General features: G+C 71.9%; 70 protein-coding genes and 1 riboswitch (1 of these 71 running past the window's edge). Of the genes, 43 read left to right on the top strand and 27 right to left on the bottom strand.

Translation table 11 applies throughout. The features are described 5' to 3' along the window. The first annotated feature begins 293 nt into the window (after positions 1-293). The 3 genes from PJ985_RS20065 (at position 294) to PJ985_RS20055 (ending at position 3,158) form a co-directional block, all read left to right on the top strand. A complete protein-coding gene (locus PJ985_RS20065) occupies positions 294-1,466 on the top strand; it encodes an MFS transporter (RefSeq protein WP_271685247.1) in 1,173 nt (390 codons plus the stop codon). A gap of 368 nt (positions 1,467-1,834) precedes the next feature. Beyond that, complete coding sequence (locus tag PJ985_RS20060) at positions 1,835-2,077, top strand: hypothetical protein (RefSeq protein WP_271685246.1); 243 nt, start codon at positions 1,835-1,837, stop codon at positions 2,075-2,077. A gap of 109 nt (positions 2,078-2,186) precedes the next feature. Then, positions 2,187-3,158: an SDR family oxidoreductase gene (locus tag PJ985_RS20055; protein ID WP_271685245.1), complete on the top strand. Its 972-nt coding sequence runs from the start codon at positions 2,187-2,189 to the stop codon at positions 3,156-3,158. Positions 3,159-3,297: 139 nt separating this feature from the next. On the opposite strand, the gene PJ985_RS20050 is transcribed toward PJ985_RS20055, so the two are convergent. After that, positions 3,298-5,907 (bottom strand): glycoside hydrolase family 9 protein, encoded by a 2,610-nt coding sequence (locus PJ985_RS20050; RefSeq protein ID WP_271685257.1) that lies wholly within the window; start codon positions 5,905-5,907, stop codon positions 3,298-3,300. A 310-nt stretch (positions 5,908-6,217) separates the two neighbouring features. On the opposite strand from PJ985_RS20050, the gene PJ985_RS20045 reads away from it, so the two are divergent. Then, entirely contained in the window at positions 6,218-7,144 is a 927-nt protein-coding gene (locus PJ985_RS20045) for a Rieske 2Fe-2S domain-containing protein (protein ID WP_271685244.1), read from the top strand. Positions 7,145-7,214: 70 nt separating this feature from the next. Here PJ985_RS20045 and PJ985_RS20040 read toward each other — a convergent pair whose 3' ends face one another. Continuing rightward, a complete protein-coding gene (locus PJ985_RS20040) occupies positions 7,215-8,285 on the bottom strand; it encodes an ATP-dependent DNA ligase (protein ID WP_271685243.1) in 1,071 nt (356 codons plus the stop codon). A gap of 78 nt (positions 8,286-8,363) precedes the next feature. On the opposite strand from PJ985_RS20040, the gene ligD reads away from it, so the two are divergent. After that, the gene (gene ligD, locus PJ985_RS20035) at positions 8,364-9,368 is read left to right on the top strand and encodes a non-homologous end-joining DNA ligase (protein ID WP_271685242.1); all 1,005 of its coding nucleotides are present in this window, start codon (positions 8,364-8,366) and stop codon (positions 9,366-9,368) included. A gap of 64 nt (positions 9,369-9,432) precedes the next feature. After that, on the top strand, positions 9,433-9,711 hold the full coding sequence (locus PJ985_RS20030; protein ID WP_271685241.1) for an acylphosphatase: 279 nt from the start codon (positions 9,433-9,435) through the stop codon (positions 9,709-9,711). Between the two features lie 45 nt (positions 9,712-9,756). On the opposite strand, the gene PJ985_RS20025 is transcribed toward PJ985_RS20030, so the two are convergent. Together PJ985_RS20025 and PJ985_RS20020 are read right to left on the bottom strand one after the other, a co-directional pair. Beyond that, a complete protein-coding gene (locus PJ985_RS20025) occupies positions 9,757-10,863 on the bottom strand; it encodes an NAD(P)-binding domain-containing protein (RefSeq protein WP_271685240.1) in 1,107 nt (368 codons plus the stop codon). Between the two features lie 67 nt (positions 10,864-10,930). Then, complete coding sequence (locus tag PJ985_RS20020; RefSeq protein ID WP_271685239.1) at positions 10,931-12,499, bottom strand: SDR family oxidoreductase; 1,569 nt, start codon at positions 12,497-12,499, stop codon at positions 10,931-10,933. 262 nt (positions 12,500-12,761) lie between these two features. On the opposite strand from PJ985_RS20020, the gene PJ985_RS20015 reads away from it, so the two are divergent. Beyond that, positions 12,762-13,616, top strand: coding sequence for a 3-hydroxyacyl-CoA dehydrogenase family protein (locus PJ985_RS20015; protein WP_271685238.1), 855 nt, complete (start codon positions 12,762-12,764; stop codon positions 13,614-13,616). Positions 13,617-13,629: 13 nt separating this feature from the next. Here PJ985_RS20015 and PJ985_RS20010 read toward each other — a convergent pair whose 3' ends face one another. Further along, positions 13,630-15,030, bottom strand: a complete 1,401-nt coding sequence (locus PJ985_RS20010; RefSeq protein ID WP_271685237.1) for a GntP family permease — start codon at positions 15,028-15,030, stop codon at positions 13,630-13,632. 151 nt (positions 15,031-15,181) lie between these two features. Here PJ985_RS20010 and PJ985_RS20005 point away from each other — a divergent pair, with 151 nt between their 5' ends. The 8 genes from PJ985_RS20005 (at position 15,182) to gdhA (ending at position 27,114) form a co-directional block, all read left to right on the top strand. Further along, positions 15,182-15,844 carry a cyclase family protein gene (locus tag PJ985_RS20005; RefSeq protein WP_271685236.1) on the top strand — a complete coding sequence of 221 codons (663 nt, stop codon included), beginning with the start codon at positions 15,182-15,184 and terminating at the stop codon, positions 15,842-15,844. Continuing rightward, on the top strand, positions 15,841-16,797 hold the full coding sequence (locus PJ985_RS20000) for a TIGR03885 family FMN-dependent LLM class oxidoreductase (protein WP_271685235.1): 957 nt from the start codon (positions 15,841-15,843) through the stop codon (positions 16,795-16,797). Before PJ985_RS20005 ends, PJ985_RS20000 begins: the two co-directional genes overlap by 4 nt. Beyond that, positions 16,794-18,641 carry a glycoside hydrolase family 15 protein gene (locus tag PJ985_RS19995; RefSeq protein ID WP_271685234.1) on the top strand — a complete coding sequence of 616 codons (1,848 nt, stop codon included), beginning with the start codon at positions 16,794-16,796 and terminating at the stop codon, positions 18,639-18,641. Before PJ985_RS20000 ends, PJ985_RS19995 begins: the two co-directional genes overlap by 4 nt. Before the next feature lie 169 nt (positions 18,642-18,810). Further along, on the top strand, positions 18,811-22,509 hold the full coding sequence (locus tag PJ985_RS19990) for a nitrate reductase subunit alpha (protein WP_271685233.1): 3,699 nt from the start codon (positions 18,811-18,813) through the stop codon (positions 22,507-22,509). Beyond that, positions 22,509-24,071: a nitrate reductase subunit beta gene (gene narH, locus PJ985_RS19985; protein WP_271685232.1), complete on the top strand. Its 1,563-nt coding sequence runs from the start codon at positions 22,509-22,511 to the stop codon at positions 24,069-24,071. Before PJ985_RS19990 ends, narH begins: the two co-directional genes overlap by 1 nt. Next, complete coding sequence (gene narJ, locus PJ985_RS19980) at positions 24,068-24,877, top strand: nitrate reductase molybdenum cofactor assembly chaperone (protein WP_271685231.1); 810 nt, start codon at positions 24,068-24,070, stop codon at positions 24,875-24,877. Before narH ends, narJ begins: the two co-directional genes overlap by 4 nt. Next, the gene (narI, locus tag PJ985_RS19975) at positions 24,874-25,635 is read left to right on the top strand and encodes a respiratory nitrate reductase subunit gamma (protein ID WP_271685230.1); all 762 of its coding nucleotides are present in this window, start codon (positions 24,874-24,876) and stop codon (positions 25,633-25,635) included. The genes narJ and narI overlap by 4 nt, the downstream gene beginning before the upstream one ends. Positions 25,636-25,767: 132 nt before the next feature. Then, positions 25,768-27,114 (top strand): NADP-specific glutamate dehydrogenase, encoded by a 1,347-nt coding sequence (gdhA, locus tag PJ985_RS19970; protein WP_271685229.1) that lies wholly within the window; start codon positions 25,768-25,770, stop codon positions 27,112-27,114. Positions 27,115-27,200: 86 nt separating this feature from the next. Here the strand turns inward: gdhA and PJ985_RS19965 are convergent, their stop codons facing one another. Further along, a complete protein-coding gene (locus PJ985_RS19965) occupies positions 27,201-28,073 on the bottom strand; it encodes a LacI family DNA-binding transcriptional regulator (protein ID WP_271685228.1) in 873 nt (290 codons plus the stop codon). Then, positions 28,074-30,551 (bottom strand): glycoside hydrolase family 2 protein, encoded by a 2,478-nt coding sequence (locus PJ985_RS19960; RefSeq protein ID WP_271685227.1) that lies wholly within the window; start codon positions 30,549-30,551, stop codon positions 28,074-28,076. 152 nt (positions 30,552-30,703) lie between these two features. Here PJ985_RS19960 and PJ985_RS19955 point away from each other — a divergent pair, with 152 nt between their 5' ends. Further along, complete coding sequence (locus PJ985_RS19955; protein WP_271685226.1) at positions 30,704-32,920, top strand: alpha-galactosidase; 2,217 nt, start codon at positions 30,704-30,706, stop codon at positions 32,918-32,920. Positions 32,921-33,013: 93 nt separating this feature from the next. On the opposite strand, the gene PJ985_RS19950 is transcribed toward PJ985_RS19955, so the two are convergent. From PJ985_RS19950 to rsgA, 8 genes are all read right to left on the bottom strand, one after another. Then, a complete protein-coding gene (locus PJ985_RS19950) occupies positions 33,014-34,483 on the bottom strand; it encodes an aldehyde dehydrogenase family protein (protein ID WP_271685225.1) in 1,470 nt (489 codons plus the stop codon). Positions 34,484-34,800: 317 nt separating this feature from the next. Then, positions 34,801-36,930 carry a glycoside hydrolase family 36 protein gene (locus PJ985_RS19945; RefSeq protein WP_271685224.1) on the bottom strand — a complete coding sequence of 710 codons (2,130 nt, stop codon included), beginning with the start codon at positions 36,928-36,930 and terminating at the stop codon, positions 34,801-34,803. Between the two features lie 55 nt (positions 36,931-36,985). Continuing rightward, positions 36,986-37,990 (bottom strand): ABC transporter ATP-binding protein, encoded by a 1,005-nt coding sequence (locus tag PJ985_RS19940; RefSeq protein WP_271685223.1) that lies wholly within the window; start codon positions 37,988-37,990, stop codon positions 36,986-36,988. After that, positions 37,987-39,939, bottom strand: a complete 1,953-nt coding sequence (locus PJ985_RS19935; RefSeq protein ID WP_271685222.1) for a dipeptide/oligopeptide/nickel ABC transporter permease/ATP-binding protein — start codon at positions 39,937-39,939, stop codon at positions 37,987-37,989. Before PJ985_RS19935 ends, PJ985_RS19940 begins: the two co-directional genes overlap by 4 nt. Before the next feature lie 18 nt (positions 39,940-39,957). Further along, the gene (locus PJ985_RS19930; protein ID WP_271685221.1) at positions 39,958-40,947 is read right to left on the bottom strand and encodes an ABC transporter permease; all 990 of its coding nucleotides are present in this window, start codon (positions 40,945-40,947) and stop codon (positions 39,958-39,960) included. A gap of 57 nt (positions 40,948-41,004) precedes the next feature. Beyond that, positions 41,005-42,708 carry an ABC transporter substrate-binding protein gene (locus PJ985_RS19925; RefSeq protein WP_271685220.1) on the bottom strand — a complete coding sequence of 568 codons (1,704 nt, stop codon included), beginning with the start codon at positions 42,706-42,708 and terminating at the stop codon, positions 41,005-41,007. 408 nt (positions 42,709-43,116) lie between these two features. Then, positions 43,117-43,932, bottom strand: a complete 816-nt coding sequence (locus PJ985_RS19920) for an SAM-dependent methyltransferase (RefSeq protein WP_333909878.1) — start codon at positions 43,930-43,932, stop codon at positions 43,117-43,119. After that, positions 43,929-44,906, bottom strand: a complete 978-nt coding sequence (gene rsgA / locus PJ985_RS19915; protein ID WP_271685256.1) for a ribosome small subunit-dependent GTPase A — start codon at positions 44,904-44,906, stop codon at positions 43,929-43,931. Before rsgA ends, PJ985_RS19920 begins: the two co-directional genes overlap by 4 nt. 732 nt (positions 44,907-45,638) lie before the next feature. Here rsgA and PJ985_RS19910 point away from each other — a divergent pair. The 4 genes from PJ985_RS19910 (at position 45,639) to PJ985_RS19895 (ending at position 49,994) form a co-directional block, all read left to right on the top strand. Beyond that, positions 45,639-45,764, top strand: coding sequence for a hypothetical protein (locus tag PJ985_RS19910; RefSeq protein WP_271685219.1), 126 nt, complete (start codon positions 45,639-45,641; stop codon positions 45,762-45,764). A gap of 179 nt (positions 45,765-45,943) precedes the next feature. Further along, positions 45,944-47,221 (top strand): ROK family transcriptional regulator, encoded by a 1,278-nt coding sequence (locus PJ985_RS19905; protein WP_271685218.1) that lies wholly within the window; start codon positions 45,944-45,946, stop codon positions 47,219-47,221. A 150-nt stretch (positions 47,222-47,371) separates the two neighbouring features. After that, positions 47,372-49,066 carry a serine/threonine-protein kinase gene (locus PJ985_RS19900; RefSeq protein WP_271685217.1) on the top strand — a complete coding sequence of 565 codons (1,695 nt, stop codon included), beginning with the start codon at positions 47,372-47,374 and terminating at the stop codon, positions 49,064-49,066. Between the two features lie 67 nt (positions 49,067-49,133). Further along, complete coding sequence (locus PJ985_RS19895) at positions 49,134-49,994, top strand: hypothetical protein (RefSeq protein ID WP_271685216.1); 861 nt, start codon at positions 49,134-49,136, stop codon at positions 49,992-49,994. Here the strand turns inward: PJ985_RS19895 and PJ985_RS19890 are convergent. Then, positions 49,979-51,154 (bottom strand): 8-amino-7-oxononanoate synthase, encoded by a 1,176-nt coding sequence (locus PJ985_RS19890; RefSeq protein WP_271685215.1) that lies wholly within the window; start codon positions 51,152-51,154, stop codon positions 49,979-49,981. The two genes, PJ985_RS19895 and PJ985_RS19890, sit on opposite strands and share 16 nt — an antisense overlap. A gap of 256 nt (positions 51,155-51,410) precedes the next feature. Between PJ985_RS19890 and bioB the strand changes: the two genes are divergently transcribed. The 7 genes from bioB (at position 51,411) to PJ985_RS19855 (ending at position 62,544) form a co-directional block, all read left to right on the top strand. After that, positions 51,411-52,475, top strand: coding sequence for a biotin synthase BioB (gene bioB / locus PJ985_RS19885; protein WP_271685214.1), 1,065 nt, complete (start codon positions 51,411-51,413; stop codon positions 52,473-52,475). Positions 52,476-52,733: 258 nt separating this feature from the next. Then, entirely contained in the window at positions 52,734-53,546 is an 813-nt protein-coding gene (locus PJ985_RS19880; RefSeq protein WP_271685213.1) for a PRC and DUF2382 domain-containing protein, read from the top strand. 185 nt (positions 53,547-53,731) lie between these two features. Continuing rightward, positions 53,732-54,751 carry a LacI family DNA-binding transcriptional regulator gene (locus PJ985_RS19875; protein ID WP_271685212.1) on the top strand — a complete coding sequence of 340 codons (1,020 nt, stop codon included), beginning with the start codon at positions 53,732-53,734 and terminating at the stop codon, positions 54,749-54,751. 175 nt (positions 54,752-54,926) lie between these two features. After that, positions 54,927-57,227 (top strand): alpha-xylosidase, encoded by a 2,301-nt coding sequence (gene yicI, locus PJ985_RS19870; protein ID WP_271685211.1) that lies wholly within the window; start codon positions 54,927-54,929, stop codon positions 57,225-57,227. A 419-nt stretch (positions 57,228-57,646) separates the two neighbouring features. Beyond that, entirely contained in the window at positions 57,647-60,484 is a 2,838-nt protein-coding gene (locus PJ985_RS19865; RefSeq protein WP_271685210.1) for a glycosyl hydrolase, read from the top strand. 228 nt (positions 60,485-60,712) lie between these two features. After that, entirely contained in the window at positions 60,713-61,903 is a 1,191-nt protein-coding gene (locus PJ985_RS19860) for a hypothetical protein (RefSeq protein ID WP_271685209.1), read from the top strand. Further along, complete coding sequence (locus tag PJ985_RS19855; protein ID WP_271685208.1) at positions 61,900-62,544, top strand: hypothetical protein; 645 nt, start codon at positions 61,900-61,902, stop codon at positions 62,542-62,544. Before PJ985_RS19860 ends, PJ985_RS19855 begins: the two co-directional genes overlap by 4 nt. 98 nt (positions 62,545-62,642) lie before the next feature. On the opposite strand, the gene PJ985_RS19850 is transcribed toward PJ985_RS19855, so the two are convergent. Further along, a complete protein-coding gene (locus PJ985_RS19850; protein ID WP_271685207.1) occupies positions 62,643-65,042 on the bottom strand; it encodes a tetratricopeptide repeat protein in 2,400 nt (799 codons plus the stop codon). A gap of 223 nt (positions 65,043-65,265) precedes the next feature. On the opposite strand from PJ985_RS19850, the gene PJ985_RS19845 reads away from it, so the two are divergent. Beyond that, complete coding sequence (locus PJ985_RS19845) at positions 65,266-68,418, top strand: AfsR/SARP family transcriptional regulator (protein WP_271685206.1); 3,153 nt, start codon at positions 65,266-65,268, stop codon at positions 68,416-68,418. A 444-nt stretch (positions 68,419-68,862) separates the two neighbouring features. On the opposite strand, the gene PJ985_RS19840 is transcribed toward PJ985_RS19845, so the two are convergent. After that, positions 68,863-69,765: a DMT family transporter gene (locus PJ985_RS19840; protein ID WP_271685205.1), complete on the bottom strand. Its 903-nt coding sequence runs from the start codon at positions 69,763-69,765 to the stop codon at positions 68,863-68,865. Between PJ985_RS19840 and PJ985_RS19835 the strand changes: the two genes are divergently transcribed. From PJ985_RS19835 to PJ985_RS19825, 3 genes are all read left to right on the top strand, one after another. Then, the gene (locus PJ985_RS19835) at positions 69,764-71,227 is read left to right on the top strand and encodes an aminotransferase-like domain-containing protein (protein WP_271685204.1); all 1,464 of its coding nucleotides are present in this window, start codon (positions 69,764-69,766) and stop codon (positions 71,225-71,227) included. The two genes, PJ985_RS19840 and PJ985_RS19835, sit on opposite strands and share 2 nt — an antisense overlap. A 65-nt stretch (positions 71,228-71,292) precedes the next feature. Next, positions 71,293-71,468, top strand: a riboswitch (cobalamin riboswitch). A 44-nt stretch (positions 71,469-71,512) separates the two neighbouring features. Then, positions 71,513-71,899: a (2Fe-2S) ferredoxin domain-containing protein gene (locus tag PJ985_RS19830; protein ID WP_271685203.1), complete on the top strand. Its 387-nt coding sequence runs from the start codon at positions 71,513-71,515 to the stop codon at positions 71,897-71,899. A gap of 350 nt (positions 71,900-72,249) precedes the next feature. Then, positions 72,250-72,888: an endonuclease gene (locus PJ985_RS19825; protein WP_271685202.1), complete on the top strand. Its 639-nt coding sequence runs from the start codon at positions 72,250-72,252 to the stop codon at positions 72,886-72,888. Positions 72,889-72,931: 43 nt separating this feature from the next. Here PJ985_RS19825 and PJ985_RS19820 read toward each other — a convergent pair whose 3' ends face one another. The 5 genes from PJ985_RS19820 to PJ985_RS19800 form a co-directional block, all read right to left on the bottom strand. Beyond that, complete coding sequence (locus tag PJ985_RS19820; protein WP_271685201.1) at positions 72,932-73,801, bottom strand: amidohydrolase family protein; 870 nt, start codon at positions 73,799-73,801, stop codon at positions 72,932-72,934. After that, positions 73,798-74,796, bottom strand: a complete 999-nt coding sequence (locus PJ985_RS19815; RefSeq protein WP_271685255.1) for an aldo/keto reductase — start codon at positions 74,794-74,796, stop codon at positions 73,798-73,800. Before PJ985_RS19815 ends, PJ985_RS19820 begins: the two co-directional genes overlap by 4 nt. A 47-nt stretch (positions 74,797-74,843) precedes the next feature. Beyond that, positions 74,844-75,611, bottom strand: a complete 768-nt coding sequence (locus PJ985_RS19810; protein WP_271685200.1) for an SDR family NAD(P)-dependent oxidoreductase — start codon at positions 75,609-75,611, stop codon at positions 74,844-74,846. Further along, on the bottom strand, positions 75,604-76,986 hold the full coding sequence (locus tag PJ985_RS19805; RefSeq protein ID WP_271685199.1) for an enolase C-terminal domain-like protein: 1,383 nt from the start codon (positions 76,984-76,986) through the stop codon (positions 75,604-75,606). Before PJ985_RS19805 ends, PJ985_RS19810 begins: the two co-directional genes overlap by 8 nt. A gap of 255 nt (positions 76,987-77,241) precedes the next feature. Further along, a complete protein-coding gene (locus tag PJ985_RS19800; RefSeq protein WP_271685198.1) occupies positions 77,242-77,973 on the bottom strand; it encodes a FadR/GntR family transcriptional regulator in 732 nt (243 codons plus the stop codon). Positions 77,974-78,134: 161 nt separating this feature from the next. Here PJ985_RS19800 and PJ985_RS19795 point away from each other — a divergent pair, with 161 nt between their 5' ends. From PJ985_RS19795 to PJ985_RS19765, 7 genes are all read left to right on the top strand, one after another. Then, on the top strand, positions 78,135-79,331 hold the full coding sequence (locus tag PJ985_RS19795; RefSeq protein ID WP_271685197.1) for an acyl-CoA dehydrogenase family protein: 1,197 nt from the start codon (positions 78,135-78,137) through the stop codon (positions 79,329-79,331). Continuing rightward, positions 79,328-80,452, top strand: coding sequence for an acyl-CoA dehydrogenase family protein (locus tag PJ985_RS19790; protein WP_271685196.1), 1,125 nt, complete (start codon positions 79,328-79,330; stop codon positions 80,450-80,452). The genes PJ985_RS19795 and PJ985_RS19790 overlap by 4 nt, the downstream gene beginning before the upstream one ends. 66 nt (positions 80,453-80,518) lie before the next feature. Further along, a complete protein-coding gene (locus PJ985_RS19785) occupies positions 80,519-81,037 on the top strand; it encodes a gluconokinase (protein WP_271685195.1) in 519 nt (172 codons plus the stop codon). Positions 81,038-81,279: 242 nt separating this feature from the next. Then, complete coding sequence (locus PJ985_RS19780; protein ID WP_271685194.1) at positions 81,280-82,488, top strand: D-arabinono-1,4-lactone oxidase; 1,209 nt, start codon at positions 81,280-81,282, stop codon at positions 82,486-82,488. Continuing rightward, positions 82,485-82,871, top strand: a complete 387-nt coding sequence (locus tag PJ985_RS19775) for a sensory rhodopsin transducer (protein WP_271685193.1) — start codon at positions 82,485-82,487, stop codon at positions 82,869-82,871. The genes PJ985_RS19780 and PJ985_RS19775 overlap by 4 nt, the downstream gene beginning before the upstream one ends. Then, positions 82,871-83,971: an FUSC family protein gene (locus PJ985_RS19770; RefSeq protein WP_271685192.1), complete on the top strand. Its 1,101-nt coding sequence runs from the start codon at positions 82,871-82,873 to the stop codon at positions 83,969-83,971. Before PJ985_RS19775 ends, PJ985_RS19770 begins: the two co-directional genes overlap by 1 nt. Positions 83,972-84,088: 117 nt before the next feature. Further along, positions 84,089-84,508 carry a carboxymuconolactone decarboxylase family protein gene (locus PJ985_RS19765; protein ID WP_271685191.1) on the top strand — a complete coding sequence of 140 codons (420 nt, stop codon included), beginning with the start codon at positions 84,089-84,091 and terminating at the stop codon, positions 84,506-84,508. A 55-nt stretch (positions 84,509-84,563) separates the two neighbouring features. Here the strand turns inward: PJ985_RS19765 and PJ985_RS19760 are convergent, their stop codons facing one another. Beyond that, complete coding sequence (locus PJ985_RS19760; RefSeq protein WP_271685190.1) at positions 84,564-85,757, bottom strand: RtcB family protein; 1,194 nt, start codon at positions 85,755-85,757, stop codon at positions 84,564-84,566. A gap of 310 nt (positions 85,758-86,067) precedes the next feature. Between PJ985_RS19760 and PJ985_RS19755 the strand changes: the two genes are divergently transcribed. The 3 genes from PJ985_RS19755 (at position 86,068) to PJ985_RS19745 (ending at position 90,460) form a co-directional block, all read left to right on the top strand. Continuing rightward, positions 86,068-87,282: a peptidoglycan DD-metalloendopeptidase family protein gene (locus PJ985_RS19755; protein ID WP_271685189.1), complete on the top strand. Its 1,215-nt coding sequence runs from the start codon at positions 86,068-86,070 to the stop codon at positions 87,280-87,282. Between the two features lie 212 nt (positions 87,283-87,494). Beyond that, the gene (locus PJ985_RS19750; RefSeq protein ID WP_271685188.1) at positions 87,495-88,307 is read left to right on the top strand and encodes an SAM-dependent methyltransferase; all 813 of its coding nucleotides are present in this window, start codon (positions 87,495-87,497) and stop codon (positions 88,305-88,307) included. Further along, positions 88,304-90,460: a putative bifunctional diguanylate cyclase/phosphodiesterase gene (locus PJ985_RS19745; protein ID WP_271685187.1), complete on the top strand. Its 2,157-nt coding sequence runs from the start codon at positions 88,304-88,306 to the stop codon at positions 90,458-90,460. The genes PJ985_RS19750 and PJ985_RS19745 overlap by 4 nt, the downstream gene beginning before the upstream one ends. A gap of 54 nt (positions 90,461-90,514) precedes the next feature. Here PJ985_RS19745 and PJ985_RS19740 read toward each other — a convergent pair whose 3' ends face one another. Further along, positions 90,515-91,723, bottom strand: coding sequence for an anhydro-N-acetylmuramic acid kinase (locus PJ985_RS19740; RefSeq protein WP_271685186.1), 1,209 nt, complete (start codon positions 91,721-91,723; stop codon positions 90,515-90,517). 177 nt (positions 91,724-91,900) lie between these two features. On the opposite strand from PJ985_RS19740, the gene metG reads away from it, so the two are divergent. Both metG and PJ985_RS19730 read left to right on the top strand, forming a co-directional pair. Further along, positions 91,901-93,622, top strand: coding sequence for a methionine--tRNA ligase (gene metG, locus PJ985_RS19735; RefSeq protein WP_271685185.1), 1,722 nt, complete (start codon positions 91,901-91,903; stop codon positions 93,620-93,622). Positions 93,623-93,972: 350 nt separating this feature from the next. Beyond that, entirely contained in the window at positions 93,973-94,773 is an 801-nt protein-coding gene (locus tag PJ985_RS19730) for a tyrosine-protein phosphatase (protein WP_271685184.1), read from the top strand. A 42-nt stretch (positions 94,774-94,815) separates the two neighbouring features. Here PJ985_RS19730 and PJ985_RS19725 read toward each other — a convergent pair whose 3' ends face one another. Both PJ985_RS19725 and hpnE read right to left on the bottom strand, forming a co-directional pair. Beyond that, positions 94,816-95,874, bottom strand: a complete 1,059-nt coding sequence (locus tag PJ985_RS19725; protein ID WP_271685183.1) for a polyprenyl synthetase family protein — start codon at positions 95,872-95,874, stop codon at positions 94,816-94,818. Between the two features lie 40 nt (positions 95,875-95,914). Next, a protein-coding gene (gene hpnE / locus PJ985_RS19720; RefSeq protein WP_443033535.1) for a hydroxysqualene dehydroxylase HpnE crosses the window boundary here: on the bottom strand, positions 95,915-96,174 show its 3' portion. The gene runs 1,126 nt beyond the window's last position; the window shows 260 of its 1,386 coding nt (coding positions 1,127-1,386); the start codon falls outside the window, past its right edge; its stop codon occupies positions 95,915-95,917.

The following is a 96,174-nucleotide window of genomic DNA, read 5'->3' as shown; positions in this document are numbered from 1 at the left end:
GCTGCGAAGAGATCATGCGCGCCGTCTGCGCCGACTTCAGGCGTGAACACCCGGGGTTCCGCGCTAGATCACACTGAACCACCGCCCCTGTCCGGCCACCGGAACGCCGGGCAGGGGGTCCGGGTGACCGGGCACACTGGCACACGGCAGCCGCGTCACTTCGGGAGGCACCCCTGAGCAAGCCCGCGCCCACCGGTCCCGCGGGAAAGAGCGCTGCGGACGCCGCCGCCCGGCCGTCGTCCACCCGGTTCCACGGGTGGCGCATCGTCGCGCTGAGCGCCGTGGTGATGGCGATGACCGCTCCCGGACAGACGCACGGGATTTCGGTCATCATCGACCCGCTGATGGCGGACCTGGAGATCAGCCGCACTCAGATCTCCACCGCGTATCTCATCGGGACCCTGGTCGGCGCCTGTGCGATGCCCATGGTGGGCAGGGCCATCGACACCTACGGACCGCGGCTGGTGATGGCCGCGGTCGGGGCGGTGTTCGGCGGCGTGCTGCTCGCCCTGACCACGGTCAGCGGCATCGTGGGCCTGACCGTGGGCTTCGTCGGCATCCGGATGGCCGGTCAGGGGGCACTGTCGCTCGTCGCCACCACCACCGTCGCCTACTGGTTCGAACGGCGGCGCGGTTTCGCCCTCGGCATCGTCGGAGCGGTGGGCACTGCCGGTATCTCGCTCACGCCCGTGCTGTTCGAACGGCTGGTCTCCGCCACCGGCTGGCGCGAAGCCTGGGCGATCCAGGGCCTGGCAGTGTGGGCCATCGTGCTGCCCATCGCCCTCTGGGGCATCCGCAACCGTCCCGCCGACGTCGGCCAGCACATCGACGGAACGCCTCCACGGGACCCGGCCACGGCAACGGACGCCCTGACCGGATGGACGCTGCGCGCGGCTCTGCGGACAGGCATGTTCTGGGTCATCGTCACCTGCATGGCGACCGGCAGCATGCTCGGCACCGGCCTCTCCTTCCACCAGATCGACCTGCTGGGCGAGCGCGGGCTGAGCGCCACCGAGGCCGCAGCGAACTTCCTCCCCCAGACCGCGGCCGTACTGGTCATCACCCTGGGCGCCGGTGCTCTGCTGGACCGGCTCTCCCCCAAGGTGGTGCTCTGCGGCGCCATGCTCACCCTGGCTGCCGGTGTGCTCGCCGCGATGTACGTGACGCCCGGCTGGAGCGCCCTGGCCTACGGGCTCATCCTCGGTTCGTCCGGCGGAATGATGCGTGCCGTTGAATCCGCCGCCGTGCCCCGCTACTTCGGCACCGCCCATCTGGGGGCGATCCGCGGCTGCGCCCACACCGCGGTCATCGGGGCCAGCGCCCTGGGACCGCTCGCGGTCTCCGTCGGCTACGACCTCAGCGGCGGCTACACCACCGCCCTGCCCTTCTTCGCCGCGCTGCCCCTGCTGGTGGCGGTGGCAGCACTCCTCGTCCGTGCACCGCGCCCGGCCGCGCCGGAGATCTGACTGCCCCGCCGTTCAGCAGACGTCCGGCACGCAGAGCCTGCCGCTCGACAGCCCTGCCCTCGTCAGCCCCTCGAACAGCACGAGCCGGGTCAACTCTGAGCGAACGACAGGCGGCACCGTGGGTGAGTCACGACGGCCACCCTCATGCCTCGCCGGCGTACCCGGGAGAGCGAGGTACTCCTCGTGCCGCCCGGGATCACGATGGGGGCGGTCAACGCAGTCCGGGCCCAACGAGAGGTATCCCCGGGCGGGCACCCGGGACTGCGCCGTACGGGTGGAAAACCTTCCGATGTCCGGAAATCAGGCTTTGTTGCGCGCTGTCGGGGGACTCCGAACGTTCGACCGACTTCTCCCCCCTGAGGAGCAACATGATCATCAAAAAGATGCACGAGGCCGGCGTTCGCAGCGACCACGCCTACAACGCGGCCTTCGTCTCGATCGGCCTGTCCTTCACTTCCTGGATGCTGTCCCTCAAGACGGAGAAGGCCGGGCTGGACCGGGCTGACCGATGGGGCATCTTCGTGGGCGAGTGGGCCCCCACGTTCTTCGGCCTCGGCCTGGCCCTCGCCCACTACGAGCAGAAGGAGAGCTCGATGTTCAGCCGCAGCTGAGGCCGGCCGGTCACTCCGCGTCCCGGCGCCGGCCGGAAGCCGGGACGCGGAGCTCCGGGCGAAGGCATGTTCCGGCCTCCAGCGTGCTGAAGGAGCGAGGAGAGCATCCATGCGGGTCAGAGGAAGCGTGATCGTGATCACCGGGGCATCGAGCGGAATCGGCCGGGCGGCCGCCCTGTCCTTCGCCCGTGCCGGTGCCGTGGTGGTGCTCGTCGCGCGCCGGGCGGAGGCTCTGGAGACCGTAGCCGAGGAGTGCCGGGAGAAGCATGGCGCGGAAGCACTGCCCGTGGCACTGGACGTCACCGACGCGGCCGCGGTGGACGGGCTGGCCCAGCGGGTGGTGGACCGCTTCGGACGTATCGACGGCTGGGTCAACAACGCGAGTGTCAGCGCCTTCGGCGCGTTCCAGGACATCCCGCTGGAGGACATGCGGCGGGTGCTGGACATCAACGTGATGGGGTATGTGCACGGGTGCCGCTCCGCCCTGGAAGTCATGCGCGAGCAGCGGCACGGGGTGCTGGTGAACGTCGCCTCCGTGGTCGGTGTCATCCCGCAGCCGTACGCCGTCCCCTACACCATGAGCAAGTTCGCCGTGCGCGCACTGAGTCTGGCGCTGCGGCAGGAAGTGCGGCTGGAGAAGATGTCCGGCGTCAAGGTGTGCGCCGTGCTGCCGTCGGGCATCGACACCCCGCTGTTCGGCCAGGCCGCGAACTATTCGGGCCGGAAGGTCCGGGCGATGCCGCCGGTGTACGCGCCGGAGCGGGTGGCGCGGACGATCGTGGACCTGATGCGGGTACCGCGCAGGGAAGTGGTGGTCGGTACGGCGGGCCGCGCTCTGGCCCTGCAGTACAAGTTCGCCCCCCGGCTGACCGAACGGGCGCTCGCCGTCCAGGTGAACCGTGCTCACCTGTCGCGGAAGTGGACGGCTCCGCGCGCGGCGGGGAATCTGCACTCCCCCGCCGCCGGACCGGGAACGGTGCACGGGGGTTTTCACGGGCGGCGCAGAACGGTGGTGCGCAGACTGGCCACCGTCGGCATGCTGCTCGCCCTCGTGCGGCTGCGGCGCCGGCACACCTCCTGACAGTGGCACTCCGGCCGGCGGTGTCCACTACGGTCCGCTGCCCGCGCCGCCGGGTGCCCGGAACAGGCGAACGGCCGGGGCGTCGTCCGGTGAGGGACGAGGCCCCGGCCGCCGGTGGGGGCGGGGAGTGGTCAGCGGATCACTCTGCCCGACAGGTCGCCGAGTTCAGAGAGAAGGCGGCCGGGTCCGCCACCGTTCCGGTGGAGGTCCCGTTGAACCCGAAGCTCACCGTGCCGCCGGGCGGCAGCGTGGAGTTCCAGCTCACGGGCCCGGCGACGACGTCGCGCCCGTTCTGCCGGACCTCCGCGCTCCACGCGTGGGTGACGCGCTGGTCATCGGCGAACGACCAGGTCAGCTCCCACGGGCTGAGTTCCTGGGTGCCCGTGTTGGTGACCGACACATGTGCGGTGAAGCCACCGGACCAGCGGTCCGTGGCGTAGGTGACCTGGCAAGCCGAGGCCCCGTCACCGTTGTCGCCGCCATCGCCGTTGTCGCCGCCGTCCTCCGAGTCGAGGTCGTCGAGATAGGAGGCAACCCAGGACAGCGGGGCGTTCCAGTTGATGGTGATCTCGTTGGTGGCCCAGGACTCGATGTGGTCGACGTAGCACATCGCCGGGGCGCAGCCCTGCAGCCGCTCCTGTGCGACGGGGTCCTGAATGCTGCTGTTCGGACCGCCGGCCACCGATCCGGGTGCCGGGTTGGGGAGGCTGGGGTCGAGCTGGTTCGCCCAGTGCCGGTGGTGCTGGTTCTTGGCGTACCGCTCGCCGTACCCGGTGATGTACGACAGGTTCAGCGGGTTGCGGCCCAGCAGGTAGTCCATGCCGCGCAGCACCGAGTCGCGGTAGGTCACGTCACCGGTGAGGTCGTGCGCCGTGGCCATGACCACCATGTTGTTGAGGACCTGGCTGTTGGAGCCCCAGACGTAGCTGCCGTCGGACGGGGCGTACGGCACGCCGTACGCCGCGGCCACGGAATCGGCGGCGTAGCCGTCGGCGGCCTCGGTGACCATGGCCCGGACGCCGGCGAGCTGCCCCTCGGTCAGGTCGTTGGGCACGGTGGCCAGGCTGAGTGCGCCCAGGCCGGCGGTGTCCGCCCAGGACATGCCGCCGCGGGGGAAGACGGCGTCGGTGTCGCCGTGCAGCGGGGAGTCGAGAACGGCCTGCCGGAAGGTGTTCTCACCGGTGGTGATGAACAGCTCGGCGGCGGCCCAGTAGAACTCGTCGGTGACGTTCCGGTCGCTGTACGCGCCACCGCCCTGTCCGTCGTTCGGGTCGGCGTAGCGGGCCGGGTTGGCCTGCGCCGCTGCCCAGGAGGTGCGGGCCGTCTCCAGGCACTGGGCGGCGAAGTCCGCGTCGTAGGGCTCGAACAGCCGGGCGCACTGCGCGGAGCTCGCGGCCAGGTTGAGCGTGGCGGCGGTGGAGGGCGGGCGCAGCTCACGCGGCTGCGGGTCACGGTGCGGGAGCAGCGGCAGCCCGGTCCAGGCGCGGTCGTGCATCTTGTGATGCGCCATGCCCGCGAGCGGCTCGCCCTCGGGAACCTGCATGCGCATCATGAAGTCCATCTGCCAGCGTGCCTCGTCGAGGATGTCCGGCACTCCGTTGCCGCCCTCGGGCACCCGGAGCTTCCCGTCACCCAGCGCCTCGCCGCCGGTGCCCTCGGTGGTGAGGGTCCGCTCATAGGTCGCCATCACCTGGGCGACGGAAATGCCGCCGTTGACGACGTACTTACCGTGGTCCCCGGCGTCGTACCAGCCTCCGGAGACGTCCAGGCTGTAGTCGCACACCCCCGGCGCACAGGGGACCTCGTAGTCACCCTGGTTGGGTGCCACCCCGACGTGACCGGCCGGGCGGGCGTACTCCTCGCCGACCAGGTCCGCCTCGATCTCGATGCCGCTGCGGTTGTGGTAGAAGTACGCGAGCGCGTCGGTGCGCAGGGTGGAGTACAGACCCTCGCCGATGGCGAAGGGCACGCTGGTCTCCCCCTCCACGGTGACGGTGAAGCCTTCACCCGGTTCGGTCATGCCACTGAAGTCGAAGGTGTGGACGTTCTCCCGGGAGGTCGGGTCCTCACCCACCGGGACGGTGTTGCCGCTCGCCCGCTCGGTGCCGTCGGCATCCCGCAGGCTCCAGGCCAGCGGCGCGACGGAGTCGGTGACCACGGTGCCGGTCTTCGGCCCGTCGGACAGGTAGCCGACCTGGTTCACCCGTACCGGCGAGCCGGTGTCGGGCTCATAGGTGGGCGGCTCTGCGCCGCCGCGCAGGGAGACGTCCTGCAGGCAGAAGGTGTAGGCCTCGGCGCCGCCGCCGATCTGGAACGCGAGCTGGGCGGCATCGTTGTCCGCCGCCGCGGTGAAGACGTGGGTGTGGGTCTCCGCGGTGTCACCGACCAGGTCCGCGGCCGCCAGATCGGTGGTCCAGGGTTCCTCCGCGAGCTGCACGTTGGTACGGGAGATGATCGGCAGCGTGGAGCTCGCGGTGTAGGTGAGGGTGTAGCTCTCCCCTGCGACGAGCGCCAGGTCGTCCTGGCCGACGATGGCGTCCCAGGGGTCGGCCGTGTCGTCCGGCACCTCCACGCAGAGCCGGCCGTCCTCGACGGTGCCGGGGGCGTTCTCGGTCCACCACCAGCCGGTGGTGCCGTCGGAGAAGTCACCGTTCACGATCTGCTCGGGCGCTTCGTCCTGCTCGGCGCCGATCGCCGGTACGGCGAGCACACCGCCGAGCACACCGGCGAGGGCGGCGGCACCCAGCATCAATGGTCTGCCACGGCGCGTGCGGTCCTGGGCGCGAGGCTCTGTGGGGGGTTGACGGGTCACGGCTCGGGTCCTTCCCTACGACGGATGGACAGGGCAGGGCAAGGCCGGCACTGCGGCCCCACCCACCCTTGGGAGCGCTCCCATGCATCCCACTGCATCGTGAGGGGTCGCGCACGCCCCGTCAAGACGTCGTCCCGTGGAAGTAGTTGTTCCGGGTAACTGCGGGCTGAGTTACGCCGTTCGGCCCGCTGCCTCGTTTACCGGACGGGCAGCAGGGGCACCGGGTTTTATGGTCACTACCCGGAACATGAACGGCACCCTCGCCCCTGCTCTGCGCAGCGCGTCCTCCGCCCTGCGCCGCGTCCTGCCCGACCCGGAGCGCCCGGGGCGGGTGATGGCCGCGGTCGGGTGGCTGGAGTCGACCCGGCTGCTGGACCCGGCGACCGCTGTCGCGGGTCGAGCCGTACGGGCGCTGCCGCTGGGCGGCGCCCGGGACGTCCTGCACGGCAGGTGGCTCGGCCACGCCGTGCACCCGATGATGGTCCAGGTGCCGATCGGTGCCTGGATGTCCGCCGCGGTGCTCGACCTGATGCCCGGGCAGCGCCGGGCCGCCGGCATCCTCGTGGGTACGGGACTGGCCAGTGCGGGCCCGGCCGCTCTGGCGGGCTGGGTCGACTGGGCGGAGCTGCACCCGGACCAGCAGCGGGTGGGCCTGGTGCACGCGGTGAGCAACCAGGTGGGTGTCCTCCTCTACGCCGGGTCGTTCCTCGCCCGGCTGCGCGGACGGCACGCCCGGGGGCGCGCACTGTCCTTCGCGGGCCTGACCGCGGTGAGCGTGGGAGGCGTCCTGGGGGGCCATCTCTCCTTCCGCCAGGCCGCGGCCGTCAACCACGCCGACGATGTCGCGCATGTGGTGAAACCGGGCTGGCACTGGATCGGCGGCACGGAGACGTTCCCGGTGGGGCACCCGGTGCGCTGCACCGTCGGCGAAGTCCCGATCGTCGTCGTCCGGGAGGCGGACGGCACCCTGCACGCGCTGGCCGACCGGTGCAGCCACCAGGACGGGCCCCTCTCGCAGGGCGAGATCACCGACGGATGCATCGAGTGCCCGTGGCACGGAAGCGTCTTCCGGCTTTCGGACGGCTGGAACGTCCGCGGCCCGGCCACTGCTCCGCAGCCGGTGTTCGAGACCCGTACAGTCGACGGGCAGGTGGAGGCCCGCTACCGCGGGTGACCGGCCGCACACTGCCGCCGGTGGGATGCGCGCCGCAGCCCGCCGGAATGCCGCGGGAGGGCTCCGGGACTCAGCCGGACCCCTCCCGCAGCATCCGGGTGACGTCGAAGGTGACCGGCTGCTCCAGCTGGGCGTAGCCGCATTCCGAAGGCTGCCGGTCGGGCCGCCACCGGCGGAACTGCGTGGTGTGCCGGAAGCGGTCGCCCTGCATGTGGTCGTACGCCACCTCGCACACCAGCTCCGGCCGCAGCGGCACCCAGGCCGGGTCCTTCTTCCCGCCCCACCGGCTGGGACCGCCGGGCATCCGGCTCTGCGCGTGCGCCTCCTCCCGCACCCAGTCGGCCCAGGGGTGCCCCTGATAGGTGTCCATGAAGTAGGGCTCCAGCTCTGCCATCAGCTGTTTCCGGCGGGCCATCGGGAACGAGGCACAGACCCCCACGTGCTGCAGCCGGCCGGCCTCGTCGTGGAGCCCCAGCAGCAGCGACCCGACGACCGGGCCGCTCTTGTGCAGCCGCATCCCCGCCACGACGCAGTCGGCCGTGCGTTCGTGCCGGATCTTCACCATCAGGCGCTCGTCCGGCCGGTAGGGCTTATCGGGCCGTTTCGCCATCACCCCGTCCAGACCCGCACCCTCGAACTCCCGGAACCACCGCCGGGCCAGGTCGAGGTCCCCGGTGGCGGGGGCGGTGAACACCGGATCGCGAGCTTCCCGGAGCGCCTCGGTGAGGAGCGCCCGGCGGTCCCGCGTCGGCGCCTCCATCAGCGACGCGTCGTCCAGCGCCAGCAGGTCGAAGGCGACGAAACTCGCGGGGGTGCGTTCCGCCAGCATCCGCACGCGGGAGTCGGCGGGATGGATGCGCTCGAGGAGCACCTCGAAGTCGAGCCTGCCCTCGCGGGCCACCACGATCTCACCGTCCACCACGCACCGCGGGGGCAGCTCGGCACGCAGCGCGGTGACCAGTTCCGGAAAGTAACGGTTGAGCGGCTTGCAGGAGCGGCTTCCGATCTCCACTTCGTCACCGTCCCGGAAGACCAGGGCCCGGAAACCGTCCCACTTGGCCTCGTAGATCATGCCGGGCGGGATCTTCGATGCCGCCCGGGCGAGCATCGGCTTCACAGGAGGCATCACCGGGAGGTCCATGCTCTGGATTGTGGGGCGCTCCGCGCGCGCTCGCCTGTCGACAGGCGAGCGCGCGCGGAGCGGCCTAGCGTGGCGGGTATGGCAGAGACGCTGGAGATCGACGTCGGCGGGCGGACCGTGCGGCTGTCCCATCCGGACAAGGTCTACTTCCCCGAGCGGGGCTTCACCAAGCTGGACGTGACGCGGTACTACCTGGCCGTGGGGGACGGCATCCTGCGCGCGCTGCGGGACCGGCCGACGACCCTGGAGCGCTACCCCGACGGAGTGACCGGCAGCTCGTTCTTCCAGAAGCGGGCGCCGAAGAACCTGCCCGGATGGATCCCCACCGCGCGCATCGCGTTCCCCAGCGGCCGCTCGGCGGACGAAATCTGCCCCACGGAGACAGCGGCGGTGCTGTGGGCGGCGAACCTGGGCTGTCTGACCTTCCACCCCTGGCCGGTGCGCAGAGCGGACACCGAGCGCCCGGACGAGCTGCGCATCGACCTGGATCCGCAGCCGGGAACCGACTACGGGGATGTGGTGCGGGCGGCCGGCGAGCTGCGGGCGCTGCTGGCGGAGCTGGGGCTGAGCGGGTGGCCGAAGACCTCGGGGGGCCGCGGGGTGCACGTCCTGGTACCGCTGGTCCCGGAGCGGACGTTCACCGAGGTGCGGCGGGCGGCGATCGCCCTCGGCAGGGAACTGGAACGACGGGCGCCGGAGCGCATCACCACCGCGTGGTGGAAGGAGGAACGCGGCGCGAAGATCTTCGTGGACTACAACCAGACGGCCCGCGACCGGACCGTGGCAAGCGCGTACTCCGTACGCCCGCACCCCCGGGCGCAGGTCTCCGCGCCGCTGCGCTGGGAGGAGCTCGACGACGCCCGTCCGGAGGACTTCGACCTGGCGAGCATGCCGGTGCGCTACGCCGACCTCGGTGACGTGCACTCCGGTCTGGAGGAGCACGCCTTCCGGCTGGACGACGTGCTGGAACTGGCCGAACGGGACCAGCGGGACCGCGGTCTGGGCGATCTCCCCTACCCACCGGATCATCCGAAGATGGCGGGTGAACCGAAGCGGGTGCAGCCGAGCAGGGCGAAACACTGACGGCCGTGGCACGTCGCCGGCGGAGCAGTGGGGCCGGGTACGCGGGACAGGAGGAGGTGCGGACGTGCGGACACGCAGGCGGGTGGAGGTGGAAGGGCGGGTGCAGGGGGTGTTCTTCCGGGACGCCTGCCGGACCACCGCCGAGGCGCGTGGCGTCGCCGGCTGGGTGCGGAACCTGCCGGACGGCCGAGTGGAAGCCGTTTTCGAGGGCACCGCCGAGCAGGTCGGGGACCTGGTCGGGTGGGCCCGGGCCGGCCCGCCCGCTGCCGAGGTCAGTGCGGTGACGGTGCACGAGGAGGAGCCGGAGGGACTGGCCCGCTTCGAGGTGCGCGGAACACCCTGACCGTTGCGCGCAGCCGGTGGCCCGGGCTGCGCCTGCCGCCCTCCGTCAGACCGACTGCGGCACAGCCCGGGAGGCTTCGGCTTCCGGGCGCCCGCCGCCGTCCCCGGCGAGCAGGGCATCGATGTCGCGGACCGCCGCCCGGCCCGCCCGGTTGGCGCCCACCGTGCTGGCCGAAGGGCCGTAGCCCACCAGGTGAATCCGCGGGTCACGGACGGTCCTGGTGCCGTCCAGCCGGATCCCGCCGCCCGGTTCCCGCAGCCGCAGCGGGGCCAGGTGGCCGAGGACTGCCCGGAAACCGGTGGCCCACAGGAGCGTGTCCGCCTCGATCCTGCGGCCGTCACGCCACTCCACGCCCCCGGGGGTGATCCGGTGGAACATCGGCAGGCGGTCCAGGACGCCGCTCTCCCTGGCCTGCCGCATCTCCTCGTTCATCGGCAGCCCGGTCGCGGACACCACGCTCTGCGGCGGCAGTCCGTCCCGGACGCGCTCCTCGACCAGGGCGACGGCGGCCCGCCCCTGCTCCTCGCCGAAGTCGTCCTCCCGGAAGACCGGGGGCCGCCGGGTCACCCAGGTGGTGCCTGCCGCGGTTCCGGCGATCTCCAGGAGGTGCTGGACGGCCGAGGTGCCACCACCGACGACGATCACCCGCCGGCCGGCGAACGGCTCGGGGCCGGGATAGCGCACCGTGTGCAGTTGCCGGCCGCGAAAGCTCTCCCGGCCCGGGACGCGGGGCTGGAAGGGACGCTCCCAGGTACCGGTCGCGTTGATCAGTGCCTCGGTCGTCCACGGCCCCCTGGAGGTCTCCACCAGCAGCCGGCCGCCCCGGGTACCGGACACGGAGGTGACGTCCACCGGCCGGATTACGGGCAGCCCGAAGGTCTCCTCGTAATCCGCGAAATAGTCGCTGATGATCTCCGAGGACGGACGGCCGGGATCGGCTCCGGTCAGCTCCCGGCCGGGCAGGGCGTGCATGCCGTGCACCTTGCCGTAGGTGAGGGTGGGCCAGCGGAACTGCCATGCCCCGCCCGGGCCCGGCGCATGGTCAAGCACCACGAAGTCCCGGCCCGGCACGTACCCCCGGCGCAGCAGATGGAAGGCGCTCGACAGTCCCGCCTGCCCGGCGCCGACGACAACGACGCGTACCTGTTTCATACCATTTTCAACCAACGAGAGGCCCCGCAGCTTCCCGTCACCCGACCGGGCCCCGGCTCGCGCCGGCTCAGCGGTGGGTGCGGGCGGCCGCCCGCCGCCGGGACCACCCGGCGGGCCGGCCGGATTCCGCGCGCCGGGCGAGGTTGCGGGCCATACCGCCGAAGACCAGCGCGTGGAAGGGCGACACCCCCCACCAGTAGAGCTGGCCGAGCAGCCCTCTCGGGTGGAAGAGCGCCCGTTGCCGGTAGCGCACTCCGTTGGCGGGTCCGCGCTCCACCGACAGCTCGAACCAGGCCGCTCCCGGCAGCCGCATCTCGGCCCGCAACCGGAGGAGGCGGCCGGGCTCGATCTCCTCGACCCGCCAGAAGTCCAGGGAGTCGCCCACCCGCAGGTGCGCGGCGTCGCGGCGTCCCCGGCGCAGTCCCACTCCGCCGAAGAGCCGGTCCAGCGTTCCGCGGACCGACCAGGCCAGCGGGAAGGAGTACCAGCCGTTCTCCCCGCCGATCGACTCGATGACCCGCCACAGCTCCTCGGCGGAGGCGTGCACCGTGCGCTCCCGTACATCGGTGCACAGGCTGCCGCCCGCCCAGTCGGGATCCGTGGGCAGTGTGTCACTCGGCGCGCCGGGGAACGCCGCCGAGGACCAGCGGGTGGCCACTTCCGCCTCCCTGACCCGTTTCAGGGCGAGCCGCAGCGCTTCCTCGAAGCCCATGGGGCCGTCCGGCGGATCGGGGATCCAGCGGGTGATGTCGTGCTCGGTGCACACCACCTCGTGGCGCAGCGAGACCGCCAGCGGGCGGGCCAGAGCGCCCGGCACCGGTGTGATCGCACCGATCCACAGCCCGGACAGCCTCGGTGAGAGGACCGGCACGGGGAGGATGATCCGCCGGGGCAGTCCGGCAACCGCCGCATAGCGCTGCATCATCTCGTGGTAGGTGAGGATGTCGGGGCCGCCGATGTCGAAACTCCGGCTCACCTCGGCGGGCAGCTGGGCACAGCCGACCAGGTAGCGCAGGACGTCGCGGACCGCGATGGGCTGGATCCGGCTCCTCACCCAGCTCGGGGTGACCATCACGGGCAGACGTTCGGTGAGGTAGCGGAGAATTTCGAAGGAGGCGGACCCCGAACCGATGATCACCGCTGCCCGCAGCACTGCGGTCGGCACCCCGCTTTCCAGCAGGATGCGGCCCACTTCGGCGCGGGAGCGCAGATGCGGGGAGAGGGTGCTCTCCGGCACTCCGGCGGGGGTGAGTCCGCCCAGGTAGATCACCCGGTGGACCCCGGCGGCCCGGGCCTGCTCACCGAAGATGCGGGCCGCCCGCCGGTCGGTCTCCTCGAAGTCCGGCCCGGTGCCCAGCGCGTGCACCAGGTAGTAGGCGATGTCGACGCCGTCCATCGCGGCCCGTACCGACTCCGCGTCCGTGACATCCCCCGCCGCGATCTCCACCTGGGAGGCCCACGGGTGGTCGCGCAGCTTGGCGGGCGTGCGGGCCAGGCAGCGGACAGGATGGCCGGCGTCCAGCAGCTGGGGCACGAGCCGGCCCCCGATGTAGCCGGTCGCACCGGTGACCAGGCAGCGCGGGGGCCGGCCGGCGTCCGGGGCCCGCTCCCCGGGCGGGCGGGGTGCCGTGCTCACCGGACGGTCTCCCCGGTGAGCCCCGCTCCGAGCGGTCCGGCTCCGCGTGACACGGCGGCTCCGCACCCGGCCGTGGCGGTTGCGACCGCGCGCAGCAGTCCGATGCTCATGGGCCACCTCCGGTCGCCGGGTCCGTCTTCCAGCCTACGGTCCCCGCCCGGATCCGGCCGGACGGCAGACGGCCGGACCACAGGCGTCCGCTGCCTACCGATCATTCGGTCCGGGATAGGGTGAGCGGCATTCCGAGCGGGAGGAGTCACGCATGTCCGAGTCGCCACACACGGTGGGCGTGATCGGCGGGGGCCGGATGGGAGCCGGCATCGCCCAGTCGTTCGCCACCGCGGGCTCCACCGTCGTGGTGGTGGAGAACGACCGCGCGGCTGCCGCCGCGGCGCTGGCGCGGGTCGCCGCCGGGCTGGAGCGGGCCGCCGAGCGGGGCAAGCTGCCCAAGCCGGCCGAGCAGGTTCTGGACCGGGTCAGCATGGTGACGGCCGTTCAATCTCTGCCCGCCGACACCGAACTGGTGGTCGAGGCCGTTCCGGAGACTCCGGGACTGAAGGCCCGGCTGCTGACGGCGGCGGAGCGGGTGGTGAACGAACGGACCGTCCTCGCCACCAACACCAGCTCCCTCTCCGTCACCGAACTGAGCGCGGCGCTGAACCGTCCGGGGCGGTTCCTCGGCATGCACTTCTTCAACCCGGTACCGGCGTCCGCGCTGGTCGAGATCGTGGTCGCCCCGGACACCGAGGAGCGGACCGTCTCCGCGGCCCTGTCCTGGTGCCGGGCGCTGGGGAAACAGGAGGTCGTCGTCCGGGACTCGCCGGGCTTCGCCAGCAGCCGGCTCGGGGTCGCGCTCGGCCTGGAGGCGATCCGGATGGTGGAGGAGAGCGTCGCGGAAGCGGAGGCGATCGACCGGGCCATGACACTCGGCTACCGCCACCCGGTGGGGCCGCTGCGGCTGACGGACCTGGTCGGGCTCGACGTCCGGCTGGCCATCGCCGAGCATCTGCACGCCACGCTCGGCGAGCGGTTCGCACCTCCGCGGCTGCTGCGCGAGAAGGTCGCCCGCGGGGAGCTCGGGCGGAAGACCGGCCAGGGCTTCTACACCTGGCCCTGACCACGGGTCGCGCTCACAGGAAGAGACTGAGCAGGAAGACGGTGAGGAAGGCCGCCACCCCCATGAGCGTCTGCATCACCGTCCAGGTCTGCAGGGTCTGCTTCTCGGTCAACCCCAGGAAGCGGTTGACCAGCCAGAACCCGGAGTCGTTGACGTGGGAGAGCACGGTGGCTCCGGCCCCGATGGCCACGACGAGGGCGCCCAGCATCGGGGCCGAGAAGTCTCCGGCCTCGACGGTCTGCGCGACGACGGCGGCGGCCGTCACGGTGGCGACGGTGCCCGAACCGAGGCAGATCCGCAGCAGCGCCGCGGCGACAAAGGCGAGCAGGATGACCGGGAGAGCGGTGCCGGCGAGCACGTCCTCCAGCGCCTCGCCGACTCCGCTCTCCTCCAGCACCTCGCCGAAGACGCCGCCGGCTCCGGTGACCAGCAGGATGAGCCCCACCGGCTCCAGCGCCTTGGAGGCCACCGACTGCAACTCCTGGCGTCCGAGACCGTGGCGGGTGCCCAGCACGTAGAAGGCGATGAGCACCGCGATGATCAGTGCCACGATCGGGTCACCCACCAGTTCGAGGATCCGGGTGGGCAGGGCGTCCTCGGGGAAGACGGTGTCGGCCAGGGTGTTGCCGAGGATGAGCAGCAGAGGGACCGCGAGAATGCTGAGCACCAGCCCGAAACCGGGCTCGGTGTCCCGCCCGCCGGGCTGCTGCTCCCCCTCCTCGCCACCGGCCGTCCCGGCCCCGCCGCCCGCCCCTTCGGAGGCGGCCTCCTCCTCCATCCCCGCAGGGACTCCCACATCGATCCGGTTGCCGATGAACCGCCCGTACAGAACACCGCCGAGGATGACGGCCGGGACCGACCCGGCGAACCCGAACAGGATGACCCAGCCGAGGTCGGCCCCCAGGATGCCGGCCGCCGCGACCGGCCCGGGAGTCGGCGGAATGAGACTGTGACCGGCGCTGAGGCCGGCCAGCAGCGGGAGCGCGATAACGAGCAGTGAGGTGCGCAGGCGCCGGGCCAGTGTGTACACCAGGGAGATCAGCAGCACCAGAGCGACATCGAAGAACACCGGGATCGCGACGATGAGGCCGGTGGCACCCAGCGACCAGGGCACCCGTTTCTCACCGAAGGCATCGACCAGGGTGGTGGCGATCCGTTCGGCGGCGCCGGTCACCCGGAGTACCTGGCCGAACATGGCACCCAGGCCCACGATGACGGCAACGGTACCCAGGACCCCGCCCATGCCGTCCTCGACCGTGCCCGCCACGTCCTCCATCGGGATGCCGAGCACGAGGGCGGCGAGGACGCTGGTGAGCAGCAGGGCGACGAAGGCGTGGAGCTTGAGGCCCATGATGAGCAGAAGCAGCAGGGCGATGGCTCCCGCCACCACGATGAGCATGGCCGCGGTGGTCACAGTGGCCCCTCCTGTGGGGTGACGACGGCGGGTTCACTCGTCCGGAAGAGGCCGGACCGCGCCCTGCGTACCCCGACGGACGAGCGATATGTCCCGGCAGTGCCTGTCCGCGGGCAGGTTTGACACCGGAGGGCCGGGAGAACCGGGAGGCATGACTTCTCCGGCGGGGGCCGCTGCGCCCTGGACAGATATCAGCGTGCCGGTCGACGACGGGCTCACGGTGTTCCCGGGCACGCCCGGCTTCCGGCGGGAGCGCGTGTCCGACGTGTCCCAGGGGGATGACGCCACCCTCAGCGCCCTGCACCTGTCGACCCACACCGGAACCCATGTCGACGCCCCCGCCCACTTCTTGGCGGACGGCGACGGCGTCGACAGCATGGACCTGAACCGGCTGACCGGCCCCGCCAAGGTGCTGGACATCCCCGGCGTCCGACGGGTGGGAGCCGCCCAACTCGGGCGGTTCACCCTGGTGGCGGGCGACCGGGTACTGCTGCGGACGGACAACTCCGCGCACGACTGGTACCGGCGGGAGTTCGACCCCGGCTACGCCCATCTCACCGCCGACGGTGCCCGTCATCTGGCCGCGCTCGGGGTCGCGGCGGTCGGCATCGACTACCTCTCCATCGGCGGCGAGGGCATCGACAACCCCGAGACCCACCGCACCCTGCTGAGCGCGGGCATCGCCGTACTCGAAGGGCTGGACCTCTCCCGGACACCCGGCGGAGCCTACGAACTGTGCTGTCTGCCGCTGCGCATCACCGGCGGCGACGGTGCGCCCGCCAGAGCCCTGCTGCGACAAGGAGCATCGCGATGACGGAGTACGGATTCCACGCCTCCCACGAACAGTTCACACCCCGGGCGCTGCTGGACGCGCTGCGTGCGGCGGAGGCCGCGGGCTTCACCTCCGGTATGTGCTCGGACCATTTCGCGCCGTGGAGCAGCCGTCAGGGGCAGTCCGGCCACGCCTGGTCGTGGCTGGGCTCAGCCCTGGAGGCCACCGCACTGCCGATGGGTGTGGTCACCGCTCCGGGCCAGCGGTACCACCCGGCCGTACTGGCGCAGGCGGCGGCGACGCTGACGCAGATGTACCCCGGCCGGCTGTGGCTGGCGCTGGGCAGCGGGCAGGCGCTCAACGAGCAGATCACCGGCGACCGGTGGCCGTCCAAGGAGGACCGGATGCGCCGGCTGGTGGAGTGCGTGGACATCATGCGCGCCCTCTTCGCCGGGGAGACGGTGAGCCACGACGGGCTGGTGCGGGTCGAGCAAGCCCGGCTGTGGACCCGCCCCGAGCAGCCGCCGGCGCTGCTCACCGCCGCCGTGACGCCCGCGACGGCGGCCCGGCACGCGGACTGGGCGGACGGCCTGATCACCGTCAACCAGCCCGGGGACGCCCATCAGGACACCCTGGCCGCCTACCGGGACGCGGGAGGGCGCGGCCCGGCGGTGCTTCAGGCGCACCTGTCCTGGGACCGGAGCCGGGACGCCGCGCTGAAGGCGGCGCACGACCAGTGGCGGGAGACGGTGCTGGGCAGTGATGTCGGGTGGGAGATCGCCCAGCCGGTGCACTTCGAACAAGCCGCACGTTTCCTCACCCCGGGGGATGTGGAGCCGTACGTCCATGTGTCGGACGATCTGTCCGAGCACGCCGACTGGATCGTGCGGGCCGGGGAGGGCTTCGACCGGGTGATGCTCCATCAGGTCGCCGCCGATCAGGTGGCGTTCGTCGAAACGTTCGGCGAGCACGTGCTGCCGAAGGTGGGCTCGTGAGCGCCGGGCCCGGCGGCTACCCGCCGATCAGTGCGTACGCGTTCCTCTCCGACTGCCACACCGCGGCCCTCATCGGGCCGGACGGCACTGCCGAGTGGATGTGCGTGCCGCGCTTCGACGGGCCCGGCCTGTTCACCCGGATACTCGACCGTTCGACCGGCGGCTGGGAACTGACGGTGGACGGGGCGGACCCTCCCGAACGCCGATACGTCGGCGACAGCCTGGTGCTGGAGAGCCGCTGGCAGGCCCCGCACGGCACACTCGTCGGTCACGACTTCCTGGCCGTCAAACCGGCCGCGGCGGCCGGAGACCGGGGCATCGTGTCCGAAGGCATGCTGGTGCGGCTGGTGCGCTGCGAGTCCGGGCGGGCCACGGTCCGCTTCCGCACCGACGCCCGGCCGGACTACGGCCGCGGCGAGGTCCACTGGACCGACGCCGGGGAGGCGCTGGTCTCCGGGGACGGCGCCCTGTGGCTCGCCGGCGAGCCGGCCCCGGTGGTCGCCGAGGACGGCACCGCCGGCTCGGTGGTGGAGCTCGCCGCCGGGGATGCCGCGGTGCTCGCCCTGGGCTACCGCGGGGGGCCCAGCCGCCGGATGGACCGGGCGACCGCTGAGCGGCTGCTGAGCGAGGCGACGGATGCCTGGCAGGCCTGGTCGGACCGGGCCGACTACCACGGGGTGGCCGAGAAGCAGGTCCGGCAGAGCGCCGTCGTGCTGCGCGGGCTGCTGCTCGACGAAACCGGCGGTCTGCTGGCCGCGCCCACCACCTCGCTGCCCGAGTGGATCGGCGGCCGGCGCAACTGGGACTACCGCTACGTCTGGCACCGTGACGCGGCGCTGGTCGTCCTGGTCCTGCTGCGCCTCGGCCACGCCCAAGAAGCCGGCCGCTACCTGCACTTCCTCCTGGCGAACTGCGCGCTCGGAGAGGACAAGCTGAAGCCGATGCTGACGCTGGACGGCGGCACCGCCGTCGAGGAGGAGTCCCTGCACCACCTGGACGGGTACGCGGGGTCCCGGCCGGTGCGGATCGGCAACGAGGCGTTCGAGCAGCACCAGTTGGACGCCTACGGCCACGTGCTTGACGCCGCCTACGTCTACCAGGAGGTGACGGGCGACCTCACTCCCGGGGAGATCAGCGAGCTGCGCCGGATGGTGGACGTGCTCGCCGGCCGCTGGCGCGAACCCGACCACGGGGTGTGGGAGGTCCGGTCCGACGAGCGTCACTGGACGTACTCCAAGCTGTACGCCTGGGCCTGCCTGGACCGCGGCATCATGCTGGCGGAGCTGTGCGAGGACGCGGACGCGCCGGTGGAGCGGTGGCGGACGGAACGGGACGCGGTCCGCGAGGAGATCCTGGAACGCGGCTACGACGAGGAGATCGGCTCCTTCGTGCAGTCCTACGGTGCCCGCAACGTCGACGCCTCCACCCTGCACCTGCCGCTGCTGGGGCTGCTGAAAGGCGACGACCCCCGGGTGGTGTCGACCCTCGAGCGGATCGAGGAGGAGCTCGGTGAAGGCGGCTTCCTGATCCACCGGTACGACCCCGAGGTCACCGATGACGGGATCGGCGAACCCGAGGGCGCTTTCCTGATGTGCTCCTTCGACATGGTGTCGGCTCTGGTCCTGGCGGGCCGTTCGGAGGAGGCGCAGGAGCGCTTCGACAAGCTCTGCGCACACACCGGGCCGCTGGGGCTGCTGTCGGAGGAGATGACCGCCGACGGGACGTTCCTGGGCAACTTCCCCCAGGCGTTCACTCACCTGGCGCTGATCGAGGCCGCCATGAACCTCGACCAGGCCGGCCGCAGCGACGCCCTGCACGACTGGGCGGACCGCCAGCGGCGGTGAACCCGGTGCCCTCCCACCGGAAGCGGCGGAGGGCACCTGACGGCGGGGCGCGGGACCACTCGGCGGCGGGTAGGGGCCTTACGGGACACGTCTTCCCTGGCCCGGGAGGCCCTGGACAGGGCCGTTCGGCCCCCCTGCCCGGCGGAGCTGTGCCCCTAGCGTTCCGATCATGGCGAAAGACAGAAGCGCAGGTCCGGCGGGTACCGGCGAGCGCGGCGGTGACTGGCCGCTGGCCGCGCGCCGGCTGCTGACCCGCAATGAGGTGTCGGCGGACGGCCGCGCGGTGCACTCCCAGGGCGACCAGGAATGGGAGAGTTTCTACCGGGGGCAATGGGCGCACGACAAGGTGGTGCGCTCGACGCACGGCGTCAACTGCACAGGGTCCTGCTCGTGGATGGTGTACGTCAAGGAAGGAATCATCACCTGGGAGCACCAGGCCACCGACTACCCCTCGATCGGCACCGACTGCCCCGAGTACGAGCCGCGGGGGTGCCCGCGGGGCGCCTCCTTCTCCTGGTACACGTACTCACCGAGCCGGGTGCGCTATCCCTACGTCCGCGGCAAGCTGCTGAAGCTTTTCCGGGAGGCCCGCAAGCGGCTGGGCGACCCGGTGGCGGCCTGGGCGGAGATCACCACCGACCCGGCCAAGGCCCGCGCCTACAAAGCGGCCCGCGGCAAGGGCGGCTTCGTGCGTGCCGACTGGGACGAGGTCAGCGAGCTGATCGCCGCGGCGCACGTGCACACGGTCAAGGAGTTCGGGCCGGACCGGGTGGCGGGCTTCTCCCCCATCCCCGCCATGTCGATGGCCTCCTTCGCCGGTGGTGCCCGCTTCATGTCGCTGATCGGCGGGACGCTGCTGTCCTTCTACGACTGGTACGCCGACCTGCCCATCGCGTCCCCGCAGAGCTTCGGTGACCAGACCGATGTGCCGGAGTCCGCCGACTGGTGGAACGCCGGCTATCTGATGATGTGGGGCTCCAACATCCCGGTCACCCGCACCCCGGACGCCCACTTCCTCACCGAGGTGCGTTACAACGGCACGAAGGTCGTCGCGGTCAGCCCCGACTACGCCGACAACGTCAAGCACGCCGACGAGTGGCTGGCCCCGCACCCGGGAACCGACGGGGCGCTGGCGATGGCGATGGGCCATGTGATCCTGCGCGAGTTCCTGGTCGACCGGCAGGTGCCCTACTTCCAGGAGTACCTGCGCACCTACACGGACTCCCCGTTCCTCATCACCCTGCGGGAGCACGGTGAGCATCTCACTCCCGACCGTTTCCTGACCGCGGCCGACCTCGGCGACGACAGCGAGCACGCGCAGTTCAAGACCGTCCTGCTGGACGCGGTGACCGGGGAGACCGTGGTGCCCAACGGCTCGCTCGGCTACCGCTGGGGCGAGGAGGGCAAGGGCCGGTGGAACCTGGAGCTGGGTGACACGGTGCCGGAGCTGACGCTGCTGGACCGGGCCGAGGAGCAGGTCACGGTGGCGCTCCCCCGGTTCGACACCGGGGAGACCGAGGGCGGCTCCGTCATGTACCGCGGGGTCCCGGTCCGCAGGATCGGCGGCCGGCTCGTCACCACCGTGTTCGACCTGATGCTGGCCCAGTACGGGGTCGAGCGTGACGACCTGCCCGGCAGCTGGCCCAGCTCCTACGACGACGCCTCCGAGCCGTACACCCCCGCCTGGCAGGAGACCATCACCTCGGTACCCGCCGAGCAGGCCGCCCGCATCGGCCGCGAGTTCGCCCGCAACGCCGAGCGCACCCAGGGCCGGTCGATGATCGTGATGGGCGCCGGCACCAACCACTGGTTCCACTCGGACACCATCTACCGGGCCTTCCTCGCACTGACCACGATGACGGGCTGCCAGGGCGTCAACGGCGGGGGCTGGGCCCACTACGTCGGCCAGGAGAAGATCCGGCCGATCACCGGGCTGCAGCACCTCGCGTTCGCCTTCGACTGGCAACGGCCCACCCGGCACATGGCGGGCACCTCCTACTGGTACCTCGCCAGTGACCAGTGGCGGTACGAGCCCTTCGGACCCTCCGAGCTGGCCTCGCCGCTGGGCGAGGGCCGCTTCACCGGCAAGTCCACGGCGGACTGCCTGGCGAAGGCCGTGCGGATGGGCTGGACCCCGGGCCACCCCGGCTTCAACCGGAACCCGCTGGACATCGCCGACGAGGCTGCCGCCGCGGGCCGGACGGTGGCCGACCACGTGGTCGACGAGCTGAAGTCGGGGAAGCTGCGGTTCGCCGTGGAGGACCCGGACGACCCGGCCAACTTCCCCCGGGTGCTCACCGTCTGGCGGGCCAACCTGCTCGGCTCCTCCAGCAAGGGCAACGAGTACTTCCTCAAGCACCTGCTCGGTACCGACGCCTCGGTGCGCAACGCCGAGACACCGCCGGAAGGGCGGCCCGAGGAGGTGGTGTGGCGGGACGAGGCGCCCGAGGGCAAACTCGACCTGCTGGTGGCCATGGACTTCCGCATGACGTCCACCGGCCTGTTCGCCGACGTCGTCCTGCCTGCCGCCACCTGGTACGAGAAGGACGACCTGTCCAGCACGGACATGCATCCCTTCGTGCACGCCTTCACCCCTGCCATCCCGCCGCCCTGGCAGACCCGCACCGACTACGACGCGTTCCTCACCCTCGCCGACCGGTTCAGCGAACTGGCCGAGGAACACCTGGGCACCCGTACCGACGTCCTGGCCGTGCCGCTCCTGCACGACACCCCCGACGAGCTGGCGCAGCCCGGCGGAGTCGTCCTGGACTGGAAGGCCGGCGAATGCGAGCCGGTGCCCGGAAAGACCATGCCGAAGCTCATCACCATCGAGCGGGACTACGGTGCGGTGGCGCAGAAGATGCGGGCCGTCGGCCCGCTGCTGGACTCCCTGGGCACCACCACCAAGGGGGTGACCGTCCGCCCGGACCAGGAGATCGAGGAGCTGAAACGCCGCAACGGCCGGGTACGGGGCGGAATCGCCGACGGCCGGCCCTCGCTGGCCCGCGCGGAGGACATGTGCGAGGCCATCCTCGCCCTGTCCGGCACCACCAACGGCCGGCTGGCCACCGCGGGGTTCCGGGCGCTGGAGGAGCGCACCGGCACCGAGCTGGCGGACCTGGCCCTGGAGCGGGAGGCCGAGCGGATCACCTTCGCCGACACGCGCACCCAGCCCCGCGCCGTGATGACGTCCTACGAGTGGTCCGGCAGCGAGACCGGCGGCCGCCGCTACTCCCCCTTCGTCATCAACGTGGAGCACTTCAAGCCCTGGCACACGCTCACCGGCCGGCAGCACTTCTTCGTGGACCACGACTGGCTGGCAGAGCTCGGTGAGCAGCTGCCGGTGTTCCGGCCGCCGCTCAACTCCCCCCGGCACCACGGCGACGAGCGACTGGGTGAGGACGGCCGGGCGGAGGTGACGGTCCGCTACCTCACCCCGCACTCCAAGTGGTCGATCCACTCCGCCTACCAGGACAACGCCTACATGCTGGCGCTCTCCCGCGGCGGTCCGGTGGTGTGGATGAGCACCGCCGACGCCGACCGGATCGGCGTGCGCGACAACGAATGGATCGAGGCATACAACCGCAATGGTGTGATCGTCGCCCGCGCGGTGGTCACCCACCGGATGCCCGAGGGCACCGTGTACATGTACCACGCCAAGGACCGCACGGTGAACGTGCCGAAGGCCGAGGTCAGCGGCAAGCGCGGGGGCATCCACAACTCGCTCACCCAGCTGCTCCTCAAGCCCTCCCACCTGGTCGGCGGCTACGCCCAGTTCACCTACGCATTCAACTACTACGGACCGACCGGCAACCAACGGGACGAGATCACCGTGATCCGGCGCCGCTCGCAGGAGGTCGACTACTGATGCGCGTGATGGCTCAGATCGCCATGGTGATGAATCTCGACAAGTGCATCGGGTGCCACACCTGCTCGGTCACCTGCAAACAGACCTGGACCAACCGGCCCGGAGTGGAGTACGCCTGGTTCAACAACGTCGAGACCAAGCCCGGCGTGGGCTACCCGCGCCGGTACGAGGACCAGGACAGCTGGAAGGGCGGCTGGCAGCTGGACCGGCGCGGCCGGCTGGTGCTGCGCTCCGGCGGCCGGGTGAAGCGGCTGCTGTCGCTGTTCTCCAGCCCGGACCAGCCCTCGCTCGACGACTACTACGAACCGGTGACCTTCGACTACGACAACCTGCTGAGCGCACCGGCGCAGGAGCACACCCCGGTGGCGCGTCCCCGGTCCGTGCTCACCGGCCGGCCGACGGAGATCACCTGGGGGGCCAACTGGGAGGACGGGCTGGGCGGTGCCCCGGAGAACGCCGGGGGCGACCCGAACCTGCGGGGCGAGCTTGCGGAGAAGGTCCGCTTCTCCTTCGAGCAGACCTTTCTGTTCCACCTGCCCCGGCTGTGCGAGCACTGCATCAACCCGGCCTGCGTCTCGGCCTGCCCCTCCGGGGCGATGTACAAGCGGGAGGAGGACGGCATCGTCCTAGTCGACCAGGACCGCTGCCGCGGCTGGCGGATGTGCGTCACCGCCTGCCCGTACAAGAAGGTGTACATCAACCACGCCACCGGCAAGGCCGAGAAGTGCACGTTCTGCTTCCCGCGGATCGAGGCCGGTGAGCCGACCGTGTGCGCCGAGACCTGTGTCGGCCGGCTGCGGTACATCGGCCTGGTGCTCTACGACGCCGACCAGGTCGGCAAGGCCGCCTCAGTGCCCGACCCGCAGGACCTGCTCCAGGCGCAGCGGGACCTGCTGCTGGACCCGGACGACCCCGAGGTGGCCGCTGCCGCCCGGGCGTCCGGGATCCCGGAGGACTGGCTGGACGCCGCCCGGCGCTCGCCCGTGCGGGCCCTGATATCGCGGTTCCAGGTGGCGCTGCCGCTGCACCCGGAGTACCGCACCATGCCGATGGTCTGGTACGTACCGCCGCTGTCCCCGGTCCTCGACGCGGTCGGGGAGGCGGGCGGCAACGCCGACGACCCCGACCACGTGTTCGCCGCGGTCACCCGGCTGCGGATTCCGCTGGAGTACCTGGCCAACCTGTTCAGCGCCGGGGACACCGGAGTGGTGGCCGGCGTCCTGATGAAGCTCACCGCGCTCCGCAGCCACATGCGGGAACGCATCCTGGGCGAGGAGGGGAAGCCCGAGGCGCTGGAGGCCGTCGGCCTCACCCCCCGGGACGCCGAGGACCTGCACCGGCTGCTGGCCGTCGCCAAGTACGAGGACCGCTACGTCGTCCCCACCGCGCACCGGGAGGACGCCGCGGCACTGAGCGCCCTGGAGAGCCGCTGCCCGGTGGAGGACGCCGACGACGGGACCACCGCCAAGGCCGGCAAGGGGCGGGTCATGCTCGGCCTGCCCACGCTGCGCCGCAAGGCCGCCGCCCCGCGTCCCGACGGACTGACCGGAGAACCCGCATGAGCGGCCTGCGCGCCCGTATCCGCCCCGCCGCCCGGCGGGCGGACCGGCTCACCCCCGAGGAGACGGAGCAACGTGCGCTGCTGCTTCGGCTGATCTCGCTGTTCCTGCAGTACCCGGACCGGGAGCTGGCGGACTCCCGGCAGGCGCTGGGCAGCACGGTGTCGGGGCTGCCGCCGTCCCCGGCCGCCTCCGGGCTGGCCGCCTTCACCGAGTGGTTCTGCCCCGCCGCTCCCGAGGAGCTGGAGCGGCACTACGTGGAGGTCTTCGACCTGCGGCGGCGCAGCAGCCTCTACCTCACCTACTACCTGCACGGGGACACCCGGCGGCGCGGCATGGCCCTGCTGACGCTGGCCCAGCGGTACCGCGCGACCGGCTGGACCGCGGCCGACGGCGAGCTGCCGGACCATCTGCCGCTGGTGCTGGAGTACGCGGCACTCGCCGGACCGGGAGCGGGCGAAATGCCGCTCCGCCAGCACCGGCGCGGCCTGGAGCTGATCCGGCACGCGCTGGACGAGGGCGGGTCCCCGTACCGGCATGTGGCCGCCGCCCTGCTCGCGCTGCTCCCGCCGGCGAGCGCCGCCGACCTGGCGGCGGTGGCGGAGCTGGCCGCGGCCGGCCCGCCGACCGAGGAGGTCGGCCTGGATCCGTACGCCGGGCAGGTCTTCTCCCCGCCCGGGGCCTTCACTCCCCCGGCAGCGGCCCCGCTCGGCACCGGATCTCCCGGAGCGGTTCCGTCCCCGCCGCGTCCGGCGTCGGCCCCACTGCCCCTGCCCGCCCTCCCCTCCCGTCCGGAGCCGTCCCGATGAGCACCGCACTCCCTGTCTCCGCCACCGCCCTGGGCGCCGTCGGCGCGACCGACCTGTTCCTGTGGGTCGCCTTCCCGTATCTGGCTCTCGCGGTGTTCGTGGTGGGTCATGTCTGGCGCTACCGGAAGGACCAGTTCGGCTGGACCACCCGCACCAGCCAGCTGCTGGAGCACCGCTGGCTCCGCTGGGGCAGCCCGCTGTTCCACCTCGGCACCTTCGCCGTCATCGCCGGTCATGTCGTCGGTCTGGCGATCCCCGCCTCCTGGACCGAGGCGGTGGGGATCTCCGAGGGCGCCTACCACTGGATGGCGGTGGGGCTGGGCACCGTCGCCGGGACCGCGATGGTGATCGGGCTGGGCATGCTGTGCGCCCGGCGACTGCTCTCCCGCCGGATCCGGACCACCACCGACCGGTCCGACAAGCTGCTCTTCCCGCTGCTGTCGGCCACCGTGCTCCTGGGCATCGCGGCGACCGTCGTGCACAATTTCGCCGGCGGGGGCTACGACTACCGGTCCACCGTCTCGGTGTGGTTCCGCGGCCTGTTCGGGCTGCAGCCCCAGCCGGAGGCGATGATCGGGGTGCCGCTGCTCTTCCAGCTGCACGCGCTCACGGCCTTCGCCCTCTTCGCGGCCTGGCCCTTCACTCGGCTGGTGCACGTCTGGAGCGCGCCGGTCGGCTACCTGGTGCGGCCGTACATCGTCTACCGGCGGCGGGGACCGGACCGGGCGGCGCCGCCCCGGGACCGTTCCGTACGCTGACCCGGCCCCGGGCGGTGATGCCCGCCCGGGGCCCGCCCCTCAGGGCTGTCCTGCGGGTTCTCCCCGCAGGCTGCGGCGTCCGGTGGACGGCTCCGGGCGGGACCGACAGGGCAGGCCCTAGAATCGAGAACCATGGACCGGAACCGGATGATCGAACCGCTGTACTCGGATGTTCTGCGACGGAACCCGGGTGAGAAGGAGTTCCACCAAGCGGTGCGGGAGGTTCTGGAGTCGCTGGCTCCGGTTCTGGAGAGGCACCCCGAGTACGCGGAGGCTTCCATCGTGGAGCGGCTCTGCGAGCCCGAGCGACAGCTCGTCTTCCGCGTTCCGTGGGCCGACGACGCGGGCCGGATACATGTCAACCGCGGGTTCCGGGTGGAGTTCAACAGCGCCCTCGGGCCGTACAAGGGCGGGCTGCGCTTCCACCCGTCGGTCAATCTCGGCATCGTGAAGTTCCTCGGCTTCGAGCAGACCCTGAAGAACGCGCTGACGGGCAAGCCGATCGGTGGCGGCAAGGGCGGCAGCGACTTCGACCCCAAGGGCCGCTCCGACGCGGAGGTCATGCGCTTCTGCCAGTCGTTCATGACGGAGCTCTACCGCCACCTGGGCGAGTACACCGACATTCCGGCGGGCGACATCGGAGTGGGGGTCCGGGAGATCGGCTACCTCTTCGGGCAGTACCGCCGCATCACCAACCGCTACGAGTCGGGCGTCCTGACCGGCAAGGGGGTGGGCTGGGGCGGGGCACAGGCCCGCTCGGAGGCCACCGGCTACGGGCTGGTGGTCTTCACGGCCGAGATGCTCCGGGCCCGCGGGGAGGACCTCGCGGGCAAGCGCGTCACCGTTTCCGGGTCCGGCAACGTGGCGCTGCACGCCATCGAGAAGGCCCACCAGCTCGGTGCCTCGGTGATCGCCTGCTCGGACTCCACGGGCTACGTTCTCGACGAGAAGGGCGTGGACCTCGAGCTGCTCAAGGAGATCAAGCTGGAGCAGCGGGGACGGGTGGCGGACTACGCGGAGCAGCGCGGCGGGGCTGCCCGGTTCGTGCCCGGCTCCTCGATCTGGGAGGTCTCCTGCCAGGTGGCGCTGCCCTGCGCCACGCAGAACGAGCTGGCAGCGGACGACGCCGTCTCCCTGGTCCGCGGCGGAGTGCAGGTCATCGCCGAGGGGGCGAACATGCCGACCACTCCGGACGCCCTGCGGGTGCTGCGGGAGGCCGGCGTGCTCTTCGGGCCGGGGAAGGCCGCCAACGCGGGCGGAGTGGCGACCAGCGCGCTGGAGATGCAGCAGAACGCCTCCCGTGACTCCTGGACCTTCTCCCATACGGAGGAGCGGCTCACCGAGATCATGCAGCACATCCACGAGACGTGTCATGAGACGGCGGAGCGGTACGGACAGCCCGGCGACTACGTCGCCGGCGCCAACATCGCGGGCTTCGAGCTGGTCGCGGATGCCATGGTGGCCCAGGGGCTCATCTGAGCGCGCGGGGTCTGCGGAGGGACGTGCCGGGCTCGGCCCGGCGGCCCACCGGAACCGGCGCCCGGACCGGACGGCAAGCCGCGATGTCAGGCGGTGGTGGAGAAGCCGGAGGCGGCGGTGCTGCCCCGGGGGACGTAGTGGGCGGTGGGTGACCACCGTTCGGTGACCGGGCGGCCGTCCATGAGCTCCAGCACGGACTCGGCGACCGACATCCCGAACTGGTGCACGTCCACGCTCATGGTGGTGAGGGTCGGAGACGCCAGCCGGCACATGGTGGAGTCGTCCCAGGCCACCAGGGACAGCTGGTCGGGTACGGCGATGCCCAGCTCCTTGGCGACGCCCAGGCCCGCCACCGCCATCACGTCGTTGTCGTAGACGATGGCGGTGGGAGGCTCAGGGCTGCGCAGCAACTGCTCGGTGAGCCGCGCGCCGGACTCGTCGGAGTAGTCACCCTCGACGAGCACCGGCTCCACTCCGGCGGTCCGGCACCCCTCACGCATGGCTGCGGTCCGCGCCCGGGTGTGCAGCAGCCTCGCGGGTCCGCTGACCCGGGCGATCCGCCGATGGCCGAGGCCGATGAGCCGGTGCAGGGCGTCGAGCATCGGCCCGGCATCGTCGGTGCGCACCGCGGGCAGGCCGGGGTCCGCCTCCCAGGTCCCGACGAGGACGACGGGCAGGCCGAGCTCACGGAGCACCGCGGGGCGGCGGTCGTTCTCGGTGAGGTTGACCACCACCACGGCGTCCACCAGCCGGCGGGCGGCCCACCGCCGGTAGGCGGCGATCTCCGCCTGCTGGGTCGGCACCACGTGCAGCAGCACGGACAGTTCGCGCTCGGCGAGCCGTTCCTCGATACCGGCGATGAACTCCATGAAGAACGGCTCGACGCCGAGCAGCCGGGCCGGCCGGGCGAGGACCAGTCCGACCGCTCCCGGTCCGCCGGGATCAGCTGCGGCGTCCACTCAGGGCTTCCCGGCCGGTGCGCACAGGTCGTTGGCGCAGCGGAGCACCGCCGGGGCGGTCAGCACCGCGGGGTCCAACTCGGCCGCGGTGCGCACGGTGAAGGAGTGCGTGGCGCCGGCCGGCAGGCTCACCAGCATGTCGTCCACCTCCGCGTCGGGGGCCACCCGGTCGGCCAGCACCGCGATGTCCCGGGCGAAGGAGACTGCCCGCACGTCCACCCGGTAGCCGCCGGGCACCGCCGTGGCCGCCGCCTCCAGCGGGCGGGGGGAGTAGGCCAGGCAGCGGTCCTCCCCGAAGAGATGGACGGCGCGTGTGCCGTCGGCCGTGGCCACCAGCACCTCCTCGTTCGGTGTGTCCGGTTCGGTCAGCCCTTCCGGGAGCGCGAGCTCCGCCACGGAACGGGCCGGTACGTCGAGGAAGATCCTAGCGTCCGCGCGCACCGCACCGCCGAAGGTCTGCCGTTCCAGGTGCACAGGACCGCTCCAGACGGTGTCCGTGTCGTTCACCGCGACCAGCACCTGCCGGGCGTCACGGGGCTGGACGGTCAGCAGCCGGGGGGCGTAGGCGTGCCGCAGGCCGTACCACAGCGGCTTGAGCCGCTCGTAGCCGTCTACCGCGGCCCAGGACGTCACCGGCCAGCAGTCGTTGAGCTGCCAGACGAGCGCACCGGCGGTGCGCGGCCACCAGGACCGGAAGTGCTCGATGCCGAAGGAGACCGCCCGCGCCTGGTTCAGCTGGGTGGCCCAGTGCCAGTCCGCGAAGCCCTCGGGGACCGGCAGGTGCGGGGCCAGTCCGCGGTCGAGCTTGCCGTTGCCGTCCTCGGCCTTCTGGTGCAGCAGGAAGCCCGGGGACGTGGGCGTCATCGGCTCGTCGTGCACCGAGGCCGTCAGGGTGGCCCAGGTGGCCGGACCCTGGAAGCCGAACTCGGAGCAGAACCGCGGGATGTGGTCGCGGTAGTGGGTGTAGTCCACCTGGTTCCACACCTCCCACTCGTGCCGGCTGCCGTGATCCTGGTCGTTGGGGTGCAGTTCGTCGAGCGCGGCCGGGCTGTAAGGGCTGCCCTCGACGTAGGCCCGGGCCGGGTCCAGTTCGGCGACGAGGCGGGGCAGCAGCTCGGTGTAGTACCGCAGGCCCCAGCTGCGGCCTGCGAGTTCCTCGGTCCAGCCCCAGTCGCGGAAGCCCCAGAGGTTCTCGTTGTTGCCGTTCCACAGGGCCAGCGAGGCGTGCGAGCCGATCCGGGCGATGTTCTCCCGGGCCTCGGCCTCGACCTCACCCCACAGCGGCTCCTCCTCGGCGTAGGCGGCGCAGGCGAAGGGAAAGTCCTGCCAGACGAGGACGCCGCGCTCGTCGCACACGTCGTAGAAGTCCTCGGTCTCGTAGATGCCACCGCCCCAGACCCGCAGCATGTTCATGTGCGCGCCCAGGGCCTGGTCGACCCGGCGTTCCAGTCGCTGCCGGGTGATGCGGGTGAGGAAGTGGTCGTCGGGGATCCAGTTGGCGCCCTTGGCGAAGACCGGGGTGCCGTTGACGAGGAAGGTGAAGGGCGTGCCGGTTTCGTCCGGGGTCGTGTCGACGGTGACCGTGCGGAAGCCGATCCGCCGGTCCGCGGCGTCCAGCGGCTCCGGATCGCCCGGCGCGCGCAGCTCGACCAGCAGGTCGTACAGCGGCTGCTCCCCGTAGCCGGCCGGCCACCACAGACGGGCGTCCGGCACCTCGACGGTGACGACCGCCGCGCTCGCCCCGGCAGGCACGGTACTGCGCGCCGTCCGGCCGTCGACCGTGGCGGAGAGCGTCAGCGGGCCGTCGGGGCCGAGCCCGGAGCGTTCGATGTCCACGTGCACCTCGGCCCGGCCGGTGCCGTCCGGGCGCACGGTGACCACGGGGCGCAGAGCGGCGAGCCGGGCGGTGTGCCAGCGCTCCAGCCGGACCGGCTTCCAGATGCCGGCGGTCTGCAGGTCCGGCCCCCAGTCCCAGCCGAAACTGCAAGCCATCTTGCGGACCATGTTGAAGGGGTGCGGATAAGCGCGCGGGCGCTCGCCCAGGTCCTTCTGGATCTCCTCGGCGTACTCCAGGGCGGAGCGGAAGGTCACCACGAGCTCGTCCCGGCCTCCGGTGAGCACCTCCCGCACATCGAAGCGGTAGCCGCGGTGCATGTTCGCCGTGCTGCCGATCCTCCGTCCGGCGAGTTCCACCGTGGCGACCGTGTCGAGCCCGTCGAAGACCAGGTCGACCCGTTCCTGAGGCCCTCTGGTCCGGGCGGTCAGGTCCCGGCGGTAACGCCACTCGGTGCGGTGCGCCCAGGTGAGGTCCTCCTCGTGGCGGTCGAGGTAGGGATCGGGGATCAGGCCGGCGGCGAGCAGGTCGAGGTGGGCACTCCCCGGCACTGCCGCCGGCACGCTCCTCCCCGCGATGTGCCCGGGCACGGGTCCACCGACGGCCGACAGCTGCCATCCGTCGTGCAGGGTCTGACGCATCATCGTCGGAACACTCCTCAAGCAGCAGGCGACCAGGTATCGTCAGATTCTTACGCCAGTGAATTAAGTAAGTCAACGTACCTTCCGGCTCCCGCCCCGGTGCACGACCGCGCCGCTCCGGGCAGGCCGGCGGACAGGAAGGACACGCAACGAACGTGCGCACACTCCCCCTCGCCCTCGACGACGACCTGACGCACCTGCGTGCCGCGGGCGTGAGCCTCGTGCTCGACCTGTCCGGCCGCACCCTGCCGCGGGTTCTGCACTGGGGCGCCGACCTCGGCCCACTGCGCCCCGACGAGCTCGCCGATCTGCGGAGGGCGCAGCAGCCGCAGCCCATCGGCTTCTCGGTCGACGGACCGGTGCAGGTGGCGGTGCTGCCGGAACAGTCCGCGGGCTGGCTGGGCACCCCCGGGCTCGTCGGCAACCGCTCGGGAGCGGACTTCTCCACGGCTTTCCGGGTGCACGAGGCCGCCCTCTCCCCCGCCTCCGGCTCCCCCGACGCACCACCGGCCTCAGGATGGGAACCGGCGGACAGCGGTGGCTCCCTCACGGTGCTCGCCCGGGACGAGGCCGCCGGGCTGGGCCTGGAGCTGACCGTCGAGCTGACCCCGGCCGGGCTGGTCCGCCAGCAGGCCGCGTTGACCAACCTGCGGTCCACCACGTTCACCGTGGACGCCCTGCACCTGACCCTTCCGGTCCCGGCCGCGGCCACCGAACTGCTCGACTTCACCGGCCACCACCTGCGCGAGCGCAGCCCGCAGCGCACCGCCTTCACGCACGGCCTGCGGATGCGGGAGAACCGCACCGGCCGAACCGGTTACGACAGCGCCTATCTGCTGACGGCCGGCACTCCCGGCTTCGGCAACCGCTCCGGCGAGGTGTGGGCCGTGCACACCGCCTGGTCCGGCAACCTCCGCACCTTCGCCGAGCGCACCTTCCACTCCGTGTCACTGCTCGGATCCGGCGAGTTGCTGCTCTCCGGTGAAGTACGGCTCGCCAAGGGCGGGACCTACCGCTCACCGTGGCAGTACGGCGCCCATGGCACCGGGCTCGACGGCGTCTCGGCCCGCTTCCACGAGCAACTGCGCAGCCGTCCGCATCACCCGGCAACCCCCCGCCCCGTCGTCGTCAACACCTGGGAGGCCGTCTACTTCGACCACGACCTGACCCGGCTGCGCGCACTGGCGGACGCCGCGGCGGCGGTCGGCGCGGAGCGGTTCGTGCTCGACGACGGCTGGTTCGGGGCCCGCCGCGACGACCGCCGGGCCCTGGGCGACTGGTACGTGTCCGACGAGGTGTGGCCGGACGGGCTGCGCCCCCTGACCGACCATGTCACCGGACTGGGTATGCAGTTCGGTCTCTGGGTCGAGCCCGAGATGATCAATGAGGACTCCGACCTGGCCCGTGCCCACCCGGACTGGATCATGGCCGCAGGCGGGCGGATCCCGGGCGCCGCCCGCCACCAGCAGGTGCTCGATCTCGCCCGCCCGGAAGTCTTCGCCCACCTCCTGGAGCGCCTGGACGAGTTGCTGAGCACCTACCCGATCTCCTACCTGAAGTGGGACCACAACCGCGACCTGGTGGAGGCCGGACACCGGCCGACCGGCGCGGCCGGCGTCCACGCACAGACGCACGCGACGTACCGGTTGCTCGACGAACTGCGAGCCCGCCACCCCTCGCTGGAGATCGAGTCCTGCTCCTCCGGCGGCGGACGGGTGGACCTCGGCATCCTGGAACGCACCGACCGGGTATGGGCCTCGGACTGCATGGACGCCCTGGAACGCCAGCAGATCCAGCGCTGGACCAACCTGCTGATCCCCCTCGAGCTCATGGGCACCCACGTCGGCTCGGGCACCGCCCACACCACCGACCGCCGGCACTCCCTCGACTTCCGGGCCGGCACCGCGCTCTTCGGACACTTCGGCATCGAGTGGGACCTGACCGCCGCGGACCCCGGGGACCGGGAGCGGCTCGCCGCATGGGTGGCCCTCTACAAGGAGCTGCGCGGCCTGCTGCACACCGGTACCGCGGTGCACGCCGACCACCCCGACCCGGCCTTCCGTCTGCACGGCGTCGTGGCCGCCGACCGCTCCGAAGCGCTCTACGCCCTGGTGGCGCACGCCACCTCCGAGCTGTACCCGCCCGGTCCGGTCCGGCTTCCAGGACTGGCCCCGGACGCGGCGTACCGGGTCCGGCCGCAGGCGCCCGGCGACATCCCGGACGGCAACGCGAGCCGCTGGGGCATCGATCTTCCCTGGTGGACGACACAGGGTGTGCGGCTGCCCGGCCGTGTGCTGTCCGGCGCCGGGCTGCAGGCCCCGGTGCTCTTCCCGGAGCGCCTGGTACTGATCCGCGCCACCCGCCTGCGGTGAACCACCGCCCCCCGTGCCGGCCGGGGCTGCCACGGCCCGGCACGGGACCGGACCACCGGTTCCGCCCGGGCGCTTCTCCGGAAGCCCCGCCTCTCACATGGGGAGCTCACGCGGGGCCGGCTGCACGCTGATCCAGTGTTCGGTGGTGAACTCGTCGAAGACCCAGTGGCCGCCGAAGCGTCCCAGCCCGGATGCCTTCTCCCCGCCGAACGCGGCGTTCACGTCGTCGTGGACCGTGGTGTCGTTGACGTGCGTCATGCCTGCCTCGACGCGCTGGGCGAACCGCACCCCGCGTTCGAGGTCACGGGTGAACACACCGCTGGACAGGCCGTACTCGGTGTCGTTGGCCAGCCGCAGCGCGTCCTCCTCATCCTCGGCCCGGATAATGGTGGCGACCGGGCCGAAGACCTCCTCGGCGGCGGTGGCGATGTCCTGACCGCCGGTGAGGACGTGCGGCGGCAGCACCCGCCCGGCGGGCCCCTCGGGGTCCCCGGAGAGCAGCAGGCGTCCGCCCTGCTCCACAGCCCGGGAGACCTTCTCCTGTACGGCGTCCCGCTGCTTGTCGTTGATGACCGGGCCCAGCTGCGTCTTCTCGTCCCGCGGGTCGCCGGCACGCAGTCCGCGCGCCTGCGCGACGAACCGCTCGACGAACTCGTCGTGCAGCGAACCGTCCACGATCACGCGGTTCGTCGCCATGCAGACCTGGCCCTGATGGAAGTAGCTGCCGAACACGGCCGTCGGCACGGCCCGTTCCAGGTCGGCGTCGTCCAGCACCACGAGCGGGCCGTTGCCGCCGAGCTCCAGCGCGAGCGTCTTGAGTCCGGCTTTCGCCGAGATGCCCTTGCCCACCGCGGTGGACCCGGTGAAGGAGATCACCCGGGGGATGTCGTGTTCCACGAGCGGGTCCCCGATCTCGCGGCCCTTGCCGATCAGCACATTCAGCACCCCGGGCGGCAGACCGGCTTCCTCGTAGATCTTCGCCAGCATCAGCCCGCCGGTCACCGGGGTGTCCTCGGCCGGCTTCAGGACCACCGCGTTGCCGACGGCCAGAGCGGGTGCGACGGAACGGTTGGACAGGAACAGGGGGAAGTTCCAGGGGCTGATCACGCCCACCACCCCGGCCGGCTTCCGGTACACGCGGTTCTCCTTGCCCGGCGTGTCCGAGGGCACCGTGCGCATCTCCAGAAAGGTGCGGGAGGCCGACCGGAGCGTGATGGCCTGGCAGATCCCCGTCTCCATCGCGATCCGTGGTTTCACCGCGCCGGCTTCTCTGCTCAGCCAGTCGGAGATCTCCGACTCCCGGTCCGCCATGATCGCGGCCGCCCGGTTGAGCACGGCGGCGCGCTCGGCGGCCGGTTTCGCGGCCCAGTCGCGCTGCGCGTCCCTGGCCGCACGGTAGGCCCGGTCGACATCGGAGGCGTCGGCCAGCGTGATCTCGGTGAGCGCCTCCCCGGTGTAGGGGTCGGAGTCGGTGTGGACCTTCCCGGAGCTGCCCGCCTGCCATTCCCCGCCGATCAGCATGCGGTCGAATCCGGTGTAGGGAGCAGGAGTATCGGCGGCCATGATGAACCCTCTCGTCCGGTGGTTGCTCGGTTCCCCCGTTCGCCAGACTGGTCCCCGGGCCGGGCCGCTGCCACCCGCCACGCCGATACCGCCCGGACCCACCCATACCCGGCGGACCGGACGCGCTGCGGGTGACCGTCCCGCTGCGCGGCCCCCCGGTCAGCTGATGATCCACGGAAAGCAGGCCTGGCCGGGCCCACGGGCAGCCCCCGGGATCCGCACCGGTGTGCCCCCTCAGCTTCTCGTCGCCTTGAGGCGCTTCCGGCCCGCCCGGAAGCGGGGTTGGGCAGCCGTTCAGGACAGCGGGGCGCGGCCGGTCAGGAGTGGCGGAGGTGGATGACACGGGCGGCGGCCCCGCTGCCGCCCACCGGGGCGGAGACGCGAAGGGCCCCCTGTGCCGCGTCCCATTTCAGGTCCCAGTCGGCAGCGCCGGCCGGGAACACCGCCTCCGGCACGATGTCCTCGCCCTTCAGGTGCGGAACGGGAAGTTCCAGCGAGGCGGGGGCGCCGGGGCCGCGCCAGAGTGTCAGCCAGCTGTCACCCGGTGGCTCCGGTGACCGCAGCCCGGTCGCCACCCAGGGGCCGGCGGTTCCGGTGAGGCCCAGCGGCCAGAAGGGGAGCGAGCCCGATATGAAGGGGCGCAGCCGCTTGTGCAGCGTCACGGCCTCCCGTACGAGCGTGGACTGAAGGGGCGTCACGCGGTCCAGTGGGCCGGAGAGGTGCAGCCGTCCCAGGATGCCGGTGGCCAGCGTGAAGGCGGCTTCCTCGGCCGTCATGTCCGGTTGGGGGCACGACCGGTTCCCGGCCTGTTCGGGCAGCACCGAGGCGGGTGCCGCAGCTGCTGCCGGCGCGTGGAGCAGCGGGTTCCGGCCGCTGGAGATGGCCTGGAGGTGGAGCCGCGAAAGCATGGCGTAGTCCATGCGCATCGCGCCGGCGGCGCAGTTCTCCAGGAGCAGATCGGGGCAGCGGCTCAGGAGTGTGTCGAGCCACGCCAGGTGCGCCCGGTTGTGGCCCAGCAGGCCGGCACCCGGCGCGGCTCCGTTCAGGTCGGTCCCCGGGCCCGGCATGATGGGGTGGTCGAGCTTGAGGTAGCCGACCCCGAAGTCGGACATCAGGCGGTCGACCACGTCGTTGAGGTGGCTACGGGCCCGCGGGTGCCGCAGGTCGAGGTGGTAGCGGCCGTGTTCCACCACCCGGACACCGTCGCGCTGGAAGAACGCCTCGTCGGGAAGCCGGTCGGCGAGTGCTGAGCGGACGCCCACCACCTCGGGTTCGAGCCCGACGCCAGGGACCATCCCCCGGTCCCGGATGCGCTCGAGGATCTCGGCGAGACCGCCGGGGAAGCGGCTTTCCGACGGCTGCCACTCCCCCAGGCTGTCCCACCAGCGGCCGTCCTCGTCGTACCAGCCGGCGTCCACGCAGAAGTAGTCAGCGCCGGCCTCGGCCGCGGCGTCGATGAGCGGGAGCAGTTCCGCCGTTGTCGGATCGCCCGGGATGGTGTTCACGCAGTGTGTGAAGATCACCGGGAGGCTTCTGGAACGTCCGGCGCGCAACGCGCGGCGCTGCCGGGTGAGGGCGCCGAACGCCTCGTCCGCCCCGCCCCGGCAGACCGCCAGGGACACCGGCACGGTGGTGAAGCCGCGCCCGGCGCTGACGGCTTCGCTCCACTGGTGCTCGGTGTCGGTGGGGCCGAGCAGCGCCAGGTAGGCGCCCTGCTTCCGCTCTCCCAGCTCCCAGTGCCAGGCTCCGTTGTGCTCGATCTGCCAGGACACCGCCCATGATCCGTCCCGGGACAGCACAGCGCCGGTGGGGAGATGTTCACCGGTGGACCAGGAACTGCGCGAGGTCAGGGCGAAGCGGCTGCGGGGGGCGTGCTGGGGTGGAGCCGGGTCCCTCGCGACCAGTCCGGCCTCCCGGAGCGGGGTGCGGTGCCAGCGGCCTCCGGCACCCCGGTCGGAGTCGCCGTGCACCAGCTCCAGTTCCTCCAGCGGGCGGCCCGCGTCGGTGACGAACGCCCCGGTGACGAGGGAGGTGACGGCCTGCAGGCGTATGGTCCGCTCCGACTCCACCGTCAGCTCGCTCCAGGTGCGGACGGCGGGTACGCCGTCCGCGGCCTGGAAAACACTGGTGACGACCAGTCCGCTCACCGGGTCGGTCTGGACGATGCGCAGCTCGGGACCTGTGCTGCCGGCCGGCCGGGACATGGTGTGGCCGGTGTGGCGCAGGCGCGCCCCGATCATGGTGTCGGCGTACCGGTGGCTACCGGGGAAGCGGCCATGCCCGAGGGCCAGCACCTCCACCAGCGGTGCCCCGTCCAGGCCGGCGGACGGCACCGGGGCTCCGGTGCCGTCCGGGCGGACGGACAGCAGGCTGACGGGCTGATCCCCCGCCAGGGCGAAGTGCAGGGTGATGTCACTGCCGGACCAGGTCAGGACGGAGCGTTGCATCGGGTTCTCCTCGCGAGGTGGGGGTCGAGGACGTCCCCGGGGTGGCCGGCCCGGGTCAGGGGTGCGTCTTCCCGGCCGGATCCTGGTGCCGGGCTTCCCCGGCGTGGAGCCAGCACTTGGCTTCATGGTCGTAGGCCACCGCATGATCCTGCGGCATCCGGGCGCAGAGGTCCATCGCTGAGGGACACCTGTCGCGGAAGTTGCAGCCCCCGTCGGCGTGCGGCACGGTCCCGGTACCGGCCGGCTCGTACGTGGCTCCGGCCATCTCCCGGGTGCGGTTGCGGGCCTCGGGGTCGGGCGCTGCGGAGGCGAGCAGCTGTGTGTAGGGGTGCTGCGGGTCGAGGATGACCCGGTCGGCGGGGCCGCGTTCGACCACCCGCCCGCGGTACATCACCAGGATGTCGTCGGAGAAGTGCCGGGCGGTGGCCAGGTCGTGAGTGATGTAGAGGACGGCGAGGTGGTCCTCCCGCTGGAGCCGGGCGAGGAGGTTGAGGACACCGAGCCGGATGGAGACGTCGAGCATGGACACCGGCTCGTCCGCGATGACGACCTGGGCGCCGGGCGCCAGGGCGCGGGCGATGGCCACTCGCTGGCGCTGGCCGCCGGAGAGCTCGTGCGGACGGCGCCCGGCGATGCTGCGGGCCGGGCCGAGGTTCACCCGCTCCAGAAGCTCCTCGACCCGCTGCCGGGTGTCCTCCCGGCCCTTGGCGCGGCCGTGCAGCCGCAGCGGCCGGGCCAAGTGGTGCTCAATGGTGTGGAAGGGGTTGAGCGAGCCGAACGGGTCCTGGAACACCATCTGCACGTGGTCGCGGTATTTCCGCTTCTCCACCGGGCGGCCGTCGGGCCCGGTGGCGGTGATCCGGCCTGCGGTGGGCTTCTCCAGCCGGGCGATCATGCGGGCCACCGTGGACTTGCCGGAGCCGGACTCGCCGACCAGGGCCACGGTCCGGCCGGGCCGCAGGGTGAAGGAGACCTGGTCCACCGCCCGCAGGGTGGAGTGCCGAAGCCCGGAGCGCAGGGTGAAGTCCTTGGTGAGGTTGCGGACTTCCAAGCTGGTCATCGCGAAGCCCTCTTCTTCTCGTCAGGTTCTGTTGTGTCCGGCCGGGGCGGCCCCGGCGCTGACTTCTCCGGCCGGGCTGCGGAGTCGCCGGTTCGGATGAACGCCCCGCGCTTCCCCGTCAGGGACGGGAAGGAGTCGAGCAGTTGCCGCGTGTACGCGTGCCGGGGTTCCCGGTACATCTGCTCCGCCGGCCCGTACTCGACGACCTCGCCCTCGCGCATGATGGCGATCCGGTCGGCCAGTTCCAGGAGCAGCGGCAGGTCGTGGGTGATGAAGATGACGGCGAACCCGAGCTCCGCACGCAGCCGCAGGATCTCGCGGAGGATGCCGCGCTGGACGACCACGTCGAGCGCGGTGGTGGGCTCGTCCATGATCATTACCTGCGGGTCGAGCAGCATCGCCATGGCGATCATCACGCGCTGCCGCATTCCCCCGGACAGTTCGTGCGGGAAGGAGTCCAGCCGCCGCGGGTCGACTCCGACCAGCCGGAGGACTTCGACGCAGCGTTCCTCACGCTCCGCGCGGGTCATGCCGGGTTCGTGGGTGGTCAGGACGTCGGCGAGCTGGGCCCGGATGGACAGGACCGGATTGAGGGAGTTCATCGCGCCCTGGAACACCATCGACAGTTTCGCCCAGCGGAAGACCCGCAGGTCCTCTCCCTTGAGGGCGAGCAGGTCGATGTCGCGGCCCGCCCGGTCGTGGAAGGTGACCGCACCGGAGGTGACCTCGGCCGGAGGCTGGTGCAGCTGGTTGACGGCGTAGGCCAGGGTGGTCTTCCCGCAGCCGGACTCACCGGCCAGGCCGAGGATCTCGCCGCGGCCGAGGCGCAGGGACACCTCCTTGACGGCGTGCACCGGGGTGTCGGTCCGGTAGACGACGGTCAGGCGGTCGATGGTCAGCACCACGTCCCGGTCCTCCCGGGAGGTCGCGGGGGAAGGTCCGGCTGCGGTGTCCCGCTGCCGCGCGGCCGGGGTGTCCGTCTCCGGAACGGAGTCGTCGGCCGGCCGGAGCCTGCCCTGCTGCCGCAGTTTGGGGTTGATGATCTCGTCGATGCTGAAGTTGATGAGCGCCAGGCCGCAGCCGAACAGCGCGATGACCAGGCCCGGCGGCACGAACCACCACCAGGCTCCCCACTGCAGGGCGAACCCGTTCTGCGCGAAGTACAGCATGGTGCCGAGCGTCGAGGCGTTGGAGGCGCCGAGGCCGAGGAAGGACAGGCCGGCCTCGGCGAGGATGGCGGCAATCACGGCGAAGACGAACTGTGAGGCCAGCAGGGGCAGCAGGTTGGGCAGAATCTCCACGGTGACGATCCGCCAGCGCTTCTCCCCGGAGACCCGGGCCGCGGCGACGTAGTCCCGGTTGCGCAGGGACAGCGTCTGGGCGCGCAGGACGCGGGCGGACGCGGCCCAGCCGGTGATCGCCAGGACCACGGCGATGGTCCAGGCTCCGCGCTGTGCGGCGGGCACGAAGCCGGCGATGACGATGACCAGTGGCAGGCCGGGGATGACCAGCATGACGTTGGAGAACAGCGAGAAACTCTCGTCGACCGCGCCGCCGAGGTAGCCGCCGATGATGCCGAAGACCATGGACAGCAGGGTGGCCATCACGCCCACCAGGAGGCCGATCTGCAGTGAGCCGCGGGTCGCGTGGGTGAGCTGGGCCAGGATGTCCTGACCGGTCTGGGTGGTGCCCAGCAGGTTGTCGCCGCTGGGCGGGGTCATGCCCATGCTGTCGATGGCGTCCGGGTCACCGGTCAGCAGCGGGCCGAGCAGCCCGAACAGGGCGACGGTGAGGACCAGTCCGAGCCCGACGGCCAGTTTGGGCGACCAGCTGGGCAGCAGGGCACGCCAGCGACCGCGCCGCTGCTCTTCGGCGTCGGGACCGGCCGCGGCCCCGGACAGCGGCCCGGTCTCGTGACCGGCTCCGGTGAGGGGCACGGGGTTCGTCACGGTGCCGGCTCCTTTCGGTCAGTTCTGGACGCGGGTGCGGGGGTCGATCGCGCCGTACAGCAGGTCGATGAGGAGATTCGCGGCCAGGACCGTCACCGTGATCACGAGGAAGATGCCCTGCATCAGCGCGTAGTCGTTGTTCTGCACGGCCTGCAGCAGCCGGGAGCCGATTCCGGGGTAGGAGAACACCTGCTCGGTGATGATCGATCCGGAGACGACGAACCCCAGGGAGATGGCGAACCCGGCGACGGACGGCAGTACCGCGTTGCGGGCCGCGTAACGGGTCATGATCCGGCTGTTCCGCAGCCCTTTCGCCCGGGCGGTGAGGAGGTAGTCCTCGGACATGGTGGACACCATCATGTTCCGCATGCCGAGCAGCCAGCCGCCGACCGAGGAGATCACGATCGTCATCGCGGGCAGGAAGCCGTGGTGGACGGCGGAGAAGAGGAAATCCCGGTTCCAGCCGGGGGACAGGGCCACGTCGTACCCGCCGAGCAGCGGGAACCAGTTGAGGGCGGAGGCGAACAGCGCGACCAGGAGCAGCGCCAGCCAGAAGTAGGGCACCGCTGCCAGCACGGTGGTGGCCGGTACCAGCGCGTCCGCCCAGGACCCGCGTTTCCAGCCGACGACCGTGCCCAGGACGATCCCGAGGACGAACGAGATCAGCGTCGCCATGCCGACCAGGACGATCGTCCAGGGCAGCGCCTGGCCGATGACCGCGGACACTTCGGCCGGGAAGACGCTGACCGAGATCCCCAGGTCGCCGCGGAGCATGTTCCCCAGGTAGGAGAAGTACTGGCTCCACAGCGTCTCGCTGGTGTCGGTCCCGAGGAGGAGCTCGTAGGAGCGGCGTACCGACGGGTCGACCGTGCCGCCGCGCTGCTGGAGCTTCGCCATCAGGACGTCCACCGGATTGCCCGGCAGCAGTCTCGGGATGAAGAAGTTCAGTGTGAGCGCGGCCCAGAGGGCCACCAGGTAGAACCCGGACTTCCGGGCGTAGTACCTCATCCGTCGCCGCCAATCACTGGAGGATCCTCCTCGGGCCCGGGTGCCGGACGGCTGTGGTTACTCGCCGGCCGGCTTCAGGTTCATGAAGATCTGTGAGCTGTCGGGCCGGCCCCAGACGGCGGGGAAGGCGTAGAGGTCGTCCTCGGTGGGCCAGCCGGTGAACTTCTCCGCGTTGAACTGGCTGGTGGTGCCGCCGGTCATGATCGGGATGTAGGGCATGGCCTCCTCGATCCCGGCCTGGATGATGTCGTACTGCTCCTGCCGGGCCCCGGTGTCCTCGGGGCTGATCTGCTTGAGCGTGTGGAGGGCGGCGTCGACGGTGTCGTCGGAGAAGCGGCTGAAGTTCGGGTTGGCCGCCTCCCCCACCGGGGCGGTGTTCTCACTGGCGAAGAAGTAGCTGTAGAGGTAGAACGGGTCGGGCGCCGGACCCTGGTGCAGCGCGTCGATCAGCAGCTCGAACTGGCCCTGGCCGCGGGCATCGGCCCACTCGTTCCACGACACCTGCTGGGCGGTCAGCTCGATGCCGGCCCCCTTGAGCTGCTGGCCCATGGTGTTCACCGCGGTGATGTAGTCGGTCCAGCCCGAGACGACCTTGACCGTGAGGGCCAGCCGCTCCCCGTCCCTGGCGTAGATGCCGTCACCGCCCTTGCTCCAGCCGGCGTCCTCCAGCAGTTCCGCCGCGTGCTCCGGGTGCGGCTCCATCGGGGCGAGCCGGTCCTCGAGCCGGGAGGAGATGACCTCCCCGTCCCGCTCGGGCAGGGCGAAGCCGGGGGAGATCTCGCTCGCGGTGTCCTCAAAGGCGAGGGAGTTGAGCTGGGTGCGGTCCATGGCGTAGTAGATCGCCTTGCGGACCGCGGGGTCGGTCTGCGGCCCTTCGCAGCCGAGATCCGCCTCGGCGCAGGTGAACAGCGCCATCTGGTTCAGCGGAACGATGATGCCCCGGTACCCGGGGTAGTTCTTCTCCACGTTGTGGATGTCGGGGACCGGGCCGGTCTGCCAGTCGATGGTGCCGGCGCCCAGCGCGTCCGCGCCGGACTGGTTCCCCGCCAGGGCGACGTAGCGGATGTTCTTCAGCTCGGGCTCGCCGTCCCAGTAGGTGGGGTTGGCGCTGAGCACGAAGGCCTGCGGCTTGAAGTCGGTCAGCTGGTAGGGACCGGTGCCGACGGGCTCGTCGACCACATCGGTCGCCGGGTCGTCGATGTCCTTCCAGATGTGCTCCGGCAGGATCCAGATTCTGCCGAGGATCTGCGGCCCTTCCATGAAGGACGGCTCGTCGAACCGCACGACGAGCCGGGTGTCGTCGAGCACCTCGGTCCGGCCCTCGTAGCCCGTGGAGTTCAGAGCGGGGTTGTCCAGGAGCAGGTCGAGGGTGAACGCCACGTCGTGGGCGGTGAACGGCTCGCCGTCGGTCCACTGGGCGTCCTCGCGCACCGTGACCGTCAGCTCGGTGCCCTCGTCGTTCCAGGCGTAGTCGGTGCCCAGCCGGGGGACGGGATCCTGGTCGCGGACCTGGTTGTAGTAGAAGAGCGGCTCGAATATGGAGCCGGTGCCCTCGATGACGCTGGGCGAGTAGGGGTTGAAGTTGTGCTGGTAGTCGCCGGCCTGGCCGGTGTAGGCGACCAGCGTGTCGGCTGCGGCCGACGATCCGTTGCCCCCGCCGCCGTCGCCGGACCCTCCGGAGCAGCCGGCCGCCAGCAGGGCGACGGCCACCGCCCCGGCCACGGCCTGGTGAGCACCTCGGCGTCTTGCGTGCAGTCTCATCTCGCGCGTCCTCTCCTGGCTCTCCGGTTTCAGGATTGTTAAGCAGCCAAAGAAAGAAAGTCAACCCCTTGGCAGGGCCTTCCGCCGAGGCCCTGGAGTCCCGGCTCAGACCCAGCCGCAAAGCAGGCCTTGGCCAGCGGCACGCGTCCGGTTTCCCTGCCCGGGCGCCGTCGTCGCTCTGATCGACTGTTCGAGGCCATCGGGGCGGGCGATCGGCAAGAAGGGTCGCCGGAGGAGCTGTTGGCGAACTGGACGCGGGCAGACCACCGTCATCGGGCTGGTGAACGCCACCTTCGCCGCCCGCGACACCGCACGGTGGGGCCGCGGCACCGCGTGTGCGTGACCTACCAGAAGCTGGGAGGGCTGTGGCGCCCCGGGGCGGATACCTCCGGGGCGCCACAGAAGGGGTCAGACGCCGAACACGGCGTGCCCGGGAGTGCGAGGCGTGGGGTCATGGGGCCGGAGGAGGTAGGCGGCGTAGTTGTAGTCGCTGCCGTGTTCGCGCCGCATGGCGATCTCTGCCCGGAGTGCCGCGAGTGCCTCCGGCATGCCGGGCTGTCGCTGGTCCGCCCGGGCGACCCGCTGGACGAGCGGCGTGTAGTACTCGTCCCACCAGTCGCTTTCCGGCAACGGCCAGTGCGCGCGGACCTGGTAGCCGGCGGCTTGCGCGGTGTCGGTGTTCCCTGCGTGGGTGCGCAGCGGGTATGCCGCTTCCCAGTAGGCGCGCACCGGTGCGGCGGGGTCGGGCACGGTCCATTCGATTTCGGTGACGACGAGGACGCCGCCCGGTGCGAGCAGGCGATGCCAGGCGTGCAGGGCGACATCGAAGCCGACGGTGTAGACCGAGCCCTCGGCCCAGATCACGTCGAAGCTGTGAGCGGGGAAGGGCAGCCGGTCCATCGAGCAGCCGAGGACCGTCACCCGGTCGCCCAGGCCCCGGCGGGCCGCCTCGGCGGCGAGACTGTCGAGGAAGGGCTGATGCAGGTCGACCGCGGTCACGCGCGCGCCGGCTTCTTCGGCCAGCAGCAGGGTGGAGCGGCCATGTCCGCAGCCGGCGTCCAGCACCCGCGGGTGCTCGGGCAGCGGCCCGGCCGCCGCCAGCAGGCGTCGTGTGGTGGCGTCCGAGCCGGGGCCCTGCCGGGGCAGGCCGTGGTGCAGGGCGAAGAACGCCTCCGTCACCGGGTCGGCCCCGGGAGCGCGGCCGGGCATGTCGGTGCCGTTCACAGCTGGCGCTCCCGGAACTGGTAGGTGGCGCGCAGATGCTGCGCGATTTCCTTCTTGGCGGCCTCGCGTCCGGCCCGCAGCCGCGCGTCGGTGCGCGAGGCGGCGTAGGCGTTCTCCCGCAGCAACCGCTGGTAGCTGTCCAGACGGCGCCGGGGAATCTCACCGGCCTCCACCGCGGCCACGACCGCGCAGCCCGGCTCGCGTCCGTGCGCGCAGTCGGTGAACCGGCAGTCGTGTGCGAGGCGCTCGATCTCGGCGAAGGTCTGCTCCAGCCCGCCCCGGGCGTCGTGCAGGCCGATCGCGCGTAGACCAGGGGTGTCCAGCAGGACCCCGCCGCCGGGAAGCGGCAGCAGTTCCCGCCAAGCGGTGGTGTGCCGGCCCTTGCCGTCCGCTTCACGCACGGCGCCGGTAGCCAACCGGCCCTCGCCCAGCAGCTGGTTACCCAGGGTGGACTTGCCCGCTCCGGAGGGGCCGAGCAACACGATGGTGCCGTTCAGGACAGCCGTCAGGGTATCCAGGCCCTGCCCGGTCACCGCGCTGGTGACCAGCACATCCGTACCTGGTGCCACCTCGGCCACTTCGGCCGCGGCCGACTGCGCGTCGGCGCACTGGTCGGCCTTGGTGAGCACCACGACCGGCTGCGCGCCGCTCTCCCAGGCCAGGGCGAGCATACGTTCGGTCCGTCCGTGTCTGAGAGGGGCGGCAAGCGACACCGTCAGCATGACCGTGTCGACGTTGGCGGCCAGGACCTGGCCGTGCGAGGCACGCGAAGCTGTGGAGCGCACCAGGACGGTGCGCCGAGCCATGACCGCGTGCAGCAACGGGCCCTGGCCGGTGGTGGCGGGACGCAGGGCGGCCCAGTCACCGGTGCAGGGCGCCGACAGGGGATCATTCTGATCGGCGGTGCCGGGCATCTCCGCGCGGGCGATTCCGGCGTCGGTGACCGCCTCGCACAGGCCGCGTCCGGCCCGCACGATGCGAGCCGGTATCAGGCCGACAGCGCGATGGGGTGCGAAGGTGCGCTCACACGCCTCGTCCCAGCCGTAGTCGGCCAGGGAGTAGGGCTGGGTGCGGAAGGAAGGAAGCTGAGACAACGTAAAGACCCTTGAAGAAGAGGGACCCCGATGAGCACGAAGCTGCGCCGCCCTGAACCGTCGGGCTTGGGCGGGGTGAACGTCGGGTCAGACCGGGGCCCGGGACGTGAGGATGGTCCGGCGGGCACTGCACGCGGCAGCGGCCTCTACGACAGCCATCAACTCACCTCCCCCTTCTGGTCCCGCAGTTGTGTCTCTGCGCCACCAACGCTAGCACGCCCGTTGCCCGGCCTCGGACGGTGCCGGGCCGAACGGGCGGGTGAAGGCACTGGCGTCTCATGGGTGGTCGCTCACCAAACAGCCGGACGCCTGGCGGCCCACTTACGGCGATCATGTCTCATGAGTTGTCGCAACCGGCCGGACGTGTGAAACACCCTCATGAAGCGCGCCGGGCCGTGAGCAACGACTGGGTGGAATCGCGCGACTGTCCGATGCCCACCTGCGCGGCACCCGCGGGCTCCTCGTGCCGGGGGTCCGGCACGGAGCGCGAGTACATCCGTGACCGCACCCTCGAAGGCCACGAGCCGCCCGAAAACGCGGCAAGACCATCGGTGGTGCGGGGGTCACCGACGACTCCACGCTGTCCGTGTCCTTCACCTGCGCGACCGGGAGATGAGCCTGCGCGACATCGCCGGGAAGCTCGTCGTCACCACCGGCGCGACGAGGGCCCGGCACCCCACACCAGCCACCGTCATGCGGATGCTCCGCGAACACGACGAGCAGGCCGCCACTGCGTGAGCACGTGATCCCCGGCTACGCTGCGGCGGGTGTCTGAGCAGGGACTCCAGGGCCGCCGAGGTGCGGTAACGCCTTGCTGCGCTTCCTCAGGCAACTAAACTAAGCCTCGGCGGGGGTGCCACCTCCGTGGCGCACCCCCGGGGCAGTCGTCCCCGGGCAGCACGGCGGGGAAGGTATCCATGAGCGGACCGGCGGGGGCGACCCCCCACGCGAGCAGCAGGTCGGCGGTGCTGGACGTGATCCGCGCGGCGGGCACCATCAGCAGGGTGGGGATCGTCCACGCCACCGGGTTCACCGGTGCGACGATCTCGACCGTCGTCCGCCGTTTGATAGACGACGGCCTCGTGGTGGAGACGGGGCGGGCCGAGTCCACCGGCGGCAAACCGCGGGTCCTCCTCCAGCTCAACCACGCGGCCCGGCACGCGGTCGGAGTCCACCTGGACCACGCGGGAATCACCTATGCCCTGACCGACCTCAGCGGCTCGGTGATCGCCCGGATGTCACGGGCGGGAGCCGGTGCGACGGGCCCCGAAGAAGTCGTCGCCCGGATGGCGCGCGAGATCGACGCCCTGATCGAGGGGGTCGGGGTCGACCGGGGGAAAGTGCTCGGCGTCGGACTGGTGTCCCCCGGCCCGCTGACCCGCGCCGGAGGCATGCGGCTCACCCCGCCCTCGATGCGGCAGTGGGAGGACTTCCCCCTGGACCAGGCTCTCAGCAGGGCCACCGGGCTGCCGGTGGTGCTCGACAACGACGCCACGGCAGCGGCTCTCGGCGAACACTGGTCCGGCGGGGTCGGCAGCGCCTCCACCTTCGCCGCTCTCTACATGGGCAGCGGCATCGGCGCCGGTCTGCTGATCAACGGCATCGCCTACCGGGGTGCCAGCGGCAACGCCGGGGAAATCGGGCACATCTGCCTCGAAATGGAGGGCCCCGAGTGCTGGTGCGGGGCCCGGGGCTGCACCGAGGTCCTTGCCGGGCCGGGCGCCGTCGTCGCCGCCGCCCGCGAGAACGCCGCACTCGCCCGGGCGGCCGGGCTCACGGGCGATCCGGACCGCTCCCGGCCCTCGGTCGCTGCCGACTTCGCCGCCGTGACCCGCGCCGCCCGCCGGGGCGACGCCCAGGCCCGGGCGCTGCTGGAGCGTTCGGCCCGGTATCTGGCGGTGGCCGCGCGGACCTTCGCCAACGTCATGGACCTCGAGGAGCTGGTGCTGACCGGACCGAGCCTGGCCCTGGCCGGCTCGGTCTACCTTCCGGTGGTCCGCGAGGAGCTTGAACGGGCGTTCTTCGCCCGCGCCACGCATGCGGTCACGGTCCGGCTCTCCCCATCGGCCGCCACCGCGCCCGCGATCGGCGCGGCGGCCACGGTGCTGCAGTCCGAACTGATCCCGCTGCGCGAAGGGCTTCGGCTGCCGGAGAACCTTTCGGCATCCGAGCCGGGGGCCGCCTCCCGGGTCTGACGCGCGCCGGGGCACCTCTCTTCCCACGGATCCGGAGGAACCGTCGGACGGCTCCGCTGCGTCTGGCAGACTGCCGAGCGACGAGCGGGGGCGCCCGGGCCGGTGCTTCGAGAAGCCGGTGGCAAGCGCCCCGCCGTGAGGGGGAGCGCGATGAGCGGCAAGGACAGCGGCAACACCGGGGGCACCGGACCGTGGCAGGTGCCCGGGTACAGCGAGGTGCGCGAGCTGGGATCGGGGGCGGGCGGACGCGTCGTCCTGGCCGTGCACGACGCGACCGGGACGGCGGTGGCCCTCAAGTACCTCGCCGGCCGCCTCGGGACCGACGCTTCCTTCCGGCGGGCCTTCCGTGAGGAGGCCGTCCTCCTCGCTGGATTGGGCTCCCCTCACGTGACCGCTCTGTACGAGTACATCGAGGCTCCCGAGGGCGCGGCCATCGCCATGGAGCTGGTGAACGGCGTCTCGCTGGGCGCCCTGCTCCGCAGGGAGGGCCCGCTCGGCCCCGAAGCCGCCCTGGTGATCCTCAAGGGGTCCCTGCTGGGCCTGGCCGCCGCGCACCGCGCGGGGGTCGTGCACCGGGATTACAAGCCGGGCAATGTCCTGGTGACCGTGGAAGGGTCGTCCACTCTGGTGGACTTCGGCATCGCCGCCCGCGACGGCAGCACACCGGAAGTGGCCGGCACTCCTCTCTACATGGCCCCGGAGCAGTGGAACGGCGACCCCGCCTCCCCGGCCGGCGACGTGTACGCGGCGACGGCCACCTTCTACGAGTGCCTGACCGGTGAACGGCCCTACTCCGGTGAGAGCCACGTCGAACTGGCCGTGAAGCACCTCACCTCGCCGATCCCCGACGAGCAGGTGCCCGAACCGCTGCGCGGGCTCATCCGGCAGGGCATGGCGAAGGATCCGGCCGAGCGCCCGGAGAATGCCACGGTCTTTCTCGGCGAGCTCGAGGAGGCAGCCGGCGCGGCCTGCGGCACGGGGTGGGAGGAGCGCGGGCAGCGCAGGCTCGCCGCCCTCGCCGCCCTCCTGCCGCTGCTCCTCCCGGTGACGGGGAGCGGCTCGGACACAGCCGTCGACCGGGCCACCACCGTGCTGCACCGCCGCCGGCTGCCCGGCCGCCGGGCGCTGCTGCCGGTGACGGGCGCACTGATCGTGGCCGGCACCCTGATCCTCGCGACAGTGGCCTCGGGCAGCGCCGGCGGCGGGGCGGACGCCTCGACGGACCTCGTCACGGAGGCCACGACGAGCGTCCTCCCCACGCCGGGCGGCGAAGCTGTCGTGGCGCCGGAGGGCAGCTCCGCCGCCACCCCCACCAGCGGCCCGGACGTCTCGGAATCCGACGGGGCCGGACCTGGCGGCGATGCCTCGGGAGACGGCGAAGAGGCCGAGGACACCGGCGTCGGCTCCGGCCGCTCCCCGGAGCCGACGGAGGAGCCGCCGGAGCCCGGACCGACAACCGGTGCCGAGCCCTCCGGAGCCGCCACCGAACCGCCGCCGGACGCATCCGGGACGGTGGTGGTCGAGTCGGTGAGCGTGCGCAGTCTCGCCCAGTCCAACAGCGCCCAGGCCACCGGTGAGGTCGAGATCGTCACCACCGGCACCGGCCCCGTCTCGGTCTCGGTGGCCTGGTACGTCGGCTACACGGAGGGGGAGCTGGGCAGCCAGGACGGCAGCTCCACGGTGCGGGAGCTGAGCGGCCGCACGCACTACACGGTGCCCCTGGCGCACACGTTCCAGACCGCCACGGCGAACCACTGCTACTGGAGTGTGTCGGTCACGGCCGGGCCGCCGTCCGGCGCGAGCGGGTGGCGGCAACTGCTGACCGAGCAGTGCGCGCTCGCATGACGTTTCCGCTCCCACAGCTCCCCTCGGCCGGGGGCGGAGCTTCTCGAATCCCTGCACGGAGATGCCGGTGAACGAAAACCGGGCCCGGAAAGCCCAGGACCCCAGGGCCGACGAGAGCATATGGCCCTCGGGCCGGTCCCGGCCGGAGCCTGCTCCGCACCCGGCTCCGGACTCCGCGCGGGACCCCGGTCAGCACGCACCGGAAACGGGGACCGGCCCCGCCCTCCCGGAACAGCCCGGCCCCGAAGAGGCAGGTGCTCCGGGACGGGAAGCACCGGGAACTGCCCCCGCCGGCGATACGGACAGTGCCACCGCGTCGGCCGCCGCATCGCCGGACAGCACGGACACCCTGCCCGCCGGGCGGCAGGACGGACTCGCGGGCACACTGCCGCTGGAGGCCGCGTCCGGTCCGGCGGAGAGCGAAGAGGTGCTCCGCTTCGGCCCCGGGGTCCCCGCGGCCGAAGCGGGACCGGCGGCGCCGATTGCACCGGCGAGCACGGCCGTCGGCCGGCCTGCCGGGGACCGCGGAGAGCACCGGAGCAGCCTGCGCCGGTACAGCCTCGCCGCCGCCGTGCTGCTCTGCGTGCTGGCCTACCTGGCCTGGCAGCAGCTCGGACCGGAGCTGGCGGTCCGCGAGGTCACGGTGACCACGGCTTCCGGGCAGCCCGCCTGCGACGGCACCGCCGAGGTGATCGGAGTGGTCGGGACCAATGGGCAGCCCGGCAGTGTCAGCTACCGTTGGCTGCGCAGCGACGGCACGTCCTCCGGCACGCTGGAGGAGACGTTCGCCCGCGGGCAGCGGTCGGCTGAGCTGCGTCTGCGGTGGACCTTCCGGGGACGGGGCACCTACGCGGCGGCAGCCGAGCTGGAAATCCTCTCGCCCGGCCAGCGGACAGCCGATGTCCGGTTCACCTATTCCTGCCCCTGATCCCTGGCCGGCCTGCGGGCCGACGGGGGCGCGGTGCGCAGGATCGTCTCCACCGCGTCGGTGATCCGGGCACCGGTGAGGTCGGCCCGTGCCGTCAGCCGCAGCCGGGAGACGCCGTCCGGGACGGAGGGCGGCCGGAAGCACCCCACCTCCAGCCCGGCGACCCGGCAGTCCGCGGCCCAGCCCAGCGCCGTCTCCGGGGACGGTGCCCGGACGGACACCACCGCGGCGTCCGGCCGCGAGGCGGACAGCCCGGAGGCCGTCAGCCGGCCGTACAGCTCGGCGGCCACACCGCGGGCCCGGTCCGCCCGCTCCGGCTCGCGGCACAGGAGGCGCAGGGCCGCCAGGGCCGCTCCGGTCGCGGCGGGGGCGAGCCCGGTGTCGAAGATGAAGGTGCGGGCGGTGTTGACCAGATGCTCGATCACCCGGGCCGGGCCGAGTACCGCGCCGCCCTGGCTGCCGAGCGACTTCGACAGGGTGACGGTCGTGACCACGTCGGGCGCCCCGGCCAGCCCGGCGGCGTACGGACCGCCGCGCCCCCCGGCGCCGAGCACACCGAGCCCGTGCGCGTCGTCGACGACCAGCGCGGCACCGTGCTCCCGGCAGGCCGCGGCCAGCTCCGGCAACGCTGCCGCGTCACCGTCCACGGAGAAGACCGAGTCGCTGACCACCAGCCCCGGGCCGTCGTGCCCGGCGAGCACCTTGCGCACCGCGCCGGTGTCGCTGTGCGGCACGACGGCTGTCGCCGCCCGGGAGAGACGGCAGCCGTCGATGAGGGAGGCATGGTTGCCGGCGTCGGAGACCACCAGTGTGCCCCGGCCCGCCAGCGCGGTGAGCACGGCCAGGTTGGCGGCGTAGCCGGAGGAGAAGACCAGGGCCGCCTCCGCTCCGCAGAACGCGGCCAGCTCCGCCTCCAGCCGGGCGTGCAGCTCGGTGGTGCCGCTCACCAGCCGGGACCCGGTGGCACCGGCACCCCAGTGGCGGGCGGCGTCGGCCGCGGCCCCGGTGACCTCGGGGTGGCGGGCCAGCCCCAGATAGTCGTTGCCGGACAGGTCGAGCGCCGGGGAGCCGGCCTCCCGGGGGCGCAGTACGCGTACCAGGCCGGCGCGTTCACGCCGGGTGCGTTCCGCGTCGATCCAGCCGAAGGGGTCCTGGGTCATCGGTCGGCCGCGCCTTTCGTCCGTGGGGTGCCCGGTCGGCCGGGTGCCGGGGACCACGGTAAGGCCCGGGGACGCGGGGCCGCTCCGGTGCCCCGGCGCCTGTTTCCCGGTGCCGCCCCCGGCCGGGCGGAGGCCGCCGACAAGGCGTGGGCCGAGGCAGATCCGGGCACGGTGTGGCAAGAGCCACACGCGGTCCCGGTGCTCTTGTCCGCTCCCGCCTTGGCCCGGAGCCCTCCGGTAGGTCAGGATCAGCGGCATGGAGCTGCTGAAGACGCTGGTGGACAAGGGGCTGCGGCGCGAGCTGCCGACGCGGGAGGAGGCGCTGGCTGTTCTGTCGACCACGGATGCGGACCTGCTGGACGTGGTGGCTGCGGCAGGCCGCGTGCGCCGTGAGTGGTTCGGCCGGCGGGTGAAACTGAACTACCTGGTGAACCTCAAGTCCGGACTGTGCCCCGAGGACTGTTCGTACTGCTCGCAGCGGCTCGGCTCGAAGGCCGGGGTGCTGAAGTACACCTGGCTGAAGCCGGAGGAGGCGGCCGCCGCGGCGCAGGCGGGGGTGGCCGGAGGTGCGAAGCGGGTATGCCTGGTGGCGAGCGGCCGGGGGCCGACGGACCGGGACGTGGCCCGGGTTTCCGACACGATCGCGGCCATCAAGGGGGAGGACGCGGACGTCGAGGTGTGTGCCTGCCTGGGGCTCCTCTCCGACGGCCAGGCTGAGCGGCTGCGCGAGGCGGGCGCGGACGCCTACAACCACAACCTCAACACCTCGGAGGCCACCTACGGCGACATCTGCACCACCCACGACTTCTCGGACCGGGTGGCGACGGTGCAGCAGGCACAGTCCGCCGGTCTGTCGGCCTGCTCAGGCCTGATCGCGGGCATGGGTGAGAGGGACGAGGACCTGGTCGACGTCGTGTTCGCGCTGCGCGAGCTGGACCCCGACTCGGTGCCGGTGAATTTCCTGATCCCCTTCGAAGGGACCCCGCTGGCGAAGGAGTGGAGCCTCACCCCGCAGCGGTGTCTGCGCATCCTGGCCATGGTCCGCTTCGTCTGCCCGGACGTGGAGGTGCGGCTGGCGGGCGGCCGGGAAGTACACCTGCGGTCGATGCAGCCGCTCGCGCTGCATCTGGTGAACTCGATCTTCCTCGGTGACTACCTCACCAGCGAGGGGCAGGCCGGGAAGGCGGACCTGGACATGATCGCGGACGCCGGCTTCCTGGTGGAGGGGGCCGGGACCACGACGCTTCCCGAGCACCGCACCGAGGACCTGGTCGCCGTGCGCCGCCGCGGTGCGGGCACTGAGCTGCCCCCCAACGCCTGAGCGGCGCCCCCCGCCGGACCCCCGGCACACCGGGCCCTGCCGGACCGCCTCAGCGCGGTGCGGCAGGGCCCGGCCGCGTGTTTCTCCCGCCGCGGACAGCAGCCCTGCCACGGGCCTCCCTGTGACATCCGGCGACACCTGAGATACATTGCGTAATTTTGGTGCATTTACTGGATTTCTTGGCTGAATGTCGGTTTTCTGAGTGGCGTGACGGTCACCCGTTCCAGCGAACCCGCGGGACCGATGAGGAGGTACGCAGTGATCACCACAGAGCAGATTCCGGCGGTACTGGAGCACCCGGTGTATGACGCCGAAGGCAGCAAGATCGGGGAAGCCAAGCAGGTCTTCCTGGATGACGCAACCGGACAACCGGAGTGGGCGAGCGTCCGTACGGGTCTGTTCGGCAGCAAGGAGAGCTTCCTGCCGCTCCGTGACGCCACCCTGGTGGAGGACCACCTCGAGGTCCCCATCGCGAAGGAGACCGTGAAGGACTCCCCCCAGGTGGAGGTCGATGACGAGGGCCACATGAGCGAGGAGGAGGAACGACGGCTCTTCCAGCACTACGGGATGGACTGGGACACCTCGTGGCGCGAGGCCAACGAGCCCGGCGCCGGCTGGGCAGATGAGAAGCAGGGCGAGACCGGCCGCGCTGCGGCACCCACCGCGGAGACCGGGAAGCGCGGAAAGCGCGGCGGGCATGATGACGCGATGACCCGCTCGGAGGAGAAGCTGCACACCGGAGTCGAACGGCGGGAGGCAGGCCGGGCCAGGCTGCGCAAGTACGTCGTGACCGAGGAAGTGCAGCAGACCGTCCCCGTGCGGCGGGAAGAGGTGCGTGTCGAGCGCGAACCGATCACCGAGGAGAACATCGACGCGGCCACCAGCGGAACGGAGATCACCGAGGCGGAACACGAGGTCACCCTGCACGAGGAGCGCCCGGTGACCCACGTCGAGGCGGAGCCGGTGGAACGCGTCCGGCTCAACGTCGACGAGGTCACCGAGGAGGAGACGGTCAAGGGCCAGGTCCGCAAGGAGCGCATCGAAGGTGAGACGCCCGACGACGAGCGCTGAGCCGTACCCCCGCCTCGTCGGCCGGCCCCGGCCGCGTCCCGTCTGCCCGGGGGAGCCCTCCCGCACCCCCCTCCGCGGGCCGCTCCCGCACCACCCTTGCTCCGCCGCGGCACGGGGTTTACCATCACCGCACGATCGAATCGATTCGATTAGGTGCGCGGCGGGCTCACGGACGGGGGTGGCGCATGGCCACGATCAAAGAGGTGGCGGAGCGGGCCGGGGTCGCTCCCAGCACCGTCTCCTACGTCCTCAGCGGCTCCCGCAAAATCTCCCCCGACACCCAGCGAGCCGTGCGGACAGCCATCGCCGAGCTCGGCTACACCCCGCGCGCCAGCGCCCGCACCCTGCGCAGCGCCCGCAGCGACGTGCTCGTCCTCGCCGTGCCGAGGGTGCCCGGCAAGTACCGTGCGGTGGACGGCAGATTCGCCATCGACATCAGTGACGCCGCCCGCGGCCACGGATACGACCTGCTCATGATGACCGACCCCGAGGGCGTCGGCGGCCTGCGCCGCGTCGCCGGGAGCGGGCTGGCGGACGCGGCCGTGCTGATGGCGGTGCAGGAGCGGGACCCCCGGATCGACGCCCTGCGGGCTCTTCGCTTCCCCACCGCGCTCCTCGGTCACAGTGACGACCCCGACCTCCCCCGGGTGGACCTCGACTGGAAGGCCGCCGTCACCCTGGCGGTGCGGGAGACCGTCTCGGCCGGACACCACCGGATCGTCTTTCTGGCTTCCGCCGACCACGAGATCCGGGCCCGTCGCGGCTATGCCCTGAGCGGCCTCGCCGGAGCCCGGCAAGCGGCGGCCGACAGCGGCGCCGACCTCCGCATCCATCCCTCCAGCGGCGACCCCGGCCGGCTCCGGGAGCTGCTGCACCGGCTTCTGCGCACCGAGCCCGCACCGACCGCCCTGATCGTCCAGCACCTGGTACTGCTCCCCCTGGTACGGGAGGTGGCCACCGCCCACGGGCTGCTCGGCTCCGGCCCGCCGGCCGTCGTCCTCGTGGGCAGCCTGCCGGACGACCCCGGCTGCCTGCGGCTGCCCCGCATCGAACTGCCGGTGGAACAGATGTCGACCGCTGTGGTCCGCCTGGCGGTCGAGGCCATCGGGGCCACGCCCCGGACAGCCGGCGCTGCGGAACCGGTGCACCAGCTGATCCCGCCGCGCCTGGCGTCGGGGCCGCAGGTCCCCCGGCCCGCCCCCTGAGCCGCCCCGGCCCGGAGGGCATCGCGTCACGGGCCGTCCGCCGGAGCCGCCCGGCACCGCTCCGCCGGTGCCCGTGGCTGCTCACCACCCCGCCCCGCCCTCACACCTCCGGAGCCGGCCGCCGCCGGCACCGGAACACGACCGCCGCCCACCGGGCGCAGAAGCAGGAGAAGCAGTGAAGTTCACCGACGGCTACTGGCTGATGCGTGACGGCATCACCGCCCGCTACGCCACCGAGGTCGCCGATGCCCGGGTCGAGGACGACCGGCTCACCCTGTACGCCTCCGTGCAGCGGGTCCGCGGGCGCGGAGACACCCTCAACCGTCCGCTGCTGACCGTGGAGTGCTGGTCGCCCGCCGAGGGCGTGATCGGCATCCGCAGCACCCATCACGCCGGCGCCGCCCGGCGGGGACCGGACTTCGAGGTGCGCTCCGACCCCGGTCATGCCGGGAAGACGGCCCGGGACGGCTCCGTCCTGGAGCTGAGCAGCGGGGGTCTCCTGCTGCGCGTCGACACCGCGGCTCCCTGGCAGCTCGACTTTCTCGCGGGCGGCCGGACCCTGACGTCCGCGCAGAGCCGCGGCACCGGATACGCCGTCACCGGCGAGGGGCGCCACCACTCGGTGGCCCAGCTGTCGCTGGGCGTCGGTGAGCTGGTCTACGGTCTGGGTGAGCGGTTCACCCCCTTCACCCGCAACGGCCAGTCGGTGGACATCTGGCAGGCCGACGGCGGCACCGCGAGCGAACAGGCATACAAGAACGTGCCGTTCCATCTCACCAACCGCGGCTACGGCGTCTTCGTCAACCACCCCGGACAGGTTTCCTACGAGATCGGTTCCGAGTCCGTGGGCCAGGTGCAGTTCAGCGTGGAGGACCAGTCGCTGGAGTACTACGTGGTGCACGGCCCGACACCCAAGGAGATCCTCGCCCGGTACACCGCCCTCACCGGAAGGCCGGCACTGCCACCCGCGTGGTCCTTCGGGCTGTGGCTGTCCACCTCCTTCACCACCTCCTACGACGAGGAGACGGTCAGCAGCTTCGTGCAGGGCATGGCCGAGCGCGACATCCCGCTCAGCGTCTTCCACTTCGACTGCTTCTGGATGCGCGAGTACCAGTGGTGCGACTTCACCTGGGACCCGGCGGTGTTCCCCGACCCGGAGGGCATGCTCGGCCGGCTCAAGGAACGCGACCTCCGGGTCTGTGTGTGGATCAACCCCTACATCGCCCAGAAGAGCCCGCTGTTCGCGGAGGCCCAGCGGCTCGGCTACCTGGTGTGCAAGCCGAACGGCGACGTCTGGCAGTGGGACCTGTGGCAGGCCGGCATGGCGCTGGTCGACTTCACGCATCCCGAGGCCCGCGCCTGGTATGCCGGGCAGCTGCGCGCCCTGCTCGGCCAGGGCGTCGACTGCTTCAAGACGGACTTCGGCGAGCGCGTCCCCACCGATGTGGTCTGGCACGACGGCTCCGACCCGGAGCGGATGCACAACTACTACACCCAGTTGTACAACGAGACGGTCTTCGAGGTGCTGACCGGAGACCGCGGCGAGGGCGACGCGGTGCTCTTCGCCCGCTCGGCGACCACCGGCGGCCAGAAGTTCCCGGTGCACTGGGGCGGTGACTGCGAGTCGACCTTCGGCGCGATGGCCGAGTCGCTGCGCGGCGGCCTTTCGCTGGGCCTGTCCGGCTTCGGCTTCTGGAGCCACGACATCGGCGGCTTCGAGGGGACGCCGACCCCGGAAGTGTTCAAGCGATGGGTGCAGTTCGGTCTGCTGTCCTCGCACAGCAGGCTGCACGGCAGCGACTCCTACCGGGTGCCGTGGGCCTACGACGAGGAGGCAGTGGCCGTCACCCGGGACTTCACCCGGCTCAAGCACCGCCTGATGCCGTACCTGTTCCGCGCGGCGCTGCAGGCCCGGGAGGAGGGCACGCCGGTGATGCGCGCGATGGTCCTGGAGTTCCCCGGCGATCCCGCGTGCCACGCCCTGGACCGCCAGTACATGCTGGGCGAGGACCTGCTGGTGGCACCGGTGTTCACCTCCGACGGCACCGTGGAGTACTACGTGCCGCAGGGCACCTGGACACACCTGCTGTCCGGCGAACGGACCGAGGGCCCCGGCTGGCGCAGCGAGCAGTTCGGTTTCGACAGTCTGCCGCTCCTGGCCCGCCCCGGATCGGTGATCCCGATGGGCAGGGACCTGGACCGCCCGGTGTCCGACTGGGCGGAGGGCGTGACGCTCCGGGTGCAGCCGCCCGAGGACGGCGGGGCCGGGACCGTCACGCGGGTACCCGCTCCGGACGGCTCCACCGCCGCGGTGTTCCGTACCCGCCGGGAGGGGGACACCGTCACCGTCACCGCCGAACCGGCCCCCGGCGCTTGGGGGGTGCAGTACGCCCTTCCCGGCCCGCAGGCCGGCTGGTCGGCACCGCTGGCCTGCCCGGCGGGCAGCGCCGAGGTGTCCTTCCGGCTCTCCCGCTGACCTCTCGCAGGCCGTGCGGAAGTTCCGGAACTTCCGCACGGCCGACGGGGGTCCGGCCACCTCACCGCACCACTCACCGGAACGGCCGGTCACCCCCGCGAACGCTCCTCCGGGTTCCGGAAAGGCGCGCCGGAACCTGGCCCCGGCGGAGGAGAGCGGCGGGAGTGTCACGTGGCCGCCGCGACACGGCCCGATGCGCCTGCCCGCCTGTGCGCCGTTACCGGTTCCTGGCATTGCAAGCGGGAACAGCACGTAGCGGGCCACCGCATCGACGGCGGCCTCCGGTCGGCCCGTGAACAGCCGCTCCGGCCCGTAGCGCGGCGATTGACAGCGTGTTTCGGCGGCTTTACGTTCTCGCCACCAGGAGCGCTCACCCCCACACATTCCTGCCCCCGCCCCCCACGTCCGAGGTGGCAACCATGTCCTCCCCCCGCACAATCCGCAGATCCCTGACCGCCGTGCTCGCGACCGCTCTCGCCGCGGGCACCCTCTACGGGCTCGGCCCCGGCGCGGGCTCCGCGTCCGCCGCCGCGGTTCCGGTCGGATCCGGGAGCTACTCCGACACCCGCCCCGCCGGCGCGTCGGGACCGCAGAACTTTGACGGTGCCCCGGTCAGCCCCAAAGTCACCCAGGACGCCGCCGGCGAGCCGGTGCCCACCAACAACTGGTGGTCCTCCCTGGTTTTCCAGCGGTTCGCCGACAATCCGTACTCCGAGAACATGTACGGTCACCCGCTGACCTACCGTGCGGTCTCCGGTGGCCTCGAGATCGGGTATCCCACCGAGCCGGCCATCGTGGGTGATGGGCGGCAGTACGAGTACGTGCACCGTGACGATCTCACCCTCGGCCTGGCCGGGCTCTCCTCCCCCGACGCGAAGGCCGACAGCTGGTCCGACTGGACCGTCACCCCGTACTGGTCCGACGGCAGCCGCACGCTGCGGGCCACCATCGGCCACGGCCTGCCGTTCGTGTACGCGAAGGGCAGCGGCGGCGCCGCGCAGATCACCACCGGCGAGACGCCCGAGGTGTGGGCCGACTCCGGCCACGTGCTCGGTATCACCGTCCGCGGCAACGACTACGCCCTGTTCGCCCCCACCGGTCGGGACTGGAACGTGCAGGGCAGCACCCTGAGCGCCGAACTGGGAGGCGAGCAGGACTACTTCTCCGTTGCCGTGCTGCCTTCCCGGGCCGCCCTGGACGACTACCGCGCGTACGCCTACAGCTTCGTCACCGGCTCCGAGGTCAGCTGGGACTACGACGAGGCCGCGGGAAGCATGCGGGCCGCCTACACGCTGACCACCGAGCCGCAGGAGGGGACCGAGACCGGCACTCTGCAGGCGCTCTACCGCCACCAGTGGCTGCACACCTCCGACCCGCTCACCGAGCACACCTACGTGTCACCGCGCGGTGAGATGAAGGTGCGCGAGGGCCGGACCTTCAGCACTGCCCAGGACGTCACCGGGGTACTGCCGAACCTGCCGGACACCGGCGCTTTCGACGACGACCGGCTGGCCGCGTTCCTGGCCGAGGCCGTGGACGCCGAGGACCCGTTCAGCGGTGCCACGGACACCTACTGGACCGGCAAGGCACTGGGGCGGCTCGGGCAGCTCGTCCCGCTCGCCGAGCAGCTCGGTGACGACGCCACCCGCGACCGTCTGCTCGGCCTGATGAAGGACCGGATGGAGCAGTGGTTCACGGTCGGCGGTGCCTCGGAGTTCTCCTACGACGAGGAGTGGAGCACACTCACCGGCTACCCCGCCTCGTACGGCAGTGACACCGAGCTCAACGACCACCACTTCCACTACGGCTACTTCGTGATGGCCGCGGCCACGATCGCCCGGTACGACGCCGGATGGGCCGAGGGCAGCGCCTGGGGCGGCATGGTGGAGATGCTGGTGCGGGACGCCAACAACCCCTCCCGCGAGGACGACCAATTCCCGTTCCTGCGCGGCTTCGACGCCTACGCCGGACACGGCTGGGCAGCCGGCCACCAGAGCTTCGCGGCGGGCAACAACCAGGAATCGTCCTCCGAGTCGGTCAACTTCAGCACCGGACTGGTGCTCTGGGGCGCAGCCACCGGCGACGACGAGCTGCGCGACCTGGGCCTGTACCTCCTGACCACCGAGTCGGAGGCCATCGCCCAGTACTGGTTCGACGCCGACCAGGAGGTGTTCCCCGACACCTACGAGCACGACACGGTCGGCATGGTGTGGGGCAGCGGAGCCGCGTACTCCACCTGGTGGACCGCCAATCCCGAGGAGATTCACGGCATCAACGTCCTTCCCGTCACCGGCGGTTCCCTGCACCTGGCCAACAACCCGGAGGCCATCCGGCGGAACTTGGCAGAGATGGAGCGGGAGAACGGCGGCCCGGCCGAGGAGTGGCGCGACATCCTCTGGCAGTTCCAGGCCCTGGCCGACCCCGACCGGGCGATGGACGCCTGGAACCGGGACAACGGCGCGTACGAGCCGGAGGAGGGCGCGAGCAAGGCGCACACCTACCACTGGATCTCGACCCTGCACGGCACCGGAGCCCCCGACACCTCGGTCACGGCCGACAGCCCCACGGCGGCCGTGTTCGCCAGGGACGGTGAGCGCACCTACGTGGCACACAATTTCGGCAGCGCCCCCCGCACCGTCAGCTTCTCCGACGGCGCGACCCTCACCGTGCCGCCGCGCTCCACGGCCACCGGCACCGGCGTGGGCGGCGACCCGGGCGATCCCGGTGACCCGGACCCGGGCGACCCCGGTGACCCGGTCGGCAGCGGCTCGTTCCACCTGCACGGGGACGGGACGCTGCGCTCCGCCCCCGGCTCCGGCGCCACCACCGCCACTCTCCCCTCCGCGGGCGGAGCCAACCACGACGGATCGCCGCACCAGCCACTCGTCTACGAGCTGGAGAACGTGACCGGAAGTCTCACCTCCGGTGGCACGACCGACTTCCGCCTGCACGTGGACGCCGGGACGCACGTCGGCAACGCGCCGCAGGCCCGGGTCTCCTACGACCTGACCGGCAACGGCACCTTCGACCGGGTGGAGACCTACCGCTACTTCGCGACCGACCCGGTACCGGGCTGGGAGGAGTACGCCGCCTCCCGGGCCGGCGTCCGGTCCGCCACCGGCACGCTTGCCGACCTCCGTGCTGGCACGGTCCGGCTGGAGATCTGGAACGCGATCGGCAACGGCCCCTCCCAGGTGCGGGTGGGTGCGACCGAGTCCGAGGGCGGCCACTCAGTCCTGACCATCCCGTTCGAGTAAACCCCGGCGCCACGGGCGGAGTCCGGGGTGCCGGAGGCCATGCACAGGGCCTCCGGCACCCCGGACCACGTCACGCCCGGCCCCTGCAAGGATCCTGCAAGGAAACTGACCGGCGGGCCGGGCACCCCTGAGCAGAGGGAAGTTCACCGATGCCATGGGGGAACAGTGATGTCTGTTGGTGGCAGAAGTACCGACCCCGCGGTGGTCCAGCGGGGTCAGTGGCTCACCATGCCTGCGTGCAGGACCGTCCTGGTCGTCGCACACACCAGGACCTACGTACAGCGCCTGCGTGACGTATTCGCCCTGCTGGAGGCCGACCTGCGGATCCAGGTGGTCTTCACCGTGGCGCCGCACGCGTTCAACGAGGGCACCGAGCGGTACCTTGAAGGGCTCGGCGTCACCGTGCTCCCGTGGGAGAAGGCCATCAGCGCCCGCTTCGACCTGGCACTCACCGCAGGCTCCCGCAGCGTGGAACAGCTGCAGGCCCCGGTCCTGCGGATGTCGCACGGGGCCGGGCACATCAAACTCCTGCGCGAGCCCGAAGTGCAGGCGGCGGACGGTGACGCAAGACCGCCGGGGATGCTGAGCCGACGGCAGCTCACGCACGGCGGGGTGGTGGTACCGGCCGCGGTCGCTCTCGCGCACGAGCGGGACCGCTTGGAACTCTCCCGGTACTGTCCGGAGGCTCTCCCGGTCACCGAGGTGGTGGGGGACTCCTGCTACGACCGCATCGTCGCCGGGCTGCCGCGCCGTGCGCGGTACCGCCGCGCACTCGGCCTCACCGCGTCCGACCGGCTGGTGCTCATCACCTCCACCTGGGGGCCGTCCTCGTCCTTCGGGCAGTTCGGCGCCCTGCTGCCGCGGTTGCTCGACGAGCTGCCCGCGCCCCGCTTCCGTACTGCCGCCCTGGTGCATCCCAATGTCTGGTCCGGTCACGGCGACCGGCAGGTCCGGGCCTGGCTCAGTGTCCTGCAGCGCCGCGGGCTGGCCGTGGTGCCTCCCGAGGCCGACTGGCAGGCGCCGCTGATATCGGCCGACTGGATCGTCGGGGACCACGGATCGGTGACCACTTACGGAACGCTGACCGGCGCCCCCATCGTGCTCGCCAGGTTCCCGGAGGGGGAGGTCTCGGCCTCCTCCCCCGCTGCCCGGCTCGCCCGTGCCGTCCCCGCCCTGTGCCCGATGCGCCCGGTACTGGAGCAACTGCGCTACGCGACTGAGACGTACCGGCCGGCGGAGCACCAGCGGATCGCAGACCTGCTGTCGTCCGAGCCCGGCCGCTTCCACCGGCGGATGCGGTCCGTCCTCTACCGGCTGCTGCGGCTCGGAGAACCTGCCTTCACGCCCGCTCCGGAGCCGATCCCCCTGCCGCGTCCGCTGACCCGGTGGTCAGCGGCACTGTCGGAGCGGTCCGCATGACTGCATCGGACGGAGGGCGGGCCGGCGGGGTCCCGGCACCCTTCCTCCGGAAGCTGACGACCGTCCGGATCGTCTCCACGGCCTCCGGGCAGGAGCCCGGCCCTCCTGCTGATCCGCTTCCCCGGCATCCGCTCAGGGGATGCCGGCTCGTGGTGGACATCGGCTCCGCGACGGGGATGCACCGCTCGCTGGTGCTCTCCGGGCCGTCGGGCGCAGCCGCGGCACAGCCGCCGGGATTTCTCGACGAGCACCTGTGTGTGAACCCCGGAAACCGGCGGACGGCCGCCTGCTGCGCGGAGTACGCGGACGTTCTCGCCCACGGGGCGCCGCTGCCGGACGCGCAGGCCGGACCCCGGGTCCGGCACCTGCTCGACCGGTATCCCGGCTGTCTGCTGGCGGCCGTACCCCGGTGGGAAGGCGGCTGTCTGGTCGGCTGCCGCGGCGGCGGCCTGATCAGGGCGCTGCCGGGCGGGCGGACGGGGGCGCCCCTGACCGGCCGGCAGTGCAGCGGCCTGACGTCGGCGCTGCACGCCTGGCTGGTGGCCGGGCACCGGTTGACAGCGGTACGGACAGCGGCCATCAGCTGCCCGTACCGGCCATGGCTGACCGCCGTACTCGACCTGCGGTTCACCGCGGGCTGACGGGGAGTCCCGCTGCGGGCGCCGGGGTGACATCCCTCGGGCCGGGGTGCACCGTCGGCGGTGCCCGCAGGCTCCCGGCTCCCGGCCGGGGACGGACATCACTCGGCACCGGGGGTGAGTGCCCGCAGGCGGTTCTCCACCCGGGCGGCAGCCGAGGGATTGAGGGGCCGGTAGAGGGCAAGCGACTCCGCGTAGCACCGGGCCGCCTGCTCTGCGTCCTCGTAGTCCTGAGCCACCCGGCCCAGCATCTCCAGGGTGCGGGCCTGCCAGTGGCCGGAACCCGTCAGCTCGAAGTCCGCGAGCGCCTGCCGCAGCTCCCGGACTCCTCCGCGGCGATCACCGGCCTGCGCCCGGGCCTGCCCGAGGAAGGCCGAGGCCCGGGCAGCGTCGTAGATGTCTCCGGCGGCGGCGAGCTCGGACCGCGCACGGGAGAGGTGGCTGAGAGCACCTGCGGGGTCGCCGGCCGCCAGAGCTGTTTCCCCGAGGCACAGGCGCGACAGTGCGGCACCCCGGGGGTACCCGGTGGATTCACGCAGACGCAGCGCCCGGTCGAAGCAGACAGCTGCCTCTTGCGTCCGCCCGGCGGCGAGATGGCAGTTGCCGAGTCCCTGGAGCGCCTGGGCCTGCTGACGGATGTCGCCGTCCGCCTCGGCATGCTCCAGCGCCAGGACGTACCAGTCGGCCGCCTCCTCCAGGCGGCGGGCGTCCCGCAGGCCGTTACCGCCGGAGGTGAGCATCCGGCCCACCGCTGCCCGGTCTCCCGTCCGGCGGGCGGCGGCAAGCCCGGTGCTGTGCGCCTCGATCCACAGCTCGGACGGGCGCAGCCGCAGGAAGAGCGGCCACATCGCGTCCACCAACTGCCAGACGGAGTCGTCCCAGCCGCACCGGTCACTGTGCCGCACGGCACCCATGAGGGTGTCGCGATGCGTGTCGAGCCAGCTCAGTGCGGACTCCGTTGAGGCGAACGGCAGGGGTACGGCGGGCCGGTGAACGTAACGGCGGGACAGGGTCCGGTGACTCGGTGACAGCAGTTCCTCCGCCGCGGTGGCGGTGTGCAGACACCAGTCCACGAACCGGCGGGTGAAGGTGGATCGCGCAGACTCGGTCTCCCCTGCCTGTCCGCGTTGCTCCGCGTGCATCCGCACCAGGTCGTGGAAACGGTAGGTGCCGGGACCGGTCTCCTCCGCCAGGTTCATCTCGCAGAGGACTTCGAGCTCCCGGTCGCCGGCGTCGACCGTGATGCCGCGAGCTGCTGCGACGAGCGTGCTGTCGAAGCGGCTGACCGGCAGCAGCCCCAGACACCGGTATGTCCGGGCGGCCTCCTCCGGAAGCATGTCGTAGGACTCGTCCAGGGCCATCCGCAATGTCGCCTCCCCCTCCAGTCGTAACGCGTCCAGCGGTCCCCGGCCGCCGGCCAGCACGGCAGCCACCGCCGCCACAGGCCGCATCGGGCGGGCCGCGAGCTGAGCGGCGGCCAGGCAGACCGCCAGCGGCAGTCCCGCACACAGCTGCACCACGCGTCGGGCGGCTGCGGCGTCCCGGCAGACGTGCGGTCCGCCTCCACGGCGCAGCAGGTCCAGCGCCGCGGTCTCGGTGAGTGCGCCCAGCCGGTGAGCCGCCGCTCCGTCAACCACCAGACCGGTGAGCCGGCGCCGGCTGGTGACCATGACCAGGGTCTCCGGCCCTCCCGGGAGAAGAGAGCGGACCTGCGCCGCCGTCATGGCGTTGTCGAGCAGGACCGCCAGTTGCCGTCCGGCCGTCAGAGTGCGCCACAGCGACACCCGCTCGGCCGTTTCGGCGGGTACCGACGCCGCGCCCAGTGCCCGCAGAAAGCGGTCCAGCACCTGCCCGGCGTGCGGATCGGCGGACAGTGCCCCACCGCCGAGATCCGCGTACAGCTGTCCGTCGGGGAACTCACCGGAGTGGCCGGACAACCAGGCACAGGACAGCGCGGTCTTGCCCACTCCGGCGGGACCACTGACAACGATCAGCTGCGGAGTCCCCCGCGGATGCGCGGTCCGCAGGCGGTCCAGTGCGTCGAGCTCCGCTGTCCTCCCGGTGAACCGGGCGCTGACCGGCGGCAGCTGACGGGGAGGGGGAGCGACCGGCGGCCGAGGCTCGGGCTGGTGCACGTGGATACCGCCGTGCACATCCCGGGCCTGCACCATGGGTCCGGCGACCCGGGCGGAACCGCTGAGGACATTGGTGTGCCCGGCCTCTGCTGTCGTGCTGGGAGGAACCGCACCCGCCCAGCGTTCCAGCATGGAACGCCTCTCCGGGTTTCCGTCCGCCCAGCGCACAAGCGCCGCTGCCAGTTCCCCTGCCTCCCCCCGCACCGGCCGGCCGCCCTGCACCGCCTCACGGACAGCCGTGAGGCGCGAGCGCAACTCCGTCTCCAAAGCGCCCAGTTGCTCTGCTCCTCGCAGCCCCGAGCCACTCGGCAGGGAGCCACGGAGCATGGCCGAGACAAGCTCCTCCTGCAGAGGTCCCTCCAGCATCCGGCCCCTCACGCTCCCCTCCGGATCGGCCTCACTCAGCAGCCGGCCCCCGGCCGACCGCACGTGACAGCTCTCCGGGTGTCACCCCTACCCATCCGGAGACCACCCTGATCGCTTCCTCCGGCGAACGAATGATTTCGGCCGTCCTGTCCGACTTGCCGTTCAACGATCAACGGATAGGGCCATGCTCAACCGCGGGCACAGGCGTGGGGCGGGAGGGCGTATGGCGGGGCTCGACATACTGATACTCGGACCGATCGAGCTACGGGCAGGCAGCCGCCACAGCACGCTGGGCTCCGCCAAGGCCCGCACGGTCCTGGCCTCCCTGGCCTGGGACGCCGGACGATCGGTCGGCACCGGCAGACTGATCCACCGCGTCTGGCATGACGACGACACTCCCCTTCATCCGGCCGAGAACATCCAGACCTACGTCTCACGCCTCCGTGCGGCGATGACGGATCTCGCGGGCCACGATGCCCCGAAGGTGACCGGGCGCACCGGAACGTACACGCTGCAGGCCGCCCCCGAGCTGATTGATGCCCGCCGCTACTTCTCCCTGGTGAACGAGGCGCGCGCGCTCACGGAGCGCGGCAACGACCCGCAGGCCCTGCTGCTGCTGGACCGAGCGGCAGAGCTCTGGCGCGGTACCCCGCTCACCGGCGTGTCCGGCGAGTGGGCCGAGCAGGTGCGGAGCCTGCTCGAGGAGCGGAGACTCGCCGCCGCGTTGCTGCGGGCCGGGATCGGTCTCCGGCTGCGCCGCTTCGCCGAGGTGATCTCGGAGCTCTCGTTGCCGGCCGGGAGGCACCCGGACAACGAGGCGCTGACAGAGCACAGAACGCTGGCCCTCTACGGTGACGGCCGGACAACCGAGGCGGCGGAGCTGCTGCATGCCGCGGCACACCGGCTGCGGGAATCGGCCGGCACCGGGCTGGGTGAGCGACTGCGTCGCATCCAGCACGGAATCCTGCGCGGGGAGCCCGTCACCGATCTTCTGGAAGCGTCCACCGTTTCGCCACGGCAGGCGGACGGTCCCGTACCGAGCCCTGACAACCTGCCGCGCGACGTACCGTGGGTGGGCCGCCGAGCCGAGATCGCGCGCCTGACCGGGCAGCTGTCCCGTCCCGCGGGCCGGGCCCCTTCCGTCGTCGCGCTCGAAGCCATCGACGGGATGCCCGGCGTGGGGAAGACCTCGCTGGCTGTCCACACGGCGCATCAGCTCGCAGAGCGCTACCCCGACGGCCGGATCCTGGTCGACCTGGGCGCCCACACGCCGTACCAGGAACCGCTCACGACGGAATCCGCGCTCACCGAACTCCTGCTCCGGTTCGGTGTGCCCGCGGCCCGAATGCCCCGGCAGGCCGAGGAGTTGACTGCACAGTGGCGGACACTGATGGCTGACCGCCGCGCCTTGATCATTCTCGACAACGCCACCGGTCCGGAGCAGGTTCAGCCGTTGCTGCCCAGCTCATCGCCCTCCTTATTCATGATCACGAGTAGGCGGCGGCTGACCGCGATACCCGGCGTTCGCCCGCTTTCGCTGGATGTGCTTCCGATGGACGACGCTGTCGCACTCTTCCGCCAGCGGGTCGGCCCGGATCGTTCACCCACCGATACCGAGGCGGCGGAAATCGTCCGTCTCTGCGGCCGTCTGCCCCTGGCGATAGAGATCCTCTCCAGCCGTTTCAACAGCCGGCCCTCCTGGAGCGCTGCCCACCTGATCGAGCGGCTGTCGCACAGCAACGGAATACTCATGGAGATGCGCACGGAGGACCGGGATGTCGCCCGGGCGTTCGAGCTGTCCTACCGGTCTCTGACCAACGGCCAGCAGACGGCGTTCCGACACCTCGCCCTGCACACGGGAGCGGAGTTCGGACCGGCTGCCGCAGCCGCGCTCACCGGCCTCGCTCCGGACCTGACCGAGCGTGTCCTGGAGGAACTGCTGAACCTCCACCTCCTGTTCGAGCCCTCCCCCGAGCGCTACGGCATGCACGACTTGTTGCGCGAGTACGCCCGGACACTCACGACAGCCGAAGACGCAGCGGAAGCCCAGCGCGCGGCGGTGGAACGCCTCCTCACCTGCTACCTCCTCCAGGCGGACCACGCTGACCGGCAGGTGCACCCGCACCGTTGCCGGCTTCCGGTCCCCGGCGGCCCCCTCCCGGAAGAAGAAGGCCACCCCGCGGAGCGCGGGGGCCGGGCAGACGCCCCCACTGACCCACAGGCCTGGTTCGTCACCGAAGCCGCCAACCTCATCCATGCCGTGCAGTACGGCCGGGCGCACGGCTTCCCCCGTCTCTCGGCCCTGCTCTGCCACACGCTCGCCGGCCTCCTGGTGTCCGAGGGACATGCGGTGGCGATGCAGTCAGCACTGCGCGAGGCAGTGTCCCACTGGCGTGCGATCGGCGACCAGGGAGCGGAAGCCCGCGCGCTGCTCGACCTGAGCGCTGTTCTCTGCTCCGCCAGCGAGTACAGCTCGGGCATGGAGGCCGCCCGCCGCGCCCACGAGTTGGCTCGCCTCCTCGGTGATGCCGAGGTGCAGGCGGAGGCGCTGCACCAGACCGCTCATATTCTGTGGTCCACGGGTGACTACTTCGGAGCGCTGCCGATTCAGCGCCGGGTACTCCGCCTCCGCATGCGTTCCCCCCACCGTCTGCAGCAAGCACGAAGCCAGAATTTGATGGGGATGATACTGCTCCATACCGGGCAGCACACGAGCGCTCTCGAGCATTTCTCCGAAGCAATCCGTGGTTTCCGGACAACAGGAGATCCCCTCGGGGAGTACATGGCACTGAACAACGTAGGGGAAACCCGACAGAAGATGGGAAAACCCGCGGAATCCGTGAGTTCGTACCAGCAGGCGCTCACCCTTTGCCGGCGGTCCGGCAGCCGTTCCGACGAAGCCATTCTCCGCATGAATCTCGCGTGCTCCCTGGCAGCCTGCGGAAAATCAGCAGAAGCCCTGCACCATTTTCGGGAGCTGTTGCCCGCCCTCCGGGCCGTCGGTGACAAGCGAAACGAATCCATCGCCCTGAACGGGTACGGCCTCGCCCTTCAGCAGACGGCCCGCCACGAGGAGTCCCTGCCCCACCACTCGGCAGCCCTCGAACTGGCTCAGCAGATCGGCGCGGCCAATGAGCAGGTACAGGCGCTCCGCTCGCTGGGCCTTGCCGAACTGCACACGGGCCACAGCCAACAGGCCGGCCGGCATCTGCGGGAGAGCCTCACCCTTGCCCGCGAGATCCACGCCCCGGCGGAGCAGGCGGCGACCCTGCTGGCAATGGCCGATTTACGGGAGAGCGAGGCGTCCCCCTCGGAAGCGGCTGCCCTCCGCCGTCAGGCCCGGCAGATCACACAAAGGCTCAACGCCGCGGATTGACCTCACAGCAGTTTGACATGTTCACCATGGCTCTGGTTCACCCGGAATCCCGGGAACGCGGGCAGCCACACCTGCCATGCACCTGACGTAACGAAACTGTGTTCCACGATCGCTAGCTTGCACGGCGACTTGTGTTCGAGGATGATCTTGCGGCGGAGTGACAGACTCCGCCGTCCGAAGTCCTTTCACACAACCCGCAAGGAACACATCGATGGCGCGCATATGCGGCAGAATTCTCCTCATGGGCACTGCAGTTCTCCTGGCGTCCACCATCACGCCGGCGCCTCCAGCACAGGCCGCTGCCCATTCCGTCCTGGGAAGCTGCATGGCCCGCTGACAGAGGCCCGTCCACCGGCCGGAAGCCGACAAGCCGTCCGGTGGGCGGGCCGCGTCCCGGCCTCCACCCGAGGCCGCGCGTAGGTGCGTCGGCCCATGGAAGCCCGGCTACGCATGGGTGCGTGCTCGTTGGGTCACCGCGATGCATCCCACGACGAGCAGCGCGGTGACCGGTGCGCTTGGGGACAGCGTTTCCCCGATCAGCAGGACCGCCCACAGGAGCGTGAGGAGAGGTTGCGCGAGTTGGATCTGACTGGCTCTCAGCACACCGATCACGGCCATGCCGCGGTACCAGGCGATGAATCCGGCGAACTGGGACACGGCGGCGAGGTAGACCATGCCGGTCACGGCCTTCGCGGTCGGGTGCACCGGTTCCCAAGGCAGCGCCAGCAGCACGGTCAGCGCGGTGCAGGGCAGCGCCGCGACGACGGCCCAGGAGATCACGTGCCATCCCGGCATGTGGCGGGCCAGGCGGCCGCCCTCCGCGTACCCGGCGGCGCACAGCAGCAGCGCGCCGAACAGGAAAAGGTCACCGGTGGTGGGGGTCCCGTCGCTCCGGTGCAGGGTGAACGCGACCGTGGCAACGGCGCCGAGGAGCGCGGCACCCCAGAAGAGACCGGAGGGACGCTTGCCGGTCAGCGCCGCGGAGACCGCAGCGGTGGCCAGCGGCAGCGCCCCGATGACGACCGCCGAGTGGGCGGTCGAGGAGGTCTGCAGCGCCAGTGCGGTGAGCAGCGGAAACCCGAGGACGCAGCCGCCCGCCACGACCAGCAGCCCCGGCCAGTGCTGACGGCCGGGAAGCGGGATGCGGAGGGCGAGCAGCATCGCGGCCGCCAGCAGTCCGGCGAGCACCCCTCGTACGCCTGTCACTGTCCAGGGACCGAAGCCTTCGAGGGCCCAGGCAGTGGCCGGAAAGCTGACGGAGAACGAGACCACCGCGAGCCCTGCCAGCAGCGTGCCTCTGCTGTTCGTTTCTCTCCGGCCGAGAGTAGCGCTATCTTGTACTGTCATGAATGATCGTAGCAGTGAGGCTAAGGTGGCTGATGACCTGCGCAGTGCGCTCAAGCGCTACTCGGATCATGAGAAGCTGCCGTCGAGTCGGGTGTTGGTGAAGCGGTACGGAGTGAGTCCGGTGACGGTCTCACGGGCGATTGCCGTGCTCGTCTCGGAAGGCCTGGTGGTCTCCCGCCCGGGGGTCGGGGTCTTCAAGACCGGGACGGACCGCACGCCCCTTCCGGAGGGGGATCTCTCGTGGCAGGAGGTCGCGCTCAGTGCCGACGCGGGCCCGGCCGGGAACGGGCCGGGCGCACGTGAGGTCAGCGCCGCCGCGCTTCTGGCCACGCTCACCGTCCCGCCCGCCGATGTCATCGATCTGAAGGGCGGTTACCTGCACCCCTCCCTGCAGCCGGAGCGTGCCCTGGCGGCCGCCCTGGCCCGGGCAGGACGCAGGCCGGGTACCTGGAGCCGTCCGCCGCTCGAGGGCCTGACCGAGCTCAGGGCCTGGTTCGCCCGGGACATCAGCGGTGCGGGCCATGCACTCAGCGCCTCGGACGTCCTGATCACCGGAGGCGGACAGAATGCTCTGACCACCGCGCTGAGGTCGCTGGCCGCCTCCGGTTCCCCCGTGCTCGTCGAATCACCGACCTATCCCGGGACGCTGGCCGTCGCACGGGCTGCCGGCCTGCGTCCGGTGCCCGTGCCCGTCGATGACGAAGGCGTCCGCACCGATCTGCTCGCGGACGCCTTCCAGGCGACCGGCGCCCGGGTGTTCGTCTGTCAGCCGCTCTTCCAGAACCCCACCGGCGTGGTGCTCTCTCCCCCGCGCAGCCGGGAGGTGCTGCGGATCGCGCGGGAGGCGGGGGCCTTCGTCATCGAGGACGACTTCGCCCGCAGACTGGCGCACGCCGACTGCCCCACGCTCCCCCCGCCCCTGGCAGCCCAGGACACCGACGGCGTGGTGGTGCATCTGCGGTCGCTGACGAAGGCCGCCTCGCCCAGCCTGCGCATCGGTGCGCTCACCGCGCGCGGTCCCGCCATGGAAAGGCTCCGCTCCGTCCAGATCGTCGACAGCTTCTTCGTCCCCAGGCCCTTGCAGGAAACCGCCCTGGAGCTCGTCGTCGGCCCTGCCTGGCGCACCCACCTGCGACGGCTCGCGAGCACGCTGCGCGAACGCAGGGAGGCACTGGCCTCCGAACTGCGGCGCCGGGGCTTTCCGGGACAGTCCCCACCGCGGGGCGGTTTCCACCTCTGGCTGCGGCTGCCGCCCGGCACCGACGAGGCCGAGCTCGTGGCCGCGACGCTGCGTGCCGGTGCGGCGGTCACCGCGGGCGGGGCGTATTTCGCTGCCGAGTCCCCCGCCCCCCACCTGCGGCTGAGCTTCGCCGGCACCGCGAACACCGGGCAGTTGACGGCGGCAGCAGACTGTCTGCACCGGGCCTGCGCCGAGGTCGGGGTACCGATCGGAACCGGCTGAGAGCGCCGACGCAAGCCCCCTGGGCCGGGCCACCGGAGGGTGCCGTGGCGGCCCGGCCGACGGGGTGTCATGATGACGGGCGAACAGGCGACGGCGGAACGAGGAAGCCGGTGTGAATCCGGCGCGGTCCCGCCACTGTGATCGGCGAGCGGATCCCGGACAGGCCACTGCCCGAAGACGAGCGGGAAGGCCGGGGCGAGCAACGACCCGAGAGCCAGGAGACTCACGCGGTCGCCTCCTCAACGACACCGGGGCGCGGACCTCCCCGGAGGAGGGTGCGTCAGCATGCCCAGGAAGACCGCCCGAGCGGTGCCGTGCCGGATCACCGTGTGCCGGGACTGCTGCTGCGGCACTGCGAAGATCTCCGGCGTCGACCACGCGGGGCAGACCGCGCGGCTCCGTGCGGACGCGCAGGTCCGCGTCTCCGAGTGCCTGGGCTTCTGTGACCAGGCCAACGTGATCGTGGTTCAGCCGTCCTCCGCCGGACGGGCGAAGGGCGCCCGGCCGGTCTGGCTGGCCCTGGTCAACAGCCCCGAAGCGACCGAGGACGTCGCCGCCTGGGTCCGGGCGGGAGGGCCGGGCGTCGCCCCGCTCCCCGACGTACTGGACCTCCATACCTTCACGCCTCCGCGGCGGATCCGGGCCGGGCTGCCCGGAGCCACGCGCCAGTGACCGCCCCCGGACCCCGGCGGGGTCGGCGTACGGTCCTTCCCGGCAGGCGGCGGGTGCCCGGCCGGCGGCAGTCCGCCGCAGCCGCGTTTCGGGTGTGCGAGCAGGGGAAACCGGTGGCGCGGAGGTGAGACGCGATGCACGACACAGGTAGCCGGCGTTCGGGTGCCGATCGGGTCGGGGAGCCGGCGGCGGCCGGGACTTCACGGGCCGGAGAGAAGCCGCGCGCCGGAGAGCCGGGCAGGCAGTACTGGCCGCCGAGGCAGTACCGCGAGCAGCTTCCCGAAACGGACTGAGTGCCCCGCGCGCGGGCTCCGCGGAGGACCGGGCGCGGCCGCACGAGAGGTGGTGGCATGGCCGGAGGGACCGAGGCAACGGCGCGGGTACTGCTCGACCGGTGCGGCAGGACGTATGCCGCGGAGGCGGGCATCCGGCTGCGTGACACTCCGCAGCCCCTCTACCAACTGCTGGTGCTGTCCGTGCTGCTGTCCGCCCCGGTCCGGGCCGGCATCGCCGTGTCCGCCGCGCGGGCTCTCTTCGCGGCGGGCATGCGTCAACCCGGGCGGATGGCCGAGGCCCGCTGGCAGCAGCGGGTGGACGCGCTGGGCGAGGGCGGCTACCGCAGGTACGACGAGCGGACCGCGACCATGCTGGGTGAGGGCGCCGAGTTGCTGCGGGAGCGTTACCGGGGTGATCTGCGGAAGCTGCGCGGAGCGGACGACGTGGAGCAGCGGCTCCAGGAGATCCCGGGACTGGGGCCCACCGGCGCCCGCATCTTCCTTCGCGAGGTGCAGGGGGTGTGGCCCGAGTACGCGCCGTTCTTCGATGCCAAGGCGCAGAGCGGGGCGGAGCGCGTCGCGCTGCCCACCTCGCCGGAGGAGCTGTCGCGACTCGCCGGGTCGCGGGAGAACCTGCCGAGGCTGGCAGCGGGCCTGGTGCGGGTCGCGCTCGACAAGCAGGCCGCCGAGGAGGTCAGGTCCGCGGCGGCCTGATCCGGGCCCTGCCCGGCTGCGCACGCGGGGACGGCCGTCCGCGTCAGCGACCGGGCAGGGGCCGCAGGCGGTAGACCCGGGTGGCGGTGCCGGCGAGGACTGCGTCCTGCTCGGCCGGGCTGAGCCCGGCGGTGAGCGTGCGGGCGGTGTCGAGGACCTGCCGGTAGGAGGCGGCGAGCCGGCAGACCGGCCAGTCGGAGCCGAACATCAGCCGGTCCGCCCCGAAGGCATCGAGCACGGTGTCGGTGTACGGCCGCAGATCGGCGACGGACCAGGTGTGCCAGTCGGCCTCGGTGACCAGGCCGGAGAGTTTGGCGACGGTGTGCGGCAGTGCGGCCAGCCGGCGGATGCCGCCTGCCCAGCCGGTGAGTTCGCCGCGGGCGACGGGGGGCTTGCCGAGGTGGTCGAGGACCAGGGTGAGGTGGGGGTGGCGCCGCGCGGCCCGGGCAGCGGCGGGGAGCTGGTGCGGCCGGATCACCAGGTCGTAGGCGAGACCCGCGGCGGCCACCGCGGTCAGCCCGCGGGTCACGTCGGCGCGGTCGAGCCAGCCGGGGTCCGGCTCGTGCTGCACCTGGTGACGGATGCCCACCAGGCGTTCGCCGCCAGGAAGTTCCCGCAGCGCGGCCAGCGCGTCCGCGATGTCGGGGGAGGTGAGGTCGGTCCACCCCACGACTCCGGCGACAAGGGCGCCGCTGTCCGCCAGGGCGAGGAGTTCCGGGGTCTCGTCGGGGGAGGTGACGGTCTGCACCAGCACCGTGCCGGTGACGCCCGCCGCGCGGGCTTCCGGCTCCAGGTCGGTGAGGGTGAAGTCCCGCCGCAGGGGGGCCAGGTCGGCGCCGGTGATCCAGTCCTGGTCCCGCACGGAGAGGTCCCAGACGTGGTGGTGTGCGTCGATCAGGGGCCGTGGGGTCACGGTTGGTCCCCCGGTGCGGGTACCGGAGCGCCCTCCGGCAGCAGCCCTTGCTCACGCAGCTCGTCCCAGAGCGCCGCGGGGACGGGCCTCCGCAGCATGTCCGCCGCGTCGCGTGCCTCGTCGGCGGACCGGGCACCGGTCAGGACTGCGGCGACCGCGGGGTGGCCCAGGGGAAAGCGGAGTGCGGCGGCCCGCAGCGGGACACCGTGCCGTTCGGTGACGGCCTGCATTGCGAGCGCACGGTCCAGGAGGGGCCCGGGCACCCGGGCGTAGTCGAACCTCGCGTCGGGCCGGGGGGAGGCGAGCAGCCCGGAGTTGTACACGCCTCCCATGATCACGCTCTTGCCGCGGGCGGCGGCCTCGGGCAGCAGCTCGTCCAGGGCACTCTGGTCCAGCAGGGTGTAACGGCCGGCGCAGAGCACGGCGTCCACGTCGGTGTCGCGCAGGAAGCGGGTGAGCATCCTTGTCTGGTTCATGCCCGCGCCGATGGCTCCGACGGTTCCCTCGGCCCGCATGCGCTCCAACGCGGGGTAGGCCTCGCCGAACGCCTGCCCGGCGTGGTCGTCGGGGTCGTGCAGGAGGACGAGGTCGATCCGGTCGAGTCCGAGCCGCCGCAGGCTTTCCTCGAGACTGCGCCGCACTCCGTCCGCGCTGAAGTCCCACACCCGGCGGTGAGTGGCGGGGACGGCGAAGCCGTTGGCCAGGTCGTCCCCGGTCGCGCCCGGCCGTGGCTCCAGCAGCCGCCCGACCTTGGTGGAGACCGTGCAGGCGGCGCGTGGCCGGTTCGCCAGAGCGGCGCCGAGGCGCCGCTCGGACTCCCCGAGACCGTAGTGGGGAGCGGTGTCGAAGTAGCGGACGCCGGCGTCCCAGGCGGCTTGGACCGCGGCGTGGGCGGCCTCTTCGGAGACCGGCGTGTAGAGACCGGCGATCGCCGCGGTGCCCAGGCCGAGCTCGGTGACGGGTACTCCCGCGGCCCCCAGGAGGCGGCGGCGCAGTGGCGCGTGCGGGTTCAACGGCTTCCGCCCGCCGGGGGCTGCCGGGTTCACGCGGGACCTGCCGGGCGGGGCGGGCGCAGACGGAGGCCCGCCATGCCGCCGTCCACGGCCAGGGCCGTTCCGGTGACGGCTGCCGCGGCGGGGCTCGCCAGGTAGGCGACGGCGGCGGCGACCTCCTCGGCGGTCACCAGCCGGCCCATCGGCTGCCGGGCGGCGAGCGCGGTCCGTTCTGCCACGGGGTCCGGCGCTGTCTCGGTCAGCCGGGCCACCCAGGGGGTGTCGGCGGTGCCGGGACTGACGCAGTTGACGCGAATACCCTCTCGTATGTGGTCGGCTGCCATGGCCAGGGTGAGCGAGAGCACAGCGCCCTTGCTGGCCGCGTACAGAGCGCGCTGCGGCAGGCCGGCGGTGGCGGCGATCGAGCAGAGATTGACGATCGCCGCGTCCCGGGAGCGGCGCAGATGGGGCAGGGCGGCGCGACTGCTCCGCACCATACCGAGGACGTTGACGTCGAGAACCCGGTGCCATTCCGCGTCGTCGTTGTCGGCGACGGTGCCGACGGCGCCGACGCCGGCGTTGTTCACCAGGATGTCGAGACCGCCGAGCCGGGCCGCCGCGCTCCCGACGGCCTCCCGTACGGAGGCGCCGTCCGAGACGTCCGCGCGGAACGCGAGCAGCGGCTCGGGCAGCCCGTCGGGCTCCAGGTCCAGGACGGCGACACCGGCGCCGCGCTCGGCGAGCAGCAGGGCGGTGGCGCGTCCGATGCCGGAGGCCCCGCCGGTGACGAGGGCTCGCAGGCCGGTCAGTTCAGTCATGCCGTGCTGCCTTCTTGGTCGGGCCGTGCGCGTGCGCGGCACGGTCGGCGGTCCAGAACGTGCCGTCGGGGTAGGCGTAGCGGGCAAGGGTTTCCGGCCGCAGGGCGGCCGAGAAGCCAGGTGCGGACGGCGGCAGGTAGTGGCCGCGGCGGACCGTCACCGGGTCGATGAAGTGCTCGTGCAGGTGGTCGACGTATTCGATGACCCGGTTGTCGGTGCTGCCGGACACCGCGAGGAAGTCGAACATGGCCAGGTGCTGGACAAGTTCGCACAGCCCCACTCCCCCGGCGTGCGGGCAGACGGGGATGCCGAACTCGGCGGCCAGCAGAAGGATCGTCAGGTTCTCGTTGACGCCGCCGACGCGGGCCGCGTCCAGTTGCAGCACGTCGACTGCGCCTGCCTGGAGCAGCTGTTTGACCAGGATCCGGTTCTGCGCGTGTTCGCCGGTGGCGACCTTGACGGGGGCGACGGCCGCGCGGACGGCGGCGTGCCCGAGGACATCGTCCGGACTGGTGGGTTCCTCGATCCAGTACGGGTCGGCATCGGCGAGGGCCCGGGTCCAGGTGATCGCCTCGGGGACGTCCCAGCGCTGGTTGGCGTCGATCGCGATCCTGATGTCCGGGCCGACAGCGGCGCGGGCGGTGCGCAGCCGCCGCAGGTCGTCGTCCCGGTCGGCGCCGACCTTCAGCTTGATCTGGGTGAAGCCGTCGGCCACCGCCTGCCGGGCGAGCCGGGTGAGCTTGTCGTCGGAGTAGCCGAGCCAGCCCGGGGACGTGGTGTAGGCGGGGTAGCCGTGCCGCCGCAGAGCGGCTGCGCGGTCCCCGGCCCCGGGCCGGGCGGCGCGCAGCAGGGCCAGTGCCCTGTCGGGCGTCAGGACGTCGGTGAGGTAACGGAAGTCGGCCTGGGCGACGAGCCACTCGGGTTCGGCGTCGGCGAGGAACTGCCAGAGCGGCTTGCACGCCCGTTTCGCGGCGAGGTCCCAGACGGCGTTGACCACGGCGCCGACCGCCATGTGCATCACGCCCTTCTCCGGGCCGAGCCAGCGCAGCTGGCTGTCTCCGGTCAGGTCGCGGTGCACGGAGCCGGGGTCGGTGCACGCCTCGTCGAGCGGACGGCCGACGAGGTGGGGGCGGAGGGCCGCGAGGGCGGCCACCTGGACCTCGTTGCCCCGGCCGATGGTGAACGCGAAGCCGTGGCCTTCGAGGCCGTCGCCCGCGTCGGTGCGCAGGATTACGTAGGCGGCCGAGTAGTCGGGGTCGGGGTTCATGGCGTCGGAGCCGTCGAGCTCCCGGGAGGTGGGAAACCGGATGTCGTAGGTGTCGAGAGCGGTGATGCGGTGCCCGGTGGCCCGGTCCGGGGCCGTTCCGGTACTCATCGGCGGCCGGTGGACCGGAAGAACGGCCACCGGGCCGGGGACGGTGTCGGGTGCGGGCGTCGCACAGGCGTGATCCCTTCCGGTCATGATCGAGGGAAGCCCGTACACATCGGAGGAATCGACGAGCCTCACCGGCAAATTAGGGGACATCGCGCCTGTTGCACAAGGAGACATCGGAGGAAAACCGCAGCGCGCCGCGAACCTGACGAGCTCCGTCGCGGGTCCGCCCGGGTCAGATCGGCGGGTCCGCCCGGGTCAGGCAGGGCCGACGCGGCCCGCCCGGTGGCCTTCCGGGCCGGCCCCGCCCGGCGGGAGCGCGGCGCCGCCCCCGAGGCGGCGTTCGACTCCGGCGATGTGCACCGCCGCGGTCGCCTCCGCGAGCCGGGCGTCACGCGAGGTGAGCGCTTCCAGGATCGCCTCGTGCTCCCGCTGGGCACGCTCCAGCGCCGAGCCGGCCTCGACCCCCTGGAGCACCCGTTCCCGCTGAGTGCGGCCGGAGAGGCCCCGCAGCAGCGCCGACAGGACTGCGTTGCCCGCGAGGTCGACGATGCGCTGGTGAAACTCGATGTCGTGGACGACGAACTCCTCGGCCGTCTCCGCGGCGGCGCACCGGTCCAGCGCGGCCCGCAGCGCCCGCAGGTCGTCCTCGGTGGCGCGGCCCGCGGCCAGCGCGGTGGCCTGCGGCTCCAGCATGCGGCGCACCTGGAGCAGGTCCCGGGCGGTCTCTCCGCGGGAGATGTCGGAGGCGAACGCCAGTGCCTCCAGCAGCAGGCCGGGCTCAAGGCTGGAGACATAGGTGCCGTCGCCCTGCCGGGCCACCAGAATGCGCATCGCGGTCAGCGCCCGGACGGCTTCCCGCAGGGAACTCCGGGAGAGCCCGAGCTCCGCGGCGAGCTCCTCCTCCCGGGGCAGCCGCTGGCCGGGCACCAGCGCCCCGGAGACGATCATCGCCTTGACCTTCTCGATCGCTTCGTCGGTCACCGCCATGCCGGCCGCCCTCCGTATCCGCCCGCCCCGCTCGGTCCTCATCCTCCCAGCAGTCTCCCCGCCCTCCGGTGCCCCGGGTGTTGACGGGACGGCGACCGGACCGGCAGGCTAAGCAACCGCTCAGTCTGCTGCACGACACCGCATGATGAGGAGAACCCGGCATGGCAGTGCACACCAAGGTGGGCCCGGAGGAGCTGAGCCGGCGCGTCAAAGCCCTGCTCGACACGCACCCCCCGGCCACCACCGCCCGGCAGGACTTCCTGCGGGCCCGCTACGACGCCGGACTGGCGTGGGTGTTCTTCCCTGCCGGCCTGGGCGGTCTCGGCGCGGACCGCTCCCTCCAGGCCGGGGTCGAGGCGGAGCTCGCCGCCGCCGGTGCTCCGGACAACGAACCCCGCCGCATCGGCATCGGCCTGGGAATGGCCGCGCCCACCATCCTGCGCTTCGGCACGGAGGAGCAGCACGCCCGCTTCCTGCGCCCGCTGTGGACCGGGGAGGAGGTGTGGTGCCAGCTGTTCAGCGAGCCGGGAGCCGGCTCCGACCTGGCCTCTCTGGCAACCCGCGCGGAGCGGGACGGCGACGACTGGATCGTCACCGGCCAGAAGGTGTGGACCTCCAGCGCGCACACCGCACGCTGGGCCATCCTCATCGCCCGCACCGATCCCGCCGTGCCCAAGCACCGGGGCATCACCTACTTCGCCTGTGACATGACCGCACCGGGGGTAGAGGTGCGGCCGCTGCGCCAGATCACCGGAGAGGCGGAGTTCAACGAGGTGTTCCTCAGCGGGGTACGCATCCCCGACTCGGACCGGCTCGGCGCGGTCGGCGAGGGCTGGAAGGTCGCCCAGACCACCCTGAACAACGAGCGGGTGGCCATCGGCGGCGGCGCCCGGCCGGTCGAGGCCGGCATGATCGGCAAGGTCGCGGACGCCTGGCGTGCCCAGCCGCAACTGCGGACCCACGACCTCCACCAGCGGCTGCTCTCCGGCTGGGTGGCCGCCGAGGTCGCCCGGCTCACCGGTGAGCGGCTGCGCCAGCAGCTCGCCGTCGGGCAGCCCGGGCCGGAGAGCGCCGGGATGAAGCTGGCCTTCGCCCGGAACGCACAGGAGCTCAGCGGCCTGGAGGTAGAACTCCTCGGCGAGGACGGCCTGGCCTATGAGGACTGGACCATGACCCGCCCGGAGACGGTGGAATTCACCGGACGTGACGCCGGATACCGCTACCTGCGGGCCAAGGGCAACTCGATCGAGGGCGGCACCTCGGAGATTCTGCGCAACATCATCGCCGAACGGGTGCTGGGCCTGCCGCGCGAACCCCGCACCGACACCGAACTGCCCTGGAAGGAGCTGGCCCGATGACACAGGACCTGCTCTACACCGAGATCGAGACCGAGCTGCGCTCCAGCGTCCGGGCCCTGCTCGGCCACCGCTGCTCCGCGGAGGCCGTGCTCGCCCGCTGCGAAAGCCCGGAGCCCTACGACACCGGGCTGTGGCGCGCGCTGGCGGCCGACCTGGGCACCGCAGGACTCCAGGTCCCGGAGGACCTCGGCGGGGCCGGCGCCTCGCTGCGGGAAACAGCTGTGGTCATGGAGGAGCTCGGCCGGGCCGCCGCCCCCACTCCGTACCTGGGGCACGCGGTACTGGCCACCACCGCACTGCTCGCCTGCGACACCCCCGCGGCCCGGGAGACCCTCGCCGCCCTGGCCGCCGGAACCCGGACCGGCACTCTGGCCGTGCCGCTCCCGTCCGCCCCCGGGTTCGCCTTTCCCGGCACCGTGCTGCCCGGCCCCGACGGCACCCTCACCGGCCGGGTGACCTCGGTCGCCGACACCCCTGGCGCGGACGTCCTGGTGGTGCCGGCCGCCGGGCCGGACGGGCCGGAGCTGCACGTCGTGGACCTGGCCTCCGCCGGCGTGACGGTGGAGCCCCGGACCTCCCTGGACCTCACCCGTCCGGTCGCCGGCGTGACCCTGGACGGCGCCGCCGGGCGCCGCGTGGACGCTCCCGGCGGCGCGGAGCGCGCCCTGGACCGGGCCCTGCTCACCGGCGCGGGACTGCTCGCCTCCGAGCAGCTGGGCCTCGCGGAGTGGTGCCTGGAGTCCACCGTCGGATACCTGAAGGAGCGGCGGCAGTTCGGCCGTCCCGTCGGCTCCTTCCAGGCGGTGAAGCACCGCCTGGCGGATGTGTGGCTGGCCGTGGCCGGGGCCCGGGCCGCCGCCCGGAACGCCGTGGACGCCCTGGCGACCGGCAGCGGGGACGCCGCGGTCGCGGTCGCGGTCGCGCAGTCCCACTGCGCCGAGACCGCGGTGCGGGCGGCGGAGGAGTGCGTACAGCTGCACGGAGGCATCGGCATGACCTGGGAGCTGCCCGCGCACCTGTACCTCAAGCGGGCCAAGGCCGACCAGATCGCCCTGGGTGCGCCCGGCCGCCATCGCGAGACCCTGGCTCGCCTGGTGGATCTGCCGGCCCCCGGCCGCTGAGCACCGGCTCCGGCCGCCCCTCCGCCACCCGGCGGGGCGGCCGGGGCCGGCTGGTACCTTGACCGCATGTCTCCGACCTCCGCAACGCGGCCGCTCGTCGTGGTGATGGGTGTCTCCGGAGTGGGCAAGACAACGGTTGCCCTGCTCCTCGCCGAACGGCTCGGCGTGCCCTTCGCGGAGGCGGACGACTTCCATCCGCCCGCCAGCATCGCCAAGATGTCCGCCGGCCAGCCGCTCGACGACGCCGACCGCCAACCCTGGCTGCGCACCCTCGGCGACTGGCTGGGAAGCCGGGCGGCGGCAGGCACCGGCGGCGTCCTGACCTGCTCCGCACTCAAGCGCCGTTACCGTGACGTACTGCGCGCCTCTGCTCCGGAGGTGCACTTCCTGCACCTCGACGGCGACCGGACCCTGATAGGCGAGCGCATCGGGCAGCGCACCGGACACTTCATGCCCCCCGCCCTGCTGGAGTCCCAGTACGGCGCCCTGGAGCCTCTGTCCGCGGACGAACGCGGTTCGGTCCACCACGTCGGCCCGCCGCCGGAGAAGCTGGTCGAGGCAGCCCTGGAAGTACTCGGGCTGTGAACGCCGGTCACCGCCTCAGCACGCCCCGAGCCGGGTGTCCTCCCCCCTCCTGGCCACCGCGGCTGCCCGGGTACGCACCTCCCGGCGCCGCTGCGCGACACATGCGCGTCCCTTCCGGGGGAGTAGAGACCCGCGTTCCGTGAAACCCGTGGCCCTCGGAGACGAAGACCACGGAAGACCACGGACGTCCGCGGGCGCGGACCGGTGGCTTCCCTTGTGCCCGAGCGGAGGGATACAGCACGGTGTCCGAACAATTCGTGAACTGGTCCGGGAGCCTGCGCTTCACCCCGCGGGAGTGGAGCCGCCCCGAGACGGAGGAAGAGGTCGCCGCCCAGGTCCGGCGGGCAGCCGAGCAGGGACGAACGGTGCGGCCCGTCGGATCCGGCCACTCCTCGGTGCCGCTGATGGCGACCGAGGACGTGCTGCTCTCCCAGGAAGGCATGGCAGGGCTGGTGTCCCACGACACCTCGGCGGGCCGGGGCACGGTACTGCCGGGGACGGGCCTGTCGGAGGCCGGCCGGCTGTTCCGTGAGGCCGGCCTGGCGATGGAGAACCTGGGGGACGTCGATTATCAGACCCTGGCGGGAGCCATCGGAACCGGCACCCACGGCACCGGGACCCGGCTGCGCAACCTGTCCGCCACCCTCGTCGGGGGACGCCTGGTCACCGGGACCGGTGACGTGCTGCCGTTCGGAGAGGAAGCGGGCGAGGACGACGGGCGTGAGCTGCTGCGCGCGGCCCGGGTCTCCCTCGGAAGTCTCGGCATCCTCACCTCGCTGACCCTGGAACTGCTGCCCGCCTACGAGCTGCGCCGCCTCAACTGGTGCACCCACATCGACTGGGTGCTGGAGAACTTCACAGCGCTCGCGGGCGCCTACCGGCACATGGACTTCTACTGGTACCCGCGCAGCGACGAGGCCCAGGTCCGCACCATGAACGACCCCGCCACCGAACCGACCGTCATCCCTCCGGGCAACCGGGTGCACGCCGACGAGCAGGGCCCCGTCCACGAGATCATCCCCAACTCCCGGGACCTGCGCTTCGACGAAATGGAGTACATGCTCCCCTACGACGCGGGGATGGCCTGCTTCCGGGAAGTGCGCAAGCGCATCAAGGACCGGCACCGCCAACAGGTCGGCTGGCGGGTCCTGGTACGCACCGTGGCTCCCGACAGCGCCATGCTCAGCAACTGCAACGACGGCCCCGTCATGACCATCGCCCTGCTGCAGAACAACGAGCTGCCGTACCAGGAGTACTTCGACGACCTGGAACCGCTGCTGCGGGAGTTCGGCGGCCGGCCGCACTGGGGCAAGAAACACACCATGACAGCCGCCGATCTGCGCCCCCGGTACCCGGAATGGGACACCTTCCAGGCGCTGCGACGACGGCTGGACCCGCAGGGCATCTTCCTCAACGAGTATCTGCGCACCCTGCTGGAGGAGGAGAAATGAGCGGTCCCGAAACCCTGGGCCACAGGATCTGGGTCTTCCCCGGCGGGCACGTCCCGGCCTCCGGGACCGGCCCGGAGCCGGAGTTCACCAGCCGGGACGAGCTGTGCCTGCTCAACAGCGGCGCCGATGACGCCCGGATCGAGATCACCGTCCTGCACCAGGACCGTGAGCCCGTCGGTCCCTACCCCCTCGTGGTGGCCGCTCGCAGGGTCCGCCACGTGCGGATCAACGACCTGATCGATCCGCAGGCCGTTCCCCTGGGCGTGCCCTACGGCGCGGTGGTGCGGTCCGACGTGCCGGTGGTGGCGCAGCTGACCCGGACGGACACCCGGCGCGGGCACCTCAGCACCTCCGTCGCCGCGGGGTTCTCGGCCGAACGCTGATGAACGGTCCGCGGAACAGGGCCCGGCGGTCGGCCCGGCGGCTGCGCCACCACTTCGTGTCCCTGCTGCTGGCCGGTACGGCGGCCGGGCTGGCATTCGCGATCGCGGCGGCGCTCTTCGGTACCGAGGAGGCGTTCTTCGCACCGATCGCTGCCGTGGTGTGTGTGGGCATCACCGCCGGGCAGCGCATCGGGCGGGCCGCGGAGGTCGCCGTCGGGGTGGCGGTCGGACTCACCGCCGCCGACCTGCTGCTCCGGGTGATCGGTGCCGGCCCGCTGCAGCTGGGCATCGCCGTCTTCCTCGCCATGGCCGCCGCGGTCGCCCTCGGTGCACGCACCCTCATGGTCAACCAGGCAGCGGTGGCCGCGGTGCTCGTCGTCGCCCTGGCACCGCAGGGAGACACGAACCCGCTGGTGCGGCTGGCGGACGCGCTGATCGGCGGGGCGGTGGCCCTGAGCCTGGGTGCACTGCTTGCCCCGGATCCGCAGCGGGTGGTACGGCGCGGCGGGCAGGAGGCACTCGACTCCCTCAGCACCGTACTGCGGGAGATCGCCGCAGCACTGGCCGCCGGCGATCTGCAGCGGGCCGAACACGCCGTGACCGGGACGGAACGGATGAACGGCCTGCTGAGCGAACTGGACGAGGCCCTGGACGCCGCCCGGGAGAGCACCCGGCTGGGCGGACCCCGCCGTTCGATGCGCCCCCTCGGTCCGCTGCTGCTCGTCCGGGCCCGCCTGGACATGCTGGCGACCACCGTGCGCGCCCTAGCCCGGGGCGCGGTGAACGCCGTCCGCCACGGACAGCGCGTCGACTCCCGGCTGGTCACGGCGGCCGAACAGCTCGCGGACGCCGTCAGCGCGCTGCGGCGCTGGACCGAGGGCACCGGTGACGTCCAGGACGCCCGGGCGTCGGCCCTGCGGGCGGCGAGAACCGCCTCGTGGCTCCCCCACGCGGCCCGGGGGCTCACCTCCCAGGTGGTGATCGGGCAGATCCGGTCCGCGGCGATCGACGTGCTGCGTGCGACCGGGCTCGAGCAGAAGGAAGCAGTGCGGACGCTGGAGGAGAACGCGGGACGGGCGGACGACCGGCACCGGGAGTGATCTCCCCTCCCCCGGCCCGGAGCACCCGCGGCAGTCCCGCTGCGGCCCGGCTTCCACCGGCGTCCGGTGGGTAGGACTCCCGGCACAGTGGATCAGGAGGGCTCAAGGATGGCCGGGATGGCGGAGATGGCGGAGATGGACGAGCGGTACAAGCGCGGGCTGGACCGCATGCAGGAGGTGCTCGGCCCGCAGGGTGACGCGGTACTCGGCTCCCTGGCGGAGGTGGCACCCGACATGGGGCGGTTCGTTGTCGAGTTCGCCTACGGGGACGTGCACACCCGGCCGGGACTCGACCGCCGGCAGCGCTCCTTGCTCGCCGTCGGCGTGCTCAGCAGCATCGGCGGCTGCGAGCCGCTGCTCTCCGCGCACGTGCACGGTGCGCTGAATGTGGGCCTGGACCCTGCCGAAGTCGTGGAGGCGGTGATGCAGTGCGCCGTCTACGCGGGCTTCCCGCGCGCCCTCGGCGCACTGGAGGTGGTGCGGGCGGTGTTCGCTGAGCGAGGACTCATACCGTGCCCGCCGGCACCGGCCCCCTGACCGGCGCCGGCGGTGCATGACAGCCTCCGGCTCCCGGACTGACCGGATCGAGGGCTCAGCCCTTGACGCAGATGACCTGCTTCAGCCGGGCCACCACCTCGACCAGGTCCCGCTGCTGCTCGATGACCTGCTCGATCGGCTTGTACGCGGCCGGAATCTCGTCGACCACGCCCGCGTCCTTCCGGCACTCCACTCCCCTGGTCTGCTCGGTCAGGTCCCGGGTGGTGAAGCGCTTCTTCGCCGCCGAACGGCTCATCCGGCGGCCTGCGCCGTGCGAGGCGGACGCGAAGGAGGCGGGATTCCCCAGCCCGCGCACGATGTACGAGCCGGTGCCCATGGAGCCGGGGATGATGCCGTACTCGCCGCTGCCCGCCCGGATGGCACCCTTGCGGGTCACCAGCAGGTCCGTCTCGTCGTACCGCTCCTCGGCCACGTAGTTGTGGTGGCAGGAGATCATGCCACCGAAGCGCGGCGCCGCCGCGGGGAACTCCCGGCGCACCGTGTCCTTGAGCAGCGCCATCATCACCGCCCGGTTGTAACGGGCGTACTCCTGGGCCCAGAGGAGATCGTGCCGGTAGGCGGCCATCTGCGGGGTGTCGCTGACGAATACCGCGAGGTCGCCGTCGACCAGCCCGCGGTTGTGCGGCAGCTTCCCGGCCTCCCCCATGTGGTGTTCGGCCAGCTCCTTTCCGATGTTCCGCGAGCCGGAGTGCAACATCAGCCAGACCGCGCCCTCGGTGTCCGTGCAGACCTCCACGAAGTGGTTGCCGGAACCGAGGGACCCCATCTGCCTGCGCGCCCGGTCCCGGCGGAACGCGACCGGCTCGGCCACCCCGTCGAAGCGGGCCCAGAAGTCGTCCCACTCAGCCGTCGGGAAACCGTGCAGCCGACGGGGTTCGACAGGGGTGTCGTGCATGTCCCGGCCCACCGGGATCGCCCGCTCGATGCGGGAGCGCAGCCGGGACAGGTCGGAGGGCAGGTCGTCGGCGGTCAGAGAGGTGCGCACGGCCGACATTCCGCAGCCGATGTCGACCCCGACCGCCGCGGGGCAGACCGCCCCCTCCATCGCGATCACCGACCCGACCGTGGCTCCTCTTCCATAATGCACGTCGGGCATCACCGCCAGCCCCCGGATCCAGGGCAGCGTCGCGACGTTCTGCAGCTGCCGCAACGCCTTCTCCTCCACCGTGGCGGGGTCGGCCCACATACGGATCGGCACCCGGGCGCCCGCGAGCTCCGTGTATCCCATCGCCCCTCCTGTTCACTATTCCGCTCCGCTTCCGGCTGGGCGTGTACCGGCCGTGGCCGGGACGGCAGCCCGCTCCGGCCGCCCGGTCACGCGGCCGCGAAGGACGTATCCCGGCCATTGTGCGCCGCGGCCGGGGGGCGCGCGCCATCAGTTTTCCGCTCACCGCACGCCGCCGCGGCCCATCGGGCGGTCCATCGCCCTTGCTTCCGTGGGCTCTCCGCTCATAATCTGTGACTCGCCGTACAACTCGCATGATCAGCACACGGACTGACGGAGTGCCAGCGCTCGGTCGGCACGGGGAGGACCGCCGATGGCCACAGGACGTCACCGCCGCTACAAGCCAGGGCCCGTCTCCAGGGCTTCACTCTCCGTGACCGCGGGTGGGGCAGGTCTGGCTCTGCCGCTGATCAGTGCCCTGAGTGCGAACGCCGCGCCGGTGGAGGTCTGGAACAAGGTCGCCGAGTGCGAGAGCAACCAGTCCTGGGACATCAACACGGGCAACGGCTACTTCGGCGGCCTGCAGTTCCGGCAGAGCACCTGGGAGGAGTTCGGCGGCACCGCCTTCGCGGGCCGCGCGGACCTGGCGACCAAGGACCAGCAGATCGCCGTCGCCGAAGAAGTCCTGAAGGGCCAGGGGCCGCGTGCGTGGCCGACCTGCTCGGCCCGCGCAGGGCTGGTCCAGGAGAAGCCCGGCGGCCTCACTCCCGACGCCGGACCGAAGCAGCCGGTGGAGGAGCAGAGCGGCAAGCCCGCGGCGGAGCCCGCCGGCCGGGAGGACGCCGGCGGAGGCTCGCCCTCCCACGAGGTCATCAGCGGCGACAGCCTCTCCCGGATCGCCGATCAGCACGGCGTCCGGGGCGGCTGGCAGTCGCTGTACGAGCTGAACCGCTCGACGGTGGGATCCGATCCGGATCTGATTCTCCCCGGACAGCGGCTGGCCCTGCGGGCAGCGGAGGGGCAGCCGAAGGCCGCGGCACCCGCGGAGAAGAAGGAAGACAAGAAGGCCAAGGCCGAGAAGGCACCGGCCGAGAAGCCCGCACAGCCTCCGAAGGCGGAAAAGGCCGCACAGGCAGAGAAGGCCCCGGTGGCGGAGAAGGCGGCGGCCGCCCCGGTCGCGGCCCCTTCCTACACCGCCCCGGTGGGCGTGGGCACCGGCACGGCCTATCGCACCACGGGCAGCAACTGGTCCAAGGGCTACCACACCGGGGTGGATTTCGCCGTCCCCACGGGCACCACCGTGAAGTCGGTGGCCGGGGGGAAGGTCATCTCCGCGGGCTGGGCCGGCTCCTTCGGCTACGAGGTGATCGTCCGTCACTCCGACGGGAAGTACAGCCAGTACGCCCACCTTTCGGCCATCTCCGTCTCAGCCGGTCAGCCGGTCAGCACGGGGCAGCGGGTCGGGCGCTCGGGCAACACCGGAAACTCCACCGGCCCGCATCTGCACTTCGAGATCCGCACGGCTCCCGGCTTCGGATCCGACATCGATCCGGTGGGTTACCTGCGCGCGCAGGGCGTCTCCCTCTGAGCGACTCCGCGGCAGATCCCGGCGAGCGGTCACGGGTCACGAGTCGGCAAAATGTTCGGGCAACCGCGCCACACGAACGGGACAAGTAGGGACAAAAACCCGCACAGTTTTCCGGTAGGAGGAGGCCGATCGTCCGGTTCCTTCCCTCCTGTTGCTGACGGTCAGTAAGCTCATTGCTCGCACTGGAATTTACCGATGAGCAGGAGATATTGATGGAGCGACCCGCCTGGGCTCCGCAAGGTATCGATCTTTCCGTGCCGAGCGTCTCCCGCATGTACGACTACTACCTCGGGGGGTCGCACAACTTCGAGGCCGACCGGGCAGCAGCACGGCAGGCCATAGCCGTCTTCCCGGGGCTGCCGAAGATCATGCAGGCGAATCGTGCCTTCATGCGCCGGGCGGTGCGCTACGCCGTCGGCGAAGGCGTCACCCAGTTCCTCGACATCGGTTCCGGCATACCCACGTTCGGCAACGTGCACGAGGTCGCCCAGACGGCCACCGACGAGGCCCGGGTCGTCTACGTGGACAACGACCCGGTGGCGGTCGCCCACAGCCGCGCCGTGCTGGACGGTACCGCTCACGCGGGTGTCGTCGCGGCCGACTTCCGGGCGCCGAAGGACATTCTCGACCACGAGGTCACCCGGAGTCTGCTCGACTTCGACCGCCCGGTGGCCCTGCTCCTGGTGGCAGTGCTGCACTTCATCGAGGCCCAGGAGCGGCCCGGTGAGGCGGTGGACGTGCTGCGCAACCGCCTGGCGCCCGGCAGCCTGCTCATCCTCACTCATGCCTCCACCGAAGGCGGCCCCCGCACCTCGCAGGAGGGCAACGCGGTCTCCGACGTGTACCGCAAGGGCGGGTCGTCCCTGGTGATGCGCTCCCGCCAGGAGGTGGAGGAATTCTTCACCGGCTTCGAGATGGTCGAACCCGGCCTCGTCCCCATGCCGGACTGGCGGCCGGACGGCCCCGTCGAGCACGAGGATCCCGTCGTCTACACCGGATTCGCGGGAGTAGGACGCAAGGCGTGATCCCTCCGTCAGCGGCGCCCTCCCCGGTCTCCGGTTCCGGAGAACCGCCCGACGGGCTACGGCGCTTCGCCAGGATCTGGTGCCGGGCCGTCTATCCGGCCACCGCCACCTCGATGACCCGTCCGGAGTTCGAGGAGCACCTGGAGCTGCTGACCCGGCGTCTGACGACGGCCCTGCACGCCAGACCCTTCGACGCCACCCCCGGACGCGGCGTGGGCGATGCGCTGGTGGCGGCGCACTGCACCTCCCCCGAGTCGCTGCCGCAGATTCTCGGCGTCATCGACGCCTACCTTCTGCTGTACTGCTCGGGTCCCGACCGCCTGACAGCCGAGGAGGGGCGCAGCCGCTGTGCCCGTCTGCAGCACGCGATCGCGGCCGGCTTCTCCCGTGCCCTGCAGGAGCGCACCCGCTCCGAGCAGGAGTCCGTCTCCCGGGCCGCACTCACCGCGCAGACCGAGATCGCCAACGCCCTGCACGAGAGCGAGACGCGCTTCCGGACCGTGTTCCGGGATGCCGCGCTGGGCATCGGCATCGCCGACATGAACGGCAACATCAAGGACACCAACACGGCGTTGACCATGATGTTCGGGGGCTCCGACCACCACGTCCGCAGTCGTAACGTCACCGACTGGACGCACCCCGAGGACGCCCCCGAGGTGTGGCGCCTCCAGGGCGAGCTGATGCGCGGAGAACGCGAGCACTACCAGATCGAGAAGCCGTACAACCGCACCGACGGCACAGTGCTGTGGACCAACCTCACGGTGTCCCTGCTGCGGGACACCGAGGGCGAGCCGCAGTACATGCTCGCGATGATGGAGGACGTCACCGAGCGCCGGCTGCTGAACCTCCGGCTGCGCTATCAGGCCACCCACGACGCGCTCACCGACCTGCCGAACCGGGCCCTCTTCTTCGAGCGGCTGGACCAGGCGCTGTCACCCCAGACCGACTGCTCCCGGATCGGCCTGTGCTACCTGGACCTGGACGGTTTCAAGGCGGTCAACGACAGCCTGGGGCACGCTGTGGGGGACCAGCTGCTGATCGCCGTTGCCGAGCGGCTGCACAGCTGCGCCTCGGGACCGCGTCAGCTGCTCGCCAGGATCGGAGGCGACGAGTTCGTCGCGCTCATCATTGATCCGCCCTCCCGGGCCGTGGTGACCGAGCTGGCGCAGCGCGCCCTCGACGCGCTGGCGGCACCGGTGGACGTGGGCGGCCGGGAGCTGATGGTACGCGCCAGCATCGGGGTGGTCGAAGGCCCGACCGAGGAACTGACCTCCTCCGAGGTGCTGCGCAGCGCCGACATCACCATGTACCGCGCCAAGGCCGAGGGCGGCAACCGCTACGCCCTCGCCGACCCGGACTCCGATGCCCGGGCGATCAGCCGGCACCACCTGACGCACCACCTGCCCGCGGCCCTCAAGGGCTGCGAGTTCTTCATCGAGTACCAACCGTTGATCAAGATGTCGGACGGCAGCGTGGAGGGCGCCGAGGCCCTGGTGCGGTGGAGCCATCCGCGGCACGGGGTGCTCGGCCCGGACCGCTTCATCCCGCTCGCCGAGCACACCGGACTGATTGTCCCGCTCGGCCGGTGGGTCCTGCGGGAGGCGGTGCGCCAGGCGTACGAGTGGCAGGTACGCGGCATCGGCGGGGTGCGCCCGCTCCGGGTGAACGTCAACCTCTCCCCCCGACAGCTGCACCATCCCGATCTGGTGGACGACACCGTGGCCGTGCTGGAGGAGTTCGGGCTGCCGGCCTCCTCGCTGTGCCTGGAGGTGACGGAGAGCGCGATGGTGCGCGCCGACGACCACGAGTTGAAGCCGCTCCGGCAGCTCGCCGAGCTCGGTGTCGGCATCGCACTGGACGACTTCGGGACCGGATACTCGAACCTGGCCAGCCTGCGGCGGCTGCCTGCCAGCACCCTGAAACTGGACCGGTCCTTCACCGAGGGGCTGCAGCATCATCCGTCGGACCCGGTGGATCTGAAGATCGTCGAAGGCATCGTGTCGCTCGCCCACACCCTGGACCTCTCCGTGACGGTGGAAGGGGTGGAGACCGCCGCCCAGGCCGAGCAACTGCGTGAGCTGGGCTGCGACTCGGCACAGGGCTGGTACTACGCCCGTCCCGGGCCTCCGGAACAGCTTCCGCTGGCTGTCTGAGCCCGCGCTCCTCCGCCCTCCGTGGCGGCAGAGGGCCACACCGGGCCGCCTCGGTCAGTTCTCGATCCGCAGGCGGACCGGCCGTCGTGCCCGGGGGCCGGGCAGCCGCAGCGGACCCGCACCCGGAGTGACGGATCCCAGCACCGAAGGCACGGTGGCCCCGGTGGCCGACGGAACACTGCCCGCGAGCCCGTGCACGGTGAGGAATCCGAGCAGCGCGAAGAGATACCCCTCCTTCGCCTGGGCGGGCAGCCCGTGCTCCTCGCTGCCGACCACCCGGGTGCCGGCCGCGGCGGCCCGGACGCGGTCCATCAGTACGGGGTTGCGCACTCCGCCACCGGACACGACGAGCTCCGTCAAGCCGTGCCCGCGGCAGGCGGCGGCGACCAGCTCGGCCGTGAGCTCGGTGACGGTGGCGGCCAGGTCGTCGGCCGCGACCGGGCGACCCGCGGTGCGGTCCCGCAGGTAGCCCGCGTGAAACAGCTCCTTGCCGGTCGACTTCGGCGGCGGCAGCCGGTAGTACGGCTCGGCCAGCAGCTCGGCCAGCAGGACTCCGTCCACGCGTCCGCGGGCGGCCCGGGCACCGTCGGTGTCCATCCGCTCCGCTCCCCCGCTGGCCTCGGCGGCGACCGCGTCGATGAGGGCGTTGGCCGGTCCGAGGTCATAGGCGATCACCGCACCGTGCGCGTCGCGTGTCGTGAGGTTGGCGATGCCGCCGAGGTTGAGGGCCCCCCGGCCGGTGGAGCCGTCCAGCAGCAGCAGTTCGTCGAGGACGGCGGCCAGCGGGGCGCCCTGCCCGCCGCGTGCGATGTCCCGGGTCCGGAAGTCGGAGACCACGGGAAGCCCGGTGGCCTCGGCGATCCAGGCGGCACCGCCGAGCTGGAGGGTGCCCCGGGCCCGCGGTCCTTCCACCCAGTGGTGGACGGTCTGGCCGTGGGAGGCCACCAGGTCCGCCCGGCCGTCCGGCAGTCCGGCCACGGCGCCGGCCGCCACCGTGCCGAAGAACCTGCCGAGAGCGGTGTCCAGTCGGCAGACGTCCTCCAGGGTCACCCGGGCCGGCGGGAGAACGCCCATCAGCTCCTCCCGGAGCCCGGCGGGGTACGGCTCGGTGTGCAGCCCCCGGGGCCGCAGCACGATCTCCTCCTCACCTCCACCACCGTCCGCCGGGGCGAAGCGGAACTCCCCCACGGCGGCGTCCACCGCGTCGCAGGAGGTACCGCTGAGGAGTCCGATCACGGTCCACGGTGTCGTGTCGCCAGGCATGACCGCCATGCTGCCGCATGCCCTCCGCTGCCGCCCGGCAGGCGGCCGGCCCGTCGCACCGGGTACGGCCGCACCGGCCGGGCTCGGTAGGATGATTCCGGCCCGGTAAGTGGCCCACCCCACCAGGTTCGTCACTCACGGTGAGCGACCCGACACTGATCATTGGAGCACCCGAGGATGGCCCGACACCTCATCACCAGTGCGCTGCCGTACATCAACGGAATCAAGCACCTGGGGAACCTGGCCGGCTCGATGCTCCCCGCCGATGTGTACGCCCGCTACCTGCGGCAGCGCGGACACGAGGTCCTGTACATCTGTGCCACCGACGAACACGGCACCGCGGCGGAGCTGGCCGCCAAGGACGCAGGGCTGCCCGTGGCCGAGTTCTGTGCGCGGCTGCACGACACCCAGAAGGCCATCTACGACGGCTTCAGCCTGCGGTTCGACTACTTCGGCCGGACGTCGGCCCAGCAGACCGTCGAGATCACCCAGCACTTCGCGCGCCGGCTCCTCGCCGAAGGATTCATCGAGGAGCGGACGGTCCGCCAGGTCTACTCGGTGGCGGACGCCCGGTTCCTGGCCGACCGGTACATCGTCGGCACCTGCCCGCACTGCGGCTACGAGGCCGCGCGGGGTGACCAGTGCGAGCACTGCACCCGGGTGCTGGACCCGACCGATCTGGTGGACGCCCGCTCGGCGCTGAGCGGCAGCCGGGAACTGGAGGTCCGTGCGACCAAGCACCTGTTCCTCCTCCAGTCAAAGCTGGCGGGCGAGGTCGAGGCATTCGTCGACGAGTACGGCAAGGAGTGGCCGAACCTGGCCTCCTCGATCGCCCGCAAGTGGTTCACCGAAGGGCTCCACGACCGGGCCATCACCCGTGATCTGGAGTGGGGCGTGCCCGTCCCGGCGGACACCTGGCCGGAGCTCGCGGCCGAGGGCAAGGTCTTCTACGTCTGGTTCGACGCTCCGATCGGCTACATCGGGGCCACGAAGGAGTGGAGCGACGCAGCACCGGCCGGGGAGCACCGGGACTGGAAGTCCTGGTGGTACGACGCCGACACGACGGTGCGGCACACCGAGTTCATGGCGAAGGACAACGTCCCGTTCCACACGGTGATGTTCCCGGCGACGCAGCTGGGCACCCGGGAGCCGTGGAAGAAGGTCGACTACGTCAAGGCCTTCAACTGGCTGACCTACTACGGCGGAAAGTTCTCCACTTCGCAGAACCGGGGCATCTTCACCGATGCGGCGCTCGAGCTGCTGCCGGCGGACTACTGGCGCTACTTCCTGATGGCCCATGCACCCGAGTCCGACGACTCCTCGTTCTCCTGGGAACTCTTCTCCTCGGTCGTGAACAAGGACCTCGCCGACACCCTGGGCAACTTCGTGAACCGCGTGCTCACCTTCTCCCGTAAGCGGTTCGGGGACCTGGTCCCCTCCGGCCACGCGGCGGGAGAGCCCGAGCACCGGCTCGGAACGGAGATCGCCCGGCTGCTCACCGAGTACGAGGAACACATGGAGGCGCTGCAGTTCCGCAAGGCGGCGTTCGCACTGCGGGGCATGTGGAGCGCGGGAAACTCCTACCTCGAGGAGAAGGCCCCCTGGCTGGAGATCAAGACCGACAGCGAGGCGGCCGCTCTGACGCTGCGCACCGCGATGAATCTGATCCACCTGTACGCGGTGGTGTCCGAGCCCTTCATCCCGGTATCCGCACGGGCCATGCGCGAAGCTCTCGCCCTGCCCGACGACACCCGCAGCTGGATGACCACCGAGGAGGCAACCGCGCTGGACGCGGTGCCCGCCGGCACCGCCTTCACTGTCCCACCGGTGCTGTTCGCCAAGATCACCGAGGACGACCTGGCGGGATACCGGGAGCGCTTCGGCGCCGACGACGCTTGACGGCGAGGTCCCGCGGCACCCGGCTTCGCTTCAGGCACACAGGACTGGGGGCACCGGCGGGGCCCGGTGCCCCCAGTCCTGTGCGGAGGGCGGCAGCGGCCCGCGGGCTCGGGCGGGACGGGCCGTCGGGAGCGACGGTGTCGCTCCTGCTGGTTCCAGCAGCCGGCCGCGGGCTCCCGCCAGGTAGGAGCGCTCCCCGCCGATGGCGGCCGGCCCCGCATCCCCCCGCACGCACCGGGTGAGCAGCGGGGCCCTCCTCCCCCGCACCGGCCGGCGGCTCCGGTGTCGTATCGTCGGGACATTCCTCCCGTCGGCGGCCGGCGTCGGCGGCCGGAGCACCAGGAGGACTCGTGACCCAGCAGCAGTCCGCAGAACCCGCCCTGACCGGGGTGCGCAACTTCCGGGACGTGGGCGGACTGCCGACCGTGGACGGTCGCCGCGTGCGGCCGGGGAAGCTGTACCGCAGCGGACACCTCGCCCACGCGACGGACGAGGACCGGGAGTTTCTCACCGGCCTGGGCCTGCACACCGTCTTCGACTTCCGGAACGCCGCGGACCAGGCGCTGGAAGGGCCGGACGTCGAGCTCCCCGGCGTCCGGAACGTGAACATTCCGCTGACCGACCCGGCGGAGGGCGCGGATTTCTGGCGCATGGTGCGCGACGGTGACCTGGCGCAGCTGCGCGCCGCGCTGAGCGACGGCCAGGCCGCCGACCGGATGGCCCGCTCCTACCGGATCATGGTGCGCCGCCGTACCCCCGAGCACCGCCGGGTGCTGCACAGCCTCGCGGAGAGCCACGTCCCGGCGCTGATGCACTGCGCCGCGGGCAAGGACCGTGCCGGCCTGTCCATCGCGGTCGCGCTGCTCGCGGTCGGCGTGGACCGGGAGGCGATCACCGCCGACTACCTGGAGTCGAACTCTCCGCACCGGAGGTACCGGGTCAGGCGCGGAAAGAACGCCGAGGGCGGCCTGTCCCCCGAGGTCATGGAGCTGCTGGCGCCGCTGTTCGACGCCCGCGTCAGCTACCTGGACGCGGCGTTCAGCGAGATGACCGACAGCTGGGGCGGGCCGGAGCGGTACCTCTCCGAAGGGCTCGGCCTCACACCTGCCCACCGGGAACGGCTGCGCGCAGCACTGCTCACCGACGACTGAGAGGGGATCGGTCCGGTCCGGCCGGCCCAGCGGCCGGACCGCTCACTTCCGGCGCACCACGATGAAGTCGGCGAGAGCCACCAGTTCCTCCCGCACCCTGTCCGGCATGTCCAGCCCGTCCAGCGCGCCCACGGCGGTGTCGTGCTGCCGACGGGCCTCGTCAGCCGTCCACTGCCGTCCGCCGGCCTCCTCGATGAGGGCCGCGCGGGCGGCGAACTCCTCCTCGTCGAAGTCCTGGAACTCCTCCGGCGGCTTCTTGGCATCGGCGGTGAGTAGATCCGTCAGCCGCTCGGCCGCCCGTCCTTCCGCCGCCAGGGCTGCGACCACCGGCAGGGACTTCTTGCGCTGCCGCAGGTCGCTCCAGGGCTGCTTGCCGGTCGACTGGGGATCACCCCAGATCCCGAGGAGATCGTCGACCGCCTGGAAGGCGAGGCCGAGATGGTGGCCGTAAGCCTCCAGCGCGTCGGCGGACCGGTCGTCGACCCCGCCGAGCACCGCCCCGATCGAAGCGGCGCACGCGATCAGCGCACCGGTCTTGTTGCCCTCCATCTCCAGACACTCCGCCACACCCACCGCCTCGCGCTGCTCGAAGGCGATGTCCTGGGCCTGGCCGTCGATGAGCCTGCGGGTTGCCACGGCAAGCCGCCGTGCCGCCCTGGCGGCGTGCTCACCACCGGTTTCCAGGACGATCTCATTGGCGAGAGCGAAGAGCGCGTCACCCACGAGGATCGCCTGCGCGGGCCCGTACACCTTCCACACGGTGTCCCGGTGCCGGCGCTGCTCATCACCGTCCATGAGGTCGTCGTGCAGCAGCGAGAAATTGTGCACCAGCTCGACGGCCACCGCTCCGGGCACCCCGGTCTCCGGGGGCGCTCCGGCAGCCTCGGCGGACAGCACGGTGAGTGCGGGGCGCACCGCTTTGCCACCGTCCCCGTCGGCCGGGCGGCCCTCCGCATCGGTCCAGCCGAAGTGATACGCGGCAACCGCGTCCATGGGTGGAGCGAGCCGCTGGACGGCAGCCCGCAGCGCGGGCGTGGCCAGTGACCGCCCGCGCTCCAGCAAAGCCCTGACAGCAGCGGGGTCGGAATTCGACGGGCTCACTCGGTCTCCTCGGTTTCTCTCCGGTCAATCCACGGACCACTCATCGGCCTGTGGCCTCCTCGGCAGCCGCCAGCCCGCTGCGGACGGCACCTTCCATGGTGGCGGGCCACCCGGTGGCGGTCCACGCACCGGCGAGGTGCAGTCCCGGCAGTCCGGTCCCCGGACCGGGCCGCAGCCGTCCGACTCCGGGAACCGGCGCAAAGGTGGCGCTCCGCTCACGGGTGACGAAGAAGTCCCGGACCTCCGCTCCGCGCGCGGCGGGCAGCAGCCGTTCCAGCTCCGGGAGGTAACGCTTGCGCA

This window comes from Streptomyces sp. ACA25, assembly GCF_028200735.1.
Lineage (GTDB): Bacteria > Actinomycetota > Actinomycetes > Streptomycetales > Streptomycetaceae > Streptomyces.
The sequence above is the reverse complement of the archived record's forward strand: the minus strand, read 5'-3'. Positions and strand labels throughout refer to the sequence as shown.

Excerpts from the sequence above, each read along its gene's own strand:
- PJ985_RS20065 (WP_271685247.1), top strand. The coding sequence starts at position 294 with ATGACCGCTCCCGGACAGACGCACGGGATTTCGGTCATCATCGACCCG.
- PJ985_RS20060 (WP_271685246.1), top strand. The coding sequence starts at position 1,835 with ATGATCATCAAAAAGATGCACGAGGCCGGCGTTCGCAGCGACCACGCC.
- PJ985_RS20055 (WP_271685245.1), top strand. The coding sequence starts at position 2,187 with ATGCGGGTCAGAGGAAGCGTGATCGTGATCACCGGGGCATCGAGCGGA.
- PJ985_RS20050 (WP_271685257.1), bottom strand. The coding sequence starts at position 5,907 with ATGCTGGGTGCCGCCGCCCTCGCCGGTGTGCTCGGCGGTGTGCTCGCC.
- PJ985_RS20045 (WP_271685244.1), top strand. The coding sequence starts at position 6,218 with ATGAACGGCACCCTCGCCCCTGCTCTGCGCAGCGCGTCCTCCGCCCTG.
- PJ985_RS20040 (WP_271685243.1), bottom strand. The coding sequence starts at position 8,285 with ATGGACCTCCCGGTGATGCCTCCTGTGAAGCCGATGCTCGCCCGGGCG.
- ligD (WP_271685242.1), top strand. The coding sequence starts at position 8,364 with ATGGCAGAGACGCTGGAGATCGACGTCGGCGGGCGGACCGTGCGGCTG.
- PJ985_RS20025 (WP_271685240.1), bottom strand. The coding sequence starts at position 10,863 with ATGAAACAGGTACGCGTCGTTGTCGTCGGCGCCGGGCAGGCGGGACTG.
- PJ985_RS20015 (WP_271685238.1), top strand. The coding sequence starts at position 12,762 with ATGTCCGAGTCGCCACACACGGTGGGCGTGATCGGCGGGGGCCGGATG.
- PJ985_RS20005 (WP_271685236.1), top strand. The coding sequence starts at position 15,182 with ATGACTTCTCCGGCGGGGGCCGCTGCGCCCTGGACAGATATCAGCGTG.
- PJ985_RS20000 (WP_271685235.1), top strand. The coding sequence starts at position 15,841 with ATGACGGAGTACGGATTCCACGCCTCCCACGAACAGTTCACACCCCGG.
- PJ985_RS19990 (WP_271685233.1), top strand. The coding sequence starts at position 18,811 with ATGGCGAAAGACAGAAGCGCAGGTCCGGCGGGTACCGGCGAGCGCGGC.
- narH (WP_271685232.1), top strand. The coding sequence starts at position 22,509 with ATGCGCGTGATGGCTCAGATCGCCATGGTGATGAATCTCGACAAGTGC.
- narJ (WP_271685231.1), top strand. The coding sequence starts at position 24,068 with ATGAGCGGCCTGCGCGCCCGTATCCGCCCCGCCGCCCGGCGGGCGGAC.
- narI (WP_271685230.1), top strand. The coding sequence starts at position 24,874 with ATGAGCACCGCACTCCCTGTCTCCGCCACCGCCCTGGGCGCCGTCGGC.
- gdhA (WP_271685229.1), top strand. The coding sequence starts at position 25,768 with ATGGACCGGAACCGGATGATCGAACCGCTGTACTCGGATGTTCTGCGA.
- PJ985_RS19960 (WP_271685227.1), bottom strand. The coding sequence starts at position 30,551 with ATGATGCGTCAGACCCTGCACGACGGATGGCAGCTGTCGGCCGTCGGT.
- PJ985_RS19950 (WP_271685225.1), bottom strand. The coding sequence starts at position 34,483 with ATGGCCGCCGATACTCCTGCTCCCTACACCGGATTCGACCGCATGCTG.
- PJ985_RS19945 (WP_271685224.1), bottom strand. The coding sequence starts at position 36,930 with ATGCAACGCTCCGTCCTGACCTGGTCCGGCAGTGACATCACCCTGCAC.
- PJ985_RS19940 (WP_271685223.1), bottom strand. The coding sequence starts at position 37,990 with ATGACCAGCTTGGAAGTCCGCAACCTCACCAAGGACTTCACCCTGCGC.
- PJ985_RS19930 (WP_271685221.1), bottom strand. The coding sequence starts at position 40,947 with ATGAGGTACTACGCCCGGAAGTCCGGGTTCTACCTGGTGGCCCTCTGG.
- PJ985_RS19925 (WP_271685220.1), bottom strand. The coding sequence starts at position 42,708 with ATGAGACTGCACGCAAGACGCCGAGGTGCTCACCAGGCCGTGGCCGGG.
- PJ985_RS19910 (WP_271685219.1), top strand. The coding sequence starts at position 45,639 with ATGAGCCTGCGCGACATCGCCGGGAAGCTCGTCGTCACCACCGGCGCG.
- PJ985_RS19905 (WP_271685218.1), top strand. The coding sequence starts at position 45,944 with ATGAGCGGACCGGCGGGGGCGACCCCCCACGCGAGCAGCAGGTCGGCG.
- PJ985_RS19900 (WP_271685217.1), top strand. The coding sequence starts at position 47,372 with ATGAGCGGCAAGGACAGCGGCAACACCGGGGGCACCGGACCGTGGCAG.
- PJ985_RS19890 (WP_271685215.1), bottom strand. The coding sequence starts at position 51,154 with ATGACCCAGGACCCCTTCGGCTGGATCGACGCGGAACGCACCCGGCGT.
- bioB (WP_271685214.1), top strand. The coding sequence starts at position 51,411 with ATGGAGCTGCTGAAGACGCTGGTGGACAAGGGGCTGCGGCGCGAGCTG.
- PJ985_RS19875 (WP_271685212.1), top strand. The coding sequence starts at position 53,732 with ATGGCCACGATCAAAGAGGTGGCGGAGCGGGCCGGGGTCGCTCCCAGC.
- PJ985_RS19865 (WP_271685210.1), top strand. The coding sequence starts at position 57,647 with ATGTCCTCCCCCCGCACAATCCGCAGATCCCTGACCGCCGTGCTCGCG.
- PJ985_RS19860 (WP_271685209.1), top strand. The coding sequence starts at position 60,713 with ATGCCTGCGTGCAGGACCGTCCTGGTCGTCGCACACACCAGGACCTAC.
- PJ985_RS19855 (WP_271685208.1), top strand. The coding sequence starts at position 61,900 with ATGACTGCATCGGACGGAGGGCGGGCCGGCGGGGTCCCGGCACCCTTC.
- PJ985_RS19850 (WP_271685207.1), bottom strand. The coding sequence starts at position 65,042 with ATGCTGGAGGGACCTCTGCAGGAGGAGCTTGTCTCGGCCATGCTCCGT.
- PJ985_RS19845 (WP_271685206.1), top strand. The coding sequence starts at position 65,266 with ATGGCGGGGCTCGACATACTGATACTCGGACCGATCGAGCTACGGGCA.
- PJ985_RS19835 (WP_271685204.1), top strand. The coding sequence starts at position 69,764 with ATGAATGATCGTAGCAGTGAGGCTAAGGTGGCTGATGACCTGCGCAGT.
- PJ985_RS19840 (WP_271685205.1), bottom strand. The coding sequence starts at position 69,765 with ATGACAGTACAAGATAGCGCTACTCTCGGCCGGAGAGAAACGAACAGC.
- PJ985_RS19830 (WP_271685203.1), top strand. The coding sequence starts at position 71,513 with ATGCCCAGGAAGACCGCCCGAGCGGTGCCGTGCCGGATCACCGTGTGC.
- PJ985_RS19825 (WP_271685202.1), top strand. The coding sequence starts at position 72,250 with ATGGCCGGAGGGACCGAGGCAACGGCGCGGGTACTGCTCGACCGGTGC.
- PJ985_RS19810 (WP_271685200.1), bottom strand. The coding sequence starts at position 75,611 with ATGACTGAACTGACCGGCCTGCGAGCCCTCGTCACCGGCGGGGCCTCC.
- PJ985_RS19805 (WP_271685199.1), bottom strand. The coding sequence starts at position 76,986 with ATGAGTACCGGAACGGCCCCGGACCGGGCCACCGGGCACCGCATCACC.
- PJ985_RS19800 (WP_271685198.1), bottom strand. The coding sequence starts at position 77,973 with ATGGCGGTGACCGACGAAGCGATCGAGAAGGTCAAGGCGATGATCGTC.
- PJ985_RS19795 (WP_271685197.1), top strand. The coding sequence starts at position 78,135 with ATGGCAGTGCACACCAAGGTGGGCCCGGAGGAGCTGAGCCGGCGCGTC.
- PJ985_RS19790 (WP_271685196.1), top strand. The coding sequence starts at position 79,328 with ATGACACAGGACCTGCTCTACACCGAGATCGAGACCGAGCTGCGCTCC.
- PJ985_RS19785 (WP_271685195.1), top strand. The coding sequence starts at position 80,519 with ATGTCTCCGACCTCCGCAACGCGGCCGCTCGTCGTGGTGATGGGTGTC.
- PJ985_RS19775 (WP_271685193.1), top strand. The coding sequence starts at position 82,485 with ATGAGCGGTCCCGAAACCCTGGGCCACAGGATCTGGGTCTTCCCCGGC.
- PJ985_RS19770 (WP_271685192.1), top strand. The coding sequence starts at position 82,871 with ATGAACGGTCCGCGGAACAGGGCCCGGCGGTCGGCCCGGCGGCTGCGC.
- PJ985_RS19765 (WP_271685191.1), top strand. The coding sequence starts at position 84,089 with ATGGCGGAGATGGCGGAGATGGACGAGCGGTACAAGCGCGGGCTGGAC.
- PJ985_RS19760 (WP_271685190.1), bottom strand. The coding sequence starts at position 85,757 with ATGGGATACACGGAGCTCGCGGGCGCCCGGGTGCCGATCCGTATGTGG.
- PJ985_RS19755 (WP_271685189.1), top strand. The coding sequence starts at position 86,068 with ATGGCCACAGGACGTCACCGCCGCTACAAGCCAGGGCCCGTCTCCAGG.
- PJ985_RS19750 (WP_271685188.1), top strand. The coding sequence starts at position 87,495 with ATGGAGCGACCCGCCTGGGCTCCGCAAGGTATCGATCTTTCCGTGCCG.
- PJ985_RS19740 (WP_271685186.1), bottom strand. The coding sequence starts at position 91,723 with ATGCCTGGCGACACGACACCGTGGACCGTGATCGGACTCCTCAGCGGT.
- metG (WP_271685185.1), top strand. The coding sequence starts at position 91,901 with ATGGCCCGACACCTCATCACCAGTGCGCTGCCGTACATCAACGGAATC.